Below are 115343 nucleotides of genomic sequence, written 5' to 3'. Positions count from 1 at the left end.
CCGGTAAGCCTTTTGAGGATGTAGAGCGCGACAGTGATCGCGATTACTGGATGACTGCGGCAGAAGCCAAAGCCTATGGAATGATTGATGAAGTTCTCGTAACCAAGAAGGGAGCGAAATAATTTAACTGCGACTGTCAAACCCTATTGAGTTAGATGTCGTAAATCGAGTGTATGAAGGAGAAAGAAAATTTGAGTTGTTCGTTTTGTGGGCGCGATAAGAAGGATACAAACATCCTTATCGCGGGTATCAATGGTCATATCTGTGACCAGTGTATTCTGCAAGCGTACAATATTGTCTCTGAAGAACTCGAATCAAAAGAGGTTGAAGATCTTGGTGAAGGCCTAAAATTGGTGAAGCCAAGAGAGATCAAGAAGTTCTTGGATGACTATGTAATTGGTCAGGATGATGCCAAAAAGGTGCTTTCTGTTGCCGTTTACAATCATTACAAGCGCTTGTTGAACGTGTCTGCTCAGAAAGATGAAATCGAACTCGAGAAGTCGAACATCATTTTGGTTGGGGAAACGGGAACGGGAAAAACGCTTCTTGCACGCACCATCGCTAAGATGTTGAATGTGCCTTTTACCATTGTAGATGCAACCGTGTTGACGGAAGCAGGTTATGTGGGTGAAGACGTAGAAAGCATCCTCACTCGTTTGCTTCAAGCGGCAAACTACGACACGAAAGCGGCCGAAAGAGGAATTGTTTTCATCGATGAAATCGACAAGATTGCTCGTAAATCGGATAACCCTTCCATCACCCGCGACGTGAGTGGTGAAGGTGTTCAACAGGCATTGCTGAAATTGTTGGAAGGTTCCAAGGTGAATGTACCGCCACAAGGTGGACGCAAGCACCCTGACCAAAAGTTCATTGAACTCGATACCAAGAACATTCTTTTTGTGGCAGGTGGTGCATTTGATGGCATCAAACGTCACATCACGAACCGAATGAATACGAGTACGGTTGGATTCCAAGCCAGTGCAGATCGTCAGCATGTAAATGACGACGAGTACTTGAAGTACATCATTCCACAGGATTTAAAAACCTTTGGATTGATTCCAGAATTGATCGGTCGTATGCCTGTTCTAACGTATCTCAATCCTCTTGACGTAGAAGCGATGCGTCAAATCCTTACGGAGCCTAAGAATGCACTCATCAAGCAATACGCTAAGTTGTTTGAGCTCGACGATATCGAACTTAAGGTGGAAGATTCAGCACTTGAGTTTATCGTAGAGAAAGCAAATGAGTCGAAGTTAGGTGCTCGTGGTTTGCGCGGTATTTGCGAAACGATTTTCACAGACGCCATGTTCGATCTTCCTTCTCATGAAGGAGAGAAACACGTGCTGGTTGTGGATCGAGACTACGCAGAGCAACAATACAAAAAGCTAGGCGGCTCCAAGCTGAAAGCAGCAAGTTGAAAATAGAAAAGGCTCCTGAGAGGGAGCCTTTTTTCGTTTAAAGTCTATCGTCCATTGGACGACTCACTTACCTTCATTCCTCTTACAAACTAATCTGCCGCCCTTTCGTACCTCGTAATCGTAAAAGACTGTGCGTGTTTTTCATCCACAGGGTGGAAGTCCTCTTTTACCACCTTCCATTCTTCGTGATTGATCTCTGGAAAGAAAGCATCGGCATCACCAAAGTCGTGATGAATGTGGGTGATTTCGAGTTGTTGAGCATGAGGCATGGCAAGTGCATATATCTGGGCACCTCCAACAATGAAAGGGCGATCGTCATCACGCACTAAATCCAATGCGGATTGCAGATCATTGACAACACTTACACCTTCAGCAGAATAGTGAGGGTCTCTCGTGATCACCACATTGTGTCTTTTGGGGAGCGGCTTTGCCCCGATGGAGTCGAATGTCTTTCTGCCCATAATTACCGCGTGTCCCTTTGTAGATGAAACAAAGTGCTTCATGTCGTCTGGAAGATTCCAAATGAGATCGTTGTCTTTACCTAGCGCGTTGCGCTCGTCTATGGCGGCGATAAGTGTAAGTGTCATGGTTTGAAAATTACCATTGTGGGAGTTTCGAGTCCAGTTGGCGAGAGTGTGCCTTCTATGGAACAGATGCGTTTCACTTTACCATCTTCAAGTTCCAGACTGGTTATTATTTTTCCTGAATCGGGATCGGCAATCAAGAGAATGCTTCTTTCATTTAGGTCAATTTCAACAGGCAGAACTAAGTCGCTCATGGCGTCCATGTGCACCGTGTCCCAGTCGGTTTTTCCAGCGTTGAAGGTGTATTCTCCATAGGCGGTGAGCCACAGGTTTAAATATTTTTTCCAATCTCCTTCTGGCTCACTTGCCATGGAAATCTGACGCTTCCATTCGGGAAGTGCTTCAGGAAGCACAACATTTGGACGAAAGCTCAGAATGAATTGAGCTTCACCTGCTGGAAGTTCACTGCTAATGGTTAGGAGGTGCTTTAGAACGAAGTCGTTCCAAGTGGGATCGGCCTTTGGACTAAAAGCGAAACAATGCGGTTGGCCCAAGTCATCCATAGTAACGAGCCAGTTGAGTTGCTCCCTTGAATAGAGGCCGTCTTGAATGGCTAAAGATTCCAAGGTGGAATTTGCGCGGCTTGATAATCCAGTCGGTTTGGGTTGAAGTCGACCATCAATACAACACGTGGCTAACCGTGGGATACTCATGTAAATCGCGAAGTGTCCAGCGTAATCATCCTCTAGGGGAAGTTGATATAAACGTCCTTGTATCAGAGCACCATATACGGTTGATGGGGTTGAAACGACTTCTACTTTTTGTACGCGATTGTACTCAACTTCAATAAGCACTTCGCACGTTGCGTCGAGCTGAACGTGTAAGTTCTCGAATTCACGTGAGAGCTGATCGCTCAAATACGATATAACGCCACTTCTAAAGGATGAATCGGAATCACTATTGGAATAGCCATCAATTTCGGGAAACCCGCTAGTCATCACCGCTAGTCCACCACTGGGGAAGCGTTCTGTAGTTACTTGCGAAAACGCAGGCTTACACAGGAAGATTAAAACTGCAAGAATGAGATGTACAGTTCCTATCCTCATTTTACACGGCAACTTGAGCTTTGATGTGAGGATGTGGATCGTAACCTTCAATCGCGAAATCATCGAACTTAAAATCCAGAATATTCTTAACGCTTGGATTGATTACCAGTTTTGGGAGTGTTCTGAAATCGCGAGAGAGTTGTTCTTTCACTTGATCGATGTGGTTCAAGTAAATGTGAGCATCACCAAGAGTATGCACAAAATCCCCGACTTCTAAGTTGCACGCTTGTGCAATCATGTGGGTCAACATGGCATAACTAGCAATATTGAAAGGTACTCCCAAGAAGATGTCAGCACTTCGTTGGTACAGTTGGCAGCTCAACTTACCGTCGGCTACATAAAACTGGAAGAAAGCGTGGCAAGGAGGAAGGGCCATATCTTGTATCATTCCCGGGTTCCATGCGGACACAATGAGTCTTCGAGAATCTGGAGTGTTCTTGATTTGTTCGATCACATTCAATAGTTGGTCTACGGACTCTCCGTTCGGTGTAGGCCAAGACCTCCACTGGTAACCATAAACAGGACCTAAGTCGCCCCATTGTTTGGCAAAGTTATCGTCAGTTGCAACGCGCTCGGCGAATTCACGAATGGTTTCGCCGTTGTAGGCCTCCGACATCTGGAACTTGGCAAATGGCCAATCGTCCCAAATGCGCACACCGTTTTGATCGAGATACTGTATGTTGGTGTCGCCTTGAATAAACCAAAGCAACTCGTGAAGAATGGACTTGATATGGAGCTTTTTAGTCGTCATGAGCGGGAACCCTTCGTTCAAGTCAAATCGCATTTGATAGCCAAATACGCTGATGGTTCCTGTGCCTGTACGGTCGTCTTTCTTCACTCCGTTATCGAGCACGTGCTGCATGAGGTCGTGATACTGCTTCATAGTCGTTCTTCCCTAGAAATTTCAATGTGAAATACTGAGGAAAGATACAAAATAGGGTAGGTGAGTCGCGTTAGGAAAAGGTTAGTTATTCACGCGAAATTAACCTAGTGATAGTCTTGAGCACTACGTCAACATCCCCACTATCGCTGCTGTAAATAACGAAGCCATGGTTCCGGCGAGAAGTGCGCGTAGTCCTAGTTTGCTAAGTTCGCCTCTTCTGCTTGGGGCAAGTGAGCCGATACCGCCAATTTGGATTCCGATGCTCGCGAAGTTTGCAAATCCACATAAGATGTACGTGGCAATCATTGCGCTTCGAGATTCGAGGAAGGCACCACTGTGAATCATGTTGCCCATGGTGGTGTAGGCGTAAAATTCATTTAGGATGGTTTTCTCTCCAAGTAATTGACCCACTGCTAGGGTGTCGGCGCCATCTACCCCCATCAACCAAGTGAGAGGCGAAAGGGTGTAGCCCAAAATGAATTGAAGAGAAAGCTCTTTGTACTGACCGTTTGAGAACTCGGCAATCTTACCGTTCCAACCCGTTACATCTCCCAAGAAATCGCCTAGGAAGGAGTTAAACATGTAAATGAAAGCGGTGAAGACGAGAAGCATTGCGCCTACGTTAATCGCCAGTTTCAAGCCATCGGTTGTTCCGTTTGAAATAGCCTCTAACCAATTGGAGCCAATCTTATTTTCGCTGATCTTCATGTCAGTGTTCACCTCCTTTGTCTCTGGTACGAGAAGTTTTGCAGAGATAATAGCGGCAGGAGCTGACATCACTGAGGCGGCCAACAAGTGCTTGGCGAAATAGAGTTCTTGTGCTGGGTTTCCATCTCCTAAAAAAGTGATGAAAGCCGCGAGAACACCACCCGCAATGGTTGCCATTCCTCCACTCATCAAGCAAAGCAATTCGCTCTTTGTCATACCCGTGATGTAGGGTTTAACAAGCAAGGGAGCTTCTGTTTGACCTAAAAAGATGTTACCAGCGGCAGCCAAACTCTCCGCACCGCTGAGTCCCATGGTTCTCCGCATCACCCAGGCAAAGGCGTAAACAACCTTCTGGAGGATGCCATAGTAATACAACAAGCTCGTAAGTGCAGAGAAGAAAATTACGGTAGGCAAGACTTGGAAGGCAAAGATGTATCCGAAGCTGTCGGTATTCTGAACAAGAGATCCGAAGAGGAACAAAGAGCCTTCATAGGTGAAGCCGAGTAGCTTGACGAACAGTTTACTAACGGCATCAATACCGGTTTGAACGGCTTTCACGTGAAGCACTCCAAATGCAATGACCAATTGAAAAAGCAATCCGATTCCAATCTGCTTCCACTTGATATTTCGCTTGTCTTTCGAGAAGATATAGCCAATGATCACCAGGAGCATAAGTCCCATCATCCCTCGCCCGATGTGGTTGATGGAAAATGCGAATTCAATTTTCGTTGAGGTGATAAAGGGTTTCTTAGGGATGATGCGTTGAAACGAGAACTGAACACTTCCTTCGCGAATGGCAAGAATGCTATCTGAAAGTGCGGTTACTTCGTAAAATCGTGTTGTGTCAGAAGGTTGTGTGTAGTGAAACACCAACTGACCTTCACTTGCTTCCCAAGTACCCTGGGCCAGCAAGTTGTTTTTTGAGGCGAGGAAATAGGAGAATGAAGAATCTTCGCGAATGACTAAAGAATCACTCTCTGTTACGGGAAGCAAAGAATTTCCACTCGTGCTTCGAATTCCTTCAAACCCGTATTTACCGGAAAGTGTGGGTGGTGCAACTGCCTCAGGAGTCTCCAGTTTTTTATTGTCGCCCACAATAATGCCAGTGACAAAAATGGCCGAGGTGAAGACAATAGCAATGAGTGCGATGAACTTAAATCGCATAAGGCCTAGATTAGGTTATTTGGATTCTCGTCGGTCTATTTCATCTCGAATCCGAGCGGCCAATTCATAGTCTTCACTATTTACAGCCTTCTCCATCATTTCGTTGAGTTTTTTCAAACTCGCAGATTCAAGCGGATTTTCACCCTTTGGCTTTTCCGCTTCTTGTGGAGGGGTAGAGGTAGATTGAGCTTCTGCAGTTTTGGATTCTTCCTCTTGGAGGATCAATCCGGCCGATTGGAGTACTTCTTCTGTCGTGTAAATAGGGCAATCAAAGCGGATGGCAATGGCTACGGCGTCGGAAGGACGTGCATCTAGAATTTCTGTTTTTCCGTCTTTGATACAGTGAAGATTGGCATAGAAAACCCCGTCCTTGATCTTGTGAATCACAATTTCGGTTACGCCGATGCCATACGATTCTGCGAAGTTCTTGAAAAGGTCATGAGTCAATGGGCGAGGAGGTGAAACCATTTTTTCCAATGCAATGGCAATGGCTTGGGCTTCAAATCCACCTATGACGATAGGTAGCTTACGCACGCCATTCTCTTCAGCGAGAATGAGTGCGTAAGCGCCTGTTTGTCTTTCGCTGTACGATAGACCTTTAATCGTCAACAGTATTTTGTGCATTCCTTACTGGTTGGCTTTGAAGCTTTTAAGTGCTTCTGTCAACTTTGGAACAACTTCAAAAGCGTCGCCAACAATACCGTAATCCGCTGCTTTGAAGAAAGGAGCTTCTGGGTCGTTGTTGATTACCACAATTGTTTTTGATCCACTTACACCTGCAAGGTGTTGAATTGCGCCGGAAATACCAACTGCAATGTACAGTGAAGGGTTAATTTGAATACCAGTTTGTCCAACGTGCTCGCTGTGAGGACGCCATCCAATATCACTAACTGGCTTAGAACATGCGGTACCAGCGCCAAGAACATCAGCGAGTTCTTCAATCATGGTCCAGTTCTCTGGAGCTTTCATACCTCTACCAGCACTTACCACTAGGTCAGCTTCTGGAAGTGGAATTTTGCCTTTCACGCGATCTACGTCAATTACGTTAACACGTGAGTCAGCAGCAGCGGAGCTGGAGTGAGAAGAAACCGAAGCGCTTCCGCCTGTTTCTTTAACTCCCAATGCGTTGGGTACAATGCTCACAACCACTTTTTCTGCGTTGGTTTGGTAATCTACCAAGCCTTTGTTGGAGAATGCATTTCTGCGAACAGTGAAAGGAGCAAAGTTGCTTGGGATATCAATCGCGTTGCTGATGTATGATGCACCTGCTTTAACGCTCAACATTGGGCCAATCATCTTGCCGTTGTTCGTTCCGCTAAGAACGATGTGTTTTGCACCTTTAGCTTCGGCTACTTCTGCAATTGCAGTGGCCCAAACTGAGGCATTAAATGAAGCAAATGCGTCCCCTTCAACGGTAACAACTTCACTTGCGCCATATTTTCCCAATTCGGCAGGGTCGCTTTCAAGTGCGCCTACAGCAACTGCGATGACATTTGTGCCTTCCGCTTCGGCTAGACCGTGTGCGTAGCTAACTGCTTCGTTGGTGATTTTCTTAAATTTTCCTTCCCAGGATTCAGCAAATACAATAACTGCCATTTCCGTAGTATTTTATGTTGTCCGTACCAGACGGATTAAATCGCTTTTGCTTCGTTGTGTAGTAGTTGAACTAGCTCTTCTGCTGAATCAACCAATTTCACAGCGGCCTTCGCTGCAGGCTTTTCAAATTTCACAGCCGTTGTACGCGCATCGGCAGAAACGGCTTCAACCGTTGCCAATGGCTTTGTACGAGCCGTCATGATGCCACGCATGTTTGGAATGCGGAGATCCTTTTCTTCCACCAATCCTTTTTTACCTCCAAGGACGATAGGAAGTGACATAGTACTCTTCTCTTTTCCGCCATCAATTTCGCGAAGAACAGTGGCTGTAGAACCGTCAATATCCAAACCAACACAAGGGCTGGCAAATGGAAGATCGAGAAGGGCTGCAAGCATACCTCCAACTTGACCTCCGTTGTAATCGATGGATTCTTGACCACAAATAATCAAGTCGTAACCGCCATCTTTCGCCACAGCAGCGAGCTGCTCAGCAACGAAATATGCGTCGGTTGGATTGGCATTTACGCGAATGGCATCGTCTGCGCCAATAGCCAGTGCTTTACGAAGTGTAGGTTCGGTGGTAGCGTCGCCAACATTGATTGCGGTTACCGTGCCGCCATTTGCCTCTTTCAACTGGATGGCCTTGGTTAGACCAAACTCGTCGTATGGGTTGATGATGAATTGAACACCATTGGTGTCGAATTCCGTATTGTCGTTCACAAAGTTAATCTTGGACGTGGTGTCCGGAACGTGACTAATACAAACTAATATCTTCATATAGAGCCTTTTTCAACTTGAAACTTCTTTCCTGCCAAAAATAACTAAAAAATACCCGATGAACGCGCAGATTTTCAAACCAATTTAATATTCATGCCTAACACCTTGCAGAAAGTAGTGTGGTGGTATGTCTTCATATTCTTACATTTACGTTTGCATGCGACTCAAACTACTCACCATCGTCCTATTTGGGGTGCTCTTCTGTTGGCAAATGGAAGGGCAAGATTACGCATTAAACATGCGTGCCGGAGGTCAAAATGTCCACTTCGAGATACCGAGTGGAGCTACCGATAATTTCAAGACTCTCAGTTTTTGGATTAAGCCGAATTCAACATGGGATGCTACGTTGAGTCAACCCATTCCAATTGTTGTAAAAGATAAGTATGACGTCAGTACCACCTGGGGTGGGAGGTTTTTAATTTATGTGGATAATGGACAGGTGATCTGGACTATTGGAGATTATAATGGCCCGGCAGCTGGCTATTCCATTGCCAGTGATAAGTCGCGTTGGGAAGCGGATATCTGGTACCACATGGCCTTTGTTCTCCATCCTCAATCAGGGATGCAGATGTATGTCAATGGAATTTTGCAGAATTCCACCAATCCGAGAACGGATTTGCCGCCGGGACCTGTAGAAGGAGCGGATGAACCATTTATTGTAGGTGCTTGGGGAACGGGTGAACATTACTACTTGCCCGCTCAATTGGATGAATTCCGAATTTGGAGTGTGGCTAAAACCGAGAATGACATTCGAGCGAACATGTGTACTCGAGTGGGGTGTGTGAATGGTTTGGTGTTGAATTACAACTTCAATTCAATGGTTCCGAACGGTTTGACCGATGTGTGCGGAATCCATTCACTCCCTTACGAAGCGAGTATTACTTCGCAGCGATATAAGTTGAGTACGGCTCCATTGGGAGATAAGAGTGAATACTTGTACACGAATTCCTTCCCCGGCAACGAGCTGGCAGGTGAATTAGTGGCTGATTCCATCATCTTGACCAATATGAATATAGCCCCCAATGAAGGGATGCATATATATATGTCTACTGGACGCCCTGCTGTTCAAGCCGGTTTGCCAGATAGTATTCAATACGCGGAAGGAATTCTAGGTGTTTGGTCTACCGATACCAACGCCCGATTCGATGTGAGAATCGTTTTGGATCCGACCACTTCAGATTGTCAGAACTGTACATTTCTGATGTCCCGCGATCGTCAGGTAGATTCCTTTTATTTCCGAACTGAGCCATTGACCTCCTGTGGATATGAGATGCAGAATGAAAGTGATAATGGGAGGAGATGGCGCGAGGAATATTATCCCATTCACCAATTCCGATTCTTGCCTGGAATGGATGATTCACTGGCTATTTGCGCAAATGGTCAGTACCGATTGTCCGTTCGATTCTTGCAGGATGCAACCTATCTATGGGACAATGGGTCTACCGCGGATGGTCGCTTTATCAATCAATCGGGGAAGTATTGGGTGGAGATGGATTACCGAGGTTGCAAGAGCAGCGATACCATTTATGTCACCTTGGATAGCGTTCCTGAATTCGATTTCGGATTCACGGATACCACAATTTGTCAGGGTGATACCATTACTATAGAATGTCCGCTTCCCGGTGTGAAATACGAATGGAAGCGAGGAGATACAACTCGAGCGATTCAAATTTGGGAGAAGGGGATTTACCGTTTGGAAACCACCTATGGAATTTGCTCGCATCGCGATCAGTTTGCCGTTCAGGTGATTCCGAGATTAAATGCCGATTTAGGTCCGGACAGTACCTTGTGTTTGGGACAAGAGCGAAGCTGGAGGTTTAATCCTACTGTAGGAAGTTATCTGTGGTGGGATGGAAGTAGAAGCTCATCAAACAGTGTGTTTAATCAGCCTGGAACGTATTGGGTTCAGATTGAAAACGAGTGTTTTATTGCTACAGATACCGTCACTTTTGACTTTATTGATTGTGATTGTAGAATCGATATTCCGAACACCTTTACACCGAATCTGGATCGGGTAAACGATCAAACGGGCGTATTTACCCGATGCTATTTTAGGTACTACGAATTTGTGGTGATGGATAGATGGGGCAATCGGGTGTTTTATTCCGAAGACGCCAACGAGCGCTGGGATGGTACCTTTAATGGTGAGAATTGTCCACAGGGAATCTATTCTTATGTCCTGAGTTACAGGCGGTGGACGGGGCCAAAAGAGCCTGTCGTTAAATCGGGAACGATGATGCTACTCAGATAGGCGATTCATCAAGCCTTTTTATATAAATTTGCGCTCCGCAGATAAGATAACTATGAGAACGATTCAATTTCGCGAAGCTGTGGCTGAGGCCATGAGCGAAGAGATGCGCCAAGACGAGAACATCCTGTTGATGGGTGAAGAAGTGGCGGAATACAATGGAGCTTACAAAGCTTCCAAAGGAATGCTCGACGAGTTCGGTCCAAAGCGAGTGATTGATACCCCTATTGCCGAATTGGGCTTTGCCGGAATTGGTGTGGGTGCAGCCATGGGCGGTTTGCGTCCAATTGTAGAGTTCATGACCTGGAACTTCTCCATGGTGGCTATTGATCAAATCATCAACAATGCTGCGAAGATTCGCCAGATGAGCGGAGGTCAGTTCAACGTGCCAATTACGTTCCGTGGACCAACGGCTTCTGCAGGTCAGCTCGCCGCTACGCACTCTCAAGCGTTTGAGAGTTGGTATGCAAACTGTCCGGGTTTGAAAGTAGTGGTACCCGCTAATCCTTACGATGCGAAGGGGTTGTTGAAATCAGCTATCCGCGATAATGATCCGGTTTTGTTCATGGAAAGTGAGCAGATGTATGGCGATAAAGGTGAAGTTCCAGAAGAGGAGTACACTTTGCCATTGGGTGTTGCCGATATCAAGCGCAGCGGATCAGATGTAACTGTAGTTTCTTTCGGAAAGATTTTGAAAGTGGCTCAATCTGCTGCTGACGAAATGGCGAAAGACGGTGTTGAAGTAGAGTTGATCGACTTGAGAACTGTACGACCTATCGATTATGATACTGTCATTGAATCTGTGAAGAAGACAAACCGATTGGTGATTGTGGAAGAAGCTTGGCCATTGGGTAATATCAGTACAGAAATCAGTTACATGGTTCAAAAACGCGCATTTGATTTCTTGGATGCTCCGGTTATTCGTGTGAATACCGCAGATACTCCGGCGGCTTATGCTCCAACCCTTCTGGAGGCGTTTTTACCAAATACAGAAAAAGTGGTTAAAGCCATACGTTCAGTGATGTACATGGACTGATTGCCATGTGTTAATTGCAGAATGTAACAATTCATAATGTATATTTAGGCCCCGGTGAAAACACCGGGGCTTTCTTTTTTTTAAGGAATATCAATCTATAAAGAACTGAACTAAACTACCATGGAAGATTCCACGATGTACCTGGTTCCACTGCTCGGCGTAATTGGCCTAGTTGTGATGATCGTTAAAGCGATTTGGGTAAATAAACAAGATGCAGGTGATGAAACGATGCAAGAACTGGCGGGCCATATTGCCCGAGGAGCCTTGGCCTTCCTGAAAGCGGAATGGCGTGTATTGAGCATCTTCGCCGCGGCGGCAGCCGTTTTGTTGGCATGGTCTGGCGAATTGGTAGAGCACTCAGACTGGGTGATTGCCGTTGCATTCATCATTGGTGCTTTCTTCTCTGCATTTGCAGGTTGGATTGGAATGAACATCGCCACAAAATCAAATGTACGTACCACGCAAGCGGCTCGCACGAGCTTAGCACAAGCTCTAAAAGTTTCCTTCACAGGAGGTTCGGTAATGGGATTGGGCGTTGCAGGTCTTGCTGTACTTGGCTTGGGTATTTTGTTTATCCTTTTCTCAGGTATGTATGATGATATGGAAACCGCTCTAGAAGTTCTAGCAGGTTTCTCTCTAGGTGCTGAATCTATCGCGCTTTTTGCTCGTGTAGGTGGTGGTATTTACACCAAGGCAGCCGACGTAGGTGCTGACCTTGTAGGTAAAGTAGAAGCGGGAATTCCTGAAGATGATCCGCGTAACCCTGCAACCATTGCAGACAACGTGGGCGATAACGTAGGTGACGTTGCAGGTATGGGTGCCGATCTTTTCGGTTCGTATGTTGCAACGATCCTTGCTACCATGGTATTGGGTAGAGAAATTACAGCTAACCATGATGATTTTGGTGGTCAATCGCCCATCTTGCTTCCAATGGTTATTGCCGGTTTGGGAATCATATTCTCCATTATCGGAATGCTCTTCGTGAAAGTGAAGGGTGAGAACGACAGTGTACAAGCTGCCTTGAACAAAGGCAACTGGGGGTCGATGATTCTTACAGCTATCGCCTCTTACTTTATTGTGACCTATATGCTTCCTGAAACTATGGTGTTCGATCGTTCAGGATTGGAGTTTTCGAACCTCGATGTATTCTATGCCATTATGGTAGGACTTGTAGTAGGTGCCTTGATGTCCATCATCACGGAATATTATACCGCTATGGGGCGTCGTCCGGTAATGAGTATTGTAAAGCAATCTGGAACTGGTCACGCGACAAACATCATTGGAGGTTTGGCTATTGGTATGGAATCTACGGTGCTTCCAATTCTCGTGTTGGCAGCTGGTATTTACGGATCATTTGCTTTTGCAGGACTTTACGGTGTGGCTATCGCTGCGGCGGGTATGATGGCAACTACAGCTATGCAGTTGGCAATTGATGCCTTCGGTCCTATTGCTGATAATGCAGGTGGTATTGCTGAAATGAGCGGTCTTCCTGGTGAAGTTCGCGATCGTACCGACAACCTCGACGCCGTGGGTAATACTACCGCTGCAACAGGTAAAGGTTTCGCTATTGCTTCTGCAGCTCTTACAGCGCTTGCTCTATTTGCAGCGTATGTTGGTTTGGCAGGCATCAACAGCATTGATATCTACAAAGCCGAAGTGTTGGCGATGTTGTTTGTTGGGGGAATGATTCCATTCATATTCTCATCATTGGCAATTGCCGCAGTAGGTAGAGCAGCCATGGATATGGTGAAAGAAGTTCGTCGCCAGTTCAAAGAAATTCCAGGTATCATGGAAGGAACGGCAAAGCCAGAATATGAGAAGTGTGTGGAGATTTCTACACGTGCTTCCATTCGCGAAATGATTGCCCCAGGTGCTTTGGCTATTGTGTCTCCGGCTCTAGTTGGTTTCCTCTTTGGTCCTGAAGCTCTTGGTGGATTGTTGGCCGGTATCACGGTATCAGGTGTGTTGATGGGTATGTTCCAGAACAACGCCGGTGGTGCATGGGATAACGCGAAGAAGTCCTTTGAAAAAGGAGTAGAGATTGAAGGAAAGATGGAGTACAAAGGTTCAGACCCTCACAAGGCTTCTGTAACCGGTGATACCGTTGGTGATCCATTCAAAGATACTTCTGGACCGTCAATGAACATCCTCATTAAGCTTACTTCTATTGTAGCTTTGATTATCGCTCCACACATCCATGTAGATGGTGGTGGTCATTCTTCTGCTTCATCTCTACCTACCATAGGGGGAGCTGTTCCTTATCAGTTTGAGAAGGTTCAAGAAGAGACTGCTGTTACCATCAGCGATGCTTCAGTAATGATGTTTCACGGAACAGAAGGATCCGCTGAAATCCATGTTAAAGGTGGTGAAGTGATGGTGATGAACGGCAGACCTGTGCTCGTTAACCTTATGTTTGACGAAAGAGAGCTAGCTCCATTAACAGCGATGGCAGGCGTTCATGGCGTTACTTGTGATGTTTATCATTTCGACAAGAATAAAGGTGAGGCTAAAGGATTGCTTGAAATGCGCAATTCAACCACCACGGTTAAGATGGAATTTATGGTGAATGACAAAGGAGTGATCTCCGGAAGAATTGACATGTAATTCCAATCGCTATAAAGCAAAAACCCTGGCCGAAAGGTCAGGGTTTTTTTATGCAGTGAAATCGCGATTAATCAGAATAAGCCGTTGATCTCCGCGTCTATTTTGTTGATGATTTCGCCCAAATCTTCTGGGTTGTCAGGGAAACGGTTCTTGTCGATATCAATCACTAATAACTTTCCCCGATTGTAGCTGGAAATCCAAGCCTCATAGCGTTCATTGAGTCGATTTAAGTAGTCAATGCGAATGTTGTTTTCGTACTGGCGACCTCTCTTCTGAATCTGATCTACCAATGTGGGAATTGAAGCCCTCAAATAGATGAGTAGATCTGGTGGCTGAAGGAATGATTCCATCAAGTGGAAGAGCGACATGTAGTTGTCGAAGTCTCTGGAGGTCATCAGTCCCATGGCGTGCAAGTTGGGAGCGAAGATGTATGCGTCCTCGTAGATCGTTCTATCTTGAACCACCTTCTTATCCTCATTGCGGATATCAACAACTTGACGAAATCTCGAGTTGAGGAAGTAAATCTGAAGGTTGAAAGACCAGCGTTGCATCTCTGTATAGAAGTCGTCCAAATATGGATTTTCCTCTACGTCTTCGTAATGGGCTTCCCAATTGTAATGCTTGGCAAGCATCCCGGTGAGGGTTGTTTTTCCTGAGCCGATGTTACCGGCAATGGCAATGTGCATCCTACTTTATTTCAGTCGTTAGAACCCATTTTAATGGCGAGCTAAAGTACGGATTTTGACGCAAGCGGAGCTTATCTATTCAGCTCTAGTAGTTCTTCGATTAGATCTCGGTCGTTGGCAAGGCGTGGTACTTTATGCTGACCTCCTAGCTTGCCTTTTTGCTTCAACCAATGATGGAAGAGTTCTTGTTTTGCTTCGTGTACTATAGGCGCTTTAAGGGCCATATTTTTATGACGCTTCGCTTCGTAATCGGAATTCAAAGCGCGTAAGCTATCGTCCAATATCGTTTCAAAATCCTCTAAGCTTTTCGGTCGCCTTGAGAATTCGATAATCCACTCGTGAGCACCAGAGTCGCTGCCAGCCATGTAAAATGGAGCTGCGGTAAACTCACGCACTTCTGCGTCCGTCTTCAAACAAGCTTCTTGAACGGCCTTTTCGGCATTATCGATGATGAGCTCCTCTCCAAAAGCATTGATGAAGAGTTTGGTTCTACCCGTAATGGCAATGCGGTAAGGAGCAATGCTTGTGAACTTCACAGTGTCGCCAATCACGTATCTCCACAATCCGGCATTGGTGGTAATTACCATGGCGTAATTCACATCCTTCTCTACTTCCCAAATAGGAATTGCTCTACTCTCCAATCCCTTGTATTCATTCATAGGGATAAACTCGTAGAAGATGCCGTTGTTGAGCATGAGCAACATTCCATCGGCATCAAAGGAATCTTGAATGGCAAAGAAACCTTCACTTGCATTGTAGGTCTCTAGATATTTGAAATCGGGCTTGGGAATGAGTTCTTCAAACTGCTTTCGATAAGGAGTGAAGCTCACACCACCGTGTGCATAGAGTTCTAAATTCGGCCAAACTTCTAGTAGGTTTTCTGCTCCTGTCTTTTCAAGTACTCGTCTACAGAGTACCAACATCCAAGAAGGAACGCCAAAGAAGCTGGTGACGTTTTGCTTGATCGTACTATCTACAATCTTCTCAATCTTCGTTTCCCATTCGTCCATCAAGGCAATAGCCTGATTGGGAGTGGAGCGCATCTCTACCCAAAACGGCAGGTTCTCAATCAGTACCGCGGATAAATCACCGTAATAGGTTTCGTGATTGGTGGAATTGAATGTGGTGCTTCCACCTAATCGAAGGGAATACCCTGAGAACATCTTCGTCTCATCCACATTGTTACAGAAAAAGGACAGTAAGTCTCTTCCTCCCTTAAAGTGGTTTTCTTCGATGGCCTCCTGACTCACAGGTAGAAACTTGCTTTTGGCACTAGTGGTTCCCGATGATTTGGCGAACCATTTGATTTCAGTCGGCCAAAGTACGTTCTGCTCTCCTTGACGAATGCGATCAATGTGAGCTTGAAGCGATTCGTAGTTTTGGAGGGGAACGGACGACCTGAAGTCGTTATAGGTCTTGAGCTTTGAGAATTGGTACTTCGAACCCCATTCTGTGGAGGATGCCTTAGAAAGGAGTTTGGACAGCAGTTGCGATTGGACTTCGGTAGGATGAAGCATAAAGTCTTCAATGTGCCGATATCTTCTGCGCATCTGCCAAGCAATAGCCTTATTTACTGGATTAAAGATCAATTCTGGTTAGCTTTGTTTCCGTAAATGTAAGTCAATTTATGCGCTTCACAGGACCCTTGGCAAAGATGAAGACTTCTCTCAAAGATGAGGTGAAGTACTATTTGGAATTAGGAGACGATATTCTCTTCATGAACGACTTGATTGGCAAGCGGATTCGGATAGAGTATACGGATGAAATCACTTGTTTTTGCGGCAAGCGCGTTCACGAAGTTTTTCGAATGAACTTTTGTAGAGATTGCTTTTTTACGAAGCCAGAAGCGGGTGATTCTATTCTACGCCCAGAATTGAGCAAGGCGCATTTGGGGGTTGAGGATCGAGATTTGGAGTGGGAGAAGAAGCACCAAATTCAACCTCACTTGGTTTATTTGGCCAATTCCGCTGGATTGAAAGTGGGAGTCACTCGATTAGCTCAACGTCCCACTCGTTGGATAGATCAAGGGGCCATTGAAGCCATTGTACTGGCGGAAACCGAGAATCGATATGAGGCCGGAATGATAGAGGTCGCACTAAAGGAACACATGTCCGATAAAACACCATGGCAACGCATGGTGAAAGGGGAGGATGTTGAAATTGATTTGCGAGAGGAAAAGGAAAAAGCCATTCAATGGGTTCCTGAGGAGTTTCGCTCATTTGTGAGTTCAAACGACGAGCTTACCCAAATTGTGTATCCTGTTCAAGAGTATCCCATCAAGGCGAAAAGTATCAACTTAGAAAAACATCGAGGGGTGGAAGATGTCCTTGTGGGCATCCGAGGTCAGTACCTTCTCTTTAAGAGCGGCTCGGTTCTAAATGTGCGTTCGCACGAAGGGCGTCACGTTCGTTTGGATGTCTGAGGCTTCATCCTCATCCAAAGCAAGTAGCCGATCAAAGAGGGAAATCCCACATTTGCGAACCACACGGTTGTGATGCAGAAACCGACCCATTCAATTCCTACATTTTCTCCAGTGAAGATCATATCGCCCACGGAGGTTTTTACAACTGGGTCAAACACGCTCAAGCTTGGGATGAAAGTGGAGATGGAATACGTTGAGATACTTCGAACCAAAGCATTGAAGAAATTCAATTTTGTCCCTAGGGCAACGAGAATGGCCAGTTCGGCCGAGTAACTCAAGAAGCGCACGGATGCGGGTATGGTTGCTCTTAGAAATTCAGACCGCTTGAAATGCCAGTTGCGCACTTCTTTGTCGCCAAAAATCCATCGACCCCATTTGTGGTGATAGACCCATTCCAAGAGTTGGGGCATGAACCAATACACGATACACAAAAGGAGCAGGGCAACCAGTAGAAGAACACTCCAGACGGGATAGGACGATTGAAGGATCATGTACATTGCAAGGAGTCCGGCCGCAAGTTTTACAAAAGACTTTGTGCTGCGATAGGAGAAGGTGAGTAGTAGACTTTGTCTAGATTTCCCCAACTCTGTAAATGAAAGTGCTTTGATTCCGTACTCTCCAATGTTGGCAGGAGTAACAAGTCCTACAGCATGAGAAACAAGGTTGATCTTAAATGCTTGATAGAATGAAATCGTGGTTTTGTTTCGAACGACATTGTACCAAAGTAGGGTATCGGTAAACCAATTTATTCCAAACAATACAACAAAGACGAGCATCCAGAGGTAGAAGTAGGAATTGCTCGTGAGGTTCTGAAAATTGACTTCTAAGTTTTCTGTAGAAATGCTCTCCCACTTGCTGTAGATATAGAACAAAAAGAGAATCAGGAAGACGATTTTAACCGCTACCCAAAAGCGAGAATTGTGCAGGAGGTTTTTAATCATTTACAGTTTGATTTCCTGACCGTGTGTCAAGCCAAACTGTTTGCGAATGACAAACATGATGGCATAAATCAGGACAGTGTCTAAGGCAGCGCAAATTACTTTAAATAACCAGCCGTCTCCAATGTATCCTGGAATATTTGCCTGACTTTCTGTTCCAATAAAGATGATGCCCACCACCAGGGTGGTATCGATTAGCTGAGAGAAGATCGTGCTAAAATTGTTCCGAATCCACAGGTGTTTTCCCTTGGTGGTTTTCTTCCAAAAATGAAAGAGACGAATGTCTACCAATTGCGCTGACAGATAGGCTGCCATCGATGCCATCATCACTCTTCCGCTGTTTTGAAAAACGGTGTTGTAGGCACTGTCTTTCACAGGGGATGACTCAATCGCTGGAAAAATATGACCTAGCCATAAGATGAACAGCACGAAAAGACTGACAACAAATCCAGCTAGAACAACGTGATTGGTTCGCTTTCTTCCGTAGACTTCTGAGAGGATATCCGTAATGAGAAAAGTAATGGGGTAGGGAAGTACACCTACAGAAATGACAAAGGTTTTCCCCAATAAATCAAGCGCGATGAACTTGTTGGCAATGATGTTACAAGTGATCAATGCACTAATAAAAAGTGCCGCGAGGAGAAGGTATAAACCTTGCGCCCTCGCGTGCAATTTGGGTTGATTGTCAAGCACTAAAGCCTCGTGCATAGAAGGGAGTTGATTAAAGAGGTTGATGCATGGAGTAGTCTACCAAGCGCTGTTGAAAGCCCATCATTTTTTGAAGTTCTGACCACTGGTTGTAGAGTGGATAAAGTGGGCCCATTTCAGCCTTGAGCGTTTCCACCTTACTCGTTGCTTGCATGGAGTTTAACCATTCCGTTAATGGGTCTTGAACTTGAGGATAGGTAGAACGTCGAGCAGGGCCTTCAATTCCCGCTAGCTCTTTTGCTTTTTCAATAGCATCTACAAGTCCACCTTCGCCATCTGCCAGTCCGTTTTCAATGGCTTGAACTCCTGTCCAAACACGACCTTTCGCCAGCTTGTCTACGGCAGCTCTGTCCATATCTCGTCCACTTGCAACGGCATCTCTAAATCGGTTGTAGATCACATCTACGTTGTTTTGAAGGAGTGCGTATTCTGCTTCCGTGAGCGGTCGGTCGGGAACACCCATTCCCGCCATTTCGTGTGTGGCTACTGTTTCAAAGTTCACTCCAAGCTTATCGTGAAGAAGGCCTTCCGCAATAGGGAACATGGCGAATACACCAATAGATCCTGTGATAGTTTGTGGTTGAACCATGATGTAATCGGCAGGAGCCGAGATCAAGTACCCTGCAGAAGCTGCCACATTTCCCATGGAAACCACGAGAGGTTTAGCCTCTGCGGTGAGTTGCACCTCTCTCCACATAGCATCGCCAGCCAGCGAAAGTCCGCCTGGAGAGTTCACTCGAAGGACAACCGCCGCAATATCGTCGTTGGTGCGAACCTCTCGAAGTGCTTCAATAATGGTTTCGGCACCCATAACTCCTGAAGAGCTTTTGCCAATGGATACATCACCTTCTGCATAAACCACTGCGATTCTTTCGTGAAGTGATCCGCCCTCTGAAGGAACGATGGTGTTTTTGTACTTGCCCAAAGACACAAAGTTCAAATTGTCAAAGTCGGGATTGGAAGGATCCTCTGCAAAGAAGGCCAGAACTTCATCTTCATGTGCAATGGCATCAATTAATCCCAAATCCAATGCGTCCGCAGGAAAGAGTAGACCTCCAGTTGCTGCAATGTCATTGAGCGTTTGTTCGGAAACTCGACCGTCTCCAGCAACATCCTTTATAATTTCATTCCAAACGCTGTTGATGTACGAACTGATTTGAGCTCTATTGGAATCGCTCATTTCAGTAGCGATAAAAGGTTCTCCAGCACTTTTGTAGGCATTGTCTCGTCCTCGGATGAGTTGTATTTCTACCCCAATCTTATCCAAAACGCCCTTGAGATAAGGTTGAGAGGAAGCGATGCCTGTCCATTCCATCACTCCAACTGGAGAGAGGATGAGTGAATCTGCAGTTGAAGCGAGGTAGTAGGCTTGACGATCAATGACTTGTCCGAAGGCGTAAACGGTTTTACCCGATTCTTTAAAGGCTTCTAATGCTTGGCGAATTTCCCTAAGTTGTGGCGTGCCGGCGGTGAAGAAGTCGAAGTTTAAGTAAATCCCTTCAATCTGAGGATCGCGACCAGCCTTTTCAATATTAAAGATGATGTCTTCCATCGAAAGAACCGTGCTTCGTCCTAGAAGTTCGTCCATAAACGGGAATGCGTTGTTCGGAACGTGGTCTTGCATGACACCGGAAAGATCAATTTTGAGGATAGATCCGCTCGGAATGAAGTTATCTTTGGAGCCCATTCCGGAGGCGAGAATCAACAAGAAGCCAAGAAAGAACAGGGTAATTCCTGCGACTAAAGAGCCGAGGTAGGCTTGGAAAAAGGTTTTCATAATTGCGTTTGCTTTCGGTTTTGAAGAACACGGAAAATTAGCAAAAGTTGTCGACAGCATCTGTAAAAAACTCGCCTGTTCTCATTCTACTTGGAGGGAATCAGGGAGATGTTCGTTCCAATGGAACCTATGTGCGAGAAGAACTCGACCGCGAATTTGGAGTAGTCGCTTCTTCGCACTGGTATTCATCGCCTGCTTGGGGGTTTGAAGGCGCACCTTTTTTAAATGCCGTTTTGGAGCTAAATCCCGTTCGCGATGTACATGCCTTGCTTTCATTCTGCTTGGAAATTGAACGAGAGTTGGGTCGAGTGAGAAGCGGACAGGGATATAGTGATCGTCCAATGGACGTGGATATCTTGTACGTGGGGCAGAACGTCATGAAATCGGATACGTTAGAGATTCCACACCCCAGGATTGCAGAAAGAAGATTTACTTTAGTCCCCCTCTGTGAAAAGTGGGGAGAATTTCACCATCCTGTATTGGGATTGACTCAGAACCAATTGTTGAAGGATTGCCAGGATTCTTCTAAAGTAGAGAGAGCCGAAGCATGAAGTATAGGTACATTGCGATTGAAGGAAATATCGGAGCAGGTAAAACCACGCTGTCTAAGCAATTGTCTAAGCGTTGGGATGCTCGACTTGTTCTGGAGCAGTTTGAAGACAATCCATTTTTGCCCGCCTTTTATACCAATCCTGAGAAATATGCATTTCCGTTGGAGATGTCCTTTTTGGCTGAGCGCTTTCAGCAACTGAGCAGAGAAGTGCAACAAACCGAGTTGTTTGCCGAAAGAATTCTTGCGGATTACGCGCCATATAAGTCGTTGATATTTGCGGGAAGAACGCTAGATCATGCGGAATACGGAGTGTATAAGCGGATGCATCAACTCCTCTATACCAACCTCCCGAACCCAGATCTTGTTATTTACATCCATCAGCCTATCGAGCGCTTGTTGTTGAATATTGAGAAGCGTGGAAGGGCTTATGAAACCACCATTGACAGGAAGTATCTCGAAGAAATTGAAAAGGGTTATTTCGATTTCTTTAGAGCTCGTCAAGATTTGATTACATTAGTGGTTACACCACAATCGGATAATTATGCTTTTGATGGCAATTTTCATCGGTTTGTAGATGAGTTACTTGAGTGGAATTGGTCACCCGGACGACATGTCGTTGAGGTGGATTAAGCAAAAGTTAATTTTCTAACTTTTGCCATTCCCATCAATTAATTGCTATTTTTGCCCATATTAATACCATCAAACTCGACCGAAGAATTAATTGACTCTTCTTTATTATGAGAAAGTTCTCCTTACTCCTCATTGCTTCGGGTGTACTCAGCCTAAGCACGAATGCACAAGACGAATCTTACACTGGCAAGTTCTCCACTTGGTCTGCCGGTGCTGACGTTGGTCTAAACTACTTCTCTGGTGACCTTAGAGGTTTCTACGAAGACAGTAACGTAGACGGACATAACCTAGGATTTGGCGCCTCACTTTACGCTAGCAAATGGTTTAACCACTTGTTGGGTGTAACGGGTAGCGTTGGATACAACACTTATTCGGGTAAAAATACCAACACGTATTTTACTACGAATGAGATCATGGCCGCTATGGATTTGAACGTGAACATCAGTTCACTTATCACTAAGAGCACTGGCGAAAGCAAGTGGGCTTGGATTCCTTACGCAGGTCTTGGATTGACTAGCGGTTTGCCAACGAACTACGACGCTAACGACAATGTGATTTTCGATCGTGATGGTCGTCGTCACAATGAAGCAGTTGCTCGTGGTGGTCTATTGGTAAAATACAGATTGAATACAGCTTGGGATCTAGATATGCGCTTCTTGGGTCAGATGTACTTGTTCTCTGAAAACAGTGATAACATCACTTCAGGTCAGTCAACAGACTACACTAGCTCTTTGCGTGTAGGGGTTACTTACAACTTCGGTGCTACTGAAGAAAAAGCTCCTATCGTTTACGCTCGTCCACTTAGCGAACTTTCTAACGAAGTAGCTGACTTGAGCGATAAAGTTGACGGTCTTACTTCTGATGCAGACGGCGACGGTGTTCCAGATTACTTGGATGCTGACGACAACACTCCAGAAGGTTACACTGTTGATGGTGCAGGTCGTGCTATGGATATCGACCGCGATGGTATTCCAGATGACATCGATCAAGATCCTTTCACTCCACGTGGTGCTCAAGTTGACGCTACTGGTCGTGAGTTGGATGACGATGGTGACGGTGTTCCAAACAGCCGTGACGAAGAGCCTAACACTGCCGAAGGCAAAATGGTGAACTTCCAAGGTCGTGAGATCAAAGGTGGTTTGGGTGGCGATGCTGCTAATGCATTCCTTCCAGATATCTTCTTCAACTTCAACAGTGCAAGACTATCTTCAGCAAACGAGCAACGTCTCCTTACTATTGCTAAGATCATGATGGCTGATGAAAGCGTTGAAATGGAAGTAATTGGTCGCGCTGATCCAGTAGGTAGCGAGAAGTACAACTTGAACTTGTCTGAGCGTCGTGCTCAAGCAGTTGTTGATGCACTCGTAAACAACTACGGTATCTCTGCTGACCGCTTCACAGTAACTGGTTTGGGCGAAGGTGCTCAGACTGGAAGCAACAACAACGTAAACCGTCGTGTTGAATTCCGTGTGAAGTAATCACAACGATTATAACAAAGAAGGGCTCCGAATTTCGGAGCCCTTTTTTTATGCCTATGTGTTAGGTGGATTTCAGTTCTGCCAACCGTGTATTACGGCAGCAATTGGACCTTATTTCAATTTGCTCTTTAATGCCTTGAAGAGTTCCCAAAGGACAATCCCAGCACTGACCGATACGTTGAGACTGTGTTTCGTGCCAAGTTGGGGAATCTCAATACATCCATCTACGAGAGGAAGTAGATCTGCATCAACACCCGTTACTTCGTGCCCCATGATGATGGCTACCCCTGAATATTGAGAGGCATCGAAGTGGTCGAGCCAAACTCTATCAGTGGTTTGCTCTACGGCAAATACGGCATACCCTTTTTGACGAGCTTCTTCAACTGCTTCTGAGGTCTCAGAGAATTCTTTCCAGACTACGCTTTCGGTTGCTCCTAAGGCCGTTTTGTCCATTTCAGGATGCGGCGGAGTGGCGGTTAGTCCGCAGAGGTGGATTTCCTCTACCCGAAAGGCATCGGCCGTGCGAAAGATTGACCCTACATTGTGTAAACTTCGCACACGGTCGAGTATTACTATAACAGGTAGTTTGTTCGCTCGTTGAAATTCTTCAACATTTAGCCTTTCTAGTTCCGACATTCGAAGCTTACGCATAGCCTTTTGTTATATTCGCAGGAAAGCAAAGGTAACCCAAATCCCATCGGTCTTGGCAGGCAATAAATCCGAGACGCCGCTGATGCGGCAGTACAACGAAATCAAGTCGAAACATCCAGATGCATTACTGCTCTTTCGGGTAGGAGACTTTTATGAGACATTCGGTCAGGATGCTGTGAAAACCTCGCAAACGTTGGATATCATTTTGACCAAACGTGCGAATGGTTCGGCATCTGAAATAGAGCTTGCAGGGTTTCCACACCACGCTCTGGACACGTATTTACCAAAACTGGTACGGGCGGGCCACAGGGTAGCTATTTGCGATCAATTAGAGGATCCGAAGGCCACCAAGACGATCGTCAAAAGGGGAGTAACGGAATTGGTGACACCAGGCGTCACCCTCAACGATCAGATTCTTAAGAGCAAGAGCAATAACTTTCTCGCAGCAGTTCATATGGGAAAGACTTCCCATGGTGTGGCCTTCGTTGATGTTTCAACCGGAGAGTTTAGTGTGGCTCAAGGCCGACCGGAATACATTGCAAAGTTGCTTCAGAGTTTAGCTCCGAGTGAAGTTCTTTACAATCGTCAGAAGCGTACTGCATTCTTCGATGAATACGGTGAACGCTATTATTCTTATGGACTAGAAGATTGGGTATTTCAGCCTAAAACAGCGAAGGAAGCCCTTACGAGGCATTTTCAAACGCTTAATCTAAAGGGCTTTGGGATTGAGGATCTTGAAGACGCAACTGTAGCCGCTGGAGCCGCTCTACATTATTTAAGAGAAACCGAGCATCATCGGTTAGAGCATATTACTGCCATTGGGCGCTTAGCCGAGGATCACTATGTGTGGATGGATCGATTTACCATTCGGAACTTAGAATTGTTTCAAAGCAACAGTCCAGAAGGAGTGTCACTCATCGATATATTGGATCACACCGTGTCTCCTATGGGAGCACGACTCTTAAAGCGATGGTTAGCACTTCCGCTGAAGGATATGGAGTCGATCAAGCAGCGTCACGATGCGGTGGAATTCTTTACTGAGCATCCTCAGTGGAGTGACGATGTACGAGACGAATTGTCGCGTGTCAATGATTTGGAGCGCCTCGTGAGTAAACTCTCTACGGGACGCATTCTTCCTCGTGAATTAAATCAACTGGGCATTGGTTTGGATGCCATTAAGGCCGTTCACACTGCACTTGATGAACAGGGAGATTCTCCATTAGAGGTCTTCAAGAGTCAGTTGAATCCACTGGAAGCCTTGCGAGAAAGAATAGCATCGGTAATTCAAGATGAACCCGGTGTTTCTGTACAGAAGGGCGGAGTGATTCGAGAGGGCGTTCATGAAGAATTGGACGAGGTTCGAGGCTTGATGAAGAACGGTAGAGATCACCTGGCCAAGATCTGTGAACGCGAACAAGAGCGCACGGGAATTCCGAGCTTGAAGATTGCCTTCAACAATGTTTTTGGATATTACCTCGAGGTTCGCAACACACACAAAGACAAAGTTCCTGAAGAGTGGGTTCGCAAGCAAACGCTTGTGAATGCGGAACGCTATATCACTGAAGAACTCAAGGAATATGAGTCCAAGATTCTCGGAGCAGAAGAGCGGAGCTTGGCATTGGAATACAAGATTTACGAATCGCTGATTCAAGAATCGGCCAGCTATCTCCCGAGTTTAAAAATCAACGCGAATACACTCGCTCAATTGGATGTCCTTCTTGGGTTTTCAACCTTAGCACTAAAGCACAAGTATGTTCGTCCTGAGATGGTGGAGGGTTCCGACTTACACATTGAGGATGGTAGGCACCCTGTGATTGAACAAAGATTGAAGGTAGGCGAATCGTACGTGGCCAACGATGTTCACCTTGATCGCGAGGAGCAGCAGATCATCATGATTACTGGTCCGAATATGTCGGGTAAGTCGGCGCTCCTTCGACAAACGGCACTCATTGCGCTGATTGCTCAGATGGGATCATTTGTTCCTGCAAAGAGCGCCAGTATTGGCCTGTTGGATAAAATCTTTGTTCGTGTAGGAGCATCGGATAACATATCAGAAGGCGAATCGACCTTTATGGTGGAGATGACGGAAACGGCAAGCATCCTAAATAACCTCTCTGAGAACAGTTTGGTCTTGTTGGACGAGATTGGTCGTGGTACGAGTACCTACGACGGGATTTCGATTGCTTGGGCCATTGCTGAATACCTCCACGAACATCCTACCAAGGCCAAAACTTTGTTTGCTACGCATTATCACGAGTTGAACGATATGGCTAACACCTTTGAACGCATTGCTAATTACAATGTCTCGGTAAAGGAGTTAGATGATGATGTGATTTTCTTACGAAAGCTTGTTCCAGGAGGCAGTGCGCACAGTTTTGGTATTCACGTAGCCGGAATGGCGGGAATGCCCAAATACGTCGTTCACAAGGCTGAAAAAATGCTTGGAATACTGGAATCAAGTAGAGATAGAGGAGATTCTATAACCGAGAAAGCGTCTGGCGAAATGCAGATGAGTTTTTTTCAATTGGACGATCCCTTATTGGAAGATTTGCGATCAGATATTAAAACTTTGGATATCAATTCGCTAACTCCAGTAGAAGCATTGATGCTCTTAAACGAGATGAAAAAGAAGTTGGGTGAGTGATAATTTTTTTCGCTCAATACTTGACAGAAATGGATTTTGCCTTACATTTGCCATCCCGTTACGCCAGTAGCAACGGGAAAACGCGAAAGTAGCTCAGTTGGTAGAGCACAACCTTGCCAAGGTTGGGGTCGCGGGTTCGAATCCCGTCTTTCGCTCTAGTCCCGACGAATAGTCGGGATTTTTTTTGTCAAATACTAAATGACAAGTCATTATATTTGGCATCCACAACCGCCGCCCTGGTGGTGGAATTGGTAGACACGAGGGACTTAAAATCCCTTGAGCAGAAATGCTCGTGCGGGTTCGAGTCCCGCCTGGGGCACATCATTAAAAAACCCTTGCTAATCTTACGACTAGCAAGGGTTTTGTGTTTGTGGGGATCTCTAATTGAGTATAGAGACGTGCACCATTATTAATAGTGCAACGTCACTTTGCGATTCAAGAATTGATTATCAGCGTCAATAGGCATGGTTTCTCCCATCTCAATGGTGATCTGGTCGTCTTCATATCCAAACTGACTTAGGAAGCTTTTTACGGCCTCTGCACGACGTTTTCTCAATTCAGCATTGTAGGTCTCATCTCCGATGTTATCGGCAAAAGCAACCAACTTAATGTTGTCTGGTTTCTCTTGAGCAATCATCGCTAGGCTCTTCTTCGCCTCAACCGTTAGAACAGAGGAATCAAAGTTGAAATAAACTTCAGCAATGTGATTCACTTCTACAGCTTTCGGAGCTGCGCTTTGTGCTTCAAGTGAGTCTATCTTAGCAGAAAGCTCATCTAACTCCTGTGACTTCTGAGTAATCTTGTCTTCTTGCTGTGCAATGCTAGTACGAAGACTGTCAATTTTTTTCTCATTCGCCATCGCAGTAGAGTCATCCTTACTACCGTTGATGTTTAGGTAGTCTTCACTGAAGTAACCCACCTGGTAGGTCGGTTTTTTCTCTGAATTTCCAAAGGTGTAAGCAATACCTAGAGCAGTAGTGAGGTAAGTGTCGCTTCCTTTCGCTTCATCATATCCATCAAAACCATCGTCATAGGCCACGTTGTACATCACTTCCAAATCAACTCTCCATGAAGTAGACAGTTCGTACTGAACACCCAAGCCAATGCGACCCGACCAAAAATCAGCAGAGCTAGATTGATCGCGAGAATCGTCTTTAATGAGGAACTGTTCCGAAGAGTAACTTCCGTAACCCAAACCTACTTTGGTCAAGAAGTTCCAGCGACGGTTGTGCAACGAAGGGTTGAGGTTATTCCAAATGAAGATTCCATCAACCCCTGTAAGGTTGAAAGTTCCCTCATAGTACTCCACATCGCTCGCACCGCTGATATTCGCTCTGCGGTGATCGATTTGTACTCCTACAAATGGATTGAACATGTACTCAAGGTAGAGTTCAAATCCAAGGTCGAATGAAGTTTTATCTCCATTCATACCGTACATATCCTCAGAGTAAGGTCCATCAAAACGATACGAAGGAAGGTCGTATACATGCATTCCACGGATGCCTAGTGTAAGAGGCTTCAGTTCAGATCCTGGATTGTTGTCGGTTCTCATGTCCTGAGCTTCTACCGTGTATCCAGTTATAGCAAGAAGAATAAAGACAGCTAACTTTTTCATGTTCATGCAATTATTTGATGATGACTCTATGATTGGATACAGACGCATCATTCGAGATTCTTAAGATGTAGGTAGCAGCTGGAAGATGACTGAAGTCGAGACTGATCAATCCATTCGCTGTTGTCATAGATCTTTCGTTGTACAATACCTGACCTCCAAGGCTAACCAATTCAATCTGTAGATCGGTTGACTGATCTGCATTCACTTTGATGTTAACCAAGCCGTCAGTTGGGTTAGGATAAACCTCTACTGTTGTGATGTCGAGTTCTTCGATACCGATACCACCACCAGAAGTTCCTACAACTCGTCCATCGCCGTAGTTCATACATCCCGAAGAGTTACCTACCATTACTTGATAGTTACCTCCTACGTTGTAAGAGTAAGTTGGATTTACAGCCCCTGGAATGATCTGTCCGTTGCGATACCACTGGTAGGTAGTATACGTTCCTTGAACGCCCAATGTGGTTGTTCCCAATTGAATGATAACTGGTTTTGTTGGAATAGGTAGAACGGTAACCGAGATGCTTCCACTTACTGTACAGTTGTAGTCGTCTGTGAATGTGTAATTCAATTGGTGACGACCAGCTCCTGCTGCTTGAGGGTCAAATGTGTTTCCATTCACTACACCTGGTCCGGTCCAAACGAGTGAAGACTGACCGAGCGTAATGTCTACCGCAGGATCGTTTTCACAAATCTCTAGTAGACCTGGGATAGAAGGCTGACCACCTGGAACAACCACGATGGTGAATCTCACAATCGTATCATTACCTGCGTTATCTCGGATGCGGAATACGTTCTCTGTAATACCCGCCGGGAAGATGCTTCCGCTTGGCAAGCCTGAGGTTTGTGTAACCACTACGTTTCCACAATTGTCTGTACCCGCTATTGGTGCGTAGGTGTAGTTTGCATTACAAATACCCACTGTGTCAGATGCTGGAACAAACGTTGGAACTGGCTTCACGTCATCTACAACGGTTACGTTGAATGTTGCCGTGCTTGTGTTATTCGCGCCATCTGTAGCCGTTATGGTTACAGTGGTGGTTCCCACAGGGAAGGTAGTTCCCGAAGGGTGTGAGTATGCTAAGCTTGCTGAAGAACAGTTGTCTGTTGCTGTAGCTGCAGGGTAATTCACCACATTGCCACAAGAAGTTGTAGAGCTACCCACTGTGATGTTGGCAGGTACATTGGCAATAACCGGAGCTACGATATCCGTAACGGTTACGACAAATGATCGTGTTCTTGTATTGCCAGCGGCATCTGTTGCGGTGTACGTAACTGTTGTAGTACCCACTGGGAAGGTAGCACCTGAAGCATAGCTAGAGGTCAACGTTGGTGTACCACAGTTATCGGTTGCCGTTGGTGTAGACCATGTTGCTACCGCATCACAAGTACCAGCGTTCGGTACCACTTGAATGTTAGTAGGTAGGTTGGAAATCATTGGAGAGATAGTATCCAATACGGTTACCGTGAAGGACGCAGTGGTAGAGTTACCACTTGGATCGTTGGCTGTAACCGTTACTGTAGTTACACCCAAGGAGAACAGGCTTCCATTGATAGAACTGCTGATGATATTCGTGCTGTTACAGTTGTCGATAGCTGTGATGGTTGGCCACTGTACAATGGTTCCACACTGACCGGCATCTGCATAAGCAGTAATATTCGCAGGGGTGTTATTCAACGTTGGAGTCACCGTATCAACTACAGTTACTATTGCACTTGCGCTTGCTGTGTTGCCAGAGCTGTCTGTCACACTCAACATTACAAGGTTCTGACCTAGGTCAGCGCAATCGAGCAAGGTAATATCGGTGGCATAGGTTTCAATCCCACAGTTGTCCATGCTTCCGTTATCGATGTCGGATGGAGCGACTGTCGCTGAACCCGTAGCGTCTAAGTACACCGTGTGATTCTGAGTGACTACAGTAGGAGCAATGTTGTCTTGAACGGTAACGATTGCCGTAGCGGTACTCTGATTATTGCTGTTGTCGGTTACCGTAACTACTACAGTATTCGCTCCGATATCTGAGCAATCAAAGTCAGATTGACTCAAGGTGATTGTACTGATGGTACAGTTGTCCGTTGAGCCGTTGTTCAACATTGCTGGCGTTACACTGGCTTGACCACTTGCATTTAAGCTAATGGTAAGGTTTTGAGCCATGGCAATTGGACTAACCGTATCCATCACTGTTACGGTTACGCTTGCACTGCTACTGTTACCTGAAGCGTCACTTACCGTAAGGTTTACAGTGTTCGTTCCAAGATCAGCACAAGTGAAGTTCATTTGATCCAACGTGATGGTGCTGATTGAGCAATTGTCCGTTGATCCATTGTTGATCATGCTAGTAGTAATGCTAGCCTGACCGTTTCCATCTAGATAGATCGTTAGACCTTGAGCTGTGGCAATTGGCGAAATGGTATCTCTAACCGACACAATGAAGTTTGTGGTGTTCGTGTTACCTTCCGTATCACTTACCGTGAAGCTTACGCTATTCGAACCCAAGTCGTCACAAGTGAAATCCATTTGAGACACCCACATGCTGTCAATTGAACAGTTGTCGGTACTACCGTTGTTTGCCTGAGCAGCGGTAATGTTAGCTAGTCCATTCGCATCAAGGTAAACGGTAAGGTTTTGAGCTTGTGCCGATGGATTTAGGTTGTCTTCAACAATGACGGTAGCTACGCCTGTGGTTGAATTAGAGTTTTGATCGGTGATGGTAAGTGTCACTGAGTTCACTCCCAAATCGGAACAGTTAAAGCTAGTCTTAGATGCAGAGTAGAAGAAGAGGTTAGAACAGTTATCAGTACTTCCTCCATCTAGTTGAGATGCCGAAATGCTCGCTTGTCCCGTTGCGCCCAATTGCACTGTAATGGTACGAGCAACGAGTGTAGGACTAATGGTATCTTTTACATCCACAAAGAAACTTTCTGTTGCACTATTTCCACTTAGGTCGGTTACCGTAAGGTTGCGCAATTGCAATCCTTTGTCCACACAAGTGAAGGTGTCTTGGCTAGAGCTCAATGTGATCAGACAGTTGTCTGAACTTCCAGCATCTACTGATACTGGGTTGAGTACAGCTACACCATTGGCATTCAAGTAGAGTGTTGTATTCTTTGTTCTCGCTATCGGAGTAATGGTATCCACTACGGTTACGATAAAGGATGCGCTGTCTATGTTTCCATTTATGTCTTCTACAATGAAATATCTAGGATTGGCTCCCAAATGAGAACAATCGAAAATGGAATCCGTAACAGTTGTTTTCAGAATACCACAAAGATCATTTGATCCATTGTCTACCATTGCACTGGTTACGGAAGCAGCGCCATTGTTGTCGAGGTATACGGTAACGTCTTGAGCAATGACCGTTGGTTTAACGGTGTCGAAATCGGTAACCACAATGGTATCCAATCCTTGACAGCCCAAGCTGTCGGTCATAGTTACATAATACGTACCTGCTGAGATGCTATCCGCTACAGCGGTTGTATCCCCATTCGACCACAAGTAAGTGAAAGGAGGTACGCCGTTAACAGGTACCGCGAGTAATTCGCCATCCGAGAAACCTGGACAATCCACTGATTTTTGCAATGTAATGTTCATGGCCAGCGGCGCAGGTTGTGTTACTTCGAAGGAGTCTACAAACGAACATCCTGTCCTATCGGTAACAGTAAGGGTATAAACACCCGCGTCTAAGGAGTCGATGACAGCAGTACTGTCTCCAGTATTCCAAGAGTAGATATATGGCGGTCGGCCACCACTCACGTAGGCTTGCAACTGCCCGTCATGGGTTCCATAACAAGCAACATTCTGAACGTCTGCTGAATCGATTTTGAGAGAGTCAGGAACAGACAATGTAATAACATTACTGTATGCGCTATCTCCACAAGTGAGGTCAACAACCTTTCTCCTAAAATATTTGGTATCAAACTGCTGACCAGGTAGTTGATAACTCAAGCTGTCATTGTCGCCAGGAGCTGAACTCCAATTCACCTTATCCATAGATTGTTCCCAAGTAATCATGAAATTACCAGAACCACCTGAAATGGAATCGAGGTTGTTAAATGGAGGAGCAACGTCTCCGTTACAAATATGGATGTACGTAGGGGGTTCAGGAACCGGGAAATACACCGTTGTTTGTCCACCACTACCAGCTCCACCAGTGTTCGGCATACTATATTGGAAGATCGTGTCCTTAGACTCATTGTACCTCACGATGAGCTCACCATTATTCCATCCATCTCCGAAGGAATCGAAGGCATCCAGTTTTAGCGTTTGATCAATGGGAACACAAAGCAGATGTTGAGGAAGGTAGCTCCCGTCGTAGACCGTTAAATTGGTTGGGTATGTACCACTAGACACGGATGCAAGTTGTGTATTCGTGGTACTGTCACTCATAGTCCAGTACATTTCGGTAGAGAAACTCACCGAACGCATAACGATTTCGATCGATACTTCTCCGGGGCTAGGAGTGGTGCACTGAGCCTCACCCTTGTAGCTGAACAAGAGGGCGAATACGGTGAGAAATACACCGACGAAGGAGGTCCTCGTGTTATTCATTAATAAGTTGGTCTTCATAATCTCAAGGTTAGGAGTCTGTGGTTAGGAGTCTTTGGTTGTTGAGCTTAACTGTAATTCGAAGAATTGGGTGGTGTCCGCATTGTTCGGAACCACCAATAGAGGAGGGGCAACTTTTCTGCGAATGAGTTTTAGGTCTTTCGCATCATTTGGACAGTACAATCCACTAGGGGTGTACGTCCAACTGCCATCCTCGTTGTGAAGTAGGATGAAGCCAGATCCTGCATCGTATCGAGGGGTCTCTGGTTCTGTGATGTAATGGTTACCTACACCCATCAAGTCTTTTCGACCATCTGCGTTTAGATCCATTGCAATGAAGGCATTCACAGGTGATAGCTGAGCTTGGAATGGAAGCTTCTGGGCTTCGTATCCATCACTGCTGCTCATAAATGCCGTAGAGCTGAAAGTAACTGCTCTAAACTGAAGGGCTTCATCCAACATTTCTTTGCCGTAAATTTCTTCAAGTGAAGCCGAAGCAAAATCGGCATACTGTGGAAACTTATCTTTCAGGAAAGGCATTTGTTGAGACGAACACTCTCTACCTCGTACGGGTACAAGTTTGTCATGGTATTCTTTGGCAAGAACGATATCAATGTTTCGCTCTCCATCAAAGTTATTGGCAAACAAGAAGAGAGGATGCTCTAGACTTGGGTGGAATTTGTTGTTCTCTCCCAGATTTCCAGCAATGATGTCAGGTGTGCCATCGCCGTTGAAATCATCAATCAACAAACTGTGCCACCATCCTTCAGTATTCGATAAACCGTAGCTGGCGCCAGATTCTTCAAACGTGTTTTCACCTTGTAGGTATAAACTGATTGGCATCCATTCACCGGCTAGAACTAAGTCGAGTTTGTCATCGCCATTAAAGTCTGCCCACTCTGCTGCGGCAATCATGCCCAGTTTATAGGTTCCGAAGTACTCAATGGTTTTATCCTTATAAACTCCATTCTCATTGATGAGGAGCTTAGATGCAGGAATGGTTGGATATGCCGCAGGAGACGTTCGTCCTCCTACAAAGAGGTCTAAATCACCATCGTTGTCGATGTCGGCCGCGGTAACCACTTTGGTACTGCTCGACCAATTCGGAAGTACGCTGCTATTGCGGGTGAACTCACCATTTCCGGTATTTTCATACAATCGGTCGGTGAGAACAGATGCATCGTATTGCAGCATTTCTGAACCACCACCAGAGCATACATACAAGTCTTGGTCGCCGTCGTTATCAAAGTCAAAGAACAGTGCTCCCATGTCTTCAGATCGGAAATCTTCTGTCCATGGTTGAACTGGAGCTAGGTCAAAACTTCCATCTGGGTTTTGGAAGTACAACGCGCCTGCTTGGTGCTTACCTCCACCTAGGTATAAATCATCAAGTCCATCGCCGTTAGCATCACCCACAGCCGCAGATGGACCAAGTCTACCTTGCGAATGCGGCAACAGAATCTCTGCAGCGAACTCATTGTAGGGTTCGTCGTAATGGCGATGGGTAATAGGTGCGTTTGAGGTAGAAAGGGCGTTGATGAGTGAATTACTCGACTTGTTCAAGACATCTGGACCCGCCGCTGTCATGTTTTGAGCAGAAGCTACTAACGTGAGCGTTTGATTGACATTCACATTCTCCTTCTTGCTCCAACTGCCGTTTGACCATTTAATCCAAACTTCTTCTACAGTGTTCTCTTTTTCAACGCCAAAGTAAAGAACGGGCTCCATCGAAGAGAAGTATCCGTGAATAGGAGACAACTCTTGATACTGCCATCCTAATGGCGTTTTGATATAGGCTTTGGCATTGTAGTCACTTGGACCGTTTTCACTCTTTCTAAGATCCAGTCGGAGGAAGTTATTCACCGTCGTGTTCTCAAAGACGAAAGCCGTATCGTCAATGTTGTTCATCACCAAGTCGAGGTCGCCATCTTGGTCAAAGTCGGCATAAGCTACCCCGTAGGTATAGGCTGAGTCGTTGCCAAAAGCCGAACGGAGTTTATCGAACTTCATATCGCCGCCTCTATTGCGGTAGTATTCGTTAGAAAGTGGAATACTTGGCATCATAGCGAAGAGTTCTTCCTTCAACTCGTTTGGAACAGACCCTCCGTTTTCGTCTTTGGCCTTTTGCATAGCCATGCGGAAGTCGTTGTCGCGAGGATATCTACGAATGCCATTGCTGATGAAAATGTCCTTGTATGAATCCCCATCAAAATCCTGCATGAGTGCTGTCCAAGACCAATCGCTTTTTGCAAGACCCGTTTGGTGAGCCACATTCACAAAATGTCCAGTACCATCATTGAATTGAAGGCTGTTGAACATGTATTGATGAGGGAGCTTCAAGTTTTCGGTGAGGTAGTAGAACAACTGAGTATTCATACTAGCCATGAGCGTTTTACTGCGGTAGTGATCGTCAATGGCCATATCTACCACCAAAATCTCTGGACTCAGGTCATTGTTCAAATCTGCTACATCCACGCCCATACCGAAGTAGGTGATTTGACGTGTGCGTTCCTTTTGTTCATCTACAAAAGTTCCATCTCCGCGATTGATGTACATGAAATCTGGAACGGAATAGTCATTGGCCACGTAGATGTCGGTTAGCCCGTCATTGTTGATGTCTGTTGTAGCGAGTCCAAGGCCATATCCGTAGGCCAAAATGCCCGCTTCAATGGTAACGTCAGTGAAGCCTGCTTCGCCATCATTCCGGTAGAGGTGGTTGGTAGCCAGAAGCATATTAGCCGTGTCTTTCATTAACTCAACCACTTCTGGAATACGAACGCCCCAATATGTGGTGTGATTCATCACAAAGAGGTCGAGGTCGCCATCACCGTCATAGTCAAAGAAGGAAGAGTGCGTAGACCAATTGGAATCATCCACGCCGTATTCAGCAGCTGCTTCTCTAAATTTGAAGTTGCCTTCGTTGATGAAAAGCTTATTTCTGCGCTTTTCTGGGTCGATAGAAGGTCCACCACAAGCAATGTAAATATCGAGAAGACCATCTTGATTGACATCCGCCATACTCACACCGTTTGTCCAACGATCTGTAGCTTGTAGAATGGGATCTTCAACGGCTTCAAATTTCCAATTGCCCAGGTTTTTGTAGAGGGCATTCGGGCTGGTGTTTGAGCCAAAGTAAATGTCTGGCAAACCATCGTTATTGAGATCACCTGCCGCTACACCACTGCCGTTGTAATAGTTCTCAAACGTGAGCACATTCTCATGGGAGAAGATGTTCTCTTCTAGCCTGTTGTAGAACGATAACCCTGTTGCTGAAGGACTCTTTGAAGTAAAGAGCGGGGATTCCGTTTCTGAAGGATCATCTTCATCTGAAGACGTGCTTTCAGAACACCCATTCGACAATAGCAATAGGGGAAGTAGCCCTAGCACCGAAATGTAATATTTCAAGCTGGAGTTCATAGGTAACATTTATGAGGATCTTAATTACCTATGGACCCGCCGTCGAGCTCTTGTCGATCGTTTCCAACCGTAATATTTACGGTATTGACCGAGGTACATCCATTTTCATCAGTAACTAAGACCGTGTAATCGTCGGCTATAAGTGCATTCGGATCATTGAGAACCACACTTGTGTTCAGTCCAGTAAAGGTGTACGTAACGACACCCGTACCGCCCGTGTGGTAAACGGTCACACTACCATCACTTCCACCGTAACAAGACACATTGTTGCTCAATACAATGGAGTCAATCACAAGCGTATCAGGTTGCACTAGAGTAATCGTATCGCTGGCAATACAACCTGTAGACGTGTCGGTAGCGCGGCCCCAATAAGTGCCAGCAGTCAAGGAGTCAATGGATTGCGTCGTGTCTCCTGTACTCCACAGGTAGGTGATGTTTGCATTGGCGGTGAAGCCCGTTAAAGAGAGTGCGGCTAGCGTATCGGAATAGCACAATAAACTATCGTCTATGGCAATATTCGCTTCAAACGGAGCAACTGCGGCTACTTCTACGGTGATAGAATCCATACATCCTGTTTGATCACTAACTACTACAGAGTAAATACCTGGAGCCAATCCTGTTCGGTTACCCGCAGTACTATTGTCGCTCCAGGAGTAAGAATAAGGAGGAGCACCACCGCTGATATAGAGGGTGATGGACCCATCATCAACTCCAGCACAGAAGGAAGAATCGATGAGTACAGAGTCAATCAATAGTGAATCTGGTACAATGAGATTAATTTCATCGATAATTGTATCGCTAGCTGCGGAATCAATCGCGATACGACGATAGTAACTGGTATCTGTTCTTGAGCCCAATGGCTGATATGAATATGGATCACCATTCCAACTAGGTGCGGCTGCCCAAGTCGCTCTATCAAAGGACTCTTCCCAAGAGTAGATGTATTGGCCCGAGTCTAGTGCTATGGTGTCATCTATCACAAGCGCGGGAGATGATTCCCCTTGACAGATGCTTACTTTTTTAAGGACAGGTTCTACTTGGAAATAGGCTACTCCTGTTGATCCAGATGCCAAGGTGTAACTAAATGCAGTGTCCTGGGTTTCTGCGTATCGTGCATAGAACGTACCTCCATTCCAACCATCGCCAAATGAATCAAATGCATTGAGCTTCAATGTTTGATTCGTTGGAAGACATAACTGGTGTTGAGGAAGGGCCGTTGGGCCATATACGTTGTTTGAGTTGTAAGAGCCGGAACCAACAGATGCATAAAGGTTTCCAGTTGCACTATCCTGTAAATTCCATGAAATCTCTGTACCAAAGCCGTCGGCTTCGAAAACAATTTCAATAGCAACTTCGCCCGGACCGGGTGTTGTACACTGAGCTTTTCCTGATTCAGGAGCAAGTAAAATTGTCGTGAATACAAAGACAGCCACAAACTGTCTAAGGAAAGCTATAGGGAATAGTCTTTCGCTCATAGCGGAGGTTGGTTAGTAGGTATGTCCAACTACGTCTATCGCAAAACAGTTCGTAGTTGAGTAAGTTGGTTAGGTCAAAAGTAAAGTAAATTTTTTGAAAACCTCACCAAATCAGCGTTACGACAAATGCAGACTTTTAACTTCTATTTTCAGCTTCTAACTATTTGATATGTAGGTGTATATTAAGAGGAGTAAAACAAAAATTCTCGGTAATTCATTGAATGGACTTCAACGATTACCGAGAATTCATGGTGTAGAATGGAAAAAAGTAGAAGGGATATTCCTACTTTGATTCAAAAGGAGAACTAGCACTTGGAACGTGCTTCATGTAAAAGCTCCACGCGTTTCGAGCAACATCTCTACCAAGCTCCAATCCAGCAATGTTGTCGGCCTGGATGTGATATCCTCCATACAATCTTGAAATGCCGGCCTGTTCTGCGGCGTCTGTGAAAGTTGGGAAGCTCAATGTTACGGTATCGCCCAAGCGATCTTGTTCCGTTAAACAACCAGCTACCCATTCTACTTCTACGCCAAATTCATCACTTCCTGTCCAATATTTTAGTGCTTCAGCACAAGCACCGCTAATTGTGCTATGTCCGGAAGTGTAACTAGGGAATGGAGGACATAAGAAGATGGATGGTGAATACGGACGCCAGTCGTTTCCATCCATTTCTATCATACCATATCCTTCTCCGCCCCACGCGGTGATGGTCTTTCCGCCATAATATTCATGAACCAATGCGAAAGGTCGTGCATAGTCATAGTACATTTTTGAATCCCATGAAGCGATAAAGGCATCCATTGCCACAACTTGATTGAGGAAGTACATCTTTACATCTTGATCAAGCGTGTGATTGTCTCGGATGGATACATCTTGTGCAAATTTGAGCCAGTGCCCCGCTTGCTGTACTGATTGAGGGCCATCGCGCATGAACTCTACCAAGGCCTTTTGTTGATCGGTAAGATTGGCTTGCATTTCAACCACTTGAGCCACTTCTTCTTTGAGTTGCTCCGAACCCACCATTGGTGGAGGACCTGGGCGGAACTGATCGCCGGAAGTCATGCTGATGGGCTTTACATTTTGCCAGAAAGGTGTCAAGCAACTTGGTGCAAATTGTCCACCTGCGCCATCACTAAAGTACTTAGGTTGCCATCGGTTAATATCAACATTGGTGTCTACAGAATTGACAGGCTGATAGTAAGTATAGTCGAAATAAGGTACACTCAAGGTGTCTACTTCTTCGCCGTATTGGTTGGAGCCATCTCCTTTTCGGGCTTCGATCACTGCCAAGGCCGCCAAGTTGCCAATGCCTTCTGGGGTTGATGGGTCTGTGCTTGTATTGGAAGGGTCTAGGCCGAGTTCAACCATGAACTCAGAGAACAGTGCAGAGTCAGAGTAATAATACTCAAGCATGGTTCTGTATGCCGCATAGCTGATCGCGATTTCTTTATTTTTGAGTGTTTGCTCTTCTGTCGGTCTACGACTAACGCCGTCTAAGTAAACCGGGATCGCTTCTGAGTCATATCGCGACCAAGCATCAAAAACAGAAGTGAAAATCAATCCGAGATATCGGGAGGTAATGGTCGGTCTAGGTTTGAACCTTTCGGTATCTAGTGCGGTTGCTTCAAGAGCCATTTGTCCCCATTTGTAGGCTACATTTTCAGATCCCATGGGCTCTAAGTTAGAGGTGGATTCTGATGGACTACAACCCAGTAGAATGGAGAATAGGAGAATTAGATTGAGATGTTTCATCAGGTTAGTAGGAAACGTTGATTGGTTAATTGGTGGCAAGAATAAATACTTTTAACGAAATATCGTCCTCGGTGAGGGATAATGTATATGTGCTAGAAGGCTATTGGAGGCACGAAGGAAGTACTATTGACGTTCTAATTTTATCCTCGATATTTGTTGAAATGAATGTATGCGCATGAAGAGTTTTGGAATTGCTGCTGTCTTATCACTATTGTCCGTTTTCGTCTATGGGCAAGAGGAAGTTTTGCCAATTCAACGCGTAGGTCTGTCGGTCGGTTATCACTCGTACCAAACGGTTCCTTCTGCATTCATTAATGAAGATGACGATGTTACCTTTTTGCGGACGAATACAGTTTCCACACCTGTGTTGCTTTTTCATTACGGTCGCGACGTGAGCGACGGAATGGTAACCCTCAATGTCAATCTATCTCTTGAGCGTTCAACCTCGGATTTGGTCAGTGGAAATGCCACGTATGAATCATCACTATTCCTTACACACCTGACGGTTACTGCCGGATTAGAGTGGTACTATTACCGAACCGAATACTTTTATTTGGGAAGTGGTGTTTTGGTAGGTTTTGGAATGGATAACGGGGTTTTCAGCAAGGAGGTCCGTCAAGATTTTGACTATACGCAGTACGACTATCACTACCAAGTGGATGCACTTTCAATGCGCTATGGACGCAAGTACGGTGTTTCCCTGTCTGGGGGCTATGGGGTATTAGGCAATGTTCGGGCGGGAATATTTGTAGGGATTTAAGACTTTCCGATCCACTTCAATTGATACAAATCCTTTCTTCGGTCACTTACGGTTCGTACGCTTCCGTGCACGTGGAGTTCTTTTAAAAGATCATAATCAACATCGGCAATCAAAGTCATCTCTGTATTTGGAGTGGCTTCTGCTTTGATTTGATTGGTCGGGAATGCGAAATCAGAAGGGGTGAATACGGCAGACTGGGCATATTGAATGTCCATGTTGTTTACTCTCGGAAGGTTTCCAACCGACCCTGCAATAGCCACATAACATTCGTTTTCTACGGCTCTAGCCATGGCACATGATCGAACCCTCATGTATCCATTTTGGGTGTCGGTTAAGAACGGAACAAAGAGCAATTGCATGCCTTGTTCACGCAATAGTCTTGGTAGTTCAGGGAACTCAACGTCGTAGCAAATCAGAATTCCCACCTTTCCCGCATCGGTTTCAAATACTTTGAGAACGTCTCCTCCTTGCATGCCCCAAGCTGTAGCTTCTGCAGGGGTGATATGGATTTTCTCGTAACTATCGATATTTCCGTTTCTGTGACATAAGTAGGCGATATTCTTGAGGTGGCCTTTTTCATCAATACGCGGCATTGACCCTGTGATGATGTTCACATTATAGCTCACAGCGAAGTCGCGGAAGATCTCCAGCAAGCGCTCGGTATATCCCGCCATTTCTCGGATGGCATCTCGCTCTCCCAAATTGTTGTACTTCTCCATAAGTGGAGCGTTGAATAATTCGGGGAATAAGGCGAAATCTGCGCCGTATCCACTAACGGAATCCACAAAGAATTCGATTTGTTCGACGAGGGAGTCAAAAGTTGGAAAGAGGCGCATTTGCCACTGAACCAGACCCAATCGCACAATCTGTTTGGGGGAATTGATGAGTTTTTCTTCGGGTTGATAGTAGATGTTGATCCACTCCAGCAGTGTAGCGTAATCTTTCGATTCATTGTCGCCTGGCAAGTAGTTTCTCAGCACCTTTCTGACGTGAAAATCGTTGCTAAGTTGAAACGACAACGTTGGGTCGTGGATTTCCTTGATCTTCACCTTGTCGATGTACTGCTTCGGCGTGAGCTCGTTGGCGTAGGAAGCGTAATTTGGAATTCGTCCGCCCGCCATGATGGCCCGAAGGTTTAAGTTCTCACAGATTTCTTTTCTCGCATCATAGAGTCGGCGGGCGAGTCGAAGGCCTCGGAAATCGGGATGAACGAAGATGTCAATTCCATACAAGGTGTCACCATCTTCGGTATGGGTTGAGAAGGTTTCCCCACCTGTGATTTTGTCATAGGTGTGATTATCCCCAAATAGCGAGTAATCTACAATGAGTGAAAGCGCAGCTCCAACCAGCTTCCCATTCACATATACCCCAATTTGACCATCGGGAAAGGTTTCGAGCAAGTCTCGAATGTGTTTTTTAGACCAGTACGCATCGTCAATGGCCGGATAGGCTGCGAGCATGGCCTCTTTGAGTGAATTGTAGTCGGAAGGTTCGAGGTGGCGCACCTCTACGTGCATATCAGTATTTAGGTCGGAACTCATTCTTCGTTGTTCTTTAGCTCGTCGAGTTTGCTTTTCGAGAAATCTATTAGTTGAGGAAAAAAGGCATTGAACTCCGACTGAAATTCAGCGTGGAATTCGTGTAATTCTTCTACGGCCTTCTCCATTTTGGAATTGAACGATGCCCTTCGGCTCATGCCGCCAAGGACCCTCTTCATTCCTTCAAACTTCGCATAATTTGTCAGCCAATCATATTGAATCATGTACGGTAACATGTGCTGAACTTGCTTTGGGAGGTCTTCTTTCCTACTCCGGAAAAACTCGTAGTGAAAATGAGCGAAATCTCGGAGCGGAACATTGTGCCACTTCTTCCAATTGAGAGCTAAGAAGTGGTCGTAGAAAATGTCGACCAACACGGCACTGTAATGCGAATACCTAGGAAAAAGTCTTTGTTTGCTCAGTCGAACAATGTCGTGATGATCTGTAAAATCATCAATGGCTCGGTGTAGTGCAATTCCCGTTTTGATTCGTGCACTGTGATGGGGAAGTCCTTCTCCTTTCACGGAGTCGGCTACAAAATTCCCAATCGCCACTTCGCGATCGTCAAATGAAAGATAAAGGTGAGCAAGGAAGTTCATTCACGTTAAGATACAATAAGTGAGCGGCCATTGTTCTCTCTCCGTTCAAATTGACCATAAAAAAAGCCGCCAACCCGAAGGCCGACGGCTTAGAGATGTCTAATCCCTTAGGGTTATGCTTCTAATAGCTCGAACTCATAACCTTCCATAATAGGATTGGCTAGAAGTTTTTTACAAGCTGTGTCCACCATCTCATGAGCTTCGTCCTTGCTGCCGGCTTCGACTTCAAGAGTGATGTGCTTTCCGATGCGAACATTGTCGATGGCGGAAAGGTCAATGTTTTTCAAACTGTGCGTTACCGTCTTACCCTGTGGGTCTAAAAGTGCCTTGTGCGGCATTACGTCGATCTCAGCGCGAAATTTCATGGCGGTGAATTCTATTGTCAATGATTGATATAATCAGGTACAAAAGTACAACTAATGATAGACCTGTGATACCTGAAAATGCGAATATTACAATTGCGCTCAAAATCAACAGGTATCTCGGCTTGTTGTCAGCCCATCCAAAATTCTTGAATTTGAGCGCTAGTAGCGGCAATTCGGCGATTAGAGCCCAACATGAAAATGCGGTGAATACCACGATGATTATTTCGAGGTAATCGCTTGCTCCTGCCAAATCCATGGTGCCGTGATCTATCCCCCAAACCAGTGAAAGAATCAAAATACTATTGGCCGGAGTGGGCAAGCCGATGAATTTATCCGTTTGTCGAGTATCAATATTAAACTTCGCCAAGCGATAGGCCGAAAAAAGAGCGATGGCGAGAGGGACGTAAGCAATGGAAGGGTCGCAAAAGGCCAACACAGAGTCGAAGCTGCAAATCTCACGTTTCAATACATAGGTTAGTCCAATGGCAGGAGCAAGTCCAAAACTGACTACATCGGCCAGAGAATCTAGTTGTTTCCCCATGTCGCCACTCACTTTTAACATTCGGGCAACAAAGCCATCGGCAAAGTCTAGCAATGCTGCAATGCCAATTAAATAGATGCTCCACTCAAATTCGTATTGAGTGAAGAGTAGAATGGCCAATATGCCGCAAAGCATATTTCCGAGGGTAATTGCGTTTGGAATGTGTTTCCTCATGGGTCAAACTTAAAACAAAGCGCCGTATCCTCAACGTGAGATGCCGTAACTTGAGCCTCTATTTCAGAATGCAATTGACATGCGTAAACTACTTGCCGCTCTTTCTACCGCGGGGTTACTAGCCATCGCTTGGCCTGCGAATGGAAGTTTAACGCCCCTGGTCTTTGGGGCTTTTATTCCCATGCTTTGGTTGGAGAAGGTCATTCGCTTATCGGATTCCAAACACAGAGGCCGTCAATTGTTTTTTTATGCTTGGTTGAGCTTTGGTCTTTTCAATTTGGGAACCACTTGGTGGGTGAGTTATGCGCATTGGAGTGGAACAGCGGCTACCACTATTGTCAACGGCGGACTAATGGCGTTTTGCTTTTGGCTCTTTCACATTGTAAGCAGAAACCTTGGGGCAGCTAAAGGCTTGATCTTGCTTCCGTTCTTATGGATGCCTGTAGAATATCTACATATGGATTGGGATATGTCATTCCCATGGCTGAATCTCGGATATGTATTTGCCAATCGTCCCTCTTGGATTCAGTGGTATTCCTACTCTGGCATTTGGGGTGGAACTCTGTGGGTGTTGTGGGTGAATGCCATTCTCTTTAGAAGTTTCTTGCCCTCACAGCCCAAGGCAACAGTCATTTCTTGGGTGTTGAAATCCATTTTTATTATCGGCATCCCGGTGGGAGTTTCTCATTGGATGTATGCCCATTATGAAGAAGTGGGAAGACCTGTAAATGTGGTGTCGGTGCAACCCAACTTGGATCCTTATTCGGTTAAATTCACACTAGATGATGAGGAAACCGTAGATCGTTTCATCTCTTTTGCGAAACCGTATTTATCGGATAGTACCGATTACTTGATTGGTCCAGAAACCATGATCGGAAAAGGGCGACTCAATGAAGCCACACTTTCGTATACCAGAGCCATTCAGAAACTTCAGCACCTAAGTGATTCGCTTCCAAAACTCAGAACGGTCATTGGGCTTTCGAGTCATTTGCGCTATCGATCCAAAGAGACAGAAACCGCAAGACCTCTTGGAAATAATGGCGGATATGTCGATCAATTTAATACGTCCATTCAGATCGGACCAACGGGTATGGAAATTCCGAGATACCACAAGAGTAAATTGGTAGTTGGGGTTGAAAAAGTTCCATTCAAATGGCTCTTTGAACCGCTTCTAGCAGGTGGGATAGACTTGGGAGGAGCAACGGGAACCTTAGGAGGACAAACTGATAGAGCGGTGTTCACAAGAGAAATGGACTCGTCTGTAATTGCCACGCCGGTTTGTTGGGAAGCTGATTTTCCCGGCTATACGGCAGAGTTTGTTCGGAATGGTGCACAGGCACTTTTTGCCATCACGAATGATGGATGGTGGAACGATACACCTGGTAAGACACAGCATATGTACTACGCCAGTGTTCGAGCGATTGAGAATAGAAGGGATGTGGTACGAAGCGCGAATACAGGAATCTCTTGCTACATCAATCAAAGGGGAGATATTTCCCATCAAATACCCTATGAAACGGATGGGGCGTTTGCCGCAGTGGTCTATTTAAATGATGAACTCACACTCTTTACAAAGTCTGGCGATGTTGGTGGACGAATATCCATCTTTATCAGTATCGCCGTATTGCTGTCCATTGTCGTAAAACTTCGAACTGGGCGCTAAAGAATTTGTTTAGTCTATAGGAAGAATGTAGAATTCAATGGGTTGTACAAGGTTCATTGTCTACATTTGTATCCCCGTTTTTACAAAACAGCTTTAAGTCAATATATCATGAGCTCATATGACGTTATCGTGATCGGTTCTGGTCCCGGTGGTTACGTTGCAGCCATTCGCGCTGCTCAACTAGGAAAGAAAACTGCGATTATTGAGAAGTATAACACTTTGGGTGGTACTTGTTTGAACGTTGGTTGTATTCCTTCCAAGGCTCTTCTCGATTCTTCGGAACACTTCCACAATGCAGAGTCAACTTTTGCAGATCACGGTATCGAAATCAATGCGCCAAAGGTGAACATTGAACAGATGATTAACCGCAAGCAATCGGTAGTTGATCAAACGTGTGAGGGTGTTGCTTTCTTGATGAAGAAGAACAACATTGATGTTCACACGGGTTTGGGATCTTTCAAAGACAAGAATACCGTTGTAGTAAAAGGTGAAGATGGCGAGACTGAACTCAAGGGTGACAAGATCATCATTGCTACCGGTTCTAAGCCAGTTGAATTGCCTTTTGCCAAGTTTGATAAAGAGCGAATCATTTCAAGCACAGAAGCGTTAAAGCTTTCTGAAGTTCCAAAGCACCTCATCGTTATTGGTGGTGGTGTAATTGGTCTTGAATTGGGTTCAGTTTATCGTCGTTTGGGTGCAGAGGTTACCGTAGTGGAGTATGCCGATAGCATCATTCCTACGATGGACCGCGCTATGGGGAAGGATCTTCAGCGTACCCTTAAGAAGTTGGGTATGTCTATCAACCTAAACCACAAAGTGAGTTCTGTAACTCGCGATGGCGATAAAGTGACTGTAGTTGCAGAAAACAAGAAGGGCGAAGAAGTGTCTTTTGAAGGTGATTACTGTCTCGTTTCTGTAGGTCGTCGCCCGTATACACAAGGACTCGGACTAGACAATGCAGGAGTGAAAGTGGACGATCGCGGAAGAATTGAAGTGAACGATCACCTCGAAACGAACGTAGAAGGCATTTACGCGATTGGAGATGTGGTTCGTGGTGCTATGCTCGCTCACAAAGCAGAAGAGGAAGGAACTTTTGTTGCTGAATGGATTGCAGGTGAAAAGCCACACATGGATTACAATTTGATTCCAAATATCGTTTACACTTGGCCAGAAGTAGCAGGTGTAGGTAAAACGGAAGAGCAGTTGAAAGAAGAAGGCGCGAAGTACAAAACGGGATCATTCCCAATGAGAGCCCTTGGACGTTCACGTGCATCTGGTGACATTGATGGTTCTGTGAAAATTTTGGCCGATGCTGAAACCGATGAAGTACTCGGCGTACACATCTGTGCTGCTCGTGCTGCCGATATGATTATGGAAGCTACAGTAGCGATGGAATTCCGCGCATCTGCAGAGGATATTGCCCGCATTTGTCACGGTCACCCTACCTACACAGAGGCCATCAAAGAAGCGGCCATGGATGCGACTGCAAAGCGTTCCATCCATTCTTAAGTGATTGCATTGCCGACGAATGTCGGTTTGAGATACAAAATGCCACTTGTCTTTTGACAGGTGGCATTTTCATTTTAGAACATACACTTCTGTGTAACTTTGCATTATGGCCTACACCTCTCATCCTTTACCCCTTTCTTCGGATTGGCACACTACGGTGGTATTGCTTGCCGATAGAACGCCTTCGTTTGCGTTGTTGGATTCCTGTGAGCAAGAAGATGCCCGGGGTAAATACGATTGGCTAGCGGGAGGAGGATCCATGGCCGAGATGATTCCGAAAGAGGAGGTCTTTCCATCCCTTCGTGACTCTCGGAAGCAGAATTCCGGATGGTGGTTTGGGAGGTTGAATTATGATGTCAAGAATGATATCGAGGCCTTGCGCTCGGAAAACGCACGTCGATTTGATTGGCGTGAGGTTCACTTCTTTGAGGCCGAATGGGTCGTTACATCTCAAAATGGGGCATGTGTTTTATGGCTTCATCCCCAGTCCGATTTTTCGATGGAAAGTTGGATGGAATGGGCTCATCAGCCTTTCAATCCGCAGGAGTCCAATCCGGTTCAACTGGAATTTGGAACGTCGAAGGAGGAGTATTTGACCTCGGCTTCCAAGTTGTTAGCTCACATTCAGCGCGGCGATATTTATGAAGTTAATTACTGTGTAGAGTTCTATGCTGTGGATGCTGTCATTTCCCCATTGGCTACTTATCGCCAGTTGCGCAGTAAGATGTCGCCTCCCATGAGTGCTCTTCTAAAGGAAGGAAATGAATGGGTGCTCAGTATGTCGCCTGAGCGATATCTTCAGAAACAGCACACTCGATTGTTGAGTCAGCCGATCAAAGGTACCGCAAGAAGATCTCATGATGTGGAGGAAGACGCTCAGATTGCCGCCGACCTATTCCGGAATCCGAAAGAAAGAGCGGAGAATATTATGATTGTTGACCTTGTGCGAAACGACTTGAGCCGAGTGGCCCAAAGAAACTCCGTGAAGGTGACCGAGCTTTGCGGCATTCACTCCTTCAAAACGGTTCATCAAATGATTAGCACGGTAGAGGCTGAGTTAAGTGAAGACTGCGATTTATGGGATGCCATTCGCGCATCCTTCCCAATGGGATCAATGACTGGTGCTCCAAAGTACAGAGCCATGGAACTCATTGAAGAAATAGAAACCCACCGACGAGGGGTATACAGTGGGGCTATCGGCTATATTGATCCAGAGGACAACTTTGATTTTAATGTGGTGATTCGCTCGGTGGTTTACGATTCCACAACGAAGGATTTAAGTGTTTCCGTAGGAAGTGCACTCACTATTTCCGCCCAGCCGGAGACAGAATGGGAAGAGTGTTTGTTAAAGCTCTCCGCTCTCCGTGAAGTCTTGGCTAATCCGGTGGGAAAGCCCACCGCTTAACGCTATTTTTGGGGTATGGATTTACATGAGGTTGTTCAAGGATTCCTAGATGAACAAGGCGTTAAGCCAGAAGATGGAATTGTTGTAGGATGTAGTGGAGGAGTGGACAGCATGGTGTTGGCCAATGTATTGTATGTATTGGGCTACCGCATGGGAATCTACCATATGAATGCGGGGCTTCGAGGAGAGGAGGCTGATGCCGACGAAAATCTAGTTGATAAATGGGCTGTAGGAATGGGCGTGTCCTTCAAAGCAGGACATTATAAACTCGGAGAGGGAAAGCGCAAATCCATCCAAGTTCGGGCGCGCTCTCAGCGGTACAAAGACCTCAACGAAGTTTGTAAAGAGTGGGGAATGCGTTGGATTGCCACAGCTCATCACAAGCAGGACAAACTGGAAACCACCGTTCTGAACTTCTTGCGCGGCTCTGGAATACAAGGCCTCACCTCGCTTAGAGAAAGACGAGAGAACATCATTCGTCCCTTACTGCAGGTTTGCAAAGAAGAGCTGTATGCTTATGCCAAGGAGAAATCTGTTCCATGGCGAGAAGACGCCTCGAATCGCTCAACGGGATATGCCAGAAATAGAGTCCGACTCAATGTGATACCCGCGTTGCAAGACGTTACAGATCGCGGACTAGAAGGTGCGTACAAGACTATAGAACTCTTGCAAGAAGCCACCGATTTCCTCGATGAGAAGTTGTCCGAAGCCGTTGAAGACATCGTTTGGTGGGATGGTGTTCAGCTCAGAATTGATAAAGCCGCATTGCAGAACAACCCACACGCGGGATTGTTACTTCACTATATTTTATCGCCTTACGGACAGTTTGATAAAGTGGGAATACTCCAAGCGCTAAACGGACAACCGGGGAAGCGCTTTACCAATGATCGCTTTGAACTGATTGTGGATAGAGAGCATTTGATCGTCCATAAACCACAAGAACCCGAAGATAAAGCCTTCAAATTGCAAAGGGGAAGTCAGGTTTTGAAGAAGCCCATTTCTCTTCTCACGGATGTCATCACTATAGAAGCATTGGGAGAGATTCCAAAGGTTCGCGAAGTGCTTTGTGTGGATGCCGACAAGCTTCAATTTCCACTCACGCTAAGGAGGTGGAGAAGTGGGGATAGATTTCAGCCTTTCGGAATGAAAGGAATAAAGAAAATATCCGACTATCTAACCGACGAAAAGGTTCCCATTCACGAGAAAGATCACGTTTATGTGCTGTGCTCGGGTGAATCCATTGTATGGGTGGTGGGATTCCGTCCAGACGACCGTTTCAAAGTGGACGATAATACGAAAATGGTTTACCTTGCCGAGCTCAATGAGAAATTGCTATGAAGAAATTCGCTTACACACTGACAGCACTTTTCATCCTTGTAACAACCTTGTTTTCCTCCGCACAGATCTATGATCCAGTAGATTGGAAGACTAGCGTTGAGTACAGAAAAGATGGGAAGGTAGATTTATGCATGGTTGCCGTGATTGAAGATCACTGGCATATTTATGCGTTGGAACTCGATGAGGGAGGTCCTATACCAACCGAGTTTATTATTGAAGAGAGTCCAAAATTCACCAAGATCGGTTCCATAAAGGAACCAACACCTATCGAAGAATTCGATCCGAACTTTGACATGCAAGTGCGCTATCACGGAGATGGCGTTAAGTTCGTTCAGACGGTAGAAATTTCAGAAGATGTTATCATCAAAGGAAATGTATACTTCATGGTATGCAACGATGAGATGTGTCTTCCACCCGAGCAGGTAGATTTTGAGTTTGATGTAAGAAAGTCGAAGGTTACCGCTGCCATGCCTCAAGTAGAGGACAAGGCAACCACCGAACCTGATAACGATAACCCTGTGGTGGATGAGGTTGAAGAATCTACCGATGAAAGTGGAGCTTCAGACGCGGAGGTTACGGAGGAGAATAGTCCAGAGGCAGAAGCAATGGCTGAGGTAGTCGCAGCTCCAGTTAAAGTGGAACCGAGCATGTCTATTTGGCTCATTTTTGTTGCTGGGTTTGGTGGCGGATTATTGGCTTTGTTCATGCCATGTATCTTTCCAATGATTCCATTAACTGTCAGTTTCTTTACGAAGCAGAGCAAAACGAAATCAGAAGGAATTAGAAAGGCCATTATTTATGGAATTTCAATTATTGGGATTTATGTAGTTCTTGGAATGAGTATTACACTCATTTTTGGTTCTGACGCCTTGAACGCTATGGCGACGAATCCATATGTGAACTTTGCCTTCTTTGGTCTTTTTGTTGTGTTTGCTATTAGTTTCTTCGGAGCATTTGAAATCACACTCCCTTCGAGTTGGGTGAACAAGGCCGAGAATGCCTCAAATAGAGGTGGGCTAATTGGAGTCTTTTTTATGGCGTTTACTCTCGCACTAGTGAGTTTTAGCTGTACAGGCCCGATTATCGGAACACTTCTAGTGGATGCTTCCAGTAAAGGAGAGTTTCTTGGGCCAGTTATGGGAATGTTTGGATTCTCGCTCGCATTGGCGCTGCCATTTATGTTGTTTGCTGCATTCCCAGGTTGGATGAATTCACTACCAAAATCAGGTGGATGGTTGAACACGGTTAAGGTGACTCTAGGATTTTTGGAGTTGGCATTTGCCATGAAATTCTTCTCTACTGCGGATTTGGTTCTTCAGCTTCACTGGCTTGAAAGAGAGTTGTTTATTGCGATTTGGGTTGGTATTTCATTCGTTATCGCATTATATCTTCTTGGGATGTTCCGAATGCCTCATGATAGTCCAGTAGATAGAATTGGAGTAAGTCGAATGCTCATTGCCGTTACATTCTTCATTTTTGGATTTTATATGCTTCCAGGTGTTTGGGGAGCTCCTGTTAAGCTTATTGCTGGGTTCCCTCCTCCTCAATACTATTCTGAAAGTCCAGGCGGAGCCTACACCGGAGGCGGAGTGGTTACTGCCAAAGATGCCGACTATGATTGGGGAGATCACTGCCCTCCAGGTATTAATTGTTTTAATGACTATGAAGAGGGCCTTCAGTATGCGAAGGATAAGGACTTGCCTATAATGTTCGATTTTACGGGGCACGGATGTGTGAACTGTAGAAAGATGGAAGAGCAGGTATGGTCAGATGAATCCGTAATAGAACGTCTTAATAATAAGGTTGTAGTCATTTCTCTATATGTAGACGAACGAAAGGATTTGCCTGAAAGTGATGTGTATGTCTCTGATTATTCAGGTAAAACGGTTGACCAAGTAGGTGAGAAATGGAGTGATTTTCAAGCTTCAAACTTTGGGTCTAATTCACAGCCGTATTATGTGATTGTCAATCATACTGAGTTGACTCCTCTAAATGGATGGGCTGCATTTGATCCGGATATTCAAAAATTTAATGATTGGGTTGATGAAGGGGTAAGGTTATACGAAGCTCAGAAGTAAGATAAATGAAGGTCGGCTTTGCGCCGGCCTTTTTTATTAGCTTCGATGAAAACCCCTCTCTCCATGAAAATCCTACTCCTCGTTCTCATTACACTGTTGTCTCCTTGTTTATTTGGACAACATCCCTTGTATGTAATGGATGCTGAAGACCAGAGTCCTATTCCACTTGCCGAAGTGTATGATAGCACTGGTTATTGGGTGTTGACCGATTGGAATGGTAGAGCCGACTTTCCCATAGAGAATGTGAAATTGAGCGTTCATGCTCTAGGATATGTGGATACTGTTTTCCGGTTTGAAAAGGATACGATACTTCTTGTTCCAAGTAAAACCATGATCAAGGAGGTTTTCATTTACGCAGGAGAAGAGGGCCCCGATACCATTCTTGGAAACCCCAGTGAAGAGGATGAGTTCGCCTTTCGGGTTGGAAAGTCGTTTGTAATGTCGTTTAAATCTGGATTGCTCATCTCCATTGATAAGCCTACCGTTCTATTCGATGTTAATTTTTACGTTTCGCGACGGACTAAAAGACACAGCTATTACCGGATTCGAATCTTTTCAGTCCAATTTGACGGCGATACCATCATTCAGATGAATGATATTATCGACTCTTCCTTGGTCAATCAAGTGGAATGCAGAAGGTGTTGGCAAAAGGTCAAACTACCGCAAGAGGTACTTGTTTCACAGGATGTATTAATTGCCATGGAATGGATTCCCGAACCGGGATGGGTACCCCAAGAGGACAATGACGAAGTGGAGTTGCACGATATGGCCTGTACACTTTCGGAATCGGGAGATCCGTGTAGGACGTACAACGGAACAGAGAAGTTGATTCCTCAATGCTGGGAGATGTTGATGAATCGTGGAGACGAAGAGAAGAAGTACAATATGGCGTTGTTTGTCAATGCACGTATTTTGGACTAGCTCTGGTTAACCATCCCTCAACACAATTCCTTTCCCTACCTTTGCCCCAATCGCTAAAACAGGATTATGAGCGCGTCTTTTACAGAAAAGTGTTGGGAGATTTTCAACCGCAGTATTGCCGATTACCACGTTCACGATAACGTAGATCAACCGATGAACAATCCACACGAAGAGGGAACCATTGAGGCTACGCTATATCACAAGAACTGGATTGATACTGTGCAATGGCACTTTGAAGACATCATTCGCGATCCTCAAATCGATCCTGTTTCGGCTCTCGCATTGAAGCGTAGAATTGATGCTTCCAATCAAGATCGCACGGATATGGTGGAAGAAATTGACACATGGTTCCGCGAGAAATACGCCGATGTAGAGGTAGCAGACGATGCGAAAATCAACACGGAAAGTCCAGCTTGGGCCATTGACCGTTTCTCCATCCTCGCCTTGAAGATTTATCACATGCGTGAAGAGGTAGAACGCACCGACGTTTCTCCAGAGCATCATGCAAAAGTGTCTGCAAAACTCGCTGTTCTTGAAGAGCAGCATACGGATCTCTCCACGGCTATTGAAGAGCTTTTGGAGGATTTTGCAGCAGGGAAGAAGTACATGAAGGTGTATCGCCAAATGAAGATGTACAACGATCCGGCCTTGAACCCTGTTCTATATAAGCAATCGAAGTGAGGATTCTCGTCATCCGATTTTCAGCCTTAGGGGATGTGGCCATGACGGTCCCTGTTATTCTTCAAGTGCTAGAACAGAACCCGGATGTTCACATCGACTTTCTCACAAGGCCTTTCATGGCCAAGATGCTTCCCAATCACGATCGCCTGCGTGCCATTGGTGCCGATGTAGATAAGCAGTTTACCGGATTCTGGGGATTGCGGAAATTGGCAGTCAAACTGAAAAAAGTTGGCAAGTACGACGCGATTGCCGATTTGCACTTTGTCCTCCGGTCACGAACCATCTCTTTCTTTTTGAATGGAAGCAAGGTGAAATTGGCGACCATGGATAAAGGTCGCGCGGAAAAAAAGAAACTTACCCAGAAGGAGAATAAAGTTCGCGGTGCCCTTCGTCCAATGACCGAAAGGTATGCGGACGTTTTTCGCAAACTCGGCCTCACGGTTGAGCTTCCTCATACCCTTCACCCCAAAGAAGACCGGAGTGGAATTGGCTTCGCACCTTTTGCACAACACAGGGGAAAAGCATGGCCTTTGCATCATGCACGCGAGCTTTTAGAAACCCTGAGCGCGGAAGGTGAAAAAGTGATGCTGTATGGAGGCCCCAATGAAGGCGATGCACTTCGTGAACTTGCTGGAGATCTTCCACATATTCACATTCATCACGGTACAGGAATAGCCAACGACATCGAATCCATGCAGAACCTGAAGTTGATGATATCGATGGATTCAGCCAATATGCATTTGGCGTCTCTCGCGCATATTCCCGTAGTATCCATTTGGGGGGCTACCCATCCCGATGCGGGGTTTTTGGGCTATGGGCAATCAGTGGAGAATGCGGTACAAATAAGTGCCAACGAGCTTTCATGCCGACCCTGTTCCGTATTCGGCAATGTTCCGTGTCATCGAGGAGATTGGGCCTGCATGGAGACACTTTCATCAGAAAAGGTACATTCTGCCGTTAAAAGGATGCTCGCCGAACAAAGCCATTGATTTAGTAGTTTTCAGGGTATGAATCTCCCCGAAGAAAAACGATTTCGACTTCGACGCGACCATCAGGTTGTGGGCTACATGCGTCGAATTGGTTCCAGCAGCTACTTCTTTTCGAAGGATGCTTTCTGGTGGACAGGTAGAGAGATTAGCTATGAACAAATTGATGAATGGACGGGCTATTTTGACAAGAACAGAACACCTGTTTATGAATGGGACATCATCAAATTTAAGATTGATCCAGATGGTGAGTACAACAAGGGCGTGGTGCTCTGGGAACAGAGGATGAAGCGCTTTGTTATTCGCCAATTGGACCAGGTTCAACATTTTCCATTTGAAACTGATGGATTGCAGCTTTTTGACCAACGTCAATTAGAAGTGTTTTCCTACCTTTTCATCAATCCAGACTTAAGAGATGAACTCGGACTCAGCGACACCTAAGCAAGTGGTAGATAGTGCCACTTTTAGCAATATCAGTATTGCCATAGATTCACTTCCCAAAGTAGAGGAAGTGCACATTCAAAATGTAAGTCCCAAGTATAAGAGCATACACCACATGTACTCCATCGTGTTTGCGCTTGTGTTGGGAGGCATAGCCATTTCAATCTCAATGGGAGTAGAGGAAGTTTCCACTCTATTCCTCTTCATGGGAGTGAGTGTGGCCGTTCTCTTAGCCATTGCTCGAATCCTCTTTATCCATTTGGCGTATCCATGGAAGGGGTATGCCGTTCGTGAGCGAGATGTACTGTATCAAAGCGGACTCATTTGGCGCAAGCTTGTGGTTATTCCGTTTTCTCGTATTCAACATGGAGAATTGAGTGAAGGTATAGTAGATCGTCAGTTTGGTTTGGCCAAATTGCGATTATACACGGCGGGTGGATCGAGTTCTGATTTGAGTATTCCAGCCATTCCCAAGGAAGAAGCCGAGCGACTCAGAGAGTTCATTATGAAGCGCGTGATTGAAGAAGGTGAAGAGGCTTCTTCGGATTCAATATCCAGCGCAGAATGAATCAGTTTTCAGAACCTCAGAAACTAGCACCTATTGCGCTGATTCGGGTATTCAGTAAAATTCTGAAATCCGTATTGCAGCAGTTTTGGCCTTTGGCGCTGGCTTACTTTTTCCAAGTGAGCAAGGAGCAAGAAACAAGAGGTGATGAAGTGGTGCTTATTGCGATTTACGCCGTTCTATTTCTCACGGTAGCGAATGGTATTATTCGATACCTCACTTATCGCTGGTCGGTAGATGAAGATGCCCTCGTCATTCGTCACGGGGTGATTCGCAAGGTGAATCTTCGCATTCCCTTTGAACGCATTCAAGCTATTGATTTGCAGCAGCCTTGGTATTTTAGAATAGCAGGTGCCACTCGATTTGTAGTGGATACCGCAGGGTCAAAGTCGAAGGAAGCAGAGATATGGGCACTGGATTACGAAGTGGCTGAAACCTTGCGGACCTTCATTCACACCAAACAAGACGAAGCAATAGAAGAGGTGGGCGAATCCGCTCCAAGTAGAGATGAAGTGGAAACCCCATGGGTGGAAGTTGATACTTCCACATTGGCGAAAATTGGTCTCTTCCGAAACCACTTCAGAACGATTGCCGGTTTCTTTGGTGGCGCCTTCTACTTGTACAGTCAGATGCAAGATGTTTTGTCGTCTGAAGAGATCAACGAAGAGCTGGAGCACGTTTACAATGTCATTCCCAAAGTGTTTGGCGTCTTCTTATTTCTGGGAGTAATCGTTGTATTTGCCGCAGTGGCCTTTTCGGTCATCTTCACCATTATTCGATTCTACAACTTCAGATTGGTGGAACGTGGGGATGCGTTCATTGCGAAGTACGGTTTGATCAACTCCAAAGCTCGTCAGGTAAAGCCTTCCAAAATTCAAATCATGCGAACCGAGCACGGACCTGTTTTTAGGTGGTTGGGGATTGTGAAGTTTAAGATTGAGCAGGCCTATGCCGAAAAGAAGAACAAGGAGGATTTCACCATTCCAGGTTCACCTGTGGAGCAAGTTGCTCGTTTTCGTCAACGCGTTTTTGGTAAGATTGGAGAACATGTTCACCCTGGAACCTCCTTCCATTGGTTTTGGTATAGAACCGTACGACTAGGGGTGCTTCCCATGCTCATTCCAGCCGCGATATTCTACATCACACAAGAAACACATTACCTCTACTTTTTCCTTTGGTTGCCATTCCAGTTGGTGTACTCTTATTTGCTTTGGGCCAACCAAGGCATCTTTATCGATGATGAGAAATTATCGGTGCGACGTGAGGTGATTTTCGACAAGCGCGCTGTCTTGCGATTGGAACGTGTGCAGTCCATCATTCTCACTGAAAGTATCTATCAGCGCAGGAAAGGACTAGCAACGCTGGTAGTAGAAACAGCTGGAGGATCGGTTCAGATTCCTTTCATTCCCAAAGCCACGGCTACAGCGCTTGCCAATTATCTACTCTACAAGAGTGAGAGTGGTGCGGAAGAATGGATGTAATGCGCTAACCGAACTTACACGTTTACAAACGCCTAGCCGAGATTTCCCTTTATACTTTACGAGCACCAAACATTTTGACATGCTCGTAAAAGTTTATGCAAGCGCCATACATGGTGTAGATGCGACTACCATTACCGTTGAGGTAAGTGTAGATCCGGGGATTAAGTTCTTTCTAGTGGGATTGCCCGATTCCGCTGTCAAGGAGAGTCAGCAGCGCGTTCGAGGTGCGCTGGCTTATTCCCAACTCAAAATGCCTCGACAACAAATTACGGTCAACATGGCGCCCGCCGATATTCGGAAAGAGGGCAGTGCCTACGACTTGCCTATTGCCTTGGGAATACTGGCAGCCTCTGATCAGTTGCATTCTGAAGGGTTGGCGTCTGCTATCATCATGGGAGAATTGTCGTTAGATGGAAGTTTAATGCCTATTACGGGCGCGCTTCCCATGGCGCTTCAAGCCGTTAAGGAAGGGTTTAAGTCCATTATTCTTCCCCTTCAAAATGCCAAGGAAGCAGCTGTTGTTGAAGGGATTGAAGTATTGGGGGCTAGCAACCTTGCCCAAGTGGTTCGGCATTTCAACGACGATGAACACTTGCCACTCATAGTCACCGATCCTAAATCGGCATTTGAGCGTGCTTACTCTCTTTCTGGTGTTGACTTTAGCGAGGTGAAAGGTCAAGATAATGTGAAGCGCGCATTGGAGATTGCAGCGGCCGGTGGGCACAATGTCATTTTAATCGGGCCACCGGGTGCGGGTAAGTCCATGTTGGCCAAACGCATGGCGACTATTCTTCCGCCCATGACCATGGAAGAGGCTCTGGAAACCACAAAAATCCATTCCGTTGCAGGACTATTGAGTCAAGATACTGCCCTCGTAGCCCATCGACCTTTCCGTTCGCCCCATCATTCCGTTTCCAATGCAGCCTTAGTAGGAGGGGGCAGTTATCCACAACCCGGAGAAATCAGTTTGGCGCATCACGGAATACTCTTCTTAGACGAGCTTCCCGAATTTCAACGCTCCGTTCTAGAAGTTATGCGTCAACCCATGGAAGATAGGGAAGTCACCATATCGCGTGCTAGTCACGCCGTTACCTACCCAGCGGCATTCATGCTCTTTGCCAGTATGAATCCCTGTCCCTGTGGCTACCACAACCACCCCACCCGTCAGTGTACGTGTCCGCCAGGTGCCGTAGACCGGTACTTGAACAAGATATCTGGTCCACTTCTAGATCGCATCGACTTGCACGTTGAAGTCACCCCTGTGAAGTTTGAAGAAATCTCTAAAGACGACCCAGCCGAAGCCAGCAACGTGATAAGAAACCGGGTATTAAAAGCTCGTGACATTCAACTTCAACGCTTTCAAAACACGCCACACGTCCATAACAACGCTCAAATGGGGAGCAAGCAACTTCGCTCAGTCTGCAAAATCGACGCAACAGGAAGAAAGATGTTGGAATCCGCTATGGAACGACTCAACCTTTCCGCTCGTGCCTATGATCGCATATTGAAAGTAGCCAGAACCATTGCCGACCTTGAGGGCAGCGAAGGCGTCTCGCCAGGTCACCTCGCTGAAGCGATTCAGTACAGGAGTTTGGATAGGGGGGATTGGGGGAAGTGAGGTTATGGAAAGGTAAAAAAATGAAAGTTTGATGAATCAAGGCTAATTAATCTTTCTTGCAAAAAGGACGATAATAAGTCCACTAATTATCAGAGTCGGCCATCCATACACATTATAGAATGTTTCGACTCCACCGTGATGAGGAGTTCGAGGCATTAAGCAAAGGCAATACAGTAAAGGAATTGGAATATAGGCAGAGACCATAAAGGACCTTTTTTTAATTTAATTAGAAATATAAATTAGGATTCTTTCTGCATTATGATGTCATGTAGTTCTAGCGTTCTTCTGATTTCTTTGGCAATTAACTCTGCCTTCGCAGTTGGGACTCCATTACTTATGAGTTTAAATTTTGAAGTTAATGACATTTCTGATGGAAGTACATATTCATCTGGTACTGTCTGAAGTCTTAATCCTTCGCGTACTGTTAATCTTCTTGGTTTTGTAGGATGTAAATGAACCTCATTATTACCATAGGCAACAGTAGGGCTGTACCTAAACCTGTGCAATCTCTTGAATGATTTTCTATTAGTATCTCCTTCATCTATTTGGGTAAATCGCTTGGATTTAGGCGTGAAATACTCTTTTTGATTTGGGTAGTCATCAGTTAGATCTCCGATTGCACTTTCTACACAAAGATTAGAGTGTCCATTTAATGGATATTTATTAAAGGTGTTTCCAAATTTCCAACTTTTGGGCCATTCTAGTTTTTTTGGGGATTTATATACAGGTTCAGGCCAGCGAAATATAAGATTATCCTTGTGAGCATGTTTCAACTGATAATTATCAAATGTGACGGTGAAGCCAGCTTTTTTAAGATTCTGTATGATCTTTTTTTGAAAAGCTACGAGTGCTATTCTAGGTCGGTCTTGGGGGTAACCATATTCGAGAACGTTCAAGAGATCATGCCAAACATAGTACCCGGCATTTTCAATTTCTTTTACAAATTCATCAAAAGATTTTCGGTGTTTTTTTGTGGTGTATAACCCTTCTACATTTTCAAAAAACAAAAATCCTGGTTTTATTTTTTTTACAATGTCAAGGTAACTGTAAATCAATCTTCCTCTTTCACCATCAATACCCCCATTTTTTCCTCCTACAGAGTAATCTTGACATGGAGGACCTCCTATAATTCCAGTAATTCCTCCGTGTTCCTTTTTCAGTCTTTTTTGCACTGTTTTACATGAAGCATCAACAGGATGTTGAATAGAATTATGTATAACAATCCCGTTTTTTACATACTTATTGACTGATTTGCTGAAATAGGATTGCATCCCAAAATTATAGGCTTCAATAAAGTGCGGATTAATTTCAATCGCCTCAGATATTTGAAATCCTTGATTAATGAAACCGATATCCAAAAATCCACCACCAGAGAAGAGTGATAGTATATTATAATTTCTATGTTCAGTAGTTTTATTATTCATCAATACCTTCCTTTTTTATTGGACCAGCGTTGTAAAGTTTTCCGTTATTCTTGTCAAAGCCAAGTTTAATATTTTCCTCAGGTAGATGTATCTCAGATTCTATAAGTTCATTCAATGTAAAACGATGTACTAAACCTCCTTCGCCCATTAATGGCTTTTGCATATCAGCATTAACGAGAATTGCCTTTTTTACTGTGGGGTGAGACTTTATAAAATCTTTACCAAATAGATCATGGAGAATAAAACTATCGCTCATTGCAATGGAATAATCCGAATATTCATTAAGAAGAGGAAAGAATATTTTCAATGAAACATTATCCCGATTCCATGTTCTTGTGATCTTAATTTTTTCTTGCAGAAATCCATCCTTGGGAGTTATTACTATTTCAGTTTTTTCGATCTTCTCAAGTAATGGTTTGAATACATGTCCGACAGAATCCAATAAGTCCTTCTTCATAATTATTAGATCTAGGGAAGTTTTATTACTATTTTTAGCTCTGTCCCCTGTCAATTGCACCCATGCGTGATGATTACCTTCCAATTCCTGAAGGTCATAAGGGAAACCTGCTTGAATACTCTGCACCTGAACTAGGTTTCTTTGATAAAGACCAATTGTATTTAATCCTTTTCTGGTCTTATACTGCCAGTACCGTTGCATAACATATTCACGGAATTGCCCTTTGAGCCTGGCGACCCTCCTGATTGGAAAGGATATTTTCCCTTCATTTTCCTCAAACTGAATATTAAAACTGAAGTCACCGGTGATAGAAGTAGGAGTAATACCTTCATCTGAAATATAGCGTTGAACTTTTAATTTATTCTCTAACTCAGATTTCAAAGCAAGTACATAGTTGGTCCATTTCACAGGTAACAAATGCAATACCTTCTGGTCTGGAAAACTATCTTGTGAAAACCGGGCTTCACCATCTTCATTCAAGCAGCACAAATCAAGTAACCTGAAATCAAAGAAGTCTTTCTCACCAAGCTGAATTTCCAATATGCCGTGATTTACTCCATGCACAAAATGGTTTACGGCAACTCTGCTCGCCTGGGAAGAATCCACTTTTAAGTCTTGATTTAATTGCTTGAATGAACATTTGACCAACTCAGCGAGTTTCTCGTTTCTGCTGACAGCTGCTCCATTTGAACGGACAATTAAATCACATTCCTGTCCGGCAAGCATATATAACTGGCCATCAATTTCGAAAACATCACCAGATGCTGGTGGTGAGCAGAAGCTATTGACTTGAAGATCGAATATTTCATAAGTTGCCAATTGCTCTATCTCTTGATGGAACTGTTCATTCAAAACCTCTCCGTTAATGGTCGAAATGAAGTCTTTGTTGATGAGTGAAGTAAGGCTGATCATAAAGTTCATATCAAACCCATCAGGATCATCCGTTAGTAAGGCATCTTGAACTTTTTTACCAGAAAGTAAATCGAACCATTTGTTGAATACATTGAAAACCGAATCTCCTTCCGCATGCGCCATCCCCGCCAAGTAAACCATATTAGGTGTCCCAGAAGCAATAACCAATTCATTTGCGGAAGAAAGAGCCTCCACACGAAACTTGTAAATTTGATTAAAGAATGTAGCAAAAGCGGAAAGCGCTAGAGCTTCTGAAACTTTCTCTAATGCCTGATCATCATCCTTTCTAAGTTGGATGTGGAAATAGCTTTGTAAATCAGAGGTTTCAATTTGCTCGGCGTCTTGTGATGTGTACAAAACACTAAAGAACCTGTCAATACCATTTGGGCTGTCACGTAAATTTTGAATGATCTGATTACCATCTTGAGCATTTGCCAAGTAACGATCAACTATCAGTAACGGGAATTTACTGTTCCTGGCCTGATTCACATTTTTAATCTCTTGTTCAAAGCTGGTAAACTCAGCTCCTTCTAGACCCTTATATAACCTAATCGATTTTTTAGGATTGAAGGCTTCCAAACCTTCAAAGAAGCCATTGTAATTTTCAGTTCCCGCAGTAGGTCGCAAGCCGTACATCATTACCAGATCATCAATATCATCTTTATGTATTGATTTAGTGATAGAGTCAATTAATCGATTGGCTTGATCGAGTAGTACATCTTCATTCTTTTGATTCAATAATTCAGCCAATAATCCAGCTTGAATATATGCTATGTCATCATCTCCTAAAGTGATTTTTTCAACACCATCGATAAGTGTCATAATTGACGCAATCAAGGAATGGTCCAATGTTTTTAGGCGATTCAGCATGAGTTGACGGTCAACCGGATGCATGAAGCAGATATAAGTCAGAATCTCCTGTGCGTTCTTAACAGGGGTGAAATCATCATCAATAAGAATGATAAGTTCTGTTTGAAGGGTTTCTATGAGTTGTTGGAACTTATTCATTCAATTTGTCTCCGATGGTTATAGAAAAAATGTACTTGTTTCCATATTCATTTTCTTCCGGTAGAAGAGAAATACTACCACCAAATGATTCAAGGAGTTTTTTGACTATATACATTCCCATTCCTCTTCCTTCTTTTTTGCCGGATTGGAATGGATGGAACAACACATCTTGCATTTCGCTAGAAATTCCTGTTCCAGAATCATAATAATGCAGTGTGAATTCATCTGTTTTCTCAATTGTGATGGTATCTTGATCAGCTCTTTTGAATGTTTCATCGTAGGCACTTTTTTGCTGTCTCTGGCCAATCCAATATAGCGAGTTGTCTATAAGATTATAGAACACATGTGTCAAGCTTCCTTTTGGCACAAACCAAATGTAATCGTTAGGTCCTTTGAATTCGAGCTTAGTTTTTAATTTCTTCAACCGTTTGCTGAACCTAGTATGGAAATCTGACGTGAATTCGAGAATATTCTCATGTACAAATTCATTTGCGGTACCTTGTTTGATGAAAGTCTTCTCCAAGAAATTGTAAAAGAGGTCAAGCTCTTCAATTCTTGTATGAAGAAAATCAAGTCTTTCTGATACCGGTTTTAAGTTGTCTTTGTAAATGCCAACCTCTTTCATTTCTAAGAGGTAAGATTTTAATGCCTCCACATTTGATGAATAATCAGTCCCGGACTTTGTATTAAGTAGTATTGAATGCAGTTCGTGTGTCATTACCTCAGTAATGAGACCATTGGCCATTAATTTGTAATTGTTATAGGATTCCTTCTGTCGCTCCTCAATGATGACTAGCGTGTCCTTAGCAGCTTTTAATGTGGAAATACTACTGCTAAGACTGGTTGAAAGTCCCGCGTTAGAAGGGTTTAACTCAGAAATTACTTCTTGCACTGTCTTGATTTTTTCTGGCGAATCCAGGGCAATATTTCCGCTTATTGTTTCAAATCCTGATTTGAACTTTTCAAGATCGGCCAAAGTTTGCTTCAATAACTTCTCCGATTCATCAACCTGCTCTTTAAGCTCTTTGGGAGAGTTTTTAGGAACCAGTTCCTCTTCATAAAGAATATCCCTAATCAAATAGTATGCTGTAGTACTCAGGTTGTAGAAATCATGATTGAACACCCGTTGCAAGAACCATTTGAGTGCCGAAGAGTACTGATTTTGTTTGAGTTCCTGGCGAGAGCTTATCTCTTTAATGTATTGTTGATAGAAATCGTTGATTTTGACATAACCTATCACATTTCCTAATTCAAAGCGGAAGAACTGTTGCCCTCTAGTTCGAGCCTGTTGAAGGTTTAACCAATCGCTATCCTTATCGCCTAAGTTGGCAATACGAAACTTGTCCCGGTATAGTTTGATACCATTGTGGTAATTCAAGAAATCTCTAATTGATTTAATGTTTTCGTCCTTCTTAATAATGCCTTGTCTTTTTGCCCCTTCAACAGACAGGTTTAGCCTGAATGCTTCTCTATGGAATGAATAAACTTCTCCGTTCATTGGCATGATTTTCTCAACTGAACCTTGGAAGAAGGACTTCTTGCCATCCATTTCCTTTTGCATGAACTCATTAAGGCTGTATTCTTTTCTTAGATTCCGTGATATCCTATCTTTATGTTTTTCAAGAAGCCCTGCATAAAAGCTGGAGCTCTTTCTTCCTCTTTGGAACAAGCTTTTACCAAGTAGCCTTAGATGTAACAACTCTACGTACCATGGTTTCAAATCCAATTCGACGCTTAATGTGTTTTTTCCATCCTTTTCTTGTAATTGAAACCGATGAATCGTCTGGGCTATCTGGATACTCTTATTGTGGAAGGATGATTTAACTGGTTCACCGTTCAAGAAAAAGTTCACATTGAATGGTTCTTCCATCTTTTCAAACGGTGAGTATAAAAAACTAACCGATGATTGCAGCCCCTCTTGTAATGCGATCTTGGTTTCCTCTTCTTCTCGATTGGGGTATAGCTCTAGATTTAGTTGGATGGGCCTTTTGTCCTCAATGAACCTGTCAAAACCTTGGTTTTCTACAAACCATAACCGGGTATAGGATTGACTGGATACTTTATCGAATTCTTTCTCAGGGGCATCCATGTCTAAATCGTTAAAGAAATTTGCCCATTCAAGTTCAACGTAGTTGATCTTTCGCTCATCCTTACTAGCTGTTTCAACAATTAATAGAGGTCCTAACCTTTGTGACGCAAGTCTTCCTAATCCTTTATCGCCGAGGGTTATTTTATCCTCTCGACTGATTTGAGCTTCTGCTACTTTGATAGTTTTTTTCAGATCAGAACCAACAGTAAAGAATCCATTTTGCAGTGTCTTCTTGGTCATTCCAGTGCCATCATCTTCGATAATAATTAAACGGTTCTCACCTACAGTTTTCTCCAGTTCGGAAAGAAGGTTACCATTCACAGGCACGAGCAGTCTAGATGACGCGATTTTCTTTATACTATCTAAAAAGTGAACGTTTACGTTCTTGGCCCTGGCGTCATAGGAGTTTTTCAGCAATTCTGTGAATGCAACCTCATCGGAGGTGATTAATTCTGTGCCGAGTTGCTCTAATATTCTAGGGTTGTAATCAAATTTCATTTATGCGTAATTTTACTCCGTAGTATTGTCGTCGATTCTTTGCTGCCACTATAACTTCAATGTTTAAGGTCACAAGCATTTGATATCAATAAGTGGTGAATTAATTAGGGAGCTGAGCGAATTTAGTGATTCTCTAGCTCTGTTGATGTATTTCGAAGTCCAGCATTTCATCTTTGTAGATTGCATAATATTTCATGCGAATAGCATTCTATTTCAAATTCGATCAGATGGGAATGTCCAGTTTTAGTGCAAAGCATAGAATACGATTTCGTAGAAACTGCTAGCAACTCTTTCTGATCTTCTTAAATAATCGCATGAACTAATTGCTCCAGAATCTAAGAACTCACTAGACGAGATTTTTCGATATTGACTCGAGGCTAGTCTCTTGATTAAGAATAACATGTTGAATTAGGAAATACAACGCTTTCAACAACACTCGCTATCTTAGAGAATATTTTGAACTTGTGACCTGTCAACACAATTCGGATTCGACTTGGCGTGAAGATGGTTATAAGGATAACATGAATTCGAAATGCTCTTACCTACTCTATAGTCGCAACGTCTTCACCTCCCCTCCAGTCTTTTGAGTAGCTTCACCTGAGAGATGCCTGCATCCCTTCTTGCCCTCCTAATCTTGTCACCAATGGTTTTTACCTCCTCTGGATAACCCTTAGGCATAGGTTTTGTAACGGTAAGTGTGATTTCACAGAAACCGCACGCAACCCTGTCCCTGTGGCTATCACAACCACCCCACCCGTCAGTGTACGTGTCCGCCAGGTGCTGTAGACCGATACTTGAACAAGATATCTGGTCCACTTCTAGATCGCATCGACTTGCACGTTGAAGTCACCCCTGTGAAGTTTGAAGAAATCTCTAAAGACGACCCAGCTGAGTCAAGTGAAGCCATTCGTCAGCGGGTGCTTCAAGCGCGGAGAATTCAACTCGAGCGATTTGCCGAAACCTCTCACGTACACAACAATGCACAAATGGGCAGCAAGCAACTTCGCTCCGTGTGCAAGCTCAATGCAGAAGGTCGACAAATGCTAGAGGTAGCCATGGAAAGAATGTCGCTTTCCGCCCGAGCTTACGACCGCATTCTCAAAGTTGCTCGCACCATTGCCGATCTAGATCAAGCCGTGGACGTTAGTCTGGCTCACTTAGGAGAAGCCATTCAGTATAGAAGTTTAGATAGGGGAGATTGGGGGGAGTGAGGGGAGTGCTCAAGAAGCCTGGGAACGAATAATCCGCAATAGATCAGTTTGGCCATTCATGCGTATGTACTCAAGAAATTGCACTAAACAATCCCTTGGCTAAGTCGTGAAAATCAGGGTTTTAGTTTTGGTGGTTTGTTCTATATTCGATACTCCAAAAACCTACTAATCTATTATGTCAATTTTTAACTTAAGAAGACTAGCCTTTCTGGGGGGAGTCTTCCTTCATGCACTTGTTTCACAAGGACAAACAAATGTGCCCACCGTTACAATTGGAAATCAGGTGTGGGCGGAACAAAACCTGCAGGTCAGGACGTTCAATGACGGCTCGGAGATACAGTTTGCCACCTCTTTGCTCGAATGGCACAGGCTGAGTGCCAGCAATCAACCCATGGCTTTTGAGTATTATGATACCATAACCGGAACAACGATAATTTATTACAATGTCCAAGCTATAAACGATCCCCGTGGATTGGCGCCAGAGGGGTTCCGGATTCCTACCGTGGAGGACTACTATTCTTTGATGGTGAATCAGGGTCCGGGAACTTTCTCGCAGACCGTGCAGAAGCTTTGTAGTAATAAGGGGTGGTACAATACAGACAAGTACGGAGTACCGAGCGATGCTTCGGGTTTCAATGCTTATCCTACCGGTGTAATTGCTTACAAGGGGAGGTTAAACCAGATAGGATATTACAGCAAGTTATGGTTGAGTGGGGGATATTGCATCAGTTTCAGCCTGAGAGGATATGAACAATATCCACCATCAGACTATTCCTTTGTGGGGATGCCAGTTCGATGTATAAAAAACGTATCCTATCCGCAAAGGTTGGTACCGATGGAAATCAATGGTGTAACCTGGTCACAAAACATTCTTAAAACCAAACACTTCAGGAACGGGGATCCTATCAACATAGCGTCATCACTTACTGAATTTCAAGCGCTAGGCGATAGCCAGTTGCCGGCAGTTTATATTACAATTCCTCCAGGATTCATTGAAGATGTGTATTACTATAACGACTATGCGGTTCGTGATTCTCGGGGGTTGGTTCCAGTGGGATGGAAGTTGCCATCCAAGAACGACTATCTGAATGTATACGGTCCCGGGCCCTACACAAGTACTTCAATGTTCAAATTTATGAGCGAGGAAGGCTGGCTCATCACAGGGGATGGAGAGCCGAATGATGAAACCGGATTTAGTTTACAGCCTTTTGGAGCTGCAGATGGGCCTAGAGGATATCTTCGTCACAGATATTCGTATCTCTGGACGTCAGATGGAGAAGGAAGCGCAAGCATAGTAGGATATCAACCCTATGTCAACTTTTCAACTGTAAATCGGAAATGGGGTTTACCCGTAAGGTGTTTGTACGCAGGTGCGCCTGTGGTAGACATCGGTCAGGTTGAGATGGAGCCAATCAACTGTATGTCAGCTATGGTTTCATGTAATCTGGAAATAGATGGCTCTTCATCCTTCGATGTCGTTCAGAGGGGAATTTGTTACAGTACGCAGAATCCAACTCCCAATCTCAATTCTAGAGTCATGCAACTGATCAATGATGCAGGTCTTCAATCCGGCATCTTGGAAGTAACTCCAGATAATACGTATTACCTCAGAGGTTTTGTGAAATACGTGATAACGATTGACAATGTAAAGGATACTATGGTGGAGTATGGACCAGTGTTCCATCAAGCAGTTGGCCCTTGCAGCATGGATAGCTATCTTATCAACGCTAATCATACCCTTTCGCAAAACTTGGCGAATGCAGAGCCTCCTCTGCAGCCTATTCTTCCTTCCTGTCAACAGAACGGAGTGTATACGACTCCTCCTTTTTATTTAGACAAGCATACCATCGGTTGGATGGGCAACGACTATCTGGATGTGAATACGGATAGAACGGTAGGTTGTTCCGCGGATAATTGTTCGCTTAATCCAGAGGATCCGAAAAAGATGTACTACTACACGTACAACTTGTCTAGCAAGAAGTTTCATAAATACTGTATGGAAGGAGCGCCAGCCGATTCGTGGGCTGAGCCCCGATATCTACATCAGGGAATGATTTATGGAATTACCCTGAACTCAGATCCAAATGATCCAAGGGGATGGGAGCCTACGTATGAAATATTCTCTTTTGATACAGCTACCCAATCCATTCAATCGTCTGTGGCTGTTTACAAGTACCTGAATGGTTGCTTCAAAATGGATTTTGTATTTGGTAACAACGGAAAAATCTATGGGGCCATAAATGCGGATTGCCCCTCTGATCCTACCCTTCAGAATCAGGTGTTCGAGTATGATCCAAGCAAACCCGAAGGATCCCGTAACCCAACCTATTTCTACTTTAATGAAGTAGAAGGTATTGAAATATTCAAGGACCCTCAGGCCATTGTTTCTACCCGGTTGCTGGTGGGAGAAGGCAGTTTGCTATACGGGATCATTAATAAGGCAAGTACAGGCGAAGCTTATGTATTCACATTCGATACGCAGTCTCAGGAATTGGGGATACTTGACACGCTTCTCAAGGTGCCTGGCAGATATTATGGGCCATTGAGTGATGGTCCTTGGAACGAGATAATAGGTATGTACTACGGAGCTAATTCCGAGCCAGGTGTTTATCATTTTTATCCAGAAGCAGTGAATGATCAGGCTTTCGGATCGTCTGATGACGCCATAAAAGCTGCCTCGATTAATTACAACTACCAGTTCACATTGAAAGACGGTAGTGTGGAGTACATTGGGAACAATAGCTATCTCATTCCAGTGCATCTTAAATTACCAGAAGGCACACCTGTGCCATATAGGGATAGACTTATTCTTTTGAATTTGGAAAACCCAGATGCTCCAGCTGTTCAGCTTGTACCGGATAATATTCCTGCAGACGGGTATTACGGAACAAAGGTGTTGTTCACGAATTGATCAAACCACTTCCGTTACTACAGAGGTGCTGACGGATTGCATGTACTGGCAATGTTTTATTTGAATTTGAATTAATTTGATACAATCAAAAGCTTGGTTCAGTGCTATGCGTTCTCAATAGCATATAAGTAAAAGGGCGCCTACAAGGCGCCCTTTAATCATGATAGGATGGAGTTTATTCTACAATGACCCGTTCGGTTTGAGGTTGACCATCAATTTCAAAGTGCAGGATGTAAACTGCCGGTGCAAGTTCATTGAGGTCTAATTCGCGGCTTGGAAGGTTTGCTGATATGACTTGTCCGGTTATGGATATTAACGCTACAAGTTTTACCTGAGAATCTCCCGCCTCAATGCGGAATAGATTGCGATCAATTTTTTGCAACTCATATTTATGGTTGCTCTGGATAGGTAATGAGATGTTACCTGTTTTGTCTTGAGATTCAACTACATCAATAACAGAGCAATGTGCTGCATCAAAATTAAGGTCTACTTGATCAACGGTGTGAACAATGCATGGTGGGTTGTTAAGTAATCCAAATGAATCTTTGTGATCGTCATCTACTGAAATCGGTTGACTGGTGATATTCTCTGAAAAGTCTTCACATTCGTATTCATCGTTCCATATACCAAAAACATGACTGCGAACATAGCTGGTTGTTCTATTGTATCCATCGGCCAGGTAATAGTCAAAGTCGTTTCCAATTTCCAGTCCTGTCACATGGCTCACCTCTCGCAAGGTTGCTCCTGCTTGATCCATAGACCAAAGACTAACAATACCATGGCCTACATTCACATCTAAATTACTTTTCTCTATTCGAATGATTCCAACGGAAGTATTGTTGGGTCTTTGCCATCTGTCTCGAGCATCATCCAGAACCATAAGTACATCAAACTCACCTTCTCCCTCTCGAGGGATAAGACGATGAACCCCACCGCGTAGTTCAGAACCGAATGGGTCTTCCATTTGGACTTTTGTGAACTGGACTGAAGAGGTCAGGCTGAGATCATATTTGCCAATAACAGGGTTCCCGGTACCCCGGTCTAGGGTGAGGTGCAGATAGGTTGGGGTGAGTCTCTCGCTGAAACTCAAATAGATGTTGCCATTTTCAATGAACAGATCCATGTATGAATATCCGTTGCCCCATCGTTGATTGGTGCTGCTGTACTCGGGCAGATATGTAACTACTCCACGGTCCATTTGAATACTCCAAACACCAGAATTCTCATAGGCTTTAAAAGCAATTAATGCAGGTGCTATGTATGTGGTTGCTCCTGACGTAGAGAGTTGATAGCCTTGATCATTGTAATGAATTCCCGCGGCTACCATTTCATCTTGCATTGATTTTCGGGCGGAAATGGGTTTGAATTTGTATTCGAAACTTTGAGTGTTGTAGATGTTTATGGCTCCATTTCCGTCTACATGGAAAACAACCGCCAAGGGATGATCGGCTAAGTCCGCTGAGTTGGTGAGATTCCCTGTATGACCTAGAGCCATGTATACATTGTGGCGTATTTCTCTAACGCTAGTCCCATTAGAAAAAACCTGACCTTGATATGGGATGTCTCCCATGTAGAAGGTATAGGGTTGATTTACATATGCAATTTGAACTTGATCGGTTGCTAAATTGTATGACCCAACTATCATGATTTCATACTTTGTTTTGGTGTAGTTTTCGGAATGAGGTCGCCGTATACTACCTGTAAAAATCAAGAGTTCACGATTTTCACCTGAATCATATTGTAAGCTGGAAATGGTCAGGTAACTTAACGGGGCGTCTGGCCAAGTACCATCTCCTAGATTTTCATTTAGCACATTGACCGAGTTTGGGACGGTAATTTTCTTGGACAACTGAAGCGCTCCGTTTTGATCAAACGCGAGTAACCAAAGTCCGTCGTCTTGCGGTTCATAATCAGAGCGGGCACCTCTTCCTAGAGAATAGGCTGAAAAAACAGTCCCCTGTGGGAATTGTGTGTTGGAGCTCTCACCGTTGGTGGTAATTGCGTCTGGAATGATCTCATAATCGCTCCAAAACTCAATTGGTGGACCCGCAGTTGTGTAAGTTGACAACTCTGTGGTTGTGTTGATTGAGCTCCAGCTCTGTGCTGAAACACTCAGCGAAACTCCAAGAATCGCCGTTGAGATGAATGATAGTTTCATATATAGAAAGGATTAGTAATTACATGATTTGGAGAATTATCACTACACTTTTATGTCTAATTTGATCAACATTAAAGCGCAAATAGGATTGTGTAATTCAATAGATGAAATGGGTGTCTTATTGAGTGTTTATAAAGAGTACGGAGTCGGAAATGGACACGTTGGATGCTTTTAGTCTTTTAACATATTTATATTCTGATTATCAGATAGATTGAATTCATTTCTATAAGCGGAATTATAGGAGTGGGCTAGAGATTTCAATGAAACCAATATCTGGTGATGTGAATGTATTTTCAGATCAATATTTCCCTTAGAATTCTCACGTTTGCATGCTAGTCCTACCTTTGTGAGATGTTGCTACGTCTGACCTCTTGTTTTTCTTGTTATTCAAACAAGCCTGTTGGCTCAAAAGGATATGGCAGACCCTAATGCGAATAAGTTCTATGACTTGAGTACGGAGCTAGAAGGTGTAGATGTTGAAGCCTCTGCTGTAGCTTTGCGCGAATCTCGTGACTAGGCTTTGAAAGGAAAGGACTTCAAGTTGGTGGCAAAACCAGAGTATGGTCTTAGTATTCGCTTTAATGATATGGGGCTTTTGGATTCTGCTGAGTGCGATCTGAATAGTGCTCTAGTTCTCACTCATAAATTTCACTTTGAAGAGCTTTTTCCAAGCATGATTTTGGGAAGTAAGGGTAATGTTCTAGCGCAAGAGGGAATGTTTGACAGTGCCTCTATTACCATGAGAAGGCACTGGAGAGTTTGCATCCATCCGATAGGGAAGGCGTAGCTTATGGCTTGATGAATTACGCTTCTGTACTTTATTATACCGGGCAAATAGTTCGTGCTAATTAACAATATAAGAAGGCCCTGAAGATTGGAATAGACTTTGGTTATCAGAATGTCGTAGCCGCCATCGTACAAAATATAACAAGCATTGCCACCAGGGCAGAGATGCGAATTCCAATTGAATTACTTCGAAAAGTCCATAGAAAAATAGGAGATCATATAGTAAGGCTTAAGTCTCCATTGAATACCACAAGAACATACTTGTTCCTAAAACGGCGGGAAATGAAAATCGAAATGAGCAAGGCAATTACACTTAATAGAATGGGTGTTTTCTCAGCTATAATCAATTCAGAATACTCAGTTTCAAATAAGTTTAGATAGGGGAGGCAGAATTCTCGACGAGTTTCTGTAGAGTTGGTAGACAGGATGGCAAGTTTGTGAAGCACTATAGCATAAAACAGTTACATCGAAAGGTTCAATTGAACTTACAGGTAAGACGTTCATGATGCCTACCTCTTCAAGACATTGGTTGAAGTAAATGCAAAGTCTATTGAATGGCAAATTGAATACAGCAACACTCATCCGCATCAAGTACTAGACGGAATGAGTTCATAGTCTGATGAATAGAGTAAACCTGTACAGCAATTCATTCTGCCTCAATTTGACTGAACAGAGATTTAACTTCAATTCCTGTAAGTGTGAGGATTCTATTCGTTGAAAACTCTGTTACATCGTTTGTATTGACGGTGAGAATAGTAGCAAGTGGATATTTCCTTTGAAGGCGTGCTCTTTCAATCTTGTTATGAATTGCATCTTGATTCGGAATTAACAAGAGCCCAGTATACTGATCGTCAATACATGATTCACATATCATAAAATCTGTAATACATACTTGAAGGGTGTCTTGACTCAACGGAGTAGATGATTCAACAATCGAATAAAAAATAGAATCACCCAATTCATCAATTCGAATCGTGTTAAAACGTCCGTCCTGAACGATTACTCGTTGTCCCAAGTATGGACGTGTTGCCTCTTTATCGAGGTGGTATTGTTTGATAAGTTGACCATCCTGTGTGAAGTACATCAATTCTGACTGAAAGTCTTTGGTTTTGAGAACTACAACCATGGATTCATCAAAAAAGACATTTTCTATGTGCTCCCGGTCCATCGTTTGCCATTCTGACATCATAGAGCCAAGTACCCACTTTATTCCTCCTGTTTTAATGATACTATCAACATTGATCCCGAGGTCTTTCATCTTATCACTCCAGCCTTCGCCATTGGTGGGGATTGACCAACTGATATTTGAACTTTTGCTATTCAAATGAACCATTGAAGCGAGAGGGTCAATGATAGCAACAACTCCTCTTGAAAAACTAACATTAGTTGTCCATAGTCCTCCAGATAAATTGGAGTAAGATTTTTCAACCGTGCTAACAGATGATTCTTCAAAAGTTGCTAAGTCAATATGGCGAATTGTTGCGTTCTCCATCATGACCGTCTCGCTTAACAAGTACGGATAGTCTTGAACAATTATCAGTTCATCTTCGTTGAGACTTGCATAGTCACATTTCCCCCCAAGCAAGAGGGTGTCCTGTAGGCTTCCGTCGGAGTTGTATTTGTAAATAATAAGTCCCTCTCTGCTTGAGCCAAATCCAATCCAGTTGTCTCCAGATTTAACAGGATCAGTAGCGTGAGACCAACAAGTCACCTCCAATTTCACAAGCTCTTCAAACTCCTTCGAGTACACGTGAACAACATCGTATCTGTCATTGTAAAAGAAGAAAAGGGGTGAATCACTTTCAGAAGAGCTAAATGAGGAAGAATAGTCATATCCAAATTCAATTGGAGAAGGGAGTTGACTATAAAGTATTTGTGAACTTATTGCAGTGAACAATAATAAGGGTAGAAGTCTATTCATAATTATAGAAGACAAAGAAGCCTGAACTTTAACATTGTAAAGTTCAGGCTTTGAATTTAGTCTTAAAGGAAAGTGAATATGACTGTACCATCACCTTTTCCAAGATTTTCAATGACCTGATAGGTAAAGGTGGTAGAGCCAACTACTATCGTACCACTACCATCATCACTTTCAGAGTCGTACATAGTCAAAATTTCTTCTGCGTATGTATCAAGGTCAATAGGATAACCAACCCCACTTGTTTGCCAAATACAACGAATTAGACCTTCGCCAGTACATTTAAGACTACCTACTGTTTCATCGCTTGTCGTGTCAAGCCACTTCTGTTTAACAGAACTATAGCCGTTTTCTCCGCCTCCAGATCTTTTGTAAATAACTCTGTCGGGTACTTCGCCAGCGAAAGCAATTGAAAAAGAAAAGAGTAAGGGTCCTAGAAAAATGAATACTTTTTTCATGATAATTAAGTTAGCGTTCTACAAATTGTGGAAATAGTAACGGACAGTTCCGTCTCCTTCTCCAAGTGACTCTATAACTGTAAATGAAAATATCTCCCCGTTTACGTTGATAGTTCCGGAACCATCGTTCTCATTATTTTCGTATTCGGTGAGAATTAATTCAGTGTATAAATCAAGGTCAATTGGATATTCACCAACACCGCTTTCTTGCCAGGCACATTTCGCAGATCCTTCGTTGATACACTTCAACTCACCTTTACTTCCTTCTCTGTCAGTCCACTTTTGGTCGACTTTGTCGTAGCCATTTGGTCCCGCATTTCTGCGTGTTACATCCAGATACTCTGGCACTGTTCCAAAAAGATTCACACATAGAAACAATGCTAAAATTGAGAATACATTCTTCATGGTATTTATGCTTTGGTAGTTCTCTTAATCCTTCAATCTGAAACGAATAGTCCCGTCACCGTTTCCTAAACTTTCTAGAATCCAGTAATGTACAATCGCATCTCCGACGACAATTGTGCCTATTCTGTTTGAGTTACCATTTTCATATTCATTAAGAATTTGAGTAGATATGAAATCAATGTCTATTGGATAGCCTTGCGCTCCAATAAATTCACGCCAATGACAACTAGATGTTCCTTCGTTATAACACGTTAGTTTACCTCTGTTTTCGCCAGTCCAATCCTGGCGAACTTTGTCATAGCCTTCAGGTCCGCCTCCAGATTTTCTAACATCTAGATACTCTGGAACTGTAGCTTGTGCGCTGATAGTTAAGAGTGTGCATACTCCTGTTAGAGAAAGTAATCTCTTCATGAGAATAAAGTTTAATTAATAGCATATCAGTAAACTGCCCTAAAAACGACGCAGTTATAAAAAAGTCAAGTTTTACGGAATGCAAGAGTTAAAACTCTTGCACTCCCAGTCTCCACCCTTTACACCAAGAACAATACAACCGCGCATAGCGAAGCATATAGAGCGAACAGACAGAGGATTAAAGATCGAGGTGATCGCTTTCGGCTGTTGATCATGAACCGGAACGGGTGGTTGAGGTTGTGTTGAGCGAGATTTTCGGGCGACATCCCCAAGCAATGGTAGCCAATGATTCCAGCTGTGAATAGAAATGCCCCGCCCATGTAAAGGGACAAACTGGTGACAAACAGGCCAAATGTGAGGAAGGGTAATAGTATGAGCAGTGTATTCGTGGATCGTGCCTTGTATTGATATACGTAGTACGGGATGGCGGAAAAGAGGAAGAAGCTAAGTGATACGTTGTAGAATGTGAAACAATATATTAAACCGTGAAAAGCGGCATAGCCTACATAGACTGCAAAGAGGATAAACGCGATACACGAGAGTCCAACTTGTCTTGTAACTAGTTTTAAGTCTCTTGAGTTCATTTGACAGGCAGTGTAATCGGAAAGATTCATGTCTATACAATCAAAGGTGACAGGTGAATTCGCATTTCAAGTTCAACCTACACCCCAGAGTGCCACAGAAAGATTAGATATCTCCTTATAAAGTTTTAGATGTCGAGAGGGGCATAAAGTCACTTGAGGATTTGGAGTAAAACTAGAATCTCATAGCATTGGATGCTGTACGGTTAATGTGTGGTTTTCATCAGTATTTAGTTGATTTTTGGAGCATCTGTAGGGTCTTGATGGTGTTGAGTATAGAGTGAATCCCCCTATTGTTGGACGCGCGTTAGGACGAGCTAGTTGTCAATGAGGAGGCACTCAATTTCTAGGATGCAGACTTTATCTGGTAAGCGACTTATCTTCGTTGGTAAAAATAGCGCTGCCTTGACTAAGCAATCTCTGTATGGTTTACTAGCTTCTCTTTTCGGACTCTATGTCGTTTTGAGAAGTGCTTGGCTTTCGTTTACGATAGACGAAGCGATGTCGTACAACTATGTAGTTGGACTCTGGGGAGAGGAAATGAACATTGCCAACAATCACTTTCTGAATACACAGCTAATGAAGCTGTCGCAATCGGTGTTTGGCAGCAGTGCTTTTGCCTTGCGACTGCCCAATGTGTTGTCGTTTTTCTTGTATGCATGGTCGGTTTCTCAAATTGTTCGCTACGCAAAGACCAATTGGCTCTACTTCACAGGAGCAATTCTTTTACTCGCCCTTCCGTTTCCTCTAGAGTTTTTTGCCTTGGCGAGAGGATATGGACTCAGCATGGCCTTTTCAGCATTTGCCATTGCTCAAATCATGAAGGCGTTTTCGAAGAATGGGGAGGTTCATCTCGTGTATGCCTCGCTTGGTGCGGGACTCGCTGTGCTTTCGAACAATGCTGTTCTCAATGTCTCTATTGTCATGTGGATAATGATTTTGGCGGGTTTTGTGGTGAAATGGAAGAAGGGCTTTACGTCCAGAGTAATGGTGAGCTTTGGAGTTTCACTCATCATTGCCCTGAGTTGTCTTTCTTTTTCGGTGATGGAATTACTAGAGCTTCGAGCCCTCGGTGAATTGTTCTTTGGAACGGATTCTTATGCCAGCTTCGGTGATCACTTGATTTCTAATTTCTTGTATACCGATACGGCCGTGCCTATCATGAAACCCCTCACTTTAATTCCCTTGCTTTTGTTTGTATTGGTGGGCGTTTTGCGAGTGCTGAGCACGAAGCTGTTTCATCCGCTATTTGTCGTGAGTTCACTGCTCCTGTTCGTTTCGCTTTTGGGCTGGGTATTGGAGCACGAGCTTTTCGATGCGCTACTCCCGCGCACTCGTACGGGAATTATCTACGTCCCGCTGATTTCTCTTTGGGCATTTTCCATTGGAGTCGCGCTAGAAGGTGAAGCTGGAAAATGGAGAAAATTCTTCCAGTATTTATTGATGGCAATGGGGCTGGTATGGGCGTTGAACTTTGGTTTATTTTCAAATTTCTCACATGCTAGAGACTGGCGATACAGTGCAAAAATGGAGGAGATTATGACTCGAGCAGGTCAAATAGCCTCAATTGCCCAGCGAGAGATTGAAATCGAGAAACCCGCGCTTTATCGCTCGAATGTCAATTACTACGTTCATTCCAGATCTTACCCTATCAGCATCGATTGGAAGGAGGATATTTCTTTTACCAAAGAACTGGTGTTAGCACGCCCCCAGGATATCATGGGAAATGTTCCCTCAAATTACGAAGTGGTCTTGGATTATTCAGAGTATGAGACAATTCTCTTGGTGCGTAAAGATGTTTTGAATCGAGACTGAGTTTTCGAAAAACCATTCCCTACCTTTGCCCCTGCACGGGGTGTCAATGCCAAAGAGGCATAGACTGAGATCATACCCGTACAACCTGATTTGGATAATGCCAACGTAGGGATGCTCTATTGTACACACATATGGTTGTTTGTCACGACGCTAGCCGTCGTTGGTGTTTTTCTATCCAGATATCACGAAAAACACATGACACTTCGATGGACAACAAATTCGAAATTCTTCCTTCAGAACTGAGAACCTGGCAAGGCCGGGAGGAGTGGTTCTTCAATCGAGATCATACCGATACCTACGAACAATGGTATGAGGGTAGGTACAAGCGTGCTGAAATTTGGCAGAAGCGCGTGATGGAGCAACTGGTGAAAAGTGATCCTCGCGTTCAGAAACTGCTGGAATTTGGTTGCGGAACAACGCGCTTTAGCCGTTGGTGGAAAGAGATTGGTATTGATGCTACAGGAGGTGATATTTCACCTCTAATGCTGTCTCAAGCACGTCATCTATTTTCGGGTGACTTGGTGAATGCCGATTCTCACCACATGCCTTTCAAAGACCATACTTTTGATAGCCTTGCCTTCATTACCACTTTTGAATACTACAAGGATCCTGTAGCCGTGATACGCGAATCGGCAAGGGTTGCCAAGTACGGTATTGCCTTTGGTATGATGAACCGGAATACGACCAAGTACATCCGTAGAAGGGTACAACAAATGTTCGGCAAGAACCCGTTTTATGTAACGGCAAATTTCTACACTCCAAAGTCACTCATCGCAGTGATTGATGAGGCTTTGGAAGGACGAGATTACAGCATTCAATGGACCTGTACGGGATTGCCAAAGCGCTTCCCTGTTCAACAATGGCATGTGCCTATCGGTGATTTCTTTGGCCTGTATGTTCGCTTTAATGACGTGGAGTCATGAAGCTTGAAGCAGGTAAACTGGGCTCTTCTGAGTTGACAGATATCATCTGTTCGCAAACAGGCGCCACTCCATCCGCTGTTCGAACAGGCCCTTCCTTTGGCGTGGATGTGAGTCTCGTGGATATAGGGAATGGTCGTGGTTTGGTTCAAACAAGCGATCCTCTCAGCTACATTCCCTCCTTGGGGCTGGAAGAGTCGGCTTGGTTGAGCGTACACTTGATGGCCAATGATATGGCAACCAGTGGTCTAGCTCCCCAGTTTGGGCAGTTTGTCTTGAATCTTCCTGCTCATCTAAGCGAGAGTGATTTTAAGACATATTGGAGTTTTATCCATAAGTTCAGTTCGGAGATCGGGTTGGCTATCACTGGTGGGCATACCGGTTTTTTTGAGGGAGTTAATTCTACCATCGCTGGTGGCGGAACGCTTACTTCTATTGGTGATTTGGATAAAATCCGCCTCTCCAATATGGGGTCGCCCAACGATGAGTTAATCGTGACGAAGTCGGCAGCACTTTCTTCTACCTCCATTCTCGCTATGAGCTTTCCTGAAACGGTGGTGCAAAAACTCGGCACTGAAATACAGCGAGAAGCGTCATCGGCGTTTTTCCAGACGAGTTCGTTGAAGGATGCTCTGATAGCAGTCGGTCAACAGGGAGAGCACCCCGAAGTAAAGGCCCTACACGATGTAACAGAAGGAGGAGTGATCGGTGCGCTCATTGAATTGGCAACAGCTTCTTCATGCGGATTGCAAATCAATCTTGAAAGCTTGCCATTAGAAGAGGCGCAAGAGGCGATATGTCGACTCTTTTCATTGAATCCATTCCGATGCGTAGGTGCGGGATCTATGATTATTGCTTGCGCTGCTGGCACCAGTGATTCGGTCATCCAACGACTCAAGAATGCTGGAATTTCAGCGTCTATGGTCGGAGTGCTGAAAGAGCAAACACATGGCCTTCAATGGACCAATGGCGATGAAAGTGGAGAGTTGGAGTACCAAGATCGGGATCCTTATTGGGAGGCATTTGGCCATGCGCTAAAAAACGGGTGGAGATGAATAGACGGAGAATGAAGGGCGGACTCTATCTGGTGGTAGATCCCTCAAAAAGTGAAATTGAACTTATTTCTGCACTGAATAGTGTGTTGGAGGAAGGTGTCTGTGCGGTCCAATTATGGGACCATTGGGATCAGGTTGAGAATCCTTTGGCATTGATCGAAAAAGTCGGCAAGCTATGTGGAACCTTCGACGTGCCACTGTTTATCAATAACCATCCCGAATGGGTGGAAGATTGTCCGAGTGTTTCGGGAATTCACTTTGATGAATGGCCAACAGATTACGCGTGTCCAGAAGGTGTACTTGTGGGTATCACATGTACAAATGAAATGGAGGTGATTGATCGTGCCGAGGAGAACTCCATTGATTACATCTCCTTTTGTTCCATGTTCCCATCTTCCACTTCCAACAGTTGTGAATGGGTAGATCACGCCTCCGTGCATCGTGCGCGCGAAAGGTTTTCTGGATTGATCTTCTTGGCAGGAGGGATTACACCAGAGACACTTCCTCAACTTCAAACCCTGCCATACGACGGAATTGCCGTTGTTTCTGGAATCATGAGTAGCGACTCTCCGTCAGAAGCTGCTCGAATTTTCAATCAAAAAGTAAAAGAACATGAAAACTGAAACGATAGAAATCCTTTGTTGCCCTTTTGATAAGAGTGATTTGAAACTCACCGTTGTCACTCAATCCCTAGATCGAGAAGTTCTCGAAGGGTTTTTTACCTGTGAATCGTGCAACCGACTTTATCCGATCGTTCAAGGTATTCCCATCATGAATCCTGATGAATACCGTGAAGGTAAGCTGGAGCGCCCTTTGTTGGAGCGCTGGTCAAAGCAGTTGGAAGCCAAAGATGCTGTGGCTTCACGCCGACTTCTTGAAACGTTAGATCAATGATGTTTTTAAGGGGGATTGAGCCTGGCTAGCGCATATCAACCCCTTAACATTCTCGACATACCTTCTATACAATGTGAGATTACTTGTGAAATTTCTCTTAAAATCTCTGTAAGCATTAAACCGTCAGGCTTTTGAGATGTTACCTTTGCTTGTAAAATAACAACACTCTTGGATGAGCATGCCCAAAATTTCACCCTTAGAGCGCTTGTATCGACTCCTTGTACAGGATAAGAAGGAAGTTTTCTACGTACTGTTTTTTGCCGTTTTGAACGGTGCCATTGGCTTAGCCTTGCCTTTGGGGTTTCAGGCCATTATCAACTTGGTGATGGGAGGAAGGCCCAGCGCTTCTTGGTGGTTTTTAGTGGGGGTTGTTCTCGCTGCCATCTTGTTTGCTGGCGTACTTCAGATCCTGCAAATGCAAATTACGGAGAGCCTTCAACAGCGAATCTTTGTTCGATCTACCATCGCATTTAGTTATCGTATACCCCGACTTCATCCGAAGTCACTAGTGGGCGATAACCCTCCAGAATTGGTCAACCGCTTCTTTGACACCCTTACGGTGCAGAAGGCAGTTCCCAAGGTTCTTCTTGACGCCTCCACGAGTGCACTACAGATTTTCTTTGGGCTTCTATTGCTTTCTGTTTATCACTCCTTGTTTGTGGTGGCGGGTGCAGTGGTTGTCCTTTTGGTCATCTTGATCTTCCGGTCAACATGGAAGCGCGGTTTGAGAACTAGCTTGGATGAGAGTACCTACAAATACAAGGTGGCATATTGGTTAGAGCAAATGGCCAATTCCATGAACACCTTTAAGTTGGCGGGCAATAGCAAGTGGCCTAATTTGAAGACGAAATCACTCACGGAATTGTGGTTGGGAGCTCGAAAATCACACTTTAAAGTGTTAGTGCTTCAGTATGCTCAACTCGTTGGATTCCGATTCATTCTAACGGCTATGCTCCTTATTTTTGGTGGAATCCTCGTGTTCCAACAGCAGATGAGCATCGGTCAATTTGTGGCGGTTGAAATTGTTTTCATCTTGATCACGAACAACGCAGACAAGTTGATCAAATTGGCAGAACCTCTTTTCGATACGGTAACGGCCTTAGAGAAATTAGCCGGTGTTCTCGAACGTCCACTGGAGGGCGATGAAGGCCGTACATTGGACTTCAATGTAGAGGCCTGGCCGCTTGATGTGACTCTTGATGAGACCAACATTCGACTAGAAGCGGGAGAGAAATTGGCGGTGATGGGGTATGCCGGAAGTGGCAGAACCAGTGCATTGCGATCGGTTGCTGCCCTTCATCCAGATACGATGGGTGATATTTATATTGATGGTATTCAATTGGACAACCTTGACCTGTTCTCTTATCGATGTGGATTGGGGGATAATTTGAGTCAGGAGGCCATTTTTGAAGGAACGCTGCGAGAGAATCTGATTGTAGGAAATTCTACCGCTTCGGATCATATCGTTATTGATGGGTTGAAGAAAGTGGGATTATACGATTGGTTCAAGAGTCTTCCAAAAGGATTCGATGAACGCATTTCATACGAGTCGGTTCACATTTCTCATTTTACGGGACAACGATTGATTCTCCTTCGTGCACTGCTTAGAAATCCAAAAATTCTATTGATTCACGATAAGTTAGAACACTGCGAAAAGACGCTTCGCAATCAAATGTTGGATTCCATCTTTGAACAGAAGGGGACGACCTTGATTGCCTCCAATAGAGAAGACGTTGTAATGCGCTGTTCTAAAGTGGTGGTGCTAAAAGACCGAAAAATCATCTACAGCGGCCCAGCTTCACAGTTGCCAAGCGAAGTTCAATCTGATCTCCTTTTCTGATATGCTGAACATTTCAAGAAATCCCATAAGAGATAAGGTTGATCCAGAAGTGGTAAAGACATTCGATCAGACTTCGATTAGTAAGACGATCAAGCGATTTGTGCGATGGTCTGCAGTGCTGACGTTTGTTGTGATTTTGCTGTTGTTTGTACCATGGACGCAAAACATTTCTGGCTATGGGAAGATCACGAATTACGATCCAGCGGTTCGTCCTCAAGATGTCCAATCTCCTATTCCTGGAAAAATTACACGTTGGTTTGTTCGCGAAGGGGACACTGTTCAAGAGGGCGATACCCTTGCTTACCTAAGCGAAGTAGACGCTTCTTATCTCGATCCCAATTTGCTGGAACGTATCGATCAAGAACTCAATGCGAAAGTTGCCGCGGCTGAAGCTTACTTGAACAAGGCAAATGCTCAAGCAGATCAAGTAGAGGCCTTGCAGTTGAGCTTGCGAATTAAGCGAGGTGAATTGGACCTAAAGATTCAATCTGATAGCGCAGATTTTGCCGCTGCACGCGTGAATTACGAGTTGGCGGGGAATCAATACAAACGAGCCGATACGCTTTACCGAGAGGGAATTAAGAGCAAATATGAGCTTGAACAACGACTTCAATCACTACAAGAGGCGCAGGCTAAACTGACAAGTGCAGAGAACCAGTGGCGACAAAGCAAAGCTGCTCGTCAGCGCTTGGAGGCAGATTATGCGGAATACATTGCGAAGGCCAGAAGTGAACAGTACACGGCTATTTCTCATCGCGAGGCTGCATTGGCTGAAATTGCCAAGTTACAGAACCGAAGAAACACCGTGGAAGTTCGTCAGTCGTACCACACCGTACGTGCTCCTCAAGAAGGAGTCGTCAGTCGAATATACATTCGAGGTATCGGTGAGAACATTTCGGCGGGAACACCAATCGCCGAACTCTTTCCCACCTCTGATGATAGAGCCGTGGAGATTCATGTGCGCGCTATGGACATGCCGCTGTTGGAAGAAGGTCACTTGGCTCAAATCGAATTTGAAGGTTTTCCAGCATTGGCAATTAGTGGAAAGCCCGATTTGAACTTCGGTACATATTCTGCTCATGTGGCGGTGGTGAGTCAGACTCCAGAAGCGGGCGGTACATTTAGGATATTACTTCGTCCATCGGAGGATTGGCCGGATAGATTGCCTTTCGGAACGGGGGCTCGTGCATACATTTTGTTGGATGAGGTTCCAGTGTGGTATGAGATCTGGCGACAGATCAATGGCTTCCCAGCTGAGTCGTATGATGCGCCGCAGAATCCAACCTCGAACTCAAGTTCAAGTACCAAGTCTACATCTTCTAACTCTTCTTCCAAATGAGGTGGGGTCTAGGAATCATCGCGCTATTCTTTAGTCTCGGGCTTTCGGCACAAAAAGTGAGCTTAAGTCTGGATACGGTATTGACGTGGGTAGAACGTCACCATCCGGTAGTTCGCAGCTTGGAATATAGAATGGAAGGTGCAAACGCCAATGTGATGGCTACTCGTGGTTCTTTCGATCCTTATCTATCTGGAAATTATTCAGAAAAGCAGTTTGAAGGAACAGAGTATTTTCAATATGGTCAGGCTGGCTTGAAGCTCCCCACTTGGTTAGGAGTGGACGTTTATGCCTACCGTGCATTTGCTGAAGGAGTTTATCTCAATCCACAAGAAACCATGCCCAACGAGGGGTTGTGGAAAGTGGGGGTGAGTGTTCCCGTAGGTGGCGATTTAATTTGGGATGAAAGGCGAGCTATGCTTCGCGATGCCCAACTGGTGGTAGATCGTACAGAAGCAGAGCAACGATTGGCGTATAGCGATGTGATGTACGAAACCCATGTTCGCTACTTTGAATGGGCTTTGAAGGAGGCCGAATATTCGATTTACAAGGAGGTAGAGCAACTGGCCAAAGAGCGCTTTGAATGGTTGAAACGCGCCTATGAAACAGGAGATCGTCCAGCAATGGATACTGTTGAAAGTAGAATTCAGTGGTACAATCGAAAGCTAAACACGCAGGAGGCCGCAGCAAAGGCCGCTAAAGCGAGAGCGTCTTTAAGTGCAATGCTGTGGACCGATGGAGGCGTGCCTTTGGAAGTGCCAGATTCGATTCATCCCGATCTTTCGGCCCTTGACTTCATTATCCCGAACGATAGTACTAAACTCTACGCCATGCTTGCGGATCAACCACAAGTAGCCGCATTGACAGTAGAAGTGGATCGTGCCTTGAATCAACGCAGGTGGAAACGCGCTCAACTTTGGCCAGACGTGAGTGTGCAGTACAACTTCCTTCGAGGAGGGGCAGGAGACGCTACATGGAACCTTCCCGATAATTATCAATGGGGGGTACAAGTGAATATTCCCCTCTTCTTGAGAAAAGCTAGGGGAAATGCCGATGCAGCAGAAGCTAAATATCACGAAGCAGAATTAAAGCGACTTAATGCTATTCAAGAAGCAGAAGCTGAGTTGATAGGTCTTCAGACACAATCCTACAACCTCGCCCAGCAATGGTTGCAAGCAGAGGAAGTCTACAACATGTCCAACACCCTCTTAGATGCAGAGCGAAGAAGGTTCCGCATTGGTGAGAGTTCGGTGTTCTTGGTAAACTCGAGAGAGAACTCCATGGTTCAAGCCGCCGTGAAGTGGTTGGTGATTCGAAAGGATTATCGCCTCACGCTAGAAAAACAAAAGCGGCTCGTGGCCGCTTATTGGGAGGAGTAATTATCTCCATCTTCTGTCTCTCGGATCTGGTGGGTTTTTGGTCCATTTGAGTGGGCCATCACACTGAACTTCGATAACAATACTGTTTACATCACCGAAGTAACTGAGCATTTTTTCACGCCAATTCTGAAAGGAGTCGCGGTCGTACAACTGACATTCGTAGTGCAGGATAGCAACGTCTTTATTGTTGATGATGATGATGGTAGGGTGAGCGTAATCATAGCTCCTTTTATCCCTTCCTGGGCGAATGCTTTCCCCTTCTATGAAGTTTGAAAACCAGTGCTTTAAAGCCCAGTCACGGTCGTATTCATCGGCGTAGCCATATACATTTACGTAGTATTTCGCATAAATGTTATTGTCGATATTCGATTTTACTCGATCACGACTTTCCAGCATGAAGCGCTCGGCAAATTCGTAATCCGTGTCGTCAATATCGCCAATGGGAGGATTGGAGATGTTCAGATATTTCTTTTCGTATAGACTGTCGTGATCGGCTACGAATGCAGAACATTTTTGAGCAAGTTCTTCATGCTGACCCATTAAGGTTGCACTAAAGCCGATGAGAATTAGGGAGAGTATGTGTTTCATAATACCGAAGATAGCAATTTGAATGCCGCAGTAAAATGTGCGATTATTCTAGTCACTGAACGAACATCTCCCATCACTTCGTACCTTTTTTGAAATTTTCATGCATGCGGAAGTTAATCCTCTACATAGCTGCTAGTGCTAATGGCAAAATTGCCGATGCCAATGGCGGCGTTGAATGGCTGGAACAAATACCCAATCCAGACCAGTTGGATTACGGCTACGCTGATTTTTTGAAGACGGTAGATACGACCATCATGGGTTACAGCACCTACGCACAGTTGATCTCATGGGATATAGAATTTCCGTACATCGGGCTTGATAATTATGTGGTGACTAGAAAGGAGACACCGGAGGATAACGGTCATGTGATTTTTGTGAAATCTGATCTTGAAACTAAGATTGAGGAGTTGAAGAGCATGACTTCCGACAAAGACATCTGGCTCGAAGGAGGCGGTTCAACAAATGCTCGAATGCTTGAAGCTGGATTGGTTGATGAGGTTCGCTTATTTGTGATGCCTATCTTTCTTCAATCGGGTATTGACTTGACGGCAGAGATGAAAGAGAATGTCATGTTGGGCAAACCGAAGGTAGTTGTCCATTCGTCGGGGGTAGTAGAGATGATCTATTCCTTAAACTGATAGAAATGAGAATACACAAGTTCGTCTTAATCATAAGTTTGATGTTGTCGACTACCCTTTGGTCGCAGCAAGAGTTGATAGGGACATGGCTAGTAGTACGAGTTCAGGTGGGGGAAAACACCATGACGCCCGATGCGCGTTGGTCGACCTTTCACGCAGATGGAACGCATGAAGGTGGAAATGGATGGAAGAAGCACTCCGAAGGCACGTATCAGTTTACGGAGGGACAACTCACCATTGAAACTACCAATGGCGTAGACGATGAATTTGGTGCCTTTCAAGTGATGTTCACTGAAGATGGAAACATGACATGGGAACGCGAAGAGGAGGGAATGACCGTAGTTGTTCACCTTGTGAAAGTGGAATCGGTTCCGCCTACAGAAGGAGATAAGCTACTTGGTCTGTGGGAGCTTTCTTCCGTTAATGGGGAGGCCTATGATGGAGATCGATACACTCTGTTTATGCGTTGGGACAACGTTTACAAGATTACGGATGGCGATGAAGTACATATGGGGACCTATCGTATTCATCCACACCGACAAAGGGTAGAATGGGTGGAATACGGAGACAATATGCCTAGAGAGTTCAGTACTTTTAAAGTGGAAGGAGATACCTTAGAGCTGTATGTTGAAAGTAATGGAGAGACCGTAAAGTATAGCTATACTCGATCCCATAAACTCTAGAGAACCCTTGGAGAATCCAAAGAAGCAAGCCCCTTATGCTCGAGTAGTACTGCTGATTGTCACTTTGCTGAGTAGCCTTTACTTTGGATATCAGCTACAGTATTATTCCGTTGATTTGTATGCAGGTGATTCATGGCACATTGTAGATGTGGCCCTAAATGAACATGGCCTCTGGAATGGATTTTCTCACCAGCATGGACCTCATCGAATGGGGGTAGCTTATCTGCTGTATTCAACCTATTTCAACTTGGGGATTACAAGTGCTTCAGCACACGCCTATACACAAGGGGCGTTGTGGTTATTTTCATCCTTGCTTGCACTTTTCATTTCCAGAAAGAGTAGGGGGTATTGGACGTATGCTGATGTAATCATTCCCATTGTGTTCCTCTATCCCGGATTGCTAATGGCCACGATCCGAGTGCCATACATTCACGGATTCACTGTGTTTTTTGCGACAGCTATTATCGCCCTGCATTACTTGAAGAGAAGGATGTTGAGGCAAGTGCTCACTTTAGTGATTTTGTTTTGCGCTGCTTTTACCTTCAACTCTAATTTGGTGGTATTGGCCTTTGCGGGCTTCTCCTTCATTCGTGTTTTTCAAGATTCCCTAAACAGAGCAGAGTATTTGGCGTACTTGATTTTCATCTTCGCTTTGGGCATGTACTTGCTTACTACAGCAGATTTAGATCAAAGCGCAGCCACATTGGAAGGTTCAACTTCGGCACTGGGTATGTTAATGTATGGACTCGAATTGACTACCAATTTCGTCTTCTTGCAAGCACACGAGTTTCAGCTTTGGGTTGGGATTGTGGTCCTTATCTTGAGTTTGACCATCTGGATATTACCAACCGTTGATTCGGCAAAGAAGATGATACATCCCCGTTGGATTCTAGTTGCACTGATTATGGTTTACTGGACTTTGAATACCTATACTCGATGGTCTTCTGGTGCAGGGAATGCACATGCTGCTCGTTATTTGGCGATGTCTCCCTTGGTGTTGTTTGCGCTCTATTGGAGTTCCGCTAGGTGGAAGTATTATAGTGTTTACGCCACAGGCGTGGTTGCGCTTTTTGTAGTGATAAGTTGGAATGCTTCCAGACAGATCGTTTTTCCGCTACGCGAGAACAAGGCGGCTTTGAACCATTGTAAAGAAACCCTTCTAACCGAAGAATATGAACAGTGTTTCACGGATTTACACCCCTATCCAGATCGGGTTCATTTAGAAGTCAGTTTGAAGAAGCTGGGTTATCTCCCTTAAGACAGAGCGTCGGCCACCACGAACGTACTACCGCCTACAAAGATCAAATCGCCTTCACAAAAGTTTGATTTAGCGGCTTCTATGGCATCCATTACTGATGGGTATGCGGCTCCTACCAAGTGTGCTTCTTTTGCGGCGTCGGCTAATTCTTTGGCGTCAAGTCCACGAGGAATGCTGGGTTTGGCAAAATAGTACTGTGCGCTCTTTGGAAGCATAGAAAGCACTTTTCGGATGTCCTTATCGTTCACCATCCCCCAGACCATGTGCAGCTTTTTGTGAGGAGTATCGCTGAGTTGTTGTAAGATGTACTTCACTCCATCTTCATTGTGCCCGGTGTCGCAGATGACATAAGGATTTTCAGAAAGCGTTTGCCATCTACCAGCCAATCGGGTATTTCGAACCACATTCAATAATCCGTGTTCAATATTTTCATCGGTTACGGAGAACTTCTTTTGTGTCCGTATCGCACACACGGCAGTTCGGATATTGTGCTTCTGGTAATAGCCTTTTAAGTCGGATTCCAAGGACTCAAAGACTTCATCTTCTGCGAAGAAAATGGGACTGTTGTTCTTCTTCGCAATTTCGCGAAAGACTGGGGTTGTGCTACTTTGTTTTTGTCCGATAATTACGGGGACATTCGGCTTGATGATTCCCCCTTTTTCTGCGGCGATTTCTGGAATGGTAGTTCCTAAGAATGCCGTGTGATCCAATCCGATGTTGGTGATCACTGACACCTCAGGAATAATCACATTTGTACTGTCTAGTCGACCTCCCATTCCCACTTCAACCACCGCAACATCAACCTTGTGCTTTCTAAACGTATCGAAGGCTAATCCTACGGTCATTTCGAAGAAGCTCAATTGCAAGGATTGGAAATGGGTTTTGTAGCGATTCACGAAGGAAATGACTTCTTCCTCGGGCATGAGTTCTCCATTGATCTTCACGCGCTCACGAAAATCAACTAGGTGAGGGGAGGTGTAGAGGCCTACTTTGTAGCCTGCCTCCTGAAGGATGGAAGCCAACATGTGTGATACACTGCCTTTACCATTGGTTCCGGCAACGTGTATAGAAGGAAACGCACCTTCCGGATGGTCCAATAGTTCCATCAGGCGGTGCGTTTTATCTAAGTCGATCTTGTAATGGGCACCAGGTCCGGTGCGTTGGTAAACCGGTAGTTGAGTGTAAAGCCATTCAACGGTTTCGCGAAATGATTCCACGTGATTTATTGCTTACCGAAGTAGTAAATGATGTACCCAATTTGCTCTTCAACAGCGTTGGGATCACCTTGCCATTTGGTAGCCAAGGCAGCTGCTCTGGCTCGGTCAAAAAGAACGGATGAAAAGACGTTCGTGGCTACGTCGCCAGGAATATCTACTCCTGGTTCAGCTCTCACTACACGTCCGGTTCTATCTACGTAGACTTTAACAACCACACGTCCTTGATCCTGACTATCGTACGTCGGTTTTGGTTGTGACAGTGCATTGCGATTTCCCAAGCGGTAATTACCTCCGCTTCCGGTTCCGCCAACACCTGTTCTGTTTGGACTATTTGGATCGCCATTTGGGTCACCTTGATCTCCTCCACCTTCTGTTGCGCCTTCACCTTCTCCCGTTCCTTCTCTAACGCTGCTCAATGCTCCTGTTAGTCGACTGTCCGGTTGTGGGTCGGGTTGTGTCTCTTGAGTGGGTTCGGTGGTTTGCTCCTGAGTATTTACACTAGGTGCATCGGTAACATCTTGGGTAGCCACATTCGTTTCGGTAGGCTGGGTAGTAGGTTGTGTTACCGTTTCTTCTACTTGGGGCTCAGATTCCGAAGGAGCCGAACTGGTTGTTCCGCCGCCCACTGCATCGTAACCAAAGTTGATGGCGATTCCGTTTTCGGGTGGTGGGTCTTGATATTTTAAGCCTACAAAGAAGAATAGAATGAGGATCACCGCGTGAAACACGATGGTGCCAATTCTTCCATTTCTTTCATCTTTCGTAGCCATGTCTACTTATTTAGGATCCGTTGCCAAGATAATCTTCAATCGATTCCGATACGCAATATCCATTACGTGAACAGCGTCTCCAAGCGCAATGTCTTGGTCGGCATGGAGGATTATCACGGGGTCTTCAATTCCACGAACTGCGTCCATAATGACCGTTTCGAGTTGACCTACATTGATTTCCGTACCATTAACCGAGTAGCGCAAATCTTTCGTTACCGATACATCAACATCCTGTCGCTTCACGGTTTGTGCATTGCTTTTTGGCAAATTCAAATCCAATGCACGTGAAGTCACCAACGTGGATGTCAACATAAAGAAGATCAGCAAAAGGAATACCAAGTCTGTCATGGAGCTCATGGCAAAATCGGCACTGACCTTATTTTTTCTGTTGAAATTCATCGTTTGAGGTTGATGGGTTATACGGGTTCGTGAAGCAAGTCCAAGAATTCGGTAGCGCTAACTTCCATTTTGTAGATCACGCTCTCTACACGAGTAGTGAGGTAATTGTATCCAAAGTAAGCGAGAATCCCCACAAAGAGACCCCCTACAGTAGTTGTCATTGCGGTATAGATACCTTCGGCAAGCAAGCTCACGTCAATCTGTCCGCCTGCATTGGCCATCTCTTTAAAGGCCAATACCATCCCGATCACCGTTCCCAAGAAACCAATCATAGGAGCACCACCGGCAATTGTTGCCAAGTAAGGCAAACCACTTTCTAGTTTTTGAACCTCGATTTTACCTTGGTTTTCAATGGAGGCAGAAATATCGCCCATTGATTTACCAATGCGCACTACTCCTTTTTCCAAGAGTCGAGCTACAGGTGTATCGGTACTTTCACAAAGTGCCTTGGCCGATTCCATCTTGCCATTGGCAATGTGGTCTTTCAAGTTGTTCATGAAGTTCGGGTCTTGCTTGTTCGCACGTTTGATGGCGCCAAATCGCTCCACAAATATGTAGACTGCAATAATGGATAGCACGAAGAGCATACCCATGATAACAATACCTCCAATACCACCGCTTGTAATCAAGCTGATGACAGAAAGGGTTTTCTCAGTGGTTTCTGCAGCGCCCGCAGTATCTACTGGAGTGCTTGCCATGTCAATTTGAAGGAAGTTCAAAGCCGTGATGGACATTGTTATTCAGTGTTTTGTTCGGATCTCTTTACTCCAACGTATAACGCGCGGAGTTTAGCATATTGTCCAAACTTAGCAGTTTTCATCTCCCCTTAGTTGCGCCTCTCTTAAAGGATATTAACAATGTGGGGTTAGTGGAGGCTGTGTAGGGCTGCGCAGGTAGCTTCGCAAGGGCTGTGCAAGGGCTTGCGCAGGTAGCTTCGCAATTCGCTTACGCAGGTGGCTTCGCAGGGAGGGGGGTAAAGGCCGCCTACTATAGACTATAGCCTGACAACCAAGAAAGCCCCAAGATTTCTGCCGAGGCTTTCAATAATGTATAACTCCATACTTAGGACTCGAAACTCCGAACCTGAAACCCCGAACCCTAACCCGAAACTCCAAATCTCCGAACTCAATGAAACAAAACGTGCTCCAAAATATACACTACCGCACCGCTGAGATAGCCGATGATAGCGAGTAGAGAGATCTTCTTGAGGTACCAGCCAAAGGACATTCTTTCGAGGCCCATTACGGCTACACCAGCGGCAGAGCCAATGATAAGGGCAGAACCTCCTGTACCAGCACAGTAAGCGAGGAATTCCCAGAACAAACCATCCTGTGCGAAGAAGCCGGTTGGATTGATTGGGTACATACCCATAGACGCTGCTACCAATGGAACGTTATCTACGATGGAACTCAACAGTCCAATGATGATTCCTACTCCATACACTCCTGTTTCCGTATCTGTACCGATGGAGTTGTCTAGCATATTGGCCATCTGCGTTAGTTGTCCCGCATTTTGGAGACTTCCTACGGCAAGTAGAATTCCCAAGAAAAACAATACAGAAGGGGTGTCGATTTTGCGAATCACACCAATAACGCTGTGACGAGATTTGAAGGCTTGATTCTTACTTCTGTGGAGAATATCAGTCAATATCCAAAGAGAACCCAAGCTCAACATCATTCCCATAAATGGAGGAAGGTGTGTAATACTCTTGAAGACAGGGACGAATAAAAGTCCTGCTACACCGGCAAAGAATACCACGTTTCTCTCCATTGGAGTGGTAGGATCCAGGTAGTGATCAGCCGTTTCCTGACGAACAGGTCGCTTGATGGTGCCCTTGGTTCTAAGCGATAAAATCGTCAATGGAACAATGAGACAAACCAATGAAGGCAAGAATACACCCGTTACGATTTCCCCAGTCGTAATCTGACCAGAAATCCATAGCATGGTGGTCGTTACGTCTCCAATTGGCGACCATGCACCCCCGGCGTTTGCCGCAATAACTACCAAACCAGCGAACAGCCAGCGGGTCTGTTGATCGTCGATGAGTTTCTTGAGAAGCGAAACCATTACAATGGATGTCGTAAGGTTGTCGAGTGCCGCACTAAAGAAGAAGGAAAGAATGGCGATTATCCACATCAACTTCACCTTGGAAGTGGTGCGAATTTTATCTGTAATTACAGTGAATCCTTCGTGAGCGTCTACCAATTCTACAATGGTCATTGCACCAATAAGGAAGAAGAGGATGCTTGCAATTTCAGAAAGCGACTCCAACATCTGGTGATGGGTGACGTATTCTGTAATTAGGAGCTCTTGTGTTAATGGTTCGTGGGAATGCGAATTCAGTATGCTGAGAACAGCTTCGTCTATTCCGCTAAAGTCCACTATTTCGTAAGCTCCAAGAACGTAAAGTGTCCAACAAAGAACACCCGTTACTAGAGCAGAGGCTGCCTTATCAATGTGAATTTGGTGTTCAAACGCAATTGCTGCGTAACCCAAAATGAAGACAACGACCATTGCTAAATACATGACAAACGGCTTTTAGTGAGTAGTTGTGTGTGGTTAGTTGAGCTGATCTAGTGCAATGCTGTACGCAGTATCTGTTACATGCGTTCTTTTATCGCTCTTTGCGTGTACCTTGGCTAAGGCTTCGCGAATCACGTTGCTAGTGTCTTTGAAGATGGCAACGTCGGTTACTTCTGCATGGTCTTGCATCAAGTAGCCAAATACACGGGCCATTCCACAGTTTGAAATAAAGTCAGGGATTACAGCAACGCTATTGTCTGCATGTTCAGCAATAGGACCGTAGAAGATTTCACGATCGGCGAATGGAACGTTAGCCCCAGAGCTGATCACTTCGAGTCCATTGGCGGACATTGTGTCGAGTTGTTCGCGAGTGATCAATCTAGAAGCCGCAGCTGGAATGAATACTTCAGCGCCAATGCTCCAAATTTTTTCATTCGCTTCTTCAAACGACATCATGTTATCGGATACCAAGAAGTTTCCGGTCTTGGCCAATACAAGTTCTTTGATTTCTTCAAAGGTGAAGCCTTCTTCTTTTACCAATCCGCCCACTCTGTCGATGATGCCGACAATCTTAGCACCTGCTTGAGATAGGTAATATGCTGCCGGAGCTGCAACCACTCCCCACCCTTGAATGATGACACGCTTGTCGCTCAAGTCGCCGCCCCAGATTTCATAGAAGTGACGAACACTTTCGGCCACGCCATAGCCTGTGATGAGATCGCCAACTTTGTCGTCTCCATTGGTGTTTGGGGTGAGGGTTTCATCTTTAACCATCAAACTTACTCCATCTTGAAGTTGGCGAATTTTGAGCGCTTTGTCTTCTGGAGATGGATTGTAGTGTCCTTGAAGAACACCTTCTTGAGGGTGAAGAATTCCCAATTCACGAGTGATGGGAATAACCTCAGATTTTTGATCTACGTTGAGGTCGCCGCCAGTTCCGTAGTAGTTTTTGAGAAGGGGACGAACCGCGTTGTACCAACGGCGAAGAACACCGTCTTTGCGAGGATCGTTTGGATCAAAATCGATACCGCTCTTAGCACCGCCAATAGCTGGACCAGCAACGGTGAATTTGATTTCCATGGTCTTGGCTAGAGATAGAACTTCGTGTTCCGTAAGTCCAGCACGCATGCGAGTTCCGCCACCGGCTGCACCCCCGCGAAGGCTGTTAATTACGGTCCAACCACGTGCTTCTGTTTCTGAATCTTGCCAGTGAAAAACAATTTCTGCTGGTTTCTGCTCGTATGCTTTGAGACGATCTTTCATATTCTTATTGCTTCTGAATATCCGTTGAATTAGAGGTCTAACACTCTCTAAAAGTCGCCCAAAGGTAAGCTCTGTAGTTAAAACGAATGTTGTTTTTTGGTTTCAATTGATATTTGATGGACGGAATGAAAAAGCCCTCCGATTTTCATCAGAGGGCTCAATTGTAGTGCGAAGTGGTTTTACTCCACCACACGACCTTTAAAGGTCAAGACTTGAGTGGCTTGCTCTGCATTGGATTGAACAGTGATGCTCTTCTGAAATTGACCGAGTGATTTGGCGTTGTATTCGGCCTTAATTAGAGCCGATTCACCGGGGGCGATAGGTGTGCGCGGAAAATCGGCAACCGTGCAACCACAGCTTGGTCGAACATTACTGATGATAAGAGGTTCTTCACCATCATTGGTGAATTCGAATTGAATTTCGGCAGGAATGTTGTGTGGGATCTCGCCGAGATCAACTGTGGTACTTTCCCATTTGAAAGAAGCGGCACTATCGCTAGACGAATAGAACGGAGCACCGATGAGAAGGGATAAGCTAACGAGGGATGATTGTAGAATATTCATATGAGTGAATTTTAGTTGGGAGCAAAATCGCTCTTGAATTCAAAGCTCATTAACTTCATCCATCCCCTTGCACAACGAATTGTGAACCTTTGTTAATGACCTGTTAACCCTCTTTTGGAAGAGAGAAATACGTCGCCAAATTACTACCCTTGAACCGTGGATACGAAGAGTATTAAAATTGTAGTTGTTATCGGGTTCCTCGCTATAGCAGGGGTTCTGGGTTTGCAATCGTATTGGTTGTATCAAACTTTTGAGAATGAACAAGACCGCTTGGACGAGAGCATTCATATTGCTTTGCTCGAAGTGGTCAAGCAGTTGTACCGAGATCAACCTCTTCCTCAAAACAACCCCGTTAAACGAATCTCTGCGGATTATTACGCAGTGAATACCGAAGCGGAAATTGACGCCTCTCTCCTCGAGTACTTCTTGGAAGTTGAACTGGCTAGAAGAGCGGTTAATCTGGATTTTGAGTATGCTATTTACAATTGCTACGACAATGAAATGGTCTATGGGAGTTATGTTTCTGTAAGTGGAGAAGAGCCACGTGAGTCGGAGTATTTCCCAAAACTAGATGACTATGTGTACTATTTTGCAGTTCGTTTTCCAGGCCGAACCAAGTTTGTGGTGTCTTCTTTAAGTGAGTGGATATTACTTACGGTATTACTCATTGTGGTTCTTGCCATCTACGTTTACTCAGTGTTTGCATTTAGTCGGCAACATCGTTATGCCTCCATGCAACGCGACTTTATCAACGCCATGGCCCACGAGTTTAAAACACCGCTTTCTTCCATTCGATTGGCTTCTGCTTACTTGATTGAACAGCCAGAAGTGATCAATGACGATAGGAACTTGAAGTACGCGAAAGCGCTCATTTCTTCCAGTGATCGCTTGAACTCAGAAGTGGAGCGTATCCTCGAGTTGGCAAGAGTTGAAGCTCGATCTCTCCCTCTGAAGATGGAGTCGGTGTCCTTTACTAGTCTTTGCGAAGAGGTATTAGACGGGCTTCGATTATCCTACCAAAAGGTTCAGTTTGATGTGGTGGGAAAAGCAGGTGAAGTGGTGGCCGATCCCATCCATTTGAAGAATATCCTTTTCAACTTAATTGACAATGCAGCCAAGTACGGAAATGGTGAGGTGCGGATTCAATGTGAAGTTCGAAGGGACGGCACGGTGATTCGCGTAGAAGACAACGGTACGGGAATCCCCGTGGCTGAGAGGAAACGGGTATTTGGCAAGTTCTATCGCTCGTCAACCAGAGAAGAAGCGAAGGGTTTTGGCCTTGGTCTTTACTATGTAAGTCACGTAGTAAAGGCGCACGGTTGGAAAATAGAAGTTGCAGACTCCGACTTAGGCGGAACGGCCATTTACATAATCATTCCAAAATCATGAGAGCACAATCGGATATCCGCATTTTGTATTTGGAGGATGATGAAACACTGGCCTTTCTAACTTCCGATCACTTGAGTTTGAAAGGGTATGAAGTGGTACATGTGGAAACTGGGGAAGAGGCCTTGAGTCAGGTGAATGCTTCGCATTTTGACCTGTGCATTCTGGATATTATGTTGCCAGGCATAGATGGGCTTACAGTAGCCGAACGAATTCGGAAGGCCAATCGAGAAGTACCCATTATCTTTTTATCGGCAAGAACACTGGTGGAAGATCGAATCACGGCCCTGCGGATTGGTGCGGATGACTATTTGGTGAAGCCGTTTCGAATTGAAGAGTTACTCTTGAAGATTGAGGTTTTTTTGCGTCGGTCGGGTGCCGTGAATACAGCCATTGAAGAATATGTGGCTTCAGATGTGGTGTTTCGCCCCACCGAATTTAGAATTCAACTTTTTGATAAGGACGTAAAGCTCACCGCTCGAGAGGCAGAGGTGTTGGAGTTTCTTTGGAAACACGCCAACAAGACACTGAAGCGAGAAGAAATCTTACTCGCTGTTTGGGGAGATGACGATTATTTCCTCGGTCGGTCTTTAGATGTGTTTATCTCTCGATTGAGAAAGATGCTTGCCGAAACGCATCTTGAGATTGAAAACGTCCATGGCGTTGGATTTGTCTTCCATGTGACCAATTAAGCGTAAATCACGCCTGAACTGTGGTCTTTGCTCGCTCCGGTAACCGATGCTAATACGTTGGTTTCACCGCGCATTTTTAGAAGTGCCAAGAAGCCGAAAATTAGTGCCTCTTTGTAATTAATGACCGTAGATTCTGGAAGGGTAAGCTCGCCCGAAATGGATTGCTTTACCATGTTAATGAGGTGTTTGTTATACGCGCCGCCTCCCGTGCATAAAACGTTTTGGGCGTCTACTTCCTGCAAGGTTTTGGCAATTTGATAGGCCGCTAATCCTGTCAGCGTGGCGATAGACGCCTCGTGGTTCAATTGGTCAAGTTTGGGAAGAATAGCATTCTCAAACCACTCTCTTCCTAAGGATTTTGGAGGATCTTCTGAGAAATAAGGAAGTTGATTTAGATGATAGAAGGTTGGTCCATCCATGGCATTAGAGGCGGCGATGTGACCGTTCTTGTCGTATTCCAATCCCATCTTAGCCGCGAAGTGATTGAGTCCAATATTTACAGGGCAAATGTCCCAAGCCACTCTTCTGTTCTCTCTCTCGAGGGATAAGTTGGCAAATCCACCGAGGTTCAAACAGACGTCGTATTCTGAAAAGAGAAGAGCGTCTCCGATGGGAACGAGCGGAGCTCCTTGTCCGCCAAGATCAACATCTCCAACCCTAAAATCACAGACTGTAGGAAGGCCAGCGGCACTTCGAAGTTCGGGTCGATTTCCAATTTGATAAGTCAGGCCTTTCTCGGGTTGATGAAGTACGGTATGTCCGTGAGATCCAAGCAAATTTACCTTCGTTTCAAGGTTGGAAATGTGATTCCTCACTTGTTCTCCGATATAGGTGCTCAGCACAACATCTATTTCAGTCGCTTCATTCGGTGATGAGATGGTGTACGCTTTCTCTATTTTTTGAAGAAGTTCTGGCGGATAAGGGATGGTTTCTGCCTTTAGAATTTCGAAACGCCAAGAGCCGTCTTCCAAATGAAATGTGGACGTACAGAGATCGAGGCCATCTAATGAGGTGCCCGACATGGTTCCGGTTACGGTCCATGAACCATTGTTCTGCTGGAATAGACTGTTTTTCACCCGTCAAAAATGGACGTAAAACCCTACATTTGCAACCGTTAAAATCGGTTTAGTCAGATTTTAGGTAGAAATCGAAGTTATTTTATTCCGACTTCGAATTATCAAGGCTCAAAAACTAGCGATATGCACTTTGAACTATCAGAAGAACATAAGATGATTCGCGACACGGCTCGCGACTTTGCACAAACAGAGTTGTTGCCAGGTGTAATTGAACGCGACACCCACGAAAAATTCCCTGCCGAGCAAATCAAGAAGATGGGCGAACTAGGCTTCTTGGGAATGATGGTGGATCCTAAATACAATGGCGCAGGTATGGATACTGTGAGCTATGTATTGGCCATGGAAGAGTTATCTAAAATTGACGCATCTGCTTCTGTAGTGATGTCGGTGAACAACTCTTTGGTTTGTTGGGGCCTTGAGAAATTTGGTACCGAAGAGCAAAAAGAGAAATACCTAAAGCCATTGGCTTCAGGAGAAGTGATTGGCGCATTCTGTCTTTCTGAACCAGAAGCAGGATCTGACGCTACGTCACAGCGCACTACAGCTGTAGATAAGGGAGATCATTACGTATTGAACGGTACGAAGAACTGGATTACCAATGGTAACTCTGCATCTATCTACCTAGTAATGGCTCAGACTGATGTTGAGAAAGGTCACAAAGGCATCAACTGCCTTATTGTTGAGCGCGAGATGGAAGGTTTCCAAGTAGGTAAGAAAGAAGAGAAATTGGGTATCCGCGGTAGCGACACTCACTCTTTGATGTTCACCGACGTGAAGGTTCCAAAAGAAAACCGTCTAGGAGAAGAAGGATTTGGATTCAAATTCGCCATGAAGGTATTGAGCGGTGGCCGTATTGGTATTGCTGCACAAGCTTTGGGTATTGCTAGTGGTTCATTGGAGTTGGCTACCAAGTACGCTAAAGAGCGTGTTGCTTTTGGTAAGCCGATTATCGAGCACCAAGGTGTTGCTTTCAAGTTGGCTGAAATGGCTACGAAAGTAGAAGCAGCTCGCCACCTTGTATTGAAAGCAGCTTGGTTGAAAGACCAAGGTCAGCCTTTTGATAAAGAAAGCGCTATGGCTAAGCTTTTCGCTTCAGAAACTGCAATGTGGGCTTCAGTTGAGGCCGTTCAAATTCACGGTGGTTACGGTTACGTAAAAGAGTACCACGTAGAGCGTCTCATGCGCGATGCGAAGATTACTCAGATTTACGAAGGAACTTCAGAGATCCAAAAGATTGTTATCTCTCGTTTCTTGGCGAATGAATAAGACAGTATGGAGTACTGGTACTAAGTACGAGTGCTCGGTGCAAGAATAGAAAATCCCCCATGGCAAATGCTGTGGGGGATTTTTTGTTAGTTGATACGGCAGTAGCTGCGCAAAGGCAAACCGTTGGTTACGATTTTCTAATTGTCGGACATCGTTGGAGACCTAGGGCGAATATCACCTCGTCCAATATGCCACTACATTGTCGGCGCCTGTTCCATCGTTAAAGGTGAAAGTCATGTTGACCTGTTCGCCAGTGCTATTAATGCTACCGCTACCGCTAATGGTGAGCCCGTCTACGGTTTGAGAAGGGATTTGCAATTGACGGTTGTACACGTTGGCGTCGATGGTCCATGAGGTCCCTTCGTTGTGAAGTCCGGTGATGGTGATTTCATCGAGCTGTACGCCTTCATATACGGTGATGGTGTAGGACTGTGGGGCAAAGTCGCCAGAGGTTTCATTGCAGACCCAGGCTCCGAGCCATTGGGTGCGATCGTCCACATTGATAGGGTCTTCCTCACAAGCTACCAAAAACAAAAAAACGGATAACCCGAGAATTCGAGTTAACCGTTTTAAACTTTTCAATTTTGCTGATTTCATTCTTCAGATGATGTTGATGCGTTGTCTTTCGCATTCAAACGCTGTACCAATTGAGTGGTAATATCCGCAAGAGAATCACCATAAAGTAGGGTTCCCTGGTATTGCAAAACGTAATCAAAGCCCATTTCTGTTTGCAAATCTGCAATGCTCTGGTCGATGTCGTCTTTTACAATTTTCATCAATGAATCATTCTCTAGCTGAAGCTCTGCCATCTTGGTTTGTTGATACGTCAAGTAGGCTTGTTCAATACGCTGATACTCGTTTTGAGCAGTGCGCAGTTGAGTGGGAGTTAGGCTTGGAGCGGCTTGTTGAAGCGTTTGTCTTTCAATCAAAACGTTCTCCTCCCGTTTAGCCAAGTCCTGGCGAAGACGTTGTTCTTTGGCAGAAAGACTGGTCATGTAGCGCGTGTGCAACTGATAGTTATTGAGCAATGAATCCATGCGCACATATACGATGTTGCCTTTGGGTGCGGCACTTTCAGTAGAGGTAGAGGAAGCGCTTGGTTTAGCCGAGGTGTCGTCTCCACCGGTAAAGTGAAGGGCAAAAAGAACCACTACGGCAATGGCTAAAACTACTTGGAAAATGATGTTTCCGTTTTTCATAAACTGAATTTTTCCTTCAAGGGTAATTAAAATTGTTGATTGATTAGGTCATCGGAGGCCAAGTTAGGCAATGTTACCTTCAATAGAGGTGTGCGTTCCATTTCTCTTTTAATGGCAAAAATGGCTTCGCTGTTTCGAGCCCATGACCTGCGGGCAATGCCGTTGTTTACATCGTAAAGCAACATTTGCTCTAGGCGATCTTTCGCTCCTTCGCTACCATCGAGGTACATACCAAATCCTCCATTGATCACTTCACCCCAACCTACGCCACCACCATTGTGGATGCTAACCCAGGTGGCGCCTCTAAAGCTGTCACCAATCACATTGTGAGTGGCCATGTCTGCGGTGAAGCTAGAGCCATCGTAAATGTTGCTGGTTTCGCGATACGGTGAGTCGGTTCCACTTACATCGTGATGATCTCTACCCAAAACAACGGGACCAATTTCTCCTTTGGCAATTGCTTCATTAAAGGCACGTGCAATGGCAATTCTACCTTCTGCATCGGCATAGAGAATACGAGCTTGAGAGCCCACCACCATTTTGTTCGGCCCCGCTTGTTGAATCCAACGAATATTGTCGGCCATTTGCTGCTGAATTTCTTTTGGAGATCGTTCCATGATTTCACTTAGCACCCTTTCAGCAATGCGGTCGGTTTTCTCCAAATCTTCAGGTTTTCCGCTGGCACAAACCCAACGGAAAGGACCAAATCCGTAATCGAAACACATGGGACCCATGATGTCTTGAACATAACTAGGGTACTTGAAGTCGATGCCGTTTTCAGCCATAATGTCTGCGCCTGCGCGTGATGCCTCTAGTAAGAACGCGTTCCCGTAATCGAAGAAGTACATTCCCTTTGCGGTAAGGGCATTCACGGCTGCAGCATGTCTTCTCAAAGTGGCTTGAATGGCCTCTTTGAATGCTTCAGGTTGATGAGCCATCATTTCGTTGGCTTCTTCCAAACTCATGTCTACAGGATAGTATCCTCCAGCCCATGGATTGTGAAGAGAAGTTTGGTCGGAGCCCAAATCAACCTTGATATTGCGCTCTACCATGCGCTCCCAAAGCGTAACGATGTTTCCGAGGTAAGCAATGCTGTGGGCTTCACCTTTTGCACGATGTGCTTCAGCGGCATCAATAGCGGCATCCACATCTTCAATCACCTCGTCTACCCAGCCCTGCTCGTGACGCTTGTAAGCGGCCTTCGGATTCACCTCTGCTGTGATGCTCACAACGCCAGCAATGTTACCTGCTTTGGGTTGAGCACCACTCATACCACCCAATCCGGCAGTGACAAACAGTTTTCCGGCGGTTGTTCCAGCGGTATCAATTTTTCTACAGGCATTCAACACTGTGATGGTGGTTCCATGCACAATGCCTTGCGGTCCAATGTACATGTATGATCCAGCTGTCATCTGACCATATTGCGTAACGCCCAAGGCATTGAATTTCTCCCAATCATCCGGTTTTGAATAATTTGGGATCATCATTCCATTGGTCACAATCACACGAGGAGCTCCTGGATGTGAAGGGAAGAGGCCCATCGGGTGACCGCTGTACATGTGTAGCGTTTGCTCGTCGGTCATTTGCGACAAGTACTGCATGGTGAGGCGGTATTGTGCCCAGTTTTGGAACACAGCGCCATTGCCGCCATAGGTAATCAATTCGTGAGGATGCTGTGCTATGGCATGATCCAAGTTGTTTTGAATCATCAACATAATGGCAGCAGCCTGCTTTGATTTTGCAGGGTATTCAGAAATCGGACGCGCTTTAACTTCGTAGCTCGGACGATATCGGTACATATAAATACGACCGTATTTCTTCAATTCTTCTGCAAACTCTGGAGCGAGTTGCGCGTGAAATTTTTCAGGAAAATAGCGAAGCGCATTCTTTAATGCGAGCTTCTTTTCTAGGTCGGTTAAGATCTCCTTTCGAACAGGAGCATGATTAACTTCCGGGTCATATGCAGGGAGTTCCGGTAAGTAATCATGAGGGATTCCGAGTTCAATTTCTTCGGCGAAGGACAATTTTCTCGCAGTATCCATGGGTTATTTTTTTCGAAATGTTCCGGTTCGTTTGTCAAAGCCATAGGGGCAATGCTTGCAACCACTCTGACAACAGTGACCTCTTTTCAGATGATATTTCTCCGTGAAGACAATAAAGCCCTCCGGACTGAGATAGTAATCTTCTGGATCGAGATTTTTCACTTCATAGCAATTTGTGCCCAAAGGTACCAACTCGAAATGATTTTGAAGTATGGAATGATGGGAGTCTAAATGCTCCTGCGAACGTTTGAGGCTATCAACTTTCCATCGTTTATAAAATAGCTGTGCTGCTGTGCCGTTTCCCTCCCAAACATAGTAGTTTGCGCACATGATGAAGAATTGGATATTGGGAACCCTTGTTTTGTTCTCAACGGTGGTGTCGGCTCAGAGTCGTTTGGAACTTCGCGAAGCCTATATTGAGAAGTATAAGAACATCGCCATTCGTGAAATGCAGATGTACGGCATTCCTGCTAGTATCACTCTGGCCCAAGGAATTTTAGAGTCGGGCGACGGTACGAGTGATTTGGCAAGGGAGGGAAATAATCACTTCGGAATCAAATGTCATTCAGATTGGAATGGCAGAAGAATGTATAAGGATGATGATGAAGATGACGAGTGTTTCCGTGTCTATGATCATGCTGAGGCCTCGTTTCGCGATCACAGTTTGTTCTTGAAGGAACGCAGTAGATACGAGCGACTTTTCCGATTAGATCCATACGATTATGAAGCCTGGGCTGAAGGACTCAAAGACTGTGGATATGCCACCAATCGCCGTTACCCAGAGTTGTTGATTGGGATTATTGAAGATTACGAGTTGTACAAGTACGACAAGATGGAATACACTCCAGATGGGGATGTCATCGCTTCCTCAGGACACGTTGTACTCGTTCATGAATCGGGGTTGGAATACGTTGTGGTCAAGGCAAATGATGATTGGAACCGCCTGTCGATGGAGGTGGATGTTACCATCGATCGACTCTTGGACTACAACGATCTGAAGTGGGATACGAAGTTGGAAGAGGGGATGATTATCTACCTTGAGCGCAAGTATAGAAGAGGTTCGGTAGAGAAGCACCGCGTTCAAGAAGGTGAAACGATGCATTCAATTTCACAGAAGTTCGGAATTAGACTGGACAAGCTGTACAAACGAAACCACATGTTGCCAGGAGAAGAGCCTAAAGTAGGTGAGGTCTTGACGCTACAAGGATATAGAGATTAGTATGAGCGAAGAGGATCTTTTTGGCCGAGCGATGCTCGATTATCATACAGGCCTTGGCTTGCAAAAGCTCCGCGTGCGAACACAGGCGGTAGATTGGGAAGATCTTCCCGTTTCTCATTTCTTCAGAAGGGCCGATGAGTTCCCTGAAATGGAGAGTATCGCTCTAGAGTATTGCAAGGGGAAGGTTCTGGATATGGGAGCGGGTGCCGGAGCACATGCATTGGAGTTACAGGCAAAAGGTCACAGTGTAGTGGCGATAGATTCGTCGGAAGGTGCCGTTCGCGTGATGAAAGCCAGAGGTGTGAAAGATGCGCGCGCTGATAGGTGGGAAGATTTTACAGAATCTGGATTCCAAACCATTCTTCTCCTCATGAATGGCATCGGTTTAGCAGGCACTCTAGAAGGATTGAAAGATTTCACCGATCAATGGGAGCGTTGGTTAGAGCCAGGTGGGCAAGTAATTTTTGAATCGACAGACATCGCTTATATCTACGATTTTCCGGCAGGTTCTAATCCGCTTGAATTAGAGCCGTACTACGGTGAACAGACCTACGTGATGCGCTACGGATCTACCGAAGTCTCTTTCCCATGGTTGTTTGCCGATGAGCAATCCCTTCTTAGCAAACTCTCCGACTTAGGATGGAAAATGGAAGTGCTTCACAAAGATGGGTTTGGCAGTTTCTTAGTCCGAGCTCAAAAAGCTTGATTTACTCCAGCTTGTAGTTCAGCAAGTTTCCATCACCAGTACCCACAATGAGGTTCAATACACCTCTCTGACCAAATTCTCCAACGGTAAAGAACGACGAGCCATAAAGTGGAAGTCCTGGCAATGGATCACCACTTTGGCCGTACAACCATACCTGATCTAGATCGGGGATAACCACTCCATATATTGGAGCATCATTGCGCACAAAGTAAAGTGGTTCGGAAAGATCTTCATCGAGGTCCACTTGGAATGGATGGAGCTCGTCTTTTACCGTGAGTTTTCCACTTTGTGTAATCACGTATCGATTGTCACGGAATACAAAATCACCTGGATTGGATTCCATATCGATCTCGGTGCTATCCACGGTTCCATTCATGAAGAGACTCACCAATTGTCCTCCTTCACTGAAGGTGATCAAACGAGTTTCATCGGTTGTTTTACCCACGGATAAGTACAGGTCGTTGTGTGTGTCTGGCAAGCGGTCTTCCATTGGGATACGTGTTTCTCCTCTTCGAGAAACGAGGTGTACCACGCCACTTTTTTCTCGAATAACGATGAAATCGCGAGTGCCTACTGTGAAGTGTTGCGGCTGACGAAGGACAGGAGATTCTGTAGGTTCAAATACCCATCCATCTACTTGTTTACCTTCTTTGTCGTAGTTCAATACACGTTTGCCACACGGAATAACGAAGCGGTAATTGCGCGCCCTGTCGTAGTCAAATACCGCCATTGGTGCGGTGGCGTTTTCAGGAAGTGCCACTGGGAACGGAGCGACATCATGCCCGTTTCTATCTACAATGTAAATGAACTTTTCGGTGTTGAAAGCCAGTTGAAGTTTGCCATTTCGGAAGAGGTCAACTTGACTCACTTTGCCCTTTATTGGACCGTCTAATTCTCTTTTCCACAAGACCTTTCCACTGTGGTCTATGAGGTAGAATTGATGGTTTTCATCCTGAACAACCACTTCATTCTTTTGAGTGTAATGATTCAGAACGAGCTGAGGTTGACCAACAACTTCTCCCGACAATTGAACGGCCCAAAGTTGTTTGGCTTCGGCCACGTATTCCTCTTCGTGACGTGCGTAAATATTGGAGTAACTCACATCGCCGTCTACTTTGTATTGCAGAGCAGCCCAAGCAATTCGAGATAATCCCTCAAAGTTGTCGTCAATTTGCTCCTTAGCTTCATCATCCACCAAACGACGAAGAAGTCCAAGAGCTCCTGGGTTTTTGTACACCACTCTCAAGTGTCCCTTTCCTGGAATTTCATTCATGACCTCGTTGAAGGTAGCCTGCCCCGTTAAGGTTCTTCCATCCATCAAGTCGTTGATAACCCCTTTTAGGGTAAGCAGGTTGTTGCCAAAGATGACATAATCATTGTGGAAGGTGTAGTAAGGAGAAATCATATCCTTGAAAATTCGACCATAGCCGAGTAGCAGGAGGTTTTTCGGAACCGATTTGTGAATCAAATACCCACGGTGATTTTCAATGAAATTTTCGTCGGCTTGAATTTTCAACATTTCTTCCGCTAATTCTACATCCTCCGCGTGAACGTAAGCTACGCGAGGTTGGGCTATTGCATCTGGAGATGTCTCTAGACTGATCAATCCGAATTCATCCCCACCCCAAGAGTAAAGGACTTCGTTGATGTCAAAACCAAGTTCAGAAATTTGAGGTTCAAAAAGGCGCAAGCGATCATCTCTTCGCAAATACTCGCGGTATTTCGCAAAGTATCTTTGAGAGTAACTCATGCTGACCATAACGGCTTGAGCTGTATTGTTGGGAAGTAATTTGGAGGCTTCGAAAGAACCCGGACTATTTCCATCAAAACAACTCAACCAACTGTTGGCACTATCGGGGTTGAAGTTTACACCAGAGAGCATCCAGTTATCCACGTTCAATGATAAGTCGTAGGCTGCCCATGTTCCCAGATTGTCAATAAAGTTCAATGGGGCATGTGGGAATGAAGTTTCGAGCAATCCGCCAATTTCGCCGTAGTTCACCAAAATATTAAGTGCATCTCTCTTATTGGTAATCTGGAGTGCAGTCACAAAATCAGAATTACTGCTAAGCGAATACTTCGAGTTCAATTGACGTATGGCTTCTTCAATAAGACGTGGACTTCTGCTTAATAAATCCACTCCTTTGAAAGAGGCCGCGTGCCAAGAGTACTCGTCGCGAGTTGCAGAGTAAATGTCGGTGTTGTCATAGGTCCTCTTCGTCCAATTGAGATTGGATGGAAGTGAAGTTTCACCCTCTGATGTTTTCGCCAAAAGAAGGTCGTAGGCATCAGCACCAGAGGCGTGTGCTGCAATCCATAGTGTTTGTTGTTTCTGTGGAATAGGAAAAGAGCTAATCCATTCGCGAAATTCTCCAAAAAGGGGAAGAGTGTCTAGTTCCTTGTAAATCGCATTTTGCTGAATATCGTAGGTGAGTTCTTCCAAGTCGTTCACCTTGAAAATGATGGAACTTCTCAGCGGAAGGGCATCTACTGCATCGCTGACTTCATTCTTGCTGAAGTCGCACGATACAAGCCCAAAGCACATTGATAGTGAGAAGAATACAAGTAGACTTCGTACGTAGATTTTGGTGCTCATATAGATGCGAATTTTCCGTCAAAAGTAAGATAAAAAAGGCTTCGCAAGGGCTGAGGCAGGTTGCTTCGCAAGGGCTGAGGCAGGTTGCTTCGCAGGGGCTGTGGCGGTTGCTTCGCAGAAGTTTGACTAAAGCCTAGAGCCTAGCCTAAAACTGATCCGGTAGTAATTTAAAACTCTTTCTATGAATGGGACTTGGTCCGTGTTGGCGGATGCCGTTGCGGTGCTCCACTGTGGGGTAGCCCACATTTTTATCCCAACGGTAATGGGGATACTTTTCGTGGGCTTCGCGCATAATGCGGTCTCGTTCGGTTTTAGCCAGAATGGATGCAGCAGCGATGGATAAATACTTGCCATCTCCTTTTATCACACATTCATGAGGGATCTCACGATAGGGAACAAACTTGTTTCCATCAACCAAAATATACTCCGGTTCACTCTTCAACTGGGCGAGCGCTCTGTGCATGGCCTCAAAGGAAGCTCGAAGGATGTTTATCTCATCTATTTCTTCATGGGAACACTGACCAATGGCCCAAGCAGTAGCCTTCTCCATAATGAGGGTTCGCAATTCGTCACGCTTCTTCTCCGTGAGTTTTTTGGAATCGTTGAGATGAGGTAGATCCACATCGTCTGGCAGGATAACAGCTGCCGCAACAACAGGCCCGGCTAGGCAGCCACGTCCCACTTCGTCGCAACCAGCTTCAAGTCGACCTGCAAGGATATTAGGAAGTAGGCCCATTTGCTGTTTTTAGAATATTGTCCCACAGTCGTTCGGCTGACTGATCCCATGAAAAGTCATCCGCGCGCTTTAGTCCGAGTTCAACCCATTTTTTTCGTTCCGCTTCCTCTTCCAATTGATTCATAGCGGCAACCCAATCTTCCACTTCATATGGAGAAAGCTGAATGGCTGCATCACCCGCTATTTCAGGCATGCATGAAACATTGGAACAGATAACAGGTGTTCCAGCGGCCATAGCTTCTACGATGGGAATGCCAAAACCTTCAAAGAAGCTGGGGAAGAGGAGAGCTGTAGATCGAGACAAGATTGCATTTAGTTCATCTCCGTGCTTTCTACCGATGAAATGCATGTAGTTGGTATAAGGCGATTCATCCAATACTCGGTTGAGTTCTTCGTCTTCAAACATGGTTGAACCCACAAACACCAACTCTCCACGGCCGCCTTGAAGCTTGTATTTGGTAAATGCTCTGGCTGCAAGTGCAAGGTTCTTTCTTGGATTTAGGGCGCCTACACAAACGAAATAGTTGAGGTGATCAAAAGGAAGGTCTGGCTTTGCCTCAGTCATAGGGTGAAACTTCGCCTGTGGAGCATTGTAAACCACATCTAGCTTCGATTTGGATAGTCCCCATGTCCGAGCAGCATCTTCAAGGGTGTGCTCACTTACACAGACAATCCGATCAGCCATGCGTGCATATTGCACCATGTATTTTTGGTAGAAGGTTGCCACTTTGGTTGGCATCCATTCGGGATGATGCTCAAAATTCAAATCGTGAACCGCCAGCAACTGTGGCCCTTTCCAGTTCAGTGCTGCCATTCCATCGGGAGAAAAATAAACGTCCGGTTTGATTCTTCTCAACCTCATGGGAACCGTAGTGTGATTCCATATTTTCCATAGTAGGGGATGTCGTGCAGGAGGAGAAACGCGGTGGAATTTTACGTTCTCTCCATATCGGAAAGATTCATCCGCTTTGCGGTCAAAGATGAAGTGAAACTCGTGCTCAGGGTGACTCTCAACTATGCGTTTTAGCAGAGAGTGTGTAAACCAACCCATTCCCTCAAGTCGATCCTTCAGCAGCCATCTGGTGTTTACAGCAATCTTCATTGTTCAAATGTAGCAAAAGATAGAAGGAAGGGGAGTCTTCAGGCTTTAGCCTTCCATCTTCGGGTTGAGGATTGCAAAAACATCACCTATCTTCCATCGTTTCACCTCTATCCGTACTTTTGCAGCCATGATTGACAAAGTGCATCGTCGTCTTTCGCGTATGCGAGAGGATGGTCGACTTATTGAATTACTGAAAGGATCGGGATTAGTCCTGATGTTTAAAATCCTAGGTGCACTTGGAGGGTACGTCTTTGCCATATTGATTTCCAAATGGGCAGGTCCTAGTGGCTATGGTGTATTTGAGTTGGCTACTACTGCGATTATGATCGTTGCAGTTCTTTCTCGTTTAGGGCTGGAGAGTGCCATTGTCAAATACATCTCGAGTTTTCATATTGAACAGAAATTCGGTCAGATTCGTCGTATTTACGGAATTTCCGCATTGGCCGTTTTGGCGCTAAGCACATTGCTCGGATTGCTCTTTGTTTATTTTGCTGATACCGTTGCTCTGTGGTTTTCTGACGAACAAGACGTGGTTTTACTCACTCAGTGTTTTGAGTGGGTGGGATATCTCACACCGGTATTTGCATTGCTTCAATTGAATGCAGAGGCTTTACGAGGTCTCAAGCGAATGGGGGATTACAGCCTTCTGCAGAATGGCACCATCATGTTGTTGTCGGTTTTGTTCCTCTGGCTTTTAATGGAGAACGAAACGGTTACAGGACTTACTGCTGTTCAGGCCTATGCGGGGGCTATTGTGATATTAACGCTAGTCAGTTTTGTGATGCTACTCCGTTCGCACAAGCGCGATTTGAATGGGACAGATTCAGAAAAGATTGATTTCAAGCAGGTTCTCAAGACAGCCTTTCCCATGTTTGTATCTGGGTCCGTGTATTTGGTGATGAGTTGGACTGATACCTTGATGGTAGGTGCGTATATGAGCGATGAGAGTTTGGGGGTGTATCGCTTTGCCTTTAAGATGGCAACGCTCATCACCTTTGCTCAATTTGCCATCAACAGTATAGCCGCGCCTATGATTAGCGGATTTTCAACCCAAAAGAATGTGGGTGGACTCCGCGCAATCATTCATCAAATTTCTTGGTTGAACCTAACCTTGAGTTTTCCTGTATTTGTGGTGTTTTTCTTCTTTCCAGAATGGGTATTGGAAACGGCTGTTGGTGAAAGTTTTGCGGATGGAGCTACATCCCTTCGCATTCTAGCCATTGGTCAAGTTGTCAATGCACTCTGTGGTCCGGTGATGAATACCCTGAATATGTCGGGTTATGAAAAGGATACCCAACAAATAATGTTGTGGACCGCTGGACTGAACCTCTTGCTGAACTTCATTGCTATTCCTTCCATGGGGATTACTGGAGCGGCGGTTGCAACCACTATTTCTATGGTGATTTGGAACTTAGTTGCCGGTTACAAGGTGTATCGATATTTTAACATCATATCTTTACCCATTCCTTGGAGATGGAGACCCAAATGACGGTGAAACGACTTTTTATTATTGGAGCAGCGAAGTGTGGTACCACAACGGTAGATCAGATGTTGCGATCTCATCCAGAGATTTACATGAGTCCGATCAAAGAGCCGAATTACTTCTCCACTGATATTCGAGTTGAAGATTTCAACACATTTTACCGCGAGAACAACACGAGAGACTTAGAAGAGTACTTCTCCCAAAGACCGTTAACTCCGGTTCATCTGGATTTTGTGCGCAATCCTCATCAGTATGATGCCTTGTTTGAAGAAGCACCTAAGAGTGTTAGATTTTTAGGGGAGAGTAGCACGAGTTACCTGTACAGTGAGGTAGCGGCAGAGAAGGTAAAGACTGCTTATCCAGATGCATCCATCATTGTGTGCGTGCGAAACCCTGTTGATCGATTGAAGTCGCATTTGAAAATGGCCTTGCAAGGTGGTTTCATCAAGGCGGCTACGGATGCTGAGATCGAAGCCGATCATGGACGAAAGGTGAAAGGCTGGGGAGTGAGCGAACTTTTTTTGGAGTTGGGCAAGTACGGTGAGCAATTGGAAAGATGGTATGCCAACTTCCCAAGGCATCAGATTCACATTATTCAATTTGAGGATTTAGTTGAGGATCAGCAAAAAGTATGGAATGAGCTCTGTTCTTTTTTGAATGTTTCGATATTTGCGCTCGAATCCAAAGTCCACGAAAATTCGGGCGGAATTCCCAAATTCCCTCGATTGAATGCGGCTTTGAGGTCCTCTGGTTTAGTGCGAGGAACTATGCGTTTGCTGCCGGAGAAAATGAAAAACCGATTGAAATCAAATTTGACAGACCACCAAGCGTCTATTCAAATTGATGAAGATCGATGGAGAGAATACTATCTGAATGACATACAGCGTTTGGAAGGCCTTAGTGGACTTTCATTGGATCGCTGGAAAAAATAATTGAGGGAGAACAACTATGGATTATCAATCTACCAACCTGATTGCTTTCTTGTACAAATGGAGAAAGCCTTTGCTGATTTTGCCGCTTGTTGCAGGTGTCATTGCTGCTATATTATCGGCACCTACCTTCATCGCTCCAAAGTATCAGTCGAGCGTAATTCTTTACCCATCTACCACTAACTCCGTCTCTAAGGCACTCCTTCCTCAAACAGGTTATGCCGACGAGGATATTCTTGAGTTCGGTGCAGAGGAAGAAGCGGAACAGTTGCTCCAAATTCTCAACTCGGATGAGATTCGCGATTCCATTGTAGAGATGTACAACTTGATGGAGCACTATGAGATTGACCAAGAGAGTCCGTACAAAATGACGGAGCTTCGTGAGACTTTCTCTGACAATGTTGATTTCAGAAGAACAGAATACATGTCTGTGGAAATTTCTGTTTTGGATGAAGATCCGCAGACAGCGGCAGATATCGCCAATGATATCAGCGGTCTTCTCGATCGTGTAAAGAGAAGAATTCAGCGTGAACGCTCTCGCATTGGTTTGAGTATTGTTCAGAATGCCTACGACCAGATCAAGGGTGAGGCAAAGTCTCTCGAGAATGGATTGAAAGATTTGCGTCTCCGCGGGGTGCATGATTACGAGTCTCAAGCGGCGGTTTATTCAGAACAGTTGGCGATAGCGATTGTGGAAAGAGGTCCGAATGATTCTCGTGTTAAGGAGCTTAAAAATCAGATGGATACCTTGGCAAAATACGGAGGTCGTTATGTAGATATGCGAGATGAGCTCGAGTTGCTTAAGGAAGAAGAAATCAAGGTGAAGACCAAGCTCGATCAGGCGAAGGTGGATTACCATCAAAACCTTCCATCTACCTTTAAAGTGAATAGCGCGACACCTGCCGAGAAGAAGACATATCCGATTCGCTCTCTAATCGTGTTGATTTCAATGATTGGCACCTTTGTGGCAACCATGATTGTCATTCTATCTATTACAGCTTACAAAGACGTTCGCAAAGCACAGTCGTGAACGGAAAACGGGAACAGCTACTGATTTACGGGGGAGGCATATTAGTCATCCTCCTGAATGCCATTGCAATAGTAACGGAGAATTTTGCTCTGATGGCTATTCCATTTGGTTTGATCGTTGTTGCAGCTGCATTGCTGAAACTCGACATCTTGATGCTGTTTGTCATTTTCGCTACGCCGCTTTCGGTAACCCTTACAGATAAGAATTTCAACGTTGGACTCAGTTTGCCAACGGAGCCTATTTTAGCTGGGATTACCGGCTTACTTCTCTTTCGCTTTATACAGAGTGGGAAGGTAGATTTGAAAGTGCTTCGTCATCCCATTGCCATTACCATTGGCCTCTCGCTTATTTGGATGGGGATTACCACCATTCTAAGTGAAAGACCCGATGTGTCCATCAAGTATCTCATTGCGCGCATTTGGTTCATCGTGCCGTACTTCTACTTGATGTCGCAGATTTTCAAAGATGAAAGGAAAATCAATTGGTTCTATTGGCTGTTTCTCATTCCGCTTTGTATAGCTGGATTGTACACCATGTCGCAGCACGCAGCTCATGGATTTAGCAAGGAATCTTCGGTTTGGGTAATGTGGCCTGTCTTCAAAGAACACACATCGTATGGAGCTGTCTTGGCTATGTATTTTCCCGTGTCGCTGTACTTCGTTTTAAAGAAGAACATCCTCTGGATTCGCGCTGTTGCATTCCTATTGTTAATGATTTTGACTGCGGCCATCATCTTATCGTTTACACGTGCTGCGTGGTTGAGTATCGTTGCTGCCGGTATTGTGTATTTGCTAGTAAAATACCGCGTCAATTTTAACGCTTTGCTCGTTACGGCGTTTGTCGCTTTGGGGATGGTATATGGGTATAGCGACCAGATATTTCAGAAGTTATCGAAGAACGATCAAGTGAGTTCGGACGATTTAGGAGAGCACGTTCAATCCATGACTAACGTCTCCACAGATGCATCCAATCTCGAGCGAATTAATCGATGGACATCCGCCTTTAGGATGTTTAATGAACGCCCACATACGGGTTGGGGACCAGGAGTATACATGTTTGAATATGCACCTTTTCAGAAGCCATATGAAAAGACCATTATCTCTACGAATGCAGGGAATATGGGGAATGCGCATAGTGAATACATTGGTCCGCTAGCCGAACAAGGTTGGCCTGGATTGCTAATTGTACTCGTTCTTGTAACCACCATGATGGTTTATGGAATCAGGGCGTATAGAAAGGCAAAGTCCGACGAACTCGGCTACTTAGCCCTCGTGGCCATGTTGGGATTGGTTACCTACTTTACTCATGGATTCCTGAACAACTTCTTGGACATGGACAAGGCAGCCGCGCCGGTTTGGGGCTTCACGGCAGTCATCGTCGTGATTGACACTTTCTATCGGCACCCTTCCAATCAAAAGCAGCGCTAACTCAAGCACCGCCGAAGTCAAAATTACTTACGAGGCCTCGGTGTCGTGAAGGATTGCACACTATTCGTTGCAATTGTAATTAATTCTCACCAACTTGGCAGGACGTTTAACGTAGTGCTTCGCTGTGCTATCATTGCATAATGTACAGTATTGAGGTGCTGACCTAATGTCGCGAACCGTACTTGTCGTGCTCTGAAAATCGAGGAGACTATTCGCGGCAACTTTCCACCAATGAGCAGAAGTCCAAGGACGAATGCCATCCAACAGAAACCACTTCTCACCCGGGAGTGGTTTTTTGTTTTCGGTATGGGGATGGTGGGTGACGGGTGTCGGGTGTCGGGTGATGGATGACGGATGACCCCGAACTACCGCGCGAATCCTTTCGCGTGGTTCAATGTAAAGAGTTAATCACCTCGTATCCTTTCTCGAGGAGAGATTCGTTTTTCAGTGTCATGGCCTCCTCGCGATCTTTTCTTTGAAAGGGAAAGTATATCATTGTGCTTTCGTCACGCAACTCCGAATACATCTTGCGGTGGCGGATAAAGGGGAAGTGCCTCTCGTCATAAACCCCTTAAACATCTGAAACCCCTAAAACCCCACACAAATCCTATCTACTTGTACGTTGCCATCATTGCTTATCCAGCGGAGTAGGTACGTTCCACTCACAAGATTAGTGAGGTGAAGAGTTGATTCTCCATCAAGTTCAAACGTCGTGATATTGCGCCCGCTTAGATCAAGTACCTCTACTTGTGTCGGTGCATTGCCGGTGAATGAATAGTGAATAGTTCCTGATGATGGGTTAGGATAGAACGTCAACCAATCTTCAGTTGAACTTCTTTCGGAAATGCTAAATCGATTGTAGCTGATACAAGAGGAGGTATCCACACAATTTTGATTGGTGAGAATTACAGCGTAGGAACCATTGGCAGGTGGAATAAAACCTCGACTTGTAGCGCCTGTAATGATGGCGTAGTTGTTAGTACAATCCACCCATTGGTAGGTAGTATTGGTATCCTGTTCACTGGCATACAAGGTCCCATTTAAATCATACACCGAAGTATCTTGACGCATTAGGATCAAGACCCCCACAGAGTCAATGGAATTGGAATTAAAGGCCGTATCTGTATACGTGCCAGCGGTGCTATAGGTGTTTCCCCACCAGTTTACGGGAGTACACGCAGAAGTGGTGTCATACGAAATGACAGGTCGTTCGGCGGCACCTATATCTCTACGTCCATAGATGGGGCCGTTTTGTGCGTCTGAGAAATCTGTGGGGTTGCCCGCATTCAAGATGTAGTTTGTAGAGTCTTTAGGAAGTCGAACAGGTGGCATGTTCTGACTAGCGGATAGCGGTTCAAACAGCAATGAAATACCCGAGAGATTGTCAACATCTGAGGCAATGCTAAACGGGACACTTTTAGAAAAGACATTGTTACCGCCAGAGGTAATGTTTGACCAGCCTCCAACGAAGCTGGAGTTTCGATAGTGAAAAACAGAACTGGTGATGTTCATTCCGCTTCCGGGAGCTTGAAAGAGTCGTCTAGTGTTGCGGGTATTGATAAAGGTGCACTTATCTATATTGTAATTAATGCCTGTTCCCCTTACGTCATTTGATTCCGTACGTGCAATGTTGTTTGAGAATGTGCAGGTATAAAGATTAAGCATGCCTCCGTTAATGAGATAGAGTGCTCCTCCATAGTCTGCTTGGTTATTTGAAAATGTGGAGTAAGATAAGTCTGTCTTAGTCCCGGTAAACATTACAGCTCCTGCTGCAGAATTTGCAATGTTTGATTCAAAGTAACATCTGTTGATGACGATACTATCACTATAGTAGGAGGCCAAGCCGCCTCCCTGTGAAGTTGTGTAATTCTGTATAAAGTTGCAATCGTCCAATCGTCCAAAATCTGAACCTTGAATGGAGATTCCGCCTCCTTCATACGATAAAGCGGAGTCTCTGGAGAAAGTACAAGCCTTTAGATGAAATGGTGATCCTACGATAAAAACGCCCCCTCCTTCATTGGCGATGTTATTCTTGAAAGTACAATCTTCTAAATAAATGCTGTCATT

Annotated in this window: 93 protein-coding genes, 2 tRNA genes, 1 pseudogene and 1 riboswitch (2 of these 97 running past the window's edge); of the genes and pseudogenes, 48 read left to right on the top strand and 48 right to left on the bottom strand. The window is 44.9% G+C overall.

From position 1 onward, the window contains the following. On the top strand, positions 1-122 hold the final stretch of the coding sequence (gene clpP / locus F8C82_RS10210) for an ATP-dependent Clp endopeptidase proteolytic subunit ClpP (RefSeq protein WP_151693486.1). Its footprint begins 553 nt before the window's first position; 122 of the gene's 675 nt are visible here — the last part of the coding sequence; its start codon lies beyond the left edge, outside the window; its stop codon occupies positions 120-122. Between the two features lie 51 nt (positions 123-173). After that, positions 174-1418, top strand: coding sequence for an ATP-dependent Clp protease ATP-binding subunit ClpX (clpX, locus tag F8C82_RS10205; RefSeq protein ID WP_151693485.1), 1245 nt, complete (start codon positions 174-176; stop codon positions 1416-1418). 89 nt (positions 1419-1507) lie between these two features. Here clpX and F8C82_RS10200 read toward each other — a convergent pair whose 3' ends face one another. The 7 genes from F8C82_RS10200 to F8C82_RS10170 form a co-directional block, all read right to left on the bottom strand. Next, entirely contained in the window at positions 1508-2005 is a 498-nt protein-coding gene (locus F8C82_RS10200; RefSeq protein ID WP_151693484.1) for a dihydrofolate reductase, read from the bottom strand. After that, entirely contained in the window at positions 2002-3048 is a 1047-nt protein-coding gene (locus F8C82_RS10195; protein WP_151693483.1) for a hypothetical protein, read from the bottom strand. The genes F8C82_RS10200 and F8C82_RS10195 overlap by 4 nt, the downstream gene beginning before the upstream one ends. A 1-nt stretch (position 3049) precedes the next feature. Further along, on the bottom strand, positions 3050-3931 hold the full coding sequence (gene thyA / locus F8C82_RS10190) for a thymidylate synthase (RefSeq protein ID WP_151693482.1): 882 nt from the start codon (positions 3929-3931) through the stop codon (positions 3050-3052). A gap of 123 nt (positions 3932-4054) precedes the next feature. After that, positions 4055-5803 carry a NupC/NupG family nucleoside CNT transporter gene (locus tag F8C82_RS10185; RefSeq protein WP_151693481.1) on the bottom strand — a complete coding sequence of 583 codons (1749 nt, stop codon included), beginning with the start codon at positions 5801-5803 and terminating at the stop codon, positions 4055-4057. 15 nt (positions 5804-5818) lie between these two features. Beyond that, a complete protein-coding gene (locus F8C82_RS10180) occupies positions 5819-6427 on the bottom strand; it encodes a bifunctional nuclease family protein (protein WP_151693480.1) in 609 nt (202 codons plus the stop codon). A gap of 3 nt (positions 6428-6430) precedes the next feature. Further along, a complete protein-coding gene (locus tag F8C82_RS10175) occupies positions 6431-7399 on the bottom strand; it encodes an electron transfer flavoprotein subunit alpha/FixB family protein (RefSeq protein ID WP_151693479.1) in 969 nt (322 codons plus the stop codon). A gap of 35 nt (positions 7400-7434) precedes the next feature. Further along, positions 7435-8175 carry an electron transfer flavoprotein subunit beta/FixA family protein gene (locus tag F8C82_RS10170; protein WP_151693478.1) on the bottom strand — a complete coding sequence of 247 codons (741 nt, stop codon included), beginning with the start codon at positions 8173-8175 and terminating at the stop codon, positions 7435-7437. A 157-nt stretch (positions 8176-8332) separates the two neighbouring features. Between F8C82_RS10170 and F8C82_RS10165 the strand changes: the two genes are divergently transcribed. The 3 genes from F8C82_RS10165 (at position 8333) to F8C82_RS10155 (ending at position 14063) form a co-directional block, all read left to right on the top strand. Then, entirely contained in the window at positions 8333-10426 is a 2094-nt protein-coding gene (locus F8C82_RS10165; protein ID WP_170266222.1) for a LamG-like jellyroll fold domain-containing protein, read from the top strand. Between the two features lie 52 nt (positions 10427-10478). Beyond that, positions 10479-11459 (top strand): pyruvate dehydrogenase complex E1 component subunit beta, encoded by a 981-nt coding sequence (locus F8C82_RS10160; protein WP_151693476.1) that lies wholly within the window; start codon positions 10479-10481, stop codon positions 11457-11459. 120 nt (positions 11460-11579) lie between these two features. Further along, entirely contained in the window at positions 11580-14063 is a 2484-nt protein-coding gene (locus F8C82_RS10155; protein WP_223279535.1) for a sodium-translocating pyrophosphatase, read from the top strand. A 71-nt stretch (positions 14064-14134) separates the two neighbouring features. On the opposite strand, the gene F8C82_RS10150 is transcribed toward F8C82_RS10155, so the two are convergent. Both F8C82_RS10150 and F8C82_RS10145 read right to left on the bottom strand, forming a co-directional pair. Continuing rightward, complete coding sequence (locus F8C82_RS10150) at positions 14135-14749, bottom strand: deoxynucleoside kinase (protein ID WP_151693475.1); 615 nt, start codon at positions 14747-14749, stop codon at positions 14135-14137. Positions 14750-14820: 71 nt separating this feature from the next. Further along, on the bottom strand, positions 14821-16299 hold the full coding sequence (locus F8C82_RS10145; RefSeq protein WP_151693474.1) for a GH3 auxin-responsive promoter family protein: 1479 nt from the start codon (positions 16297-16299) through the stop codon (positions 14821-14823). A 104-nt stretch (positions 16300-16403) separates the two neighbouring features. Between F8C82_RS10145 and F8C82_RS10140 the strand changes: the two genes are divergently transcribed. After that, positions 16404-17171 carry a DUF2797 domain-containing protein gene (locus F8C82_RS10140; protein ID WP_223279534.1) on the top strand — a complete coding sequence of 256 codons (768 nt, stop codon included), beginning with the start codon at positions 16404-16406 and terminating at the stop codon, positions 17169-17171. Here the strand turns inward: F8C82_RS10140 and F8C82_RS10135 are convergent. Genes F8C82_RS10135 through sppA form a run of 3 tightly spaced genes read right to left on the bottom strand, consistent with a single transcriptional unit; the run spans position 17150 to position 20594 of the window. Beyond that, positions 17150-18112 (bottom strand): hypothetical protein, encoded by a 963-nt coding sequence (locus F8C82_RS10135; protein WP_151693472.1) that lies wholly within the window; start codon positions 18110-18112, stop codon positions 17150-17152. The two genes, F8C82_RS10140 and F8C82_RS10135, sit on opposite strands and share 22 nt — an antisense overlap. After that, positions 18113-18817, bottom strand: a complete 705-nt coding sequence (locus tag F8C82_RS10130) for a queuosine precursor transporter (RefSeq protein WP_151693471.1) — start codon at positions 18815-18817, stop codon at positions 18113-18115. It abuts the gene before it with no gap. 13 nt (positions 18818-18830) lie between these two features. Then, entirely contained in the window at positions 18831-20594 is a 1764-nt protein-coding gene (gene sppA, locus F8C82_RS10125; protein WP_170266221.1) for a signal peptide peptidase SppA, read from the bottom strand. A gap of 47 nt (positions 20595-20641) precedes the next feature. Here sppA and folK point away from each other — a divergent pair, with 47 nt between their 5' ends. From folK to F8C82_RS10110, 3 genes are all read left to right on the top strand, one after another. Continuing rightward, positions 20642-21145 carry a 2-amino-4-hydroxy-6-hydroxymethyldihydropteridine diphosphokinase gene (gene folK, locus F8C82_RS10120; protein ID WP_151693469.1) on the top strand — a complete coding sequence of 168 codons (504 nt, stop codon included), beginning with the start codon at positions 20642-20644 and terminating at the stop codon, positions 21143-21145. Next, positions 21142-21777: a deoxynucleoside kinase gene (locus F8C82_RS10115; protein ID WP_151693468.1), complete on the top strand. Its 636-nt coding sequence runs from the start codon at positions 21142-21144 to the stop codon at positions 21775-21777. Before folK ends, F8C82_RS10115 begins: the two co-directional genes overlap by 4 nt. A 107-nt stretch (positions 21778-21884) precedes the next feature. Next, entirely contained in the window at positions 21885-23255 is a 1371-nt protein-coding gene (locus tag F8C82_RS10110; RefSeq protein ID WP_151693467.1) for an OmpA family protein, read from the top strand. A 111-nt stretch (positions 23256-23366) separates the two neighbouring features. Here the strand turns inward: F8C82_RS10110 and F8C82_RS10105 are convergent, their stop codons facing one another. Further along, positions 23367-23906, bottom strand: coding sequence for an RNA methyltransferase (locus F8C82_RS10105; protein ID WP_151693466.1), 540 nt, complete (start codon positions 23904-23906; stop codon positions 23367-23369). Positions 23907-23988: 82 nt separating this feature from the next. On the opposite strand from F8C82_RS10105, the gene mutS reads away from it, so the two are divergent. The 3 genes from mutS (at position 23989) to F8C82_RS10090 (ending at position 26869) form a co-directional block, all read left to right on the top strand. Then, the gene (gene mutS / locus F8C82_RS10100) at positions 23989-26550 is read left to right on the top strand and encodes a DNA mismatch repair protein MutS (protein ID WP_151694079.1); all 2562 of its coding nucleotides are present in this window, start codon (positions 23989-23991) and stop codon (positions 26548-26550) included. Positions 26551-26632: 82 nt separating this feature from the next. Beyond that, positions 26633-26705: transfer RNA gene (locus F8C82_RS10095), tRNA-Gly, on the top strand. Between the two features lie 78 nt (positions 26706-26783). Next, positions 26784-26869, top strand: a tRNA-Leu gene (locus tag F8C82_RS10090). A gap of 90 nt (positions 26870-26959) precedes the next feature. On the opposite strand, the gene F8C82_RS10085 is transcribed toward F8C82_RS10090, so the two are convergent. From F8C82_RS10085 to F8C82_RS10065, 5 genes are all read right to left on the bottom strand, one after another. Next, positions 26960-28165: an OmpA family protein gene (locus F8C82_RS10085; protein WP_170266220.1), complete on the bottom strand. Its 1206-nt coding sequence runs from the start codon at positions 28163-28165 to the stop codon at positions 26960-26962. A gap of 10 nt (positions 28166-28175) precedes the next feature. Beyond that, entirely contained in the window at positions 28176-32732 is a 4557-nt protein-coding gene (locus F8C82_RS10080; protein ID WP_151693464.1) for an HYR domain-containing protein, read from the bottom strand. 24 nt (positions 32733-32756) lie between these two features. Then, positions 32757-36128: a VCBS repeat-containing protein gene (locus F8C82_RS10075; protein WP_170266219.1), complete on the bottom strand. Its 3372-nt coding sequence runs from the start codon at positions 36126-36128 to the stop codon at positions 32757-32759. A gap of 20 nt (positions 36129-36148) precedes the next feature. Beyond that, on the bottom strand, positions 36149-37603 hold the full coding sequence (locus F8C82_RS10070) for a SprB repeat-containing protein (protein ID WP_151693462.1): 1455 nt from the start codon (positions 37601-37603) through the stop codon (positions 36149-36151). Between the two features lie 283 nt (positions 37604-37886). Then, positions 37887-39356: a vanadium-dependent haloperoxidase gene (locus tag F8C82_RS10065; protein ID WP_151693461.1), complete on the bottom strand. Its 1470-nt coding sequence runs from the start codon at positions 39354-39356 to the stop codon at positions 37887-37889. A 169-nt stretch (positions 39357-39525) separates the two neighbouring features. Between F8C82_RS10065 and F8C82_RS10060 the strand changes: the two genes are divergently transcribed. After that, on the top strand, positions 39526-40116 hold the full coding sequence (locus tag F8C82_RS10060; RefSeq protein ID WP_170266218.1) for a hypothetical protein: 591 nt from the start codon (positions 39526-39528) through the stop codon (positions 40114-40116). Here F8C82_RS10060 and F8C82_RS10055 read toward each other — a convergent pair. The 4 genes from F8C82_RS10055 to F8C82_RS10040 all read right to left on the bottom strand — a co-directional run bounded on the left by F8C82_RS10055 (position 40113) and on the right by F8C82_RS10040 (position 43333). Continuing rightward, a complete protein-coding gene (locus tag F8C82_RS10055) occupies positions 40113-41657 on the bottom strand; it encodes a bifunctional GNAT family N-acetyltransferase/carbon-nitrogen hydrolase family protein (protein WP_151693459.1) in 1545 nt (514 codons plus the stop codon). The genes F8C82_RS10060 and F8C82_RS10055 overlap by 4 nt on opposite strands. Further along, positions 41654-42253, bottom strand: coding sequence for an acyl carrier protein phosphodiesterase (locus tag F8C82_RS10050; protein ID WP_151693458.1), 600 nt, complete (start codon positions 42251-42253; stop codon positions 41654-41656). The genes F8C82_RS10055 and F8C82_RS10050 overlap by 4 nt, the downstream gene beginning before the upstream one ends. Positions 42254-42366: 113 nt before the next feature. After that, entirely contained in the window at positions 42367-42618 is a 252-nt protein-coding gene (purS, locus tag F8C82_RS10045) for a phosphoribosylformylglycinamidine synthase subunit PurS (protein ID WP_151693457.1), read from the bottom strand. Continuing rightward, on the bottom strand, positions 42602-43333 hold the full coding sequence (locus F8C82_RS10040; protein WP_151693456.1) for a CDP-alcohol phosphatidyltransferase family protein: 732 nt from the start codon (positions 43331-43333) through the stop codon (positions 42602-42604). Before F8C82_RS10040 ends, purS begins: the two co-directional genes overlap by 17 nt. 79 nt (positions 43334-43412) lie before the next feature. On the opposite strand from F8C82_RS10040, the gene lnt reads away from it, so the two are divergent. The 12 genes from lnt (at position 43413) to F8C82_RS09980 (ending at position 58019) form a co-directional block, all read left to right on the top strand. Then, a complete protein-coding gene (lnt, locus tag F8C82_RS10035; RefSeq protein WP_151693455.1) occupies positions 43413-44996 on the top strand; it encodes an apolipoprotein N-acyltransferase in 1584 nt (527 codons plus the stop codon). A gap of 108 nt (positions 44997-45104) precedes the next feature. After that, positions 45105-46505, top strand: coding sequence for a dihydrolipoyl dehydrogenase (gene lpdA / locus F8C82_RS10030; protein ID WP_151693454.1), 1401 nt, complete (start codon positions 45105-45107; stop codon positions 46503-46505). Positions 46506-46611: 106 nt separating this feature from the next. Further along, positions 46612-47910 (top strand): anthranilate synthase component I family protein, encoded by a 1299-nt coding sequence (locus F8C82_RS10025; protein WP_151693453.1) that lies wholly within the window; start codon positions 46612-46614, stop codon positions 47908-47910. 15 nt (positions 47911-47925) lie between these two features. Then, on the top strand, positions 47926-49248 hold the full coding sequence (gene tilS / locus F8C82_RS10020; RefSeq protein WP_151693452.1) for a tRNA lysidine(34) synthetase TilS: 1323 nt from the start codon (positions 47926-47928) through the stop codon (positions 49246-49248). After that, positions 49245-51326 (top strand): protein-disulfide reductase DsbD family protein, encoded by a 2082-nt coding sequence (locus tag F8C82_RS10015; RefSeq protein ID WP_151693451.1) that lies wholly within the window; start codon positions 49245-49247, stop codon positions 51324-51326. Before tilS ends, F8C82_RS10015 begins: the two co-directional genes overlap by 4 nt. Before the next feature lie 63 nt (positions 51327-51389). Further along, entirely contained in the window at positions 51390-52247 is an 858-nt protein-coding gene (locus tag F8C82_RS10010; protein ID WP_151693450.1) for a hypothetical protein, read from the top strand. A 66-nt stretch (positions 52248-52313) separates the two neighbouring features. After that, positions 52314-52928, top strand: coding sequence for a DUF4254 domain-containing protein (locus tag F8C82_RS10005; RefSeq protein WP_151693449.1), 615 nt, complete (start codon positions 52314-52316; stop codon positions 52926-52928). Continuing rightward, a complete protein-coding gene (locus F8C82_RS10000) occupies positions 52925-53917 on the top strand; it encodes a glycosyltransferase family 9 protein (protein WP_151693448.1) in 993 nt (330 codons plus the stop codon). The genes F8C82_RS10005 and F8C82_RS10000 overlap by 4 nt, the downstream gene beginning before the upstream one ends. An 18-nt stretch (positions 53918-53935) precedes the next feature. Further along, positions 53936-54355, top strand: a complete 420-nt coding sequence (locus F8C82_RS09995) for a hypothetical protein (RefSeq protein ID WP_151693447.1) — start codon at positions 53936-53938, stop codon at positions 54353-54355. Beyond that, entirely contained in the window at positions 54330-54923 is a 594-nt protein-coding gene (locus F8C82_RS09990) for a PH domain-containing protein (protein ID WP_151693446.1), read from the top strand. The genes F8C82_RS09995 and F8C82_RS09990 overlap by 26 nt, the downstream gene beginning before the upstream one ends. Beyond that, the gene (locus F8C82_RS09985) at positions 54920-56401 is read left to right on the top strand and encodes a PH domain-containing protein (RefSeq protein WP_151693445.1); all 1482 of its coding nucleotides are present in this window, start codon (positions 54920-54922) and stop codon (positions 56399-56401) included. Before F8C82_RS09990 ends, F8C82_RS09985 begins: the two co-directional genes overlap by 4 nt. 79 nt (positions 56402-56480) lie before the next feature. After that, positions 56481-58019 carry a YifB family Mg chelatase-like AAA ATPase gene (locus F8C82_RS09980; RefSeq protein WP_151693444.1) on the top strand — a complete coding sequence of 513 codons (1539 nt, stop codon included), beginning with the start codon at positions 56481-56483 and terminating at the stop codon, positions 58017-58019. A 239-nt stretch (positions 58020-58258) separates the two neighbouring features. On the opposite strand, the gene F8C82_RS09975 is transcribed toward F8C82_RS09980, so the two are convergent. The 3 genes from F8C82_RS09975 to F8C82_RS09965 are packed head-to-tail and all read right to left on the bottom strand — an operon-like array spanning position 58259 to position 64407. Further along, the gene (locus F8C82_RS09975) at positions 58259-59443 is read right to left on the bottom strand and encodes a DNA cytosine methyltransferase (RefSeq protein ID WP_151693443.1); all 1185 of its coding nucleotides are present in this window, start codon (positions 59441-59443) and stop codon (positions 58259-58261) included. Next, complete coding sequence (locus F8C82_RS09970) at positions 59436-61820, bottom strand: hypothetical protein (protein WP_151693442.1); 2385 nt, start codon at positions 61818-61820, stop codon at positions 59436-59438. Before F8C82_RS09970 ends, F8C82_RS09975 begins: the two co-directional genes overlap by 8 nt. Beyond that, positions 61813-64407 carry an ATP-binding protein gene (locus F8C82_RS09965; RefSeq protein WP_151693441.1) on the bottom strand — a complete coding sequence of 865 codons (2595 nt, stop codon included), beginning with the start codon at positions 64405-64407 and terminating at the stop codon, positions 61813-61815. The genes F8C82_RS09970 and F8C82_RS09965 overlap by 8 nt, the downstream gene beginning before the upstream one ends. Positions 64408-65138: 731 nt before the next feature. On the opposite strand from F8C82_RS09965, the pseudogene F8C82_RS14995 reads away from it, so the two are divergent. The 3 genes and pseudogenes from F8C82_RS14995 to F8C82_RS09955 all read left to right on the top strand — a co-directional run. After that, positions 65139-65264 (top strand): annotated as a pseudogene (locus F8C82_RS14995) (ATP-binding protein); the annotation flags it as partial. Beyond that, positions 65262-65618 (top strand): magnesium chelatase subunit ChlI family protein, encoded by a 357-nt coding sequence (locus tag F8C82_RS09960; RefSeq protein WP_407675826.1) that lies wholly within the window; start codon positions 65262-65264, stop codon positions 65616-65618. The pseudogene F8C82_RS14995 and the gene F8C82_RS09960, both read left to right, overlap by 3 nt. A 175-nt stretch (positions 65619-65793) precedes the next feature. Further along, positions 65794-68529 (top strand): FISUMP domain-containing protein, encoded by a 2736-nt coding sequence (locus F8C82_RS09955; RefSeq protein WP_151693440.1) that lies wholly within the window; start codon positions 65794-65796, stop codon positions 68527-68529. A 175-nt stretch (positions 68530-68704) separates the two neighbouring features. On the opposite strand, the gene F8C82_RS09950 is transcribed toward F8C82_RS09955, so the two are convergent. The 6 genes from F8C82_RS09950 to F8C82_RS09925 all read right to left on the bottom strand — a co-directional run bounded on the left by F8C82_RS09950 (position 68705) and on the right by F8C82_RS09925 (position 75249). After that, positions 68705-70687: a T9SS type A sorting domain-containing protein gene (locus F8C82_RS09950; RefSeq protein WP_151693439.1), complete on the bottom strand. Its 1983-nt coding sequence runs from the start codon at positions 70685-70687 to the stop codon at positions 68705-68707. A 1432-nt stretch (positions 70688-72119) separates the two neighbouring features. Next, positions 72120-73394 (bottom strand): hypothetical protein, encoded by a 1275-nt coding sequence (locus F8C82_RS09945; RefSeq protein WP_151693438.1) that lies wholly within the window; start codon positions 73392-73394, stop codon positions 72120-72122. Positions 73395-73456: 62 nt separating this feature from the next. Then, entirely contained in the window at positions 73457-73849 is a 393-nt protein-coding gene (locus F8C82_RS09940) for a hypothetical protein (protein WP_151693437.1), read from the bottom strand. Positions 73850-73867: 18 nt separating this feature from the next. Then, positions 73868-74254 carry a hypothetical protein gene (locus F8C82_RS09935; protein WP_151693436.1) on the bottom strand — a complete coding sequence of 129 codons (387 nt, stop codon included), beginning with the start codon at positions 74252-74254 and terminating at the stop codon, positions 73868-73870. A gap of 24 nt (positions 74255-74278) precedes the next feature. Then, a complete protein-coding gene (locus F8C82_RS09930) occupies positions 74279-74665 on the bottom strand; it encodes a hypothetical protein (RefSeq protein ID WP_151693435.1) in 387 nt (128 codons plus the stop codon). A gap of 119 nt (positions 74666-74784) precedes the next feature. Then, the gene (locus F8C82_RS09925; RefSeq protein ID WP_151693434.1) at positions 74785-75249 is read right to left on the bottom strand and encodes a hypothetical protein; all 465 of its coding nucleotides are present in this window, start codon (positions 75247-75249) and stop codon (positions 74785-74787) included. Positions 75250-75651: 402 nt separating this feature from the next. Here F8C82_RS09925 and F8C82_RS09920 point away from each other — a divergent pair, with 402 nt between their 5' ends. The 8 genes from F8C82_RS09920 to F8C82_RS09885 all read left to right on the top strand — a co-directional run bounded on the left by F8C82_RS09920 (position 75652) and on the right by F8C82_RS09885 (position 84485). Beyond that, on the top strand, positions 75652-77061 hold the full coding sequence (locus tag F8C82_RS09920) for an ArnT family glycosyltransferase (protein ID WP_170266217.1): 1410 nt from the start codon (positions 75652-75654) through the stop codon (positions 77059-77061). 26 nt (positions 77062-77087) lie between these two features. Beyond that, positions 77088-77190, top strand: a riboswitch (TPP riboswitch). A gap of 77 nt (positions 77191-77267) precedes the next feature. Beyond that, the gene (locus F8C82_RS09915; RefSeq protein WP_151693432.1) at positions 77268-77984 is read left to right on the top strand and encodes a class I SAM-dependent methyltransferase; all 717 of its coding nucleotides are present in this window, start codon (positions 77268-77270) and stop codon (positions 77982-77984) included. Then, positions 77981-79036 (top strand): AIR synthase-related protein, encoded by a 1056-nt coding sequence (locus F8C82_RS09910; RefSeq protein WP_151693431.1) that lies wholly within the window; start codon positions 77981-77983, stop codon positions 79034-79036. The genes F8C82_RS09915 and F8C82_RS09910 overlap by 4 nt, the downstream gene beginning before the upstream one ends. Next, entirely contained in the window at positions 79033-79659 is a 627-nt protein-coding gene (locus F8C82_RS09905; protein WP_151693430.1) for a thiamine phosphate synthase, read from the top strand. Before F8C82_RS09910 ends, F8C82_RS09905 begins: the two co-directional genes overlap by 4 nt. Continuing rightward, positions 79649-79930 (top strand): Trm112 family protein, encoded by a 282-nt coding sequence (locus tag F8C82_RS09900; protein WP_151693429.1) that lies wholly within the window; start codon positions 79649-79651, stop codon positions 79928-79930. Before F8C82_RS09905 ends, F8C82_RS09900 begins: the two co-directional genes overlap by 11 nt. 172 nt (positions 79931-80102) lie before the next feature. Further along, positions 80103-81770, top strand: a complete 1668-nt coding sequence (locus tag F8C82_RS09895) for an ATP-binding cassette domain-containing protein (RefSeq protein ID WP_151693428.1) — start codon at positions 80103-80105, stop codon at positions 81768-81770. Between the two features lies 1 nt (position 81771). Beyond that, positions 81772-83109 (top strand): HlyD family secretion protein, encoded by a 1338-nt coding sequence (locus tag F8C82_RS09890; RefSeq protein ID WP_151693427.1) that lies wholly within the window; start codon positions 81772-81774, stop codon positions 83107-83109. Further along, positions 83106-84485, top strand: a complete 1380-nt coding sequence (locus F8C82_RS09885) for a TolC family protein (RefSeq protein WP_151693426.1) — start codon at positions 83106-83108, stop codon at positions 84483-84485. The genes F8C82_RS09890 and F8C82_RS09885 overlap by 4 nt, the downstream gene beginning before the upstream one ends. Here the strand turns inward: F8C82_RS09885 and F8C82_RS09880 are convergent, their stop codons facing one another. Next, positions 84486-85073, bottom strand: a complete 588-nt coding sequence (locus tag F8C82_RS09880; RefSeq protein ID WP_151693425.1) for a hypothetical protein — start codon at positions 85071-85073, stop codon at positions 84486-84488. Positions 85074-85177: 104 nt separating this feature from the next. Between F8C82_RS09880 and F8C82_RS09875 the strand changes: the two genes are divergently transcribed. From F8C82_RS09875 to F8C82_RS09865, 3 genes are read left to right on the top strand one after another with little or no spacing between them, the layout of a single operon-like run. Continuing rightward, on the top strand, positions 85178-85711 hold the full coding sequence (locus F8C82_RS09875; RefSeq protein ID WP_151693424.1) for a dihydrofolate reductase family protein: 534 nt from the start codon (positions 85178-85180) through the stop codon (positions 85709-85711). Between the two features lie 5 nt (positions 85712-85716). Beyond that, positions 85717-86394: a hypothetical protein gene (locus F8C82_RS09870; RefSeq protein ID WP_151693423.1), complete on the top strand. Its 678-nt coding sequence runs from the start codon at positions 85717-85719 to the stop codon at positions 86392-86394. 7 nt (positions 86395-86401) lie between these two features. After that, on the top strand, positions 86402-87652 hold the full coding sequence (locus tag F8C82_RS09865) for a hypothetical protein (RefSeq protein WP_151693422.1): 1251 nt from the start codon (positions 86402-86404) through the stop codon (positions 87650-87652). On the opposite strand, the gene F8C82_RS09860 is transcribed toward F8C82_RS09865, so the two are convergent. From F8C82_RS09860 to F8C82_RS09830, 7 genes are all read right to left on the bottom strand, one after another. Then, positions 87649-88869 (bottom strand): bifunctional folylpolyglutamate synthase/dihydrofolate synthase, encoded by a 1221-nt coding sequence (locus F8C82_RS09860; protein ID WP_151693421.1) that lies wholly within the window; start codon positions 88867-88869, stop codon positions 87649-87651. The genes F8C82_RS09865 and F8C82_RS09860 overlap by 4 nt on opposite strands. Before the next feature lie 5 nt (positions 88870-88874). Then, the gene (locus F8C82_RS09855; protein WP_151693420.1) at positions 88875-89639 is read right to left on the bottom strand and encodes an energy transducer TonB; all 765 of its coding nucleotides are present in this window, start codon (positions 89637-89639) and stop codon (positions 88875-88877) included. A 6-nt stretch (positions 89640-89645) separates the two neighbouring features. Beyond that, complete coding sequence (locus F8C82_RS09850) at positions 89646-90038, bottom strand: ExbD/TolR family protein (protein WP_151693419.1); 393 nt, start codon at positions 90036-90038, stop codon at positions 89646-89648. A gap of 17 nt (positions 90039-90055) precedes the next feature. Next, a complete protein-coding gene (locus F8C82_RS09845; RefSeq protein ID WP_151694078.1) occupies positions 90056-90736 on the bottom strand; it encodes a MotA/TolQ/ExbB proton channel family protein in 681 nt (226 codons plus the stop codon). Positions 90737-91163: 427 nt separating this feature from the next. Next, the gene (gene nhaD, locus F8C82_RS09840) at positions 91164-92564 is read right to left on the bottom strand and encodes a sodium:proton antiporter NhaD (RefSeq protein WP_151693418.1); all 1401 of its coding nucleotides are present in this window, start codon (positions 92562-92564) and stop codon (positions 91164-91166) included. Between the two features lie 33 nt (positions 92565-92597). Then, positions 92598-93824: a Glu/Leu/Phe/Val dehydrogenase dimerization domain-containing protein gene (locus F8C82_RS09835; protein ID WP_151693417.1), complete on the bottom strand. Its 1227-nt coding sequence runs from the start codon at positions 93822-93824 to the stop codon at positions 92598-92600. A gap of 179 nt (positions 93825-94003) precedes the next feature. Further along, positions 94004-94387, bottom strand: a complete 384-nt coding sequence (locus F8C82_RS09830) for a DUF1573 domain-containing protein (protein WP_151693416.1) — start codon at positions 94385-94387, stop codon at positions 94004-94006. Between the two features lie 156 nt (positions 94388-94543). Between F8C82_RS09830 and F8C82_RS09825 the strand changes: the two genes are divergently transcribed. Continuing rightward, positions 94544-95776, top strand: coding sequence for a sensor histidine kinase (locus tag F8C82_RS09825; RefSeq protein WP_151693415.1), 1233 nt, complete (start codon positions 94544-94546; stop codon positions 95774-95776). Next, positions 95773-96465: a response regulator transcription factor gene (locus F8C82_RS09820; RefSeq protein ID WP_151693414.1), complete on the top strand. Its 693-nt coding sequence runs from the start codon at positions 95773-95775 to the stop codon at positions 96463-96465. Before F8C82_RS09825 ends, F8C82_RS09820 begins: the two co-directional genes overlap by 4 nt. Here F8C82_RS09820 and F8C82_RS09815 read toward each other — a convergent pair. After that, positions 96462-97541: an anhydro-N-acetylmuramic acid kinase gene (locus F8C82_RS09815; RefSeq protein WP_223279533.1), complete on the bottom strand. Its 1080-nt coding sequence runs from the start codon at positions 97539-97541 to the stop codon at positions 96462-96464. The genes F8C82_RS09820 and F8C82_RS09815 overlap by 4 nt on opposite strands. A gap of 123 nt (positions 97542-97664) precedes the next feature. Here F8C82_RS09815 and F8C82_RS09810 point away from each other — a divergent pair, with 123 nt between their 5' ends. After that, positions 97665-98807 carry an acyl-CoA dehydrogenase gene (locus tag F8C82_RS09810; protein WP_151693413.1) on the top strand — a complete coding sequence of 381 codons (1143 nt, stop codon included), beginning with the start codon at positions 97665-97667 and terminating at the stop codon, positions 98805-98807. Positions 98808-98981: 174 nt separating this feature from the next. Here F8C82_RS09810 and F8C82_RS09805 read toward each other — a convergent pair whose 3' ends face one another. Genes F8C82_RS09805 through F8C82_RS14900 form a run of 4 tightly spaced genes read right to left on the bottom strand, consistent with a single transcriptional unit; the run spans position 98982 to position 102231 of the window. Beyond that, the gene (locus F8C82_RS09805; protein ID WP_151693412.1) at positions 98982-99404 is read right to left on the bottom strand and encodes a hypothetical protein; all 423 of its coding nucleotides are present in this window, start codon (positions 99402-99404) and stop codon (positions 98982-98984) included. Then, positions 99401-100006 (bottom strand): OmpH family outer membrane protein, encoded by a 606-nt coding sequence (locus F8C82_RS09800; protein ID WP_151693411.1) that lies wholly within the window; start codon positions 100004-100006, stop codon positions 99401-99403. Before F8C82_RS09800 ends, F8C82_RS09805 begins: the two co-directional genes overlap by 4 nt. A 26-nt stretch (positions 100007-100032) precedes the next feature. Beyond that, the gene (locus tag F8C82_RS09795; RefSeq protein WP_151694076.1) at positions 100033-102030 is read right to left on the bottom strand and encodes a urocanate hydratase; all 1998 of its coding nucleotides are present in this window, start codon (positions 102028-102030) and stop codon (positions 100033-100035) included. Between the two features lie 21 nt (positions 102031-102051). After that, positions 102052-102231 (bottom strand): DUF5522 domain-containing protein, encoded by a 180-nt coding sequence (locus F8C82_RS14900; protein ID WP_407675825.1) that lies wholly within the window; start codon positions 102229-102231, stop codon positions 102052-102054. Positions 102232-102376: 145 nt separating this feature from the next. On the opposite strand from F8C82_RS14900, the gene F8C82_RS09785 reads away from it, so the two are divergent. Then, complete coding sequence (locus F8C82_RS09785; RefSeq protein WP_151693409.1) at positions 102377-103267, top strand: glucosaminidase domain-containing protein; 891 nt, start codon at positions 102377-102379, stop codon at positions 103265-103267. A 1-nt stretch (position 103268) separates the two neighbouring features. Next, the gene (locus F8C82_RS09780) at positions 103269-103973 is read left to right on the top strand and encodes a class I SAM-dependent methyltransferase (RefSeq protein ID WP_151693408.1); all 705 of its coding nucleotides are present in this window, start codon (positions 103269-103271) and stop codon (positions 103971-103973) included. A gap of 1 nt (position 103974) precedes the next feature. Here F8C82_RS09780 and F8C82_RS09775 read toward each other — a convergent pair whose 3' ends face one another. The 3 genes from F8C82_RS09775 to F8C82_RS09765 all read right to left on the bottom strand — a co-directional run bounded on the left by F8C82_RS09775 (position 103975) and on the right by F8C82_RS09765 (position 108407). Continuing rightward, complete coding sequence (locus F8C82_RS09775; protein WP_151693407.1) at positions 103975-106569, bottom strand: hypothetical protein; 2595 nt, start codon at positions 106567-106569, stop codon at positions 103975-103977. Positions 106570-106714: 145 nt separating this feature from the next. Then, positions 106715-107305 (bottom strand): ribonuclease HII, encoded by a 591-nt coding sequence (locus F8C82_RS09770; RefSeq protein WP_151693406.1) that lies wholly within the window; start codon positions 107303-107305, stop codon positions 106715-106717. Then, entirely contained in the window at positions 107289-108407 is a 1119-nt protein-coding gene (locus F8C82_RS09765) for a glycosyltransferase family 4 protein (RefSeq protein ID WP_151693405.1), read from the bottom strand. The genes F8C82_RS09770 and F8C82_RS09765 overlap by 17 nt, the downstream gene beginning before the upstream one ends. Before the next feature lie 127 nt (positions 108408-108534). Here F8C82_RS09765 and F8C82_RS09760 point away from each other — a divergent pair, with 127 nt between their 5' ends. From F8C82_RS09760 to F8C82_RS09745, 4 genes are read left to right on the top strand one after another with little or no spacing between them, the layout of a single operon-like run. Further along, entirely contained in the window at positions 108535-109896 is a 1362-nt protein-coding gene (locus F8C82_RS09760) for a flippase (protein WP_151693404.1), read from the top strand. A gap of 2 nt (positions 109897-109898) precedes the next feature. Continuing rightward, positions 109899-110822: a sulfotransferase family protein gene (locus tag F8C82_RS09755; protein WP_170266215.1), complete on the top strand. Its 924-nt coding sequence runs from the start codon at positions 109899-109901 to the stop codon at positions 110820-110822. A gap of 16 nt (positions 110823-110838) precedes the next feature. Next, entirely contained in the window at positions 110839-111849 is a 1011-nt protein-coding gene (locus F8C82_RS09750) for a GumC domain-containing protein (RefSeq protein ID WP_151693402.1), read from the top strand. Beyond that, positions 111846-113276 (top strand): O-antigen ligase family protein, encoded by a 1431-nt coding sequence (locus F8C82_RS09745; RefSeq protein ID WP_151693401.1) that lies wholly within the window; start codon positions 111846-111848, stop codon positions 113274-113276. Before F8C82_RS09750 ends, F8C82_RS09745 begins: the two co-directional genes overlap by 4 nt. Before the next feature lie 588 nt (positions 113277-113864). Here F8C82_RS09745 and F8C82_RS09740 read toward each other — a convergent pair. Beyond that, positions 113865-115343, bottom strand: the 3' portion of a protein-coding gene (locus F8C82_RS09740; RefSeq protein ID WP_151693400.1) for a T9SS type A sorting domain-containing protein. Its footprint extends 561 nt past the window's final position; only the last 1479 of its 2040 coding nucleotides appear in the window; its start codon lies off the right edge, out of view — the gene reads right to left on this strand; it ends in the stop codon at positions 113865-113867.

It is taken from the genome of Phaeocystidibacter marisrubri (assembly GCF_008933165.1).
In the GTDB taxonomy this organism is placed as follows: Bacteria; Bacteroidota; Bacteroidia; order Flavobacteriales; family Schleiferiaceae; genus Phaeocystidibacter; species Phaeocystidibacter marisrubri.
Note: the sequence above shows the minus strand (reverse complement) of the source record. Positions and strands in the feature narration are given on the sequence as shown.

Bases quoted from the DNA above. Each gene is read 5' to 3' on its own strand.
- F8C82_RS09775 (WP_151693407.1), bottom strand. From the start codon at position 106,569: ATGAGCACCAAAATCTACGTACGAAGTCTACTTGTATTCTTCTCACTA.
- F8C82_RS10185 (WP_151693481.1), bottom strand. From the start codon at position 5,803: ATGCGATTTAAGTTCATCGCACTCATTGCTATTGTCTTCACCTCGGCC.
- F8C82_RS09905 (WP_151693430.1), top strand. From the start codon at position 79,033: ATGAATAGACGGAGAATGAAGGGCGGACTCTATCTGGTGGTAGATCCC.
- F8C82_RS09990 (WP_151693446.1), top strand. From the start codon at position 54,330: ATGAACTCGGACTCAGCGACACCTAAGCAAGTGGTAGATAGTGCCACT.
- F8C82_RS09750 (WP_151693402.1), top strand. From the start codon at position 110,839: ATGGATTATCAATCTACCAACCTGATTGCTTTCTTGTACAAATGGAGA.
- F8C82_RS09930 (WP_151693435.1), bottom strand. From the start codon at position 74,665: ATGAAGAGATTACTTTCTCTAACAGGAGTATGCACACTCTTAACTATC.
- F8C82_RS09935 (WP_151693436.1), bottom strand. From the start codon at position 74,254: ATGAAGAATGTATTCTCAATTTTAGCATTGTTTCTATGTGTGAATCTT.
- F8C82_RS09820 (WP_151693414.1), top strand. From the start codon at position 95,773: ATGAGAGCACAATCGGATATCCGCATTTTGTATTTGGAGGATGATGAA.
- F8C82_RS09940 (WP_151693437.1), bottom strand. From the start codon at position 73,849: ATGAAAAAAGTATTCATTTTTCTAGGACCCTTACTCTTTTCTTTTTCA.
- F8C82_RS09975 (WP_151693443.1), bottom strand. From the start codon at position 59,443: ATGAATAATAAAACTACTGAACATAGAAATTATAATATACTATCACTC.
- F8C82_RS10050 (WP_151693458.1), bottom strand. From the start codon at position 42,253: ATGAACTTCCTTGCTCACCTTTATCTTTCATTTGACGATCGCGAAGTG.
- thyA (WP_151693482.1), bottom strand. From the start codon at position 3,931: ATGAAGCAGTATCACGACCTCATGCAGCACGTGCTCGATAACGGAGTG.
- F8C82_RS09945 (WP_151693438.1), bottom strand. From the start codon at position 73,394: ATGAATAGACTTCTACCCTTATTATTGTTCACTGCAATAAGTTCACAA.
- F8C82_RS09875 (WP_151693424.1), top strand. From the start codon at position 85,178: ATGCGGAAGTTAATCCTCTACATAGCTGCTAGTGCTAATGGCAAAATT.
- nhaD (WP_151693418.1), bottom strand. From the start codon at position 92,564: ATGTATTTAGCAATGGTCGTTGTCTTCATTTTGGGTTACGCAGCAATT.
- F8C82_RS10160 (WP_151693476.1), top strand. From the start codon at position 10,479: ATGAGAACGATTCAATTTCGCGAAGCTGTGGCTGAGGCCATGAGCGAA.
- F8C82_RS10080 (WP_151693464.1), bottom strand. From the start codon at position 32,732: ATGAAGACCAACTTATTAATGAATAACACGAGGACCTCCTTCGTCGGT.
- F8C82_RS09800 (WP_151693411.1), bottom strand. From the start codon at position 100,006: ATGAAAAACGGAAACATCATTTTCCAAGTAGTTTTAGCCATTGCCGTA.
- F8C82_RS09900 (WP_151693429.1), top strand. From the start codon at position 79,649: ATGAAAACTGAAACGATAGAAATCCTTTGTTGCCCTTTTGATAAGAGT.
- F8C82_RS10135 (WP_151693472.1), bottom strand. From the start codon at position 18,112: ATGATTAAAAACCTCCTGCACAATTCTCGCTTTTGGGTAGCGGTTAAA.
- F8C82_RS09950 (WP_151693439.1), bottom strand. From the start codon at position 70,687: ATGAAACTATCATTCATCTCAACGGCGATTCTTGGAGTTTCGCTGAGT.
- F8C82_RS10010 (WP_151693450.1), top strand. From the start codon at position 51,390: ATGAAAATCCTACTCCTCGTTCTCATTACACTGTTGTCTCCTTGTTTA.
- F8C82_RS09760 (WP_151693404.1), top strand. From the start codon at position 108,535: ATGATTGACAAAGTGCATCGTCGTCTTTCGCGTATGCGAGAGGATGGT.
- F8C82_RS09805 (WP_151693412.1), bottom strand. From the start codon at position 99,404: ATGAAATCAGCAAAATTGAAAAGTTTAAAACGGTTAACTCGAATTCTC.
- purS (WP_151693457.1), bottom strand. From the start codon at position 42,618: ATGAAATTTCGCGCTGAGATCGACGTAATGCCGCACAAGGCACTTTTA.
- F8C82_RS10025 (WP_151693453.1), top strand. From the start codon at position 46,612: ATGGCCTACACCTCTCATCCTTTACCCCTTTCTTCGGATTGGCACACT.
- F8C82_RS09985 (WP_151693445.1), top strand. From the start codon at position 54,920: ATGAATCAGTTTTCAGAACCTCAGAAACTAGCACCTATTGCGCTGATT.
- F8C82_RS09835 (WP_151693417.1), bottom strand. From the start codon at position 93,824: ATGAAAGATCGTCTCAAAGCATACGAGCAGAAACCAGCAGAAATTGTT.
- F8C82_RS09785 (WP_151693409.1), top strand. From the start codon at position 102,377: ATGATGAAGAATTGGATATTGGGAACCCTTGTTTTGTTCTCAACGGTG.
- mutS (WP_151694079.1), top strand. From the start codon at position 23,989: ATGCGGCAGTACAACGAAATCAAGTCGAAACATCCAGATGCATTACTG.
- F8C82_RS09870 (WP_151693423.1), top strand. From the start codon at position 85,717: ATGAGAATACACAAGTTCGTCTTAATCATAAGTTTGATGTTGTCGACT.
- F8C82_RS09970 (WP_151693442.1), bottom strand. From the start codon at position 61,820: ATGAATAAGTTCCAACAACTCATAGAAACCCTTCAAACAGAACTTATC.
- F8C82_RS09980 (WP_151693444.1), top strand. From the start codon at position 56,481: ATGCTCGTAAAAGTTTATGCAAGCGCCATACATGGTGTAGATGCGACT.
- clpX (WP_151693485.1), top strand. From the start codon at position 174: ATGAAGGAGAAAGAAAATTTGAGTTGTTCGTTTTGTGGGCGCGATAAG.
- F8C82_RS10075 (WP_170266219.1), bottom strand. From the start codon at position 36,128: ATGAACTCCAGCTTGAAATATTACATTTCGGTGCTAGGGCTACTTCCC.
- F8C82_RS10180 (WP_151693480.1), bottom strand. From the start codon at position 6,427: ATGCACAAAATACTGTTGACGATTAAAGGTCTATCGTACAGCGAAAGA.
- F8C82_RS09850 (WP_151693419.1), bottom strand. From the start codon at position 90,038: ATGAATTTCAACAGAAAAAATAAGGTCAGTGCCGATTTTGCCATGAGC.
- F8C82_RS10145 (WP_151693474.1), bottom strand. From the start codon at position 16,299: ATGCGCAGAAGATATCGGCACATTGAAGACTTTATGCTTCATCCTACC.
- F8C82_RS10115 (WP_151693468.1), top strand. From the start codon at position 21,142: ATGAAGTATAGGTACATTGCGATTGAAGGAAATATCGGAGCAGGTAAA.
- F8C82_RS10070 (WP_151693462.1), bottom strand. From the start codon at position 37,603: ATGAGCGAAAGACTATTCCCTATAGCTTTCCTTAGACAGTTTGTGGCT.
- lpdA (WP_151693454.1), top strand. From the start codon at position 45,105: ATGAGCTCATATGACGTTATCGTGATCGGTTCTGGTCCCGGTGGTTAC.
- F8C82_RS09780 (WP_151693408.1), top strand. From the start codon at position 103,269: ATGAGCGAAGAGGATCTTTTTGGCCGAGCGATGCTCGATTATCATACA.
- F8C82_RS10140 (WP_223279534.1), top strand. From the start codon at position 16,404: ATGAAGACTTCTCTCAAAGATGAGGTGAAGTACTATTTGGAATTAGGA.
- F8C82_RS09965 (WP_151693441.1), bottom strand. From the start codon at position 64,407: ATGAAATTTGATTACAACCCTAGAATATTAGAGCAACTCGGCACAGAA.
- F8C82_RS10175 (WP_151693479.1), bottom strand. From the start codon at position 7,399: ATGGCAGTTATTGTATTTGCTGAATCCTGGGAAGGAAAATTTAAGAAA.
- F8C82_RS09810 (WP_151693413.1), top strand. From the start codon at position 97,665: ATGCACTTTGAACTATCAGAAGAACATAAGATGATTCGCGACACGGCT.
- F8C82_RS10200 (WP_151693484.1), bottom strand. From the start codon at position 2,005: ATGACACTTACACTTATCGCCGCCATAGACGAGCGCAACGCGCTAGGT.
- F8C82_RS10165 (WP_170266222.1), top strand. From the start codon at position 8,333: ATGCGACTCAAACTACTCACCATCGTCCTATTTGGGGTGCTCTTCTGT.
- F8C82_RS10015 (WP_151693451.1), top strand. From the start codon at position 49,245: ATGAAGAAATTCGCTTACACACTGACAGCACTTTTCATCCTTGTAACA.
- F8C82_RS09925 (WP_151693434.1), bottom strand. From the start codon at position 75,249: ATGAACTCAAGAGACTTAAAACTAGTTACAAGACAAGTTGGACTCTCG.
- F8C82_RS09910 (WP_151693431.1), top strand. From the start codon at position 77,981: ATGAAGCTTGAAGCAGGTAAACTGGGCTCTTCTGAGTTGACAGATATC.
- F8C82_RS09855 (WP_151693420.1), bottom strand. From the start codon at position 89,639: ATGGCTACGAAAGATGAAAGAAATGGAAGAATTGGCACCATCGTGTTT.
- F8C82_RS10005 (WP_151693449.1), top strand. From the start codon at position 52,314: ATGAGCGCGTCTTTTACAGAAAAGTGTTGGGAGATTTTCAACCGCAGT.
- F8C82_RS09770 (WP_151693406.1), bottom strand. From the start codon at position 107,305: ATGGGCCTACTTCCTAATATCCTTGCAGGTCGACTTGAAGCTGGTTGC.
- F8C82_RS09845 (WP_151694078.1), bottom strand. From the start codon at position 90,736: ATGGCAAGCACTCCAGTAGATACTGCGGGCGCTGCAGAAACCACTGAG.
- F8C82_RS10150 (WP_151693475.1), bottom strand. From the start codon at position 14,749: ATGCACATTGCCATTGCCGGTAACATCGGCTCAGGAAAAACAACCCTC.
- F8C82_RS10060 (WP_170266218.1), top strand. From the start codon at position 39,526: ATGCGCATGAAGAGTTTTGGAATTGCTGCTGTCTTATCACTATTGTCC.
- F8C82_RS10065 (WP_151693461.1), bottom strand. From the start codon at position 39,356: ATGAAACATCTCAATCTAATTCTCCTATTCTCCATTCTACTGGGTTGT.
- F8C82_RS09830 (WP_151693416.1), bottom strand. From the start codon at position 94,387: ATGAATATTCTACAATCATCCCTCGTTAGCTTATCCCTTCTCATCGGT.
- F8C82_RS09890 (WP_151693427.1), top strand. From the start codon at position 81,772: ATGCTGAACATTTCAAGAAATCCCATAAGAGATAAGGTTGATCCAGAA.
- sppA (WP_170266221.1), bottom strand. From the start codon at position 20,594: ATGAAAACCTTTTTCCAAGCCTACCTCGGCTCTTTAGTCGCAGGAATT.
- F8C82_RS09885 (WP_151693426.1), top strand. From the start codon at position 83,106: ATGAGGTGGGGTCTAGGAATCATCGCGCTATTCTTTAGTCTCGGGCTT.
- F8C82_RS10085 (WP_170266220.1), bottom strand. From the start codon at position 28,165: ATGAAAAAGTTAGCTGTCTTTATTCTTCTTGCTATAACTGGATACACG.
- F8C82_RS10105 (WP_151693466.1), bottom strand. From the start codon at position 23,906: ATGCGTAAGCTTCGAATGTCGGAACTAGAAAGGCTAAATGTTGAAGAA.
- F8C82_RS10170 (WP_151693478.1), bottom strand. From the start codon at position 8,175: ATGAAGATATTAGTTTGTATTAGTCACGTTCCGGACACCACGTCCAAG.
- F8C82_RS09765 (WP_151693405.1), bottom strand. From the start codon at position 108,407: ATGAAGATTGCTGTAAACACCAGATGGCTGCTGAAGGATCGACTTGAG.
- F8C82_RS10195 (WP_151693483.1), bottom strand. From the start codon at position 3,048: ATGAGGATAGGAACTGTACATCTCATTCTTGCAGTTTTAATCTTCCTG.
- F8C82_RS09995 (WP_151693447.1), top strand. From the start codon at position 53,936: ATGAATCTCCCCGAAGAAAAACGATTTCGACTTCGACGCGACCATCAG.
- F8C82_RS10040 (WP_151693456.1), bottom strand. From the start codon at position 43,333: ATGAGGAAACACATTCCAAACGCAATTACCCTCGGAAATATGCTTTGC.
- F8C82_RS10110 (WP_151693467.1), top strand. From the start codon at position 21,885: ATGAGAAAGTTCTCCTTACTCCTCATTGCTTCGGGTGTACTCAGCCTA.
- F8C82_RS09895 (WP_151693428.1), top strand. From the start codon at position 80,103: ATGAGCATGCCCAAAATTTCACCCTTAGAGCGCTTGTATCGACTCCTT.
- F8C82_RS10130 (WP_151693471.1), bottom strand. From the start codon at position 18,817: ATGCACGAGGCTTTAGTGCTTGACAATCAACCCAAATTGCACGCGAGG.
- F8C82_RS10055 (WP_151693459.1), bottom strand. From the start codon at position 41,657: ATGAGTTCCGACCTAAATACTGATATGCACGTAGAGGTGCGCCACCTC.
- tilS (WP_151693452.1), top strand. From the start codon at position 47,926: ATGGATTTACATGAGGTTGTTCAAGGATTCCTAGATGAACAAGGCGTT.
- F8C82_RS10155 (WP_223279535.1), top strand. From the start codon at position 11,580: ATGGAAGATTCCACGATGTACCTGGTTCCACTGCTCGGCGTAATTGGC.
- F8C82_RS09880 (WP_151693425.1), bottom strand. From the start codon at position 85,073: ATGAAACACATACTCTCCCTAATTCTCATCGGCTTTAGTGCAACCTTA.
- F8C82_RS09915 (WP_151693432.1), top strand. From the start codon at position 77,268: ATGGACAACAAATTCGAAATTCTTCCTTCAGAACTGAGAACCTGGCAA.
- lnt (WP_151693455.1), top strand. From the start codon at position 43,413: ATGCGTAAACTACTTGCCGCTCTTTCTACCGCGGGGTTACTAGCCATC.
- F8C82_RS09955 (WP_151693440.1), top strand. From the start codon at position 65,794: ATGTCAATTTTTAACTTAAGAAGACTAGCCTTTCTGGGGGGAGTCTTC.